The following is a 113,268-nucleotide window of genomic DNA, read 5'->3' on the forward strand; positions in this document are numbered from 1 at the left end:
GGTCCCTGCAAACCCCTTTGGCACATAAAGAAAAAGGCCCCGCGAGGGACCTGTTTTCGGTTTTGCACTGTGCAAGTGGCGGAGAGGAAGGGATTCGAACCCTCGAGACGGTTCCCCGCCTACACACTTTCCAGGCGTGCGCCTTCGACCACTCGGCCACCGCTCCATCGGGCGGGTTCTAGCCGCAGGAGGGCGGGGTTTGCAAGGGGGAGATTGCACCCCACTGCGGGAAAAGCTGGGGTTGTCTCTCAAGGGACGATTAATGCAAGGTTCTGTCGGGAATTTGTTACCACTGCCGCTTTTTGGCATTTTGATGACGGATCGCTTTTGTAACGCTGATGTGCGGGCAAAAGACATAAGCAGGAGCAGCCGTGACGGAGCATGACTTCATAATCATCGGCTCAGGCTCTGCCGGGTCTATTCTGGCAGACCGTCTGAGCGCAAACGGTCGCTACCGTGTATTGATTCTAGAGGCAGGTGGTCGAGGACGTAGCCCATGGATCGCCCTGCCCCTTGGCTATGGCAAAACCTTTTTCGACGACCGGGTAAACTGGAAATACGAGTCCGAGCCGGAAGAAGCACTGGACGGGCGACGAGGCTATTGGCCCCGCGGCAAAACCGTGGGCGGATCAGGCGCGATCAACGCATTGGTTTATGCGCGCGGATTACCGCATGATTTCGATGATTGGGAGGCCGCAGGCGCCACCGACTGGGGATGGAAAACTGTGCGCCAGACCTATGAGGCCCTAGAGACACAGGTTGCACCAGATGGAACACGACGTGGTAGCGGGCCGATTACGGTTCAGGATGTGTCGGACCAAATCCATCCGGTCAATCGTCATTATTTCGCAGCAATAGACGAGTTGGGATTGCCGCGCACGGAGGACATAAACGATCCCTCCGGGGAAGGTGGGGCCGTCTATCGGATCAACACAGCTGGCGGTTTGCGAAATTCCTCGGCCCGAGCCTGTCTCAGACCAGCACTGAAGCGCAGCACAGTGACACTGGTGACCCATGCCCTGGTCGAGCGGATCGAGTTCGACGGCACGCGCGCGGTAGCGGTGCATTATCGGCGGGGCACGCAGGCCCATGTGGCGCGCGCCGGGCGCGAGATCATTCTGAGTGCGGGGGCGGTCACTTCGCCACGCCTGCTGCAACTGTCGGGGATCGGCCCGGTGGATCTGTTGCGCAGGCATGGCATCACGCCTCTGCTGGATGCGCCGCATGTTGGCGGAAATTTGCAGGACCATCTGGGGATCAATTACTATTTTCGCGCGACGGAACGCACGCTCAACAACGATCTGGCACCGTTCTTTGGCAAAGTGCGTGCAGCGTTGCGCTTTGCGTTTACGCGGCGCGGGCCCTTGGCGCTGTCGGTCAATCAATGCGGTGGGTTCTTTCGATCCCGCCCCGGTCAAAATCGACCTGATCAGCAACTCTACTTCAACCCAGTCACCTATACGACCACGCCTGAGGGCACGCGCTCTGTGGTGCGGCCAGACCCTTTTCCAGGGTTCATCATCTGTTTTCAACCATCGCGCCCGACCAGCCGGGGCCGGATAGATATCAGCGGCCCTGATCCAGAGGCCCCACCGCTGATCCAACCCAATTCGCTGGCATCCGAAGAAGACCGTGCACAAGTCGTGGCCGGAGGGCGGCTCTGTCAGAATCTGATATCCACAAACGCCCTGAGCGGGCTGGTTGAAAGCGCGATGTACGAGGATCTTCGTACAATGGACGATGCAGCAATCCTCGCTGATTTTCGCAAACGCTGTGGCACGGTGTTTCATCCAGTGGGAACCTGCCGGATGGGAGAGAGCGCAGAGCAATCGGTGGTCGATCCGCGCCTCAGGGTGCATGGGACCACGGGGCTGCGGGTGGTCGATGCCTCGGTCTTTCCCAATATCACCTCTGGGAACACCAATGCGCCCACGATGATGTTGGCGTGGCGGGCGGCGGATCTGATCCTCGAGGACGCCTGATCCTCACCCGAAAACACAACAGGGCGGAGAAATGCCAGATTTTAACGTGTAAAGACTGGTTTCGACGATTGTCACGTCTCGGGAAATTCCCGATACTCTGGCCGAAAGCACACCAAGGACAGGCCATACGGTGACCCCAAAAGATCACGATACGCAGCACAGCGCAAACACATCGGAATTACAGCGCATCCGCACCGTGGCTCAGATCATTATCGCCTTTGCGGTGGTCTTGTTTCTGTTGGTACAAGCCAGATTTCTGCTGATTTCACTGGCCACTGCGATCATCCTATTCAGTCTGACCTCGGATGCGATCAATTCCATCGCGCGGCTGCGGCTGGGGCCGGTGCGGATTCCCAACTGGCTGGCAAGCATTGTGGCCCTCTTGCTGATCTCTGCGGCGCTGCTGAGCCTCTCGGCGGTGATCCTGTCGCAGCTCAACACAGTGCTCTCGACCACGCTGGCCTATACAGACCGGGCCCCGCAGGCGATCTCGGCCATGGTGGCTTGGCTGGGGCCGGATGCTGAAAAGGCGGTGTTCAACGCGGTCTCGACTCTGGACGTGGCAGGCTATCTGCGCACCCTTGCCGGGCAGGCTGGTGGCATCATGCAGGGCACGGTTCTGGTGATCCTCTTTGTAGGCTTTCTCTTTGCCGAACGGATCTGGTTCACCACTAAGCTCGAGAGCCTCTTTGGGGACGCCAAACAGGCCGAACGGGTGGGACGGATTGTCAATTCGATCATCCACCGAGTGAACTATTACCTGCTGGTCAAGACCCTCGTCAGCGTGGTCACGGGACTGATGGTATATGGCGTCGCGCGCTTCTTTGCGCTTGATCTTGCGGGGGCCTTGGGCATTTTGACTTTCGTGCTCAATTACATCCCCTCAATCGGGTCGATTGTGGCGACGGTGCTTGTGGCATTGGTGGCCTATGTACAGCTGGCCGATGGCACCATGGCGCTGGTGATTTTCCTGCTGGTGGGGATGATCCAGTTCACGAACGGCAATGTCATCGATCCGATGTTGATGGGGCGTGCGTTACGGGTATCGTCCTTTGGCATTATCATCAGCCTCGCGTTCTGGGCGGCGGTGTGGGGAATACCGGGAATGTTTCTGGCGGTTCCGATCATGGTCGCGCTGATGATCGTGTGCAGCCATGTTCCGGGCTTCCGGGCCATCGCCGTGCTTTTGTCACGCGAAGGTTTGCCTGAAACCGACCGGGATCTTGATGCTCCGGCGCGGCGTCGGGGCTGACACTTAGGACTGCTGCAAAGCAGACCCTGACGCATGTCTTTTCGGAAATCCCGAAACCACCTTTCAGCGCCTAAAAAAACCGGACCACCATTCCGGCAAATTCCTTGCCCCAAGGCGCAACGCGCCGCATTGCTCTGGGGAAAGGAGTCCATGTCATGCCCATAACCCACCTGAAAACTGCCCCCGGCGAGCCCGAACAGACCGCTCAAGATGTGGCTGATACTGTTCAGATCATGCTGACGCGGTTGCGGACCGGCGGTGCGCAGGTGGCGCTGGAATATGCCCGGCAACTGGACGGCTGGCAGGGGGCCATCACCGTCACTCGTGCCGAAATTGATGCAGCATCCGCGCGCGTGCCGCAGTCGCTCAAGGACGACATCATTTGGGCGCATGACAATATCTCACGCTTTGCCGCCGCCCAACGCGCCACGGCGCAGGACATGGAGATTGAACTGCGTCCTGGCCTGCGTGCGGGTCAGCGCCAGATCCCGCTTCAGGCGGCGGGATGCTATGTGCCCGGCGGCCGCTATAGCCATATTGCGTCTGCGCTTATGACCATTGCCACGGCCCGCGAGGCGGGGGTGGCGGACATTACTGCCTGTTCCCCGCCCTGCGGCGATCAAGGCATTCCTGATGCGATGCTCTTTGCCATGGATCTGGCCGGGGCCACGCGTATTCTGACCATTGGCGGGGTGCAGGGCATCGCCGCCATGGCCTTTGGTCTTTTTGGCGCGCCGGCGGCTGATATTCTCGTTGGCCCCGGCAACGCCTATGTCGCCGAGGCCAAGCGGCAACTGTTTGGTCCCATCGGCATCGACATGTTCGCAGGCCCCACCGACAGCCTGATCCTTGCCGATGACACAGCTGACCCCGAAACCGTTGCCGCCGATCTGGTCGGACAGGCTGAACACGGGGCCAATTCTCCGGTATGGCTCGCCACGACGCATCTGCCCTTGGCCAAAGCGGTGATTGCCCATGTGCCCGCCCTCATCGCCAGCCTGCCAGAGCCTAACCGCAGCGCCGCCACTGCCGCGTGGCGCGATCTGGCGGAGGTGGTGCTCTGCGACACGATTGAGGATATGGCGCAATATGCTGATACAAAGGCCCCAGAACACCTGCACGTTCAGGCCCGAGATCTGCCATGGTGGCGCGACCGCCTGTGCGCCTATGGCTCGCTCTTTCTAGGCGAGAACACGACCGTTGCCTTTGGTGACAAGGCGGCCGGTCCCAACCACGTCTTGCCCACGTCCGGGGCTGCGCGCTATACAGGGGGGCTTTCGGTGCACAAGTTCCTGAAGACCGTTACCTGGCAAGAGGTGGACGATCGCGCGCTTCCCGATCTGGCGCGCGTCACTGCCAGCCTGAGCCGCGCCGAACGGATGGAAGGGCACGCCCGCAGCGCCGATATCCGCATGCCCCCCGCACCCGCTGCGGCAACCTCAACAGGCTAAAGACCCAAATATGAAAACCGTTGGCATTCTGGGGGGCATGGGCCCCGAAGCGACCATCCTCCTGATGCAAAAACTGCTTGGCGCAGTGCCCGCACGCGACGACAGCGATCATATCCCCCTCATTGTGCACCAGAACCCACAGGTGCCCAGTCGCATCAAAGCACTGATTGAGGGGACCGGAGAAGACCCCGGACCGACCCTGGCCCGGATGGCGCGCGATCTGCACGCAGCCGGGGCGGAGGCGCTTGCCATGCCGTGCAATACCGCCCATCACTACTCACCCGTCGTAGTGGCTGCCACGCCCTTGCCCTTTCTCAACATGCTCGACCTGACGGCGGCCTCATTGGCTGCGCAGGGCGCAGACCGCGTGGGTCTTTTGGCATCACCGGCCACTCGTCTGGCAGGGGTGTTTGACGCGCCATTCGCCGCGCATGGGCTAACGCCGCTGTTTTTGAACGACGACAGCCGCCTTCTCGGGATCATCCGTGCCGTAAAGGCAGGTGAGGCCGCAGCCGTCCTAAAACCCCGCCTCGCACAAGAGGCGCAGGCACTCTTGGTCCAAGGGGCGGATCACCTGTTGGTCGCCTGTACGGAATTGTCCCTTATGACGGACGCCTTGCCGGACGAGGTGCCCTATACCGACAGCCTTGATTGCCTCACACAAGCGATTGCAGCCTTTGCACTCAACTGAGCGTGCCCGTGCGACTGTTTCAGCCATCCAGATGTAGATAAACCCGTCGGTTCTGTCGGCCTTTCTTCTCGAACTTACCCAGTCTGAGACGGCCGATTTCGCCGGTTCGCGCCACATGAGTACCGCCGCAGGGCTGCAGATCGACTTGATCCGTCCCCTGCCCGATCCGCACCAGACGCACGCGCCCCGATCCCATAGGCGGAGCCACGGACATGGTCTTGACCAGCCCCGGATTGGCGCGCAGCATGTCATCGGTGATCCAGTCCTCGGTCACAGGCAGGTCGCGATCAACCAACTGGTTGAGATAGTCCTCAAGCATGTCTCGGTCGGTCGGGGCCTCAGGCATATCAAAATCGAGACGACCACGCCCCTCGGAAATAGCCCCACCCGAAACCGGCAGGGGGATCACCACCGACAACAGGTGAAGGGCTGTGTGCATCCGCATAAAGCGATGCCGCCGGGGCCAGTCAATCACCTGTTGCAATGTGGTGCCGATGGGCGGTAAGGCCTGCGGCTCGGACGCCACCAGCGCGATTTGGTCGCCTTCGGTCTTGACTGCCGTCGCAATCGGCAGGGCGCGCCCCTGCCACATCAACCGACCGCTGTCGCCCGGTTGCCCGCCACCGGTGGGATAAAAGAGGCTCTGATCCAGCACCACACCGCCTTCGGGTGTGTGGGCTATTACAACCGCGTTGGCCTCGGTCCGATAGGCGTCTTGCCGAAACAGGAGTACGCTCATCGCCCGTCTCCGCCGCCGTCGCCGTCGACATCGCCGTCGGTCAGGCCAGCCGGAGCGTTGCTGGTCTGGGCTTCGGGGTTCACCGGGCGCCCTTGGGGCATGCTGGCCGCATTGCGAAACCAGACATCCTGTTGCGGGAAGGGAATTTCGATGCCCTCTTCGGCAAAACGACGGGCAATTTCATGGTTCATGTCCGATTTGACGCTCGAGACCCAATTCACATCCCGCAGGATCGCGCGGATCTCGAAATCGAGCGAGCTGGCGCCAAAATTCTGGAACAGGATCGTTGGCGGCGGCTGCATCAAAACCATCGGATGCGCCTCGGCCACCTCTCGCAGGATCTTTTCGACACGGCGGGTATCGGTCCCATAGGCCACACCAACAGGCACAATGACCCGGCCAACGGTGTTGCCGCGCGTGTAATTCGTGACTGTTCCGCTCACAAAATCGGCATTTGGAACGATAACATCGGTCCGGTCAAAGGTCTCAATCCGGGTGGACCGCACCGAGATTGAGCGCACATAGCCATGCTGGCCGCCCACCTCAATCCAGTCACCTTCGGAAATCGGTCGCTCAATCAACAATATGATGCCAGCGACAAAGTTGGAGACGATGTTTTGCAAGCCAAAACCGATGCCGACCGAGAGTGCACCCGCGACAATCGCCAACGAACTCAGATCAATTCCCGCACTTGTAACCGCGATCAGCGCAGCGAGGAAAATTCCGACATAGCCAACCCCCGACACGATCGCATTCCGTCCCCCCATATCGAGCCGGGTTTTGGGCAGGATCGAATTCTTGAGCGTGCCCTGAATGAGCCGTGTGATGAGATATCCCACGGTAAATACCACCGCGAGCGTGAGAAACCCGGTCGGTGATATGGTGATTCCGCCAAAGCTGACCCCTTGGGTAAAATGCAGCCATGCTTCGTGCAATTGCGCGGGTCGAGCGCCCCAGATGAGAGCAAAGATTGGCACCGAGGCCAGCACGAAAACAAAGCCCAGAAGCACGGGAAAGAGCGAATCCTCTGCACTCTTCGCATTGCCCCGCAGCATGATGTAGACTTCGGTCAAAACGCGCTGCAACAACAAGAGCGCCGCAATCATCATCAGCGACAAAAGTGCGGGCAGCATCATCGCCTCGGCGGCGGACATATAGCCAATGGCCGAGAGAAGCGGTGCAAAGATCGCCAGCGCCCAAAGCGCCCGCGCCAGAATCCGCACCAGCTTGCTGCGGAAGGTCTGTTCGGTTTCGGACTCGTCCGATTGCGGACGGCTGTGGCGCATCAGCAGTTTGGCCAGCCTCAACAAGAGCAAAGAAGCCAGCACCATCATCGGAAAAATCAGGACATTCCGCGCCTCTTCGGACCAACCAAACCCATCCGCCAAATCACGAACGTAGGCAAAACCCGCCACCACCAGCCCCAGCATGGCGCCACAGAGCCGTCCCGAGTAACGTTCGGCGCTCTCAAGCGACAGCAGCGGCAATTGCAGATCATCGCGCGGAAATATGCGCAACGCCAGCCAGCGCGCCAACAGAAAGATGAACACGGCAGAGGGGACAGAACTCACCACCAAGTTGCCTTTGGGCCCCAAAACTCCGGCAATGGTGGCCGCAGAAACCAGCGCCATGACACCAAGATAGGGCAACAGCCATTCACCCAGAGATATCGCAAAGGCTACAAGCTGGCGGCCAGCAGTGGGTGCGCTCGTCAGCACACGCGCAGACAGTCGCGTCGTCCAGAAACGCCCCCGCGACATCAGCACGAGGCCTAGAAAACTCAGCAAAAACACGCCCGGAAGATTGTCGGTAAAACGGCCGCGGCGAAAAGCACTCTGCCAATTTTTCACGGTCTCGCCGCGCACGGTTTCAGCCGCTCGGTAGAGTGTCTTGACGGCTTCTGGCCAGTGTAGCGGATTAACCGGCGACGGTCCCAGCCGCAACAACGCCTCGGTCTGGCGGTCCCGGATCGCGCCATCTATGCTGGCAACCAACACCTCTGCGCGACTACGGGCGACATCCGCGAGCTTTACAGGGGCTTCCAACCGCGTAAGACGGCGTTGCAGCTCGTCACGCTCTGCCGTGATGTTTTCGGGTTCCTCACCGCTCTCGGGGGTTGGCCCCAAGGCAGCAATCTGATCGCGGACCGTTCGGATCGCTGCCGCGTTGCTGTCCTGCGCGATCACAAATTTCTGCCGCCAGTCATTGATCTCGCCGCGCAGGCTTTCCAGTTCCTCGGTCGTCGTCTCGCCTTTGGCAATTGTCTCATCCGCGCTGGCCGCAAGTTCCCCCCAAGCGACGTAGTCCAATGCATCGGGCGAATGCTGCCCCTGCGCCAGCACCGTTGACGGGTGTAGAACAACACCCCCAAACGCGAGACAAACAATCAGACAGAGTTGCCGCAGGACACGTGTCACTCTGCGAAAACTCCCGGAATCGAGCGCGGCGCCTGATCCAGCCATTCGGGCGCGGGCAGGTTATTGGCACGCAGGAATTCGGGATTGAACAGCTTGGACTGATAGCGCGTGCCATAATCGCAAAGGATCGTCACGATGGTATGGCCCGGCCCCATTTCGCGGGCCATCCGCATGGCCCCCGCGATATTGACGCCTGTCGACGCACCCATGCACAGCCCCTCGTGCTGCAAGAGGTCGAACACGATGGGCAGCGCCTCGGAATCGGGCACCTGACAGGCGAAATCTGGGGCAAACCCTTCGAGATTGGCGGTAATACGCACCTGACCGATGCCTTCGGCGATGGACGAGCCTTCGCTCGCCAATTCGCCCGTAGTATAGTAGGAATAGAGCTTGGCGCCCATTGGATCAGCGATACCGACCTTGACGCCCTTAGGCTGCAACGCCATGCCAACGCCCGCCAGCGTGCCGCCCGACCCCACCGCGCAGATAAACCCGTCGACCTTGCCGCCGGTCTGATCCCATATCTCGGGTCCCGTAGTTTCGATATGGGATTGACGGTTTGCGACGTTGTCGAATTGATTGGCCCAGATCACGCCATTGGGTTCGGTTTTCGCCAGTTCCGCTGCCAAACGCTCGGAATAGCGTACAAAGTTATTCGGATTTGAATAGGGCGCGGCGGGCACCTGAACCAGATCGGCCCCGGCAAGGCGCAGCATGTCCTTTTTTTCCTGGCTTTGGGTTTCCGGAATGACGATCACTGTCTTGAACCCAAGCGATGCCCCGACGAGGGCAAGACCGATACCGGTATTGCCAGCCGTGCCTTCGACAATCGTGCCGCCGGGTTTCAGATCACCGCGCGCGATCGCGTCACGGATGATAAAAAGCGCGGCACGGTCCTTGACCGATTGGCCGGGATTTAGAAACTCGCATTTGCCCAAGATTTCACAGCCGGTTTCCTCGCTGGCACGACGTAGACGAATAAGGGGCGTGTTCCCCACGGCTGCGGCCAGATCCTGTGCAATGCGCATCTCTTATGCTCCTGTGGTCAGAGTGTAATTTCGGTTTAGGCGCTAGAGATATGGAACTCAAGCAGATGCGCGCAGCCTTGCACGTTCACGCTCAAGCCAGAGCAGACTGAGAACGAGCGGCCCATTATTGGCCTCGCCGGTTTGAACCAGCGTCATCGCGCGCGCAAAATCAATCACATGGGTTCGAATATCCTCATGTTCGGTGGCCAACCCGCCCTGCCTCTTATCGGTATCGGGCAAATCGCAAATTCCAAGGAAAAGATGGAACACCTCTGTTGAGTATCCGGGCGTGCAGTAATGGGATGAAATCGGCTCTAACTCTTGCAAATTCAGCCCTGCCTCTTCCCGGCATTCACGGAGCGCAGCCGCCTCCGGGGTCTCCCCGCCGTCGATCCGCCCAGCCACCGGTTCCAGCATCCATGGCAGCGGATCACCGCGGCCATAGGGGCCCATGCGGAATTGTTCCACCAACAAGACCCGGTCACGGATCGGATCATACGGCAGCACCAAGGCGGCGTCGGAGGCCACGAACACCTCGCGCCGGATCGTGGCGCTGAGCGTGCCGTCAAAACGCGGGTGGCGCAACGTATAGGCGCGGGACAGAAAAAACCCGGCATAGGTGATTTCGCAACCGACTTCCTCTACCGTGTGGGCCCCTGTCGCGCTGCGCAGATCGGCAGGCACGGACGTGGTGGCCGCGACCCGCGCCCCGGCACGCGACAGGATCATGGGTAAACGGCTGGCGAAATCCCCAATCGGAACCTGGTCCTTGAGGCATATGATCTCTTGCACTGCATGACTCAGAATCCGCGCATATCGCCTGCCCCAAGCCTCGGAATCCCAGGCAAGGCACCCCGGCTGCCCGGGAAAAACCTGCGCTGCACAGGGCCTGCCACCACACGATACGGTAAGGGGCTGCGCCGACCCCAAGCCAAGAGCCCCGGCCACGAATACCAGAGTTTTGACCATCCGGGGGTCGTCCACCAGCAAGCCATCGACGGCCCCCGTCCCCGGCGCCAGCCCCGCCAAGGGCAAGGGGACGTCAGCGCAAGTGATCTGCACCCCTTCGGCCCGCGCCTCAGCAGCAACGGCAACACAAGAAAAGGCATGAAGAACGCAGAGGTTGGCCAAGGGACCATAGACAAAGACCGGGGGCATCACGACCACCGACGCGAAATCCACTCCGATATGACTCCGACCACAATCCCACCCGTGACAAGCAACCCTATCAGCGGGCCGTTGATCATCACGCTGCCATAGTCGACGATCAATTCAAACATTGAGGTCAGCCCCTCGATCACCCCATCATAGCGATTTTCGAGCGCCCGTTTCAGCATTTCATTCAGGCTCTGGAGGAAAAGCGCCCAAAACACCAACGCGCCCGTTCCGGTCAGCCCCGCGCTGAACCCTTCAGCATAACCGAAACCCAACCTTGTGCCGGTTACCCGCCAGCCACAAATCGCCCCAAGCACGACGTTAACTTCGTTGAACCATCCGAAATTCGTATCCGCAGGCATGAGCGGTCTAAACATCTCTGATCCGAACCATCCCAAGACCCCAAGGCCGATCGCTGCGGCCAGCCGTCCGGCAGTGGGCATGTGATCTGTAACTGGCATCTATCCGGGCCTTGCGATGGTAATCTGCGTCACATCGCAACTACCCCCTTTAAAGGCCCCCGCGCAAGAGGTCAGGTAGAAATTCCACATCCGGCGAAACCGCTCGTCAAAGCCCATCTCGGCGATTTGATCCCATTTATCGTTAAAGCTCTGATGCCAGAGGCGCAGGGTCTGACTATAGCTTTGGCCAAATTCAATTGACCGCGCAACGCTCAGCCCGGCGCGTTCGATCTCGGCTCGCAAGACCGTAGGACTCGGCAGCATGCCTCCTGGAAAGATGTATTTCTGGATGAAATCAACATCGGTTCGATAGCTTTCCCACCGCATATCCCCGACCGTGATGATCTGGAGCGTGGCCCGCGCACCAAGGTTCAGACGTTCACGCAAGCTATCAAAGAAAACTGGCCAATAACGTTCCCCTACCGCTTCAAACATCTCGATACTGGCAATTCCGTCATAGGTGCCCCGCTCGTCGCGGTAGTCCTGCAATTTCAGCGAGACCCGATCAGACAGCCCGGCCTGAGCGATCCGCTCGCTCGCGTATTTCAACTGTTCTGCGCTGATTGTAAGACCGGTCACGCGCAAGCCACGCTCCTTGGCGGCATATTCGGCAAACCCGCCCCACCCACAACCTATTTCCAGAACATGATCGCCGGGCTTGACACCCATCTGATCAACCATACTGGCGTATTTGGCGATTTGTGCCTGTTCATGACTGTTTTGACCCGGCTGAAAGAGCGCACTGGAATAGGTCATCGTGTCGTCCAGCCAGAGGCTATAAAACTCATTTCCCAAATCGTAATGATAGCTGATATTGCGCCGCGCTTGGGTCTTGGAATTGCGCTTGAACCAGAACCGGATGCGCTCGTAAATTTGCGCCACACGTTGACCGGGATAGCCACTGTAGATCCCGTCATTGTCATCGTTGAGCAGGTCCATAAAGGCCTGAAGATCGGGCGTTGACCAATCCCCATCAAGATAGGCCTCACAAAACCCCAGATACCCCTCGCGCACCAGCCGCGCAAAGACGTCCGCGTCATGTATATCAAGCTCCGCCACCGGTCCGGGACGTCGCCCCTCGGCGCGAAACACACGACCATCGGGCAGGCGGATATCGAGCCGACCGGATTCGATATGACGGGCAACGTCAAAGCAGCGGGCGAAATAGCGTGGCAGGCCAGTCTGGCCATTGGTATCGGTCAGAAACATGCGATCTGTCCCTTTGTCTTGAGATATTGCAGCAAGCGTCGTGCCAGCGGTTAGGGCGTTCATCTATCAAAACCCCCTGTTTTCATAAGCGTTGAGCGCGCGCTGCCGACCTCGGGCAAGATCCACCAGCCGGGCCGGATAGGGGCATTTGGGGTCCAATCCCCAACTGCGGGGAATGGCGTCGAAATAGGCAAGGGCCGAGGCAGGCGGCCGCGATTGCCCCTCGGCGATCCAGCGACGGGTATAGATGCCATCAGGATCAAACTTCTCAAGCTGAGTTTCAGGATTGAATACCCGAAAATACGGCGCGGCATCCGGTCCACAACCCGCCACCCATTGCCATCCCATGGCATTGCTGGCCGGATCCCAGTCCGTCAGGCAATCAGCGAACCACTCAAGGCCAATCTTCCAATGGGTCATCAGATGCTTGGTGAGGTACGAGGCAACGATCATGCGTGCACGGTTGTGCATCTTGCCCGTCACATACATCTCGCGCATGGCGGCATCGACAAAGGGTTCGCCGGTGCGGCCCTGCTTCCATGCAATCACCTCTGGATGATCCGCGTCAGTGGCCCACGGAAACGCATCCCAATCGGAACGCCAATTGCCCGTCAGGATGTGGGGCGTGTGATACATCAGATGATACGCAAACTCGCGCCAGACCAACTCTTTGAGCCAATGCTCGGCCCCGGTAGCCCCCTGATGCAATGCCCTCTGCCCGGCATGCCAGCATTGCCGCGGCGAGATTTCCCCGTAAGTGAGGTTTTCAGACAGGTTGGATGTGGCATCTACCGCCGGGACATTTCGCGCATCCTTGTAATCCGCGATAGCACCATCGGCAAAGGCGTGCAGCCGCTCCGTCGCGGCGGCCTCGCCAATGCGTTGGTAGGGCAGGCAGACCTCAGCGCCGCGCACCATGCCTGCGCCCATCCTCCAGTCATCGAGACGGTCACTGGTGGGCCAGCTGTCCGGGGCGGGAATGTGCGCCGGTGCCTTGATCGGCGCGGCCACCTCTCGATCCTTCACCGCGCGCCACATCGGGCTGTAGACGCGGTAACAGCCGCCGGTCTTGGTCTCGACCGTCCACGGCTCAAACATCAGATGTCCAGCATGGCTTTGGGCCTTGATGCCCTCCTCTCGCAGCGCGGCTTTCACCACCTTGTCGCGTGCAATCGCGTCAGGCTCGTAGAGCCGTGACCAATGCACCGCCCCTGCCCCGGTCTCTGTGACAAGCGCACGCAATTCCCCAAGCGCGTCACCCCGGCGCAGGATCAGGCGACTGCCTCGCTCGTCTAGGCTGCGCTCCAGTGATGCCAGTGACAATCCAAGACGCCACTTCGGGGCCGCGCCCAGCCGATCAACACTTTCATCATGGATGAAAACGACAATTACCGGCCCGCCGTCCGCCAAAGCCGCGCAGAGCGCCGGATGGTCCGCCAGACGCAAATCGCGCCTGAGCCATACGATAGAAGGTGTTTTGTCCGTCATCCCCTGCCTCGATCTTTGCTGGGTATACGGGCCGTCCGCGCGGACGGATCAAAGAATATCATCCAGTGCGGTCAAGAGTTTGTCCACCTCGGCGCGGGTCGTGTAATGCACAAAGCTGAGTCGCAAAACACCGCGCCCGGCATCCACACCCATCGCCGCCAGAGGCCGCACCGCATAGAAATCGCCACCGCCGGCCATAATGCCATGTTCGGCCAGTTCCGCCGCCGCCCCTTCCCCGCACCGATTCAGCGCGACCGCCACGGTCGGAGCCTTTTGCGTGGCATCGGTCGGACCTAATAGGCGCGCGGAATTGCGATCCTTGAGAAAATCCAGAAGCGGCTGCAAAAGCGCTGTCTCATGCGACCGCATGAGATCATGCACACCCGCCGCGCGCGCGACAGGATCACCTGACAATCCATGATGTGCTGCCAGATCGTCGATATAATCTGCCATTCCGGCGCTTGCTGCGACTTGGGCATGATCGGGGCCTGCGGGCGTAAAGCGCTTATAGAGCGTGTCCGCGTTGAAATAATGCGCCTGATTGGGCAGCAAATTACCCAACTCGCGCCGGATCACCATGACGCCCTGATGCGGGCCATAGGTTTTATAGGCGGAAAAGAGATAGATATCCGGCCCCATGCCCCCCACGTCGGGCAGGCCGTGCGGAGCATAGCTGACGCCATCGACACAGACAAAGGCCCCTGCCGCATGCGCAAGCGCCGTGATCTCGACCACCGGGTTGATCGCACCCACCACGTTCGAGCAATGCGGGAAACACACCAGCCGCACCCGGTCATCGAGCAGGTTTTCGAGATCCGCTGGATCAAGCAAGCCGGTCTCGGGATTGATCTTCCATTCGCGGACCTCAAAACCCGCATCCGCCAACCGCCGCCACGGCCCGGAATTAGCCTCGTGATCCTGATTGGTCACGACGATAGCATCGCCCGGCTCCATCCATTGCCGAAAAGCCTGCGCCAGAACATAGGTGTTCTGCGTGGTCGAGGGGCCGAAACTCAGCTCATCGGTGGCCACACCCATCATCGCTGCCAGACGCGCCCGCGCCTCGTCCATCTCCGCGCCTGCCAGACGGCTCGCCTCGTAAGGTGCATAGGGCTGCACCTTACGCTGCCTGTAATACCGCTCCAGCCGGGCGATCACAGGCGCACAGGTATAAGAGCCGCCCGCATTCTCAAAGAACGCCTGCCCTTCAAGGCTCGGCTCGGCAAAGGCCGGAAATTGTGCGCGCACGAAATCGATGTCGAGTGTCATCTGTGTCCCCCTCGTTTTTTCCGCTACAAAACAACAAAGCCCCCCGACGCGCAAGCGCCGGAGGACGGCCCGTGGAACATTAGTCTTAGGTTGTTCACAGGATTGTTCTCTCGCTCTGTAAGCCGCGAAAGATCGCCCAGCACATCACCAGCAGCACCAAGGTAAAAGGCAACCCGGTCGAGATCACTGCCGACTGAAGCGCTGCCAGCCCACCGCCGATCAACAGAACGATGGCAACAGCACCTTCAAAAGTGCACCAGAACACGCGTTGCGCGGACGGTGCGATCACCTTGCGGCCCTCCATCGCCGTGCCAGCTAGAGAGCTGGAAAAATGGCTCATGGGCTCGGACACCCCAAAGAACATGAGACCAATGCCCATGCTCGCCGCAAGATCCGGCAGGGCCACACACTTGGCGCGGCCGTCAGCCTCACAGGGTCAAGGGCAGATCACAAAGGGCGAAATTTGCGCGCTCTCGCGGCCCCAACAAACTCAAACTTAGCGCCATTACCCATCAGGACACACCGACGAAGCACAACCTGACCATCGAATTCAATACACGTTACCGACATTCAATGTGTCGCTTAAGGATGATTCCTTTCAGGATCGCCCGGTGTGTTTCGCCGTGAAATCCATTTCAGTTTCTCTGCGCAGGGTGTCAATCACATTGAAGCCCGATCCGAAACAGACCCAATTCATCCCGACGCGGGTCGTAAATTGTACTTTGAGCGCCGTATTCCCCGCTCGATACTTGGCACATGACATGGGAAACTGTCGCGAGGGGGAAAAGGCCAGTTTCAGAGCCATGAAATGACCCCGCTCACCCGATATGGAACAGGGGAAAGTCATAGATGAGTATCAAGCCACCATTTACCGATCTTGAGATCAAAACCGCACCACAGGGCTTTTATGAGGGCTATAGCCTGCCCATTGCACTGATTTCCAAAACCTCAATGGCACTGCTGGTGGTCTGGGCCTTGATCTGGCCGCTCAACGCCAATGCAACACTGTCCAGCCTCAACTGGTCGTTGCTGGAGGGCTTCAATACCTTCTATATTCTTGCAACGGGCATGTTCGCATTTTTTCTCTTCATCGTGGCGCTGCTGCCTGCCACAGGAAAACGGATGATGGGGCGCGAAGGTGAAAAGCCGGAGTTCTCTAATTTCTCGTGGTTCTCGATGATGTTTGGCGCAGGCTTGGGTGTGGGGCTTATGGTCTTTGCCACAGCTGAGCCATTGGGCCTCTGGGGATCGAACCCGGAGACCGTCTCTGGCAATGTGGTTGGAAACACGGCCGACGGTGTAACGGCCGCCTATCGTTATACCTTTGCGCATTACGGCTTTCATGCGTGGGCGATCTACGTCGTAACCGGCCTCAGCCTTGCCTATTATGCCTATACGCGCGACATGCCTCTGACGATCCGGTCGGCACTGACACCGCTTCTCGGGCGCACAGCCAATGGGCTGTTGGGTGATCTGGTGGATATTCTGGGCGTAGTGGCCACCATTCTGGGCGTCTCGGTCACGATCGGCTTTGGCGTGTCCCAATTCGTGGACGGCGTCTATGCGGTCACCGGCATGAACTGGCTTATGAATGCCACGGGAGAAACACCGAAACCCTCGACCGTTGGCCTGATTGCGGCCCTTCTAGTGATTATGGGCATGTCGATCCTGTCGGCGGTCTCCGGTGTGGGGCGCGGCATCAAGTATCTGTCCAACATCAATCTCGTGCTGTCGATGTTGCTTTTGCTCGTCTTCATCGTCTTTGGCTCTTTTGCTTTTGCGATGACCAAATATGCGACTGCGCTCGCAGATTACATCCTGCACTTCGTATCGCTGTCCTTCAACGCCTATGGACCGCTTTCGGTTGACTCCTTTGCAGCCGCCTTGCCAGCGGATGCAGCCCCTCTGGCAAGCGATCTTTTTGGCGGCGCGACTAATGCCTGGGGCAGCTTTGAAGGCTTTACCGGCGGGCTGGCCGGGCCTGCGGCAGATCTGCCAGAAGCCACCAAAATTGCCGCTTACGAGGCGGGTGCCCAAGGGCGGCTCTTTGGTTGGCAGGCAGGTTGGACGACGTTCTATTGGGCGTGGTGGATTGCCTTCTCTCCCTTCGTCGGCCTCTTTCTGGCGCGCATTTCCAAGGGCCGCACGGTGCGGGAGTTCATCCTTGGTTGTGTCATCGCACCGGCACTGGTCTGCTTTGCCTGGATGACCATTCTCGGGGCCACTGCGATCGACCTAGAGCTCAGCGGCGTGGCGCAAGGGGCCATCATCGGGGCGTCCAACACCAACAAGCTCTTTGTCACGCTCGGCTTTATGATCGATGGAGGGTTGCTTACGGGTGTCACCATTATGTGCGTGGTGCTGATCATGACCTTCCTCGTGACCTCAGCGGACTCGGGCATCCTTGTGATGAACACGATCATGTCGGGTGGTCAGGCGGAAACCGGCGTCAAGCATCGGATCATCTGGGGCATAATCCTGACGCTGGTGATCGGCGCGCTGATCATTGCGGGCAATTCCGGCGCTGCCGCTGATCCGTTCGAGGCGCTGAAAAACGCCATGATCATCGGCGCCCTGCCCTTTGCCATGGTGATGGTGCTGATGGTCGTGGCGCTGGCCAAGGCGCTCTATCGAGACAACCTGCGCGAAAAGCATGCGGTGGTCGCCGGTCAACCGGCAGAATAATCTCCCAATAGACTGAACAAGATGACGCCGCGCCCTCGCGCGGCGTTATTGCTTTTGCGAGATGCCGTCCCGATAATGAGCCAAGACATAAAGCCGGATCGCCGTGGCCAGACCCGTTTCGATCCCGCGCCCTGCATCAATCTCTGCTGCCAGAACGTTCAGCGCCACGGCTTTTTCCTCAGCAATCTCGCGAAAGGCCTGCCAGAACGCATCCTCGAGTGACACGCTGGTACGGTGACCACGCAGGGTCAACGAGCGTTTGATGGGGCGCGCGCTCATCGGAGAGGGAGATTGGGGGCGCTGCCCCCGTCCCGGATAGGATCCGGGACTCCCCCGAGATATTTATGGCCAGATGAAACCGCCATCACTCTTGGTCCCGGCGATGCTGGTCGAGCGCGCTGCGCGCCTTGTCCGCGTCGGCCTGCTCCCGCATCTTTTGCGCCTTGGTGCGCCCAAAGCGCGCCGCATTCTCATCGGCGCGGGCCTTTTGCGCGGCCCGCGCCCTTTGCTTGCGCACCCGGTTCAGATTGACCGGGCCCGCGCTCATTTCGGGCCGATCATGTCTTCGGGGCGCACCACGCGGTCAAAGGTCTCGCCATCGACAAAGCCAAGGGCAATCGCCTCTTCACGCAGCGTCGTGCCGTTCTTATGCGCGGTCTTGGCGACCTTGGTGGCATTGTCATAGCCAATGGTGGGCGCCAGAGCTGTCACCAGCATCAGACTTTCCTGCATCAGCTTTTCGATGCGCGGCCCATTGGCCTCGATCCCGTTCAGCATCCTCTCGGTAAAGCTATCGGCGGCATCACCCAGAAGCTGCATGGATTGCAACAGGTTATAGGCCATCATCGGGTTGTAGACATTGAGTTCGAAATGGCCTTGGGAGCCGGCAAACTTGATCGCGGCATCGTTGCCCATGACATGCGCGGCCACTTGGGTCAGCGCCTCGGCCTGGGTGGGGTTGACCTTGCCGGGCATGATCGACGATCCCGGCTCGTTCTCGGGCAGAATGAGCTCACCCAAACCCGAGCGCGGGCCGGAGCCGAGGAAACGGATGTCATTGGCGATCTTGTAACAAGAGCCCGCGACCGTGGCCAAGGCCCCGGACATGAACACCATTGCATCATGCGCCGCCAGAGCCTCGAACTTGTTGGGCGCGGTGACAAAGGGCAGACCGGTGATCTCGGCCATATTGGCGGCGACGGTCGTATCCCAGCCCTTGGCGGTGTTCAGACCGGTGCCGACGGCGGTGCCGCCCTGTGCCAGTTCATAAATACCGGGCAGGCAGGCATTGATCCGGGAGATGCCCTGCCGGACTTGATGCGCATAACCTGAGAATTCCTGTCCCAGCGTGAGCGGCGTGGCATCCTGCGTGTGGGTGCGGCCAATCTTGATGACGTCTTTGAACTCTGCCGACTTGCCCTCAAGCCCGGTCAGCAGCTTGGCAAGACCCGGCAAAAGCACATCGCGCGCCGTCATGGCGGCGGCGATATGCATGGCAGTCGGGAAAGTATCGTTCGAAGATTGGCCCATGTTCACATGGTCATTGGGATGCACCGGGTCCTTGGAGCCGATCACGCCGCCCAGAATTTCAATCGCGCGGTTGGCGATGACCTCATTGGCGTTCATGTTGGACTGGGTGCCCGATCCGGTCTGCCAGACCACGAGCGGGAAGTTATCATCAAACTTGCCCTCGATCACCTCTTGCGCTGCATGGATAATGGCATCGGCCAAACGCGCTTCAAGCTTGCCGCTGGCCTTGTTGGCAACCGCACAGGCCTGTTTGATCACGCCAAGCGCACGCACGATGGCGATAGGTTGTTTCTCCCAACCGATCGGGAAATTCAGGAGCGAACGCTGCGTCTGCGCCCCCCAGTATTTGTCGGCTGGCACCTCAAGGGGCCCAAAGCTGTCGGTCTCGGTGCGGGTGGCGGTCATGGCAAAGCCTTTCGTGACAAGATTGACCTGTTCATACCGCAGCTGAGCAAAATATCAATACTGTATACGACGGAATACAAAGGATCGCACACACCTAAACCGGCCTCAGTTTACTTACGGAAACTGTCGAGGCTGACCACCTCTGCCTTGTTCGGGCTTGGATCATCATCCGTCGGGTCGGTGTCGTCGAGATCCTCGTCATCCTCGTCGACCTCTTGCGTCTCGAACCGCAGGCCAAATTCCACCGATGGGTCTACGAAAGTCTGAATCGCGTCATAGGGCACATAGAGCCGCTCTGGCGCATCACCGAAATTGAGGGTGACGGCAAACCCGTCATCGGTCACCCTGAGATCGTCATACCAATGCTGCATCACAACCGTCATTTCAGACGGGTAGCGTTGCTTGAGCCAATCCGCGAGCTTTGCATCGGGATGTTTGGTGTCGAAGGTGATAAAGAAATGATGCGCCCCCGGCAAACCCTCAGCCTGCACCTTGGTCAATACCTCTTGGATAAGGCCACGCATGGCACGGTGCATCAGGTTTCCATAGTCGATTGATCGAGACATCTTTTACCTCGGGGAATTGCTGCACTCCAGCATAGGGGATTCTAAGCAAAACAAAAGACCTGCAATGCGTGGCTCAGATCAAAACATAAACGGCCCCGGCAAGGGCCGCCATGATCGACAGAACCAACAGCATCGACAGGCGAAACCCCAGTAAAAGCACAGCTGCAAGCCCGACAAACGAGGCATCCAGCAACGAGAACGTGCCGAAATCCGGGCGCGGCCCGAATCCGGTCATCGTCACCCGATCAAAGAACACATGCAGCGCAAACCACACTGAGAGGTTCAGGATCACTCCCACGACCGCCGCCGATATCCCAGCCAGAGCCCCCTTGAGTCGGGGGCGGGCAAGAATGCGTTCGAGATAGGGCGCGCCGGTGAAAATCCACAGAAAACAGGGAATGAACGTGACCCAGAGCGTGAGCAATGCGGCGATCACCGCCATCCCTGCCCCACCCTGCGCAAAGCCAGCCAGAAGGCCCACAAACTCGGTCACAAGGATCAACGGCCCCGGCGTGGTCTCGGCCAGTCCGAGCGCGTCAATCATCTCCGCGGTGGAGAGCCAGCCCTTGGTCGCCACCACTGTTTCGGTCATATAGGCCAGCACTGCATAAGCACCGCCAAACGTAACCACAGCCAGCTTGCTGAAGAAAAGCGCGAGATCGGCGAGGAAAGCGGCCTCTAGCCCCCAGGCCAAGAGCACAGGCGCTGCCCAGAGGGTGCCCCATGTCAGGGCGGTTGCGAGGGTTTGGGCAAGTGGCACCGGGGCTGCGGTCACAAGACCTGCCTCAGATGCGGTTGCACGCTGCGACCATCCCCCCCAAAGCGCCGCCGCCGCGATGATCAAGGGGAAAGGCACCGACAAAAAGAACATCGCGACAAAGCCCAACCCCGCCAAAACCCAACTGTCTGCGCGTTTGAGCGCGCGGCGTGCCAGATTAAGCAGCGCCTGCAGCACGATCACCACCACCGCCGCCTTAACGCCCAAAAACACCGCCTGCACCAGCGGCAGATCCCCGTAGATGGCATAGCCGAGCCCCAGTGCGAGGATCACCATGGCCCCCGGCAGCACAAAGAGCAGCCCCGCGATCATGCCCCCCAAGACCCCGCGCAGCCGCCAACCCGCATAAGTGCAAAGCTGCATCGCCTCTGGCCCCGGCAATAGCATGCAAAACGACAACGCGCCTAGAAATTGCTGCTCATTCAACCAGCCACGCCGTTCGACCAACTCATCATGCATCATCGAGATTTGCGCGGCAGGCCCGCCAAAGCTAAGCAGGCCGATGCGGCCAAAGCTGTGAAACAGATCGGAAAGGGTCGGCGCGCTCATACACCTTTGTCGCCTGACACGAGGAGTCACGCAAGATATAGTTTTACGACGTAATTTCCATGACTTACACAGAAAATTTAAGGTAAAAGTGCAGGCTTCTGTTGCCAGGTGCCTGCGAACCCCGCCTTACGCGGCTAAGCGCAAGGGCTTAAGTTTCGGTTTGGTTACTGCTTACGCAGCAACGGCCACCGGAGCACGGTTGTCATTTGCAACTGTACGTTTCGGACCGATAACGGTGGTACCTCACCGGGACAAAGCATAACCCCTTTAGACGTTCGTCGATCCTGTTTCGACCCCATGATCCCCAAATGAAGGATATTTGGTGGAGTCGCCGGGTACCGCCCCCGGGTCCGATCCGCTTATTACGAGCGCGTTTATGTCCATAGTCCGCTTGCGCGGACATCCCATACATAGGCGCTCTGATCCTGCTTGCAAAGGGGTGTCGGATCACCGCGGCAAAAGTTTTAGCCAGATGCCGTCGCGCCCGCGCACCGTCAGATGCGCAACGGGCATCGGCGGGCGTGCGGCCACGGGGCTGACCCGATAGGCCTGCACCAGCATCGCCAAAAGAAGCGGCCCTTCGATCATCGCGAAGCCCGCCCCGGTGCAAACGCGCTGACCGGCAGAAAACGGGATGAACGCCTCGCGCAGACAGGTCTTGCCATTCTCGGTGCCATAGCGGGCCGGGTCAAACCCATCGGGATTGTCCCAGAGCCGCTCATGCCGATGCAAATGCCACGGGCTGATCACAACCTGTGCGCCGGGGGTGATATCGCGATCCCGAAACCGCTCGGGACAGGTGGTCTCGCGCACCATCATCGGCACCGGCGGATAGAGGCGCAGCGTCTCGCGGAATACGTCACGGGTGATGCGCAGCCGCGACATGTCGGTGAAATCCGGCGCGTGGCTGCCAAAGACCGCCTCCGCTTCTGCCGCAACCTTGTCCTGCCAATCCGGGTAAAGCGCCAGAAGATACAGCGCCCAAGCCAAGGCCGAAGCGCTGGTTTCATGGCCCGCGAGAAAGAAAATCGCCACCTGATCGACCATTTCCTGCGTTCCAAACCGCTCTCCGGTTTCTGGATCGGCGGTGGTCATGATCTTGGTCGCCAAATCATCGGGTGCGGTGCCGGCTTCAATCTCGGCACGCCGACGGGTTGTCAATTCGGTGATGAGCGCCCGGATAGCGCTGGCGGTGGCCCGCGTCTGGCGACGGTGAAACCGGGGAACCCATTGCGGCAAAGGGATAAAAGCCGCGAGATTGAGCACCGGCTGTGTGCGCTGATGCGCCTTGAACTGCTCGAACACCTCCGCCGCTGTCGCGTTCTCGATAGGCAGGGAGAACAACGTGCGAAAGATCACATCGGCGGCGACATGGCTGGTGTGAAACTCGATCTCAATGGGCTCGTCATTGGCCAGAGCCGCAAGGCGCGCCACCGATCCCTGCCCGGCCTTGACCATCGCCGCAAAGGCATCGCGCAGCCGGCCCCCTTCAAAGGCCGGGTCGATGATGCGGCGCTGCCGTTTCCACGTCTCGCCATTGGTGACAAACACCGATTGCCCCAGCAAAGGGCGCAAGCCCTCAGAAACACGGGTGGATTTCGGAAAATCATCGGCGCGCGCGCGCAGCACCAGATCGATCAGCGCGGTATCGTTGCAGAGGTAGGATCGAAAGAACGGCGTACGAAATTCCGCCATCCAGGCCCGATAGAGCCGCGCAGGCTGCGCCGAAAGAATATCCGCCCGAAACAGTCGCAAATAACGCCAGAGTGATACACGATCAGACCGCGCGGGGGGTTTGGGCGGGATCATGGTGCAACGCTCGTGTAGCGCGACGTTGGTCGCTCGATCCGGCTTTTCGAGGCAGAGCGACCACGGAACCGCTCTGCCAGTGTCAGAGGTCCAGCTGTGATGCGGAAATAGTCGTAATCACCAGGTCGGTCAAACGCACAGAGGTATTGAAAATGCAGGCGAAAAAAGCGCCACCGCAAGGCGCGCCAGCGTTCCGGGCTCAGCGTCTGGGTAAAGGCCGCAGAAATCACCAGCGGCCACCGCTTTGCCGTCGGGGCGACGCCGGTGACACTGACCGGATCGCAGAGCGCAAATGCGCAGCCATCGCCGGGAGCGGTCACATCGACCCAAGTCAGCTCGTCCCGCGCACTGAGATAGGCCAGATCAGCGCGCAGCCGGTGCGCGCCCGGCAGAAACGACACCATCGGAACCACCTGCCCCAGACTGAGGAACGAGAGCGCAGGACCGTCCCCCGCCACATGCCCCCCCCGGATCAGATCCGCCAGAATTGACACGCCCAGATGTGCGCCCGAAGAGTGGCCAACGATCAGAACCTCATCGCTATCTCCTTGTAATACCTTTGCAATCTCAGCCGTAAATTCTGCCATCCGCGCCTCCAACTCTGGCGGGTTGGCCCCTAGATGCCCGGCGGAATAGGCGTAATCATGCATCAGGTAATAGGCAAAGAACCGGCCATCCTGACGCCGGAACCATTCAAGGATGACGGGCACGACGATCAGCCCTCCCCACGCCGCGACCGGATGCCAGAGGGCAAAGATCTGCCCAAGCCCCCAAGCCGCCAAAAGCGCGAGCCCAAGCTGCGCCAAGAGAAAGCCCACCGGATAAAGCGCTGCAATCACAGGACCTTTTCGCAATCGCATCAGGCGAAACAGCGCGCCGGTGCCGATGTAGATTGCCGCCGTGCGAACCAAAGTGGCATAGGTGGCGATGATACCTTGATTCATGCTGTTCTTGACGATGTCGGACCACACCAGCACCTCAAAGGCGCTGCGCACCTCAGCACCGTCGATCCGCGCCGCGACACCCCAGCCGAACCGCGCCTGAGCTTTGGCAGGCAAGACCTTGATTTCATAGCCGGAAACACTTGCCTGCGCTACGCTTTCCTTGCGATAGAGCTCGCGGTAGCGGCGCGGCGGGATGGGATCATAGCCCGGAATATAGAACACGCGCCTGCGGCGCACGGGGGCATTGCTGCTCATGTCCAACCTCTTGTTGGACAGAGCCTAGCGTGGAAATCTGGCAAGCGTAAGGAGTTATCCTAAGATTGCGAGCGCCGGAAAGGTTTCCAAGAGCCAGAAAGAAAATGCCGAGAACCCGCCGGTCAGCATCAAAAGACCGATGGTCCACAACAGGAGCCCCATCACCCGCTCGATCTGTTCCATATGGCGCTTCATCCAGCCCATAAGCCCTTGAAGACGCGGCAGGAATGCGGCGACCAGCAAGAACGGCACCCCCAAGCCGATGGCGTAGATCGCCAGCAGTATGGTGCCGCGCGCGACCGATCCTTCGGAGGCGGCCAGAGACAGGATCGCACCCAGTTGTGGGCCGATGCAGGGGGTCCAGCCAAAGGCGAAGGCCAAACCGAGCACATAAGCCCCAAAAGACGATCCGCCACGGTCGCCCGCGTCGATCCGTGCCTCGCGGTCGAGGAACTTGATCCGGTAAACGCCCACGAAATGCGCCCCGAATGCCATCACAAGAACGCCAGCTATCGTATTGAAATAGCTTTGGTATTGCAGGAACACGGTGCCAATCGCAGAGGCTGTGAAGCCCAAGAAAATAAACACCGTCGAGAGACCCAGCACAAAAAACAGCGCCGGGACGACCGCGCGGGCGCGGCTGCTGCCACTGTCAGAGAGGTCACTGAGGCTCACACCGCTCATATAGGCAAGGTAGGGCGGCACGATGGGCAGCACGCAAGGGCTTAAAAATGAAATGATTCCAGCGGCTAAGGCCACAAACATGGCGGGCAAAAGGGCCGCGTCTATGATTTCGATTCCAAACATGCGTCAGACATAACCCGCCCGGTGACCAACGTCACCCAGCAAAGAGTCACATCCTTGTGGACAGGCTGTAACACGCCCGCTATCTCAGAGCGCATGAAACCTGATGACACCCTTGATGCCTGCGGCCTTCTGTGCCCGTTGCCCGTTCTCAAGCTGCGCAAGCGCTTGAAATCAATGAATATTGGTGCGGTGATCGCGATGCAGGCCGATGACCCGGCCGCGGTGATCGACGTCCCGCATTTCTGCGCAGAATCAGGCAATGAATTGATTTCGGCAACCGATGCAGATGGTGTGCAAACCTACCTGATCCGCAAGACGGCCTGATCCCCGCCCCCGGCATGCAAACGCCGCGCTCAGTATTGAGGCGCGGCGTGTACAAAGTGTACGCTGCGTACGCGGTTTGCGTACGCAGGCGTTGGCTTAACCCAGAGACCACCAGCCGCGCCGTTTCGGCTTGGGCTCTTCCTGCGGTTTCGGGGTTTCAGCGACCGGTGCAGGTGTGGGTTCTGGGGCTGCTTCTGGCGAGGGTTCCGGGGTTGGCTCCGCAACAGGTGCCTCTGCCTCGACAACCGGCGCGGGCTCTGGCGTGACCTCAGCGGCGACTGGCGTGGCCTCGACCGGGGTCGGTTCTGGTGCGGCGTCGAGTGTCGCGGGTGCTGCCTCGGCGTCGGGTGCGGTCACAGCCGCCTCTGGCTCTTTCTTCTTGCGCGGAGTCGCGGCACGTTTTGGCCTCGGTTTGGGCTCTGCCTTGGCCTTGGGTGCTGCCGTCTCTGCTTCTGCCTCTGCCGATGCTTCAGGCGTCGCCGTCTCCGGCTCTTTCTTTTTGCGCGGCGCGCGGGTGCGCTTGGGCTTTGGCTTGTCCTCGGTTGTGGTTTCGACCGCCTCAGGCGTTGCCGCCTCATCCTCGGTTACCACGGCTTCGGCGGCGCTCACGGACTCGGGCGTTGCCTTGGGGGCTTCGCTGTCAGCCGCTTCTGCGCTTTCGCCCTCGTTGTCGCCTTCCTCGGGTCCTTCCCCGCCATTGCTGCCCGATTTGGGCTTGCGGCGGCGGCTGCGACGGCGACGGCTCTTCTTGGGCTTGTCGGCCCCATCTCCAGCGGATTCAGTGGCGGCTTTGCCGTCATTGTTCTGATCGCTGTCTGCCTCGACGTCCACGTCGATTTCATCCTCGACCTCGTCGTCGATGTCATCCATCAGCGCCGATGTGCCCGACACGAATTGCGCCATCGGCACCTCGGGCACGTTACGGGTGGCGGTCTTGAACTTCTCCATCGTGAAATCGGGGCTGACCAGACGCGGATCACCCTCGATGCGCACCGACAGACCATAGCGGCCCTCGATCTGGCCCACATGGTCGCGCTTTTGGTTCATCAGATAATTGGCGATCTCCACCGGGCATTTCACCAGCACTTCACGCGAGCGGCGGCGCACGCCCTCTTCCTCGATCTGACGCAGGATCGACAAGGCAAGACTATCGTCCGAGCGGATCAGACCCGTGCCATGGCAGGTCGGACATGGCTGTGTTGTCGCTTCGATCATGCCGGGGCGCAGACGCTGGCGTGACATCTCTAACAGGCCAAAGCCCGAAATGCGGCCCACCTGAATACGGGCGCGGTCGGTCTTGAGCTTGTCCTTGAGCCGCTTTTCAACAGACACGTTATTGCGGCGCTCGTCCATGTCGATAAAGTCGATGACGATCAGACCGGCCAGATCGCGCAGACGCAATTGCCGGGCCACTTCTTCGGCGGCCTCAAGATTGGTCTTGAGCGCGGTTTCCTCGATCGAGCCTTCCTTGGTGGCGCGACCGGAGTTGACGTCGATGGCGACAAGCGCCTCGGTCACGCCGATCACGATATAGCCGCCGGATTTGAGCTGAACCGTGGGGTTGAACATGCCCGACAGATAGCTCTCGACCTGAAAACGGGCAAAGAGCGGCTGTTGATCAACGTAGTGTTTTACGTTCTTGGCATGGGACGGCATGATCATTTTCATGAAGTCCTTGGCGATGCGGTAGCCGCGTTCGCCTTCGACCAGAACCTCGTCAATCTCGCGATTATAGAGATCGCGGATCGAGCGTTTGATCAGATCGCCCTCTTCGTAGATCTTGGCGGGCGCAATGGATTTCAGCGTGAGCTCGCGGATCTGTTCCCAGAGGCGTTGCAGATATTCGTAATCGCGCTTGATTTCGGCCTTGGTGCGTTTCGCCCCGGCGGTGCGCACAATCAGACCCGCGCCGCGCGGCACGTCGATCTCGGTGGCGATTTCCTTGAGTTTCTTGCGGTCCACGGCATTGGTGATCTTGCGGCTGATGCCGCCGCCACGCGCGGTGTTGGGCATAAGCACACAGTAGCGGCCCGCGAGGCTGAGATAGGTGGTCAGCGCCGCGCCTTTGTTGCCGCGCTCTTCCTTGACGACCTGCACCAGCATGATCTGGCGGACCTTGACGACTTCTTGGATCTTGTAGCGGCGGGCGCGGGGTTTGCGAACCGGGCGAATATCCTCGCTGTCGTCTTCATCGGCGACGGATTCGATCTCGTCATCCTGTGAAGCATGGTCGCGGGTGTCGGTTTCGGCCTCGTCGTCCCCGACTTCGTTGCCTGCGTCTGTGGCCTCGTTGCCTGCGTCAGTGGCGGCGCGCTCTTCGGGCTCTTCCACCGGGGTTTCGGCAACCCGTTCCATGGGCGACGTGCCTTCGGGCACGACAGCGTTGTTGGCTGTGGCGGCCTCTTCTTCGAGATCGATGGTTTCCATCCCCGAGATTTCAGAGGTGGTTACGGCATCGTCAGACTGGGTCTTTTCCGAGCGGTTGCGCGAGCGTGAGCGCGACCGCGAGCGGCCATTGCGGCCCTCATTGCGGTTGTCCCCACCACCGTTGCCGCCATTGCTGCGGCGCGGGCGGTCCTCGTCCTCGTCGCTCTGGGCATTGGCAAGGGCTTCTTCCTCGGCCATCAACGCTTCGCGGTCAGCGACCGGGATCTGGTAGTAATCGGGATGGATTTCCGAAAAGGCCAGAAAGCCGTGGCGATTGCCGCCGTAATCGACAAAGGCAGCCTGAAGCGAGGGTTCAACCCGCGTCACTTTGGCCAGATAAATATTGCCAGCTAGCTGGCGCTTGTTTTCAGACTCAAAATCGAATTCCTCGACCTTGTTTCCGTCGACCACCACAACCCGAGTTTCCTCGGCGTGGGTGGCATCAATGAGCATTTTCGTAGCCATGTTTTCCGTTTGCATCGCGGCGCGGCCGCCTGCCCCGGTGGGGCGGCGCGTTGCGGCAGATGTCTGATAAGGGCGATTGCGGACACGCGAAGGCTGGTGCCGCTTGCGGCCCCTGCCCTGACGTTGATATGCCTCGCGCGCTGCATCGCGGTTCTTCTTCTCCGGCCCCGGCTGGGGCCAATTCAGGGCCTGTCCACCGGTTTCAAGGGGTCAGGCTTGTATGTGGTCCCTGTAACGGGACCCAATCGGTCTGCTCAATCATGTCGGAGTGATCCTGACGGAGGACTGAAACAGCGAATCTCACTTGGCGCAGGGTGCATTGTCCCTTTTACCATACTGTCACAGTAAAGCGTCACAGGCGGCAATGACAATGGACAAAATGAAAATGCCCTGCCGCCTGCCTCAAAGATAATCAGAGCGTTGCAGGCTATATTTCGCCATTTTCTCATTCAGGGTGCGCCGTGGCAGGCATAATTCGTCCATTACGGCGGCAATCGAGCCCTTGTGGCGGCGCATGGTGTTGTCGATCAGCATGCGCTCGAACGCCTCGACATATTCCTTGAGCGGCTTGCCTTCGGTCGTCATCACCGGCTGCATATCCTGATGGTCGGACATAAGCAGCGAGGTGATGGTGCCGGACCCGCGCCGTGCCTGAAGCACCGCACGCTCGGCAACGTTAAAGAGCTGACGGACATTGCCGGGCCAAGGTGCCTGCAAGAGCTGCGTTGCCTCTTGCGCGCTGACCTGCGGGGCCTCACAGCCATAATCATCGGCGAATTGTTCGGAAAAGCGGGTAAACAGCGTCAGAATATCCTCGCCGCGTTGCCGCAACGGCGGCACGGTGATGCGCAGGCTGGCGAGGCGGTAAAACAGATCAGGGCGCAGCGCGTCTTCGCAGGTGTGGCCCTCGTCCTGCATGTTCGAGATGGCGACGACGCGGGTCTCGGGCGGCGTGCCTTCGGCGTTGATATGGGTCAACAGCTTGGCCTGCGCGGCCTCGCTCAAGGCCTCGACATCTTCGAGCACGAGGGTTCCGCCGCGCGCCTCTTCAAAGGCGGGCAATTGGGTGTCTTCGGGTTGCATCGGGCCAAAGAGGCGCTTGACCAGCCCGTCGTCGTCAAACGCGGCACAGGATACGGTGACAAATTTGCGGCCAGCGCGTGCGCCCACGGCGTGCAACGCATGCGCCACCAGCGTCTTGCCGGTGCCGGTCTCGCCTTCGATCAGCACATGACCATCGGCCTGCCCCAGATCGAGAATATCCTCGCGCAGCCGGTCCATGGTATTGCTGGTGCCGATAAGTTTCTTCATCAGCTGGCCACCGTCTGACAAATCCTTGCGCAGCGCGCGGGCATCGAGCGTCATACGCCGGGCATTGGTGGCCTTTTTCGCCAGTTCCGCCATACGGTCCGGATTGAATGGCTTTTCCAGAAAATCGAACGCGCCGATGCGCATGGCCTCGACCGCCATCGGCACATCACCGTGACCGGTGATCATGATCACCGGCAAAGAGCTGTCAGTGCCCATCAGTTTCTTGAGGAACTGCATCCCGTCCATACCGGGCATGCGCACGTCGGTGACCACGATGCCGGGATAATCCGAGCCCAGCGATTTCAGCGCCTCTTCTGCCGAGGGAAACGCCTCGGTGTCATAGCCCGAGAGGGCCAGCCATTGGCTGATCGACTGGCGCATGTCCTTTTCATCATCAACGATGGCGATTTTCATAGCTGCTGGCATTTCACATCACTCCGCTGCTCGGGTCTCATCGGCCAATATGGGGAGTTGCATTTCAAATACAGCCCCCCCGCCCGGCGCATTGCGCGCCACAAGACGTCCGCCAAGGTCGTTGACGATCCCCGAGGAAATGGCAAGCCCCAGCCCGACCCCGTCACCGGGCTGTTTGGTCGTATAGAAGGGCTCGAACAGGTTCTTGAAATCGCCGATCCCCTCCCCATTGTCGCGCACCGTCAGCACCGCCGTTTCCCCCGCCGCGAGCAGAATGTCGATGGTGGCATTGGGCACCGTGTTGGTGGCGTCAATGGCGTTGCGCAAAAGGTTGATGATGACCTGTTCGACACGCACCCGATCGCCCATGATCATCACCGGCTCATTGGGTAGGGTGCGGGTGATGGTGATCTTGCGCTGGCGCAATTGCGGCTCCATCATCGAGAGCGCCGAGGCCACCGCATCGGCCATGTTTACAGGGGAAAACACATCCCCCGACTGGCGCGCATAGGATTTGAGCTGCTTGGTGATCGCCCCCATCCGCTCGATCAGATCGTCGATCCGCTGAAAGGCCGAGAGCGCCTCGTCGGGGCGGTTGCGGGACAGCAGGAGCCGGGCCCCGGCAAGATAGGTTTTCATCGCCGCAAGCGGCTGGTTCAACTCGTGGCTGACCGCCGCCGACATCTCGCCCAACACTGCCAGTTTCGAGCTTTGCTGAATGGTCTGTTCGGCCTGCGCGAGGTTCTCTTGGGCGCGCCTGCGCTCGGCGATTTCCCGCTGGAGGCGGGCATTCAATGCGCGAAGCTCTGCCGACTCCCGCTGAAACAGCGCCATTCTGACCGCCGCCTTGCGGTTGAGAAAGTAAAACGCAAGCGCCAAAAGAATCGCGAATCCCATGATTTCGAGCGCGAGATAGCCATTCACCTTGTCGCGCACCGCCGCGTAGGTGGTGAAACTGGCGATCCGCCAACCGCGAAAGGCAACGCGCCCCTCGACGCGCATCACGGCCTCGCCACGCACATAGGCGTCTGGCGGCAATGCGGTCCAATCTGAGGTGGCCTGAATGGCGCGCTGGATGGCGCTGTTGACCGGTTCGCGGCGCAGTGCGTCGGCCTCTGTCAGCCCGCGCCAGCGTGGCTCGGTCGCAAGGATAATCTGACCTTCGGTGTCGGTGACCATGACCGCATCGGAAATTCCGGCCCAGGCGCGTTCGTATTTGCGCAGATCAACCTCGACCACGATCACGCCCAAGACACCGCTCGCGGTTTCGATCCGGCGCGAGTAGTAAAAGTTGAATTGCCCGGTTTCCTGCCGCAAAACATGGAAAATCGTATCGCGAGACCGGATCGCATCCACGAAATACGCCGCCGTCCGGTGGCTTTCTCCCAGACGCACGCGCTCGGTCGCCGCCACCGCCCGACCGTCCTTGTCCAAGAGCGTCAGTCCGGCCGCGCCGATCTCTTCGAGAAAGGAAATCAGGCGTTGGGTGGATTGCGCATAGTCCTGCGTATTGAGCGCCGCGATCAATGCGGGATCACGCGCCAGAAGCTGTGGCACGATCGCGTTTTGCCGGAGTTCCGACAGAAGGTTGCCGGAATAAAGCACGAGCCGCAATTCAGCCCGGTTGCGCGTGTTCTCGGTAAAGCGGTCAGTCAGCAACCGGTTGGTGGTCAGCACCATCGCCACCGCAATCACGATCAGCAGGAGCAAAACCAGCCGCGCGCGCCAGGATATGGTGCGCATCCGGTGCCGTGCGACGGGTTGAACGGTCATGCTCATGAGTTCAGAGTATGCCGCAAGACGCGGCACCTCAAGCTGTCACACATTCAGGCGTGGGCCAGTTGACCCATCAGGCCCGCAAAGAGCGCGGCCCCGTCCGTGCCCCCTTGCAGCGGCTCGGCCATCCGCTCGGGATGCGGCATCATCCCCAGAACGCGGCGGTTCCCGGACAATATCCCGGCAATATCGCGGGCCGAGCCATTGGGATTGTCGGTATAGGTGAAGGCCACGCGATCCTCAGCCTCAAGCCGGTCAAGCGTGGCGTCATCGGCATAATAATTGCCATCGTGATGGGCAATTGGCACGGTGATCGTGCTGCCCGCCGTGTAGTCATGGGTAAAGGCGCTGTTGGTGGTGGCCACCCGCAGGCCCACGGGCTTGCACACATATTTCAGCCCTGCATTGCGCAAGAGCGCCCCCGGCAGGATGCCGGTTTCGGTCAGGATCTGAAAGCCGTTGCAGATGCCCAGAACATATCCGCCCTTGTCGGCATGTGCGATCACCGACCGGCAGATCGGTGAATTGGCGGCAATGGCCCCGCAACGCAGGTAATCGCCATAGGAAAACCCGCCCGGCACACCGACCACATCGACGCCTTGCGGCAGGTCGGTATCCTTGTGCCAAACCATCGAAACGCGCGCGCCCGCACGCTCGAACGCCACGGCCAGGTCACGGTCACAGTTCGATCCCGGAAAGACGATCACCGCAGCATGCATCAGGCGATCTCCACCGAGTAGCTCTCGATCACGGTGTTCGCGAGCAGCTTTTCACACATCTCGGTGACGGTCGATTTGGCCTTGACCGCGTCGGTTTCCGCAAGATCGAGTTCGATCACCTTGCCCTGCCGGACGCCTTCGACCCCGTCAAAGCCCATGGAGCCCAGAGCGTGGCGCACCGCCTCGCCCTGCGGGTCAAGAACGCCGGATTTCAGCATGACATGCACGCGCGCTTTCATGTGGGTAACCTCTTTAGTTGATCAGTTTCGGACGCGCCATGGGGGTGCTGCCCTTGGGCATGACACCCAGACGGGTGGCCACCTCGGTATAAGCGTCGGTAAGACTGCCCAGATCGCGGCGGAACACGTCCTTGTCCAGCTTCTTGCCGGTCTCGATGTCCCACAGCCGGCAGCTGTCGGGGCTGATTTCGTCGGCCACGATCAGGCGCTGGAAATCGCCATCATAGACGCGACCGATTTCGATCTTGAAGTCAATCAGCTTGATGCCGACGCCATACATCACGCCCGCGAGGAAATCATTGACCCGCAACGCGAGGCTGAGGATATCGTCCATGTCCTGTTGGCTGGCCCAGCCAAAGGCCGCGATATGTTCCTCTGTCACCAGCGGATCGCCCAGTTTGTCATCCTTGAGGCAATATTCGACAATCGGGCGCGGCAGTTGCGTGCCCTCTTCGATGCCCAGACGCTTGGCCATGGTGCCCGCGGCATAGTTGCGCACGATCACTTCCAGCGGGATGATCTCGACTGCGCGCACCAGTTGTTCGCGCATATTGAGGCGCTTGATGAAATGCGTCGGCACGCCGATGGTGTTGAGACCAAGCATGAAATATTCCGAGAGCATGTTGTTGAGCACGCCCTTGCCTTCGATCACAGCCTTCTTTTCAGCGTTAAAGGCGGTGGCGTCATCCTTGAAATACTGGATGATCGTTCCCGGTTCGGGACCCTCATAGAGGGTTTTGGCCTTGCCTTCGTAAATTTTCTTGCGCCGCGCCATGGGAACTCCGTCGCTGAGGGTGGGGGGCGTGAGTCCCCCCATGCCGATGCGCTCTCATAGTGCATGGGCCATCACGTCGCAAGATGGCGTTGGCCCCTTGCCCTTTTGCCCGCCAGATTGCATATCGGGTGCAACGGCAACGCATGCAAGGGGACCGGCCCAATGACCACCTTTGACGATCGCGAAAGCGCATTCGAAAACAAATTCGCCCATGACGAGGAAATGGCGTTTCGCGCCGTGGCGCGGCGCAACAAGCTGCTCGGTCTCTGGGCTGCAGAGCTGATGGGCAAGACCGGCGAGGACGCCGACGCCTATGCCCGTGAGGTGGTGAAGGCCGATTTTGAAGAAGCCGGCCACGAGGATGTGGTGCGCAAGGTCGCCGCCGATCTGGGCGATATCGCCGACGCAGAGACCATCCGCTCCAAGATGGACGAGCTGCTGAAGGTCGCCAAAGGCCAGTTGGCCAACGAAGTCTGAGCGCTGTGATCTGACGACAAACGGGCGTGCCAAAGCGTGGCGCGCCCTTTTTCGTGGCGCTTCAATACATACGCGCCTCACCATTTACATGAAATTTATGCATTTGCGCGCACGCGCCGTTAATGGCACATCTGCGTGCTCAGTGATCACGGGATAGCCGATATGACAAACGCCCTCACCAAGATGCTCTCGACGCGCGACTGGATTCTCGCCGATGGGGCGACTGGCACCAATCTCTTCAACATGGGCCTGCAGTCGGGCGATGCGCCCGAGATGTGGAACGATCAGCATCCCGACCGGATCAAGCGGCTCTATACCGAGGCGGTGGATGCGGGCAGCGACCTGTTCCTCACCAATTCCTTTGGTGGCAATGCCGCGCGGCTGAAATTGCATGGCGCGCAGGGGCGCGCGCGCGAGCTGTCGCGCATCTCAGCCGAAATCGGCCGCGACGTGGCTGACCGCTACGACCGGCCGGTGATTGTCGCGGGCTCTGTGGGGCCAACGGGCGAGATCATGGCGCCAATGGGCGCGCTGACCCATGCGCTGGCGGTCGAGATTTTCCATGAACAGGCCGAGGGGCTCAAGGAAGGCGGGGCCGATGTGCTCTGGCTTGAAACCATCTCTGCCCCCGAAGAATACAAAGCCGCCGCCGAGGCGTTCAAGCTGGCCGATATGCCGTGGTGTGGCACCATGAGCTTTGACACCGCCGGGCGCACGATGATGGGCGTCACCTCATCCGATATGGCCACGATGGTGGACAAGCTGGGCAATCCGCCGCTGGCTTATGGTGCCAATTGCGGGGTGGGCGCATCCGATCTCTTGCGCACCATCCTTGGATTTGTCGCGCAAGGGTCGGACCGGCCAATCATCGCCAAGGGCAACGCAGGTATCCCGAAATACCACGACGGGCACATTCACTATGATGGCACGCCTGACTTGATGGCCGAATACGCGGTGCTGGCCCGCGACGCAGGCGCTACGATCATCGGCGGTTGCTGTGGTACCATGCCCGAGCACCTGTCCAAGATGCGTGCCGCATTGGAGAGCCGTCCGCGCGGGCCCCGCCCGACGCTGGATCAGATCACCGATGCATTGGGGGCATTTTCGTCTGGGGGTGATGGCACCGGCGACGATGCCGCCGCCCCGCGCCGGCCACGCCGCAGGCGGGCATGACAGGGCACGGATTCAGATTAACAGTTGTCGGTAAGTGATTGTAATATCAAAATAAAGACATCTGACTTCCGCGCGCCAGTGGCACCTCGAACAGATCGCAGCGCAACGCCGTTTGCGCCGCGTCCAGCCCCAATCGCCGCGCCGCCAGATCAAAGCGGCGCGCGATCATCCGGGCATAGACCCCCTCACCGCGCATCCGTTTGTGCCACTCGGCGCTATAGACGGCACCGCCGTGCATCTCGCGCAGCCGGTTCATCACCCGGTTTGCGCGCTCGGGGTAATGTGCCGCCAACCAGTCCTGAAACAGCGGCGCCACCTCACGCGGGAGGCGCAGCATGATCCAGCTTGCGGCCCCTGCCCCAGCCTCTTGTCCCGCCCTCAGAATCGCCTCGATCTCCGGGTCGGTCAGCCCCGGAATGACCGGCGAAACCATCAACCGCACCGGAATGCCCGCCTGCGCCAGCCGCCGGATGATCGCCAAACGGCGTGCAGGCGTTGGGGCACGCGGTTCAAGCCTGCGCGCCAGCGTCTCATCCAACGTGGTCACGGACACCCCAACCCGCACCAGCCCGCGCGCCGCCATATCGCCCAGAATATCCATATCGCGCTCAATCAGCGTGCCCTTGGTCACCACAGCCACCGGATGATTGAATCGGTGCAAAACCTCAAGGCAGGCGCGGGTGAGTCCAAACTGCCGTTCAATCGGCTGATAGGGATCGGTATTGGTGCCAATCGCCAGCGGCGCGACGCGGTAGCTGCGCGCGCGCAACTCCGCCTCCAGCCGCGCCGGGGCCTCTGATCGGGCGATCAGCCGGGTTTCGAAATCCAGCCCGGCTGAGAGCCCGAGGTAGGCATGACTGGGCCGCGCGAAACAATAGATGCACCCATGTTCACAGCCGCGATACGGATTGACCGAGCGGTCAAACGGCAGATCGGGAGAGCGGTTGTAGCTGATGATGCGGCGGGGCCGTTCCTCGGAGACCTGCGTGCGCAGCACCCGCTCTTCCTCCTCCGCGGGCCCCCAGCCATCTGCCTCATAGCGTACGGAAAACACCTCGAACCGGCCGGCGGCATTACTGGCCGCGCCGCGCGCCCGAGGACGCAGATCATGTGGCAGAGTCGGATCATGGGTCATGGCGCAAAATATGGAACATATCATGAACATATACAAGTGACGCAACGGCCTGATGCTCAAACGGGAAATTGATTTGCTCTGCATCTGATGGCCATGTTCACCTCGACCCTGTCGAAATTTCATGTCTGGGAGGGATCATGATTCGTAATATTCTTTTGGCCGGGGTGACAGCATTGCTGCCAACGCTCGGCTCTGCCGCCCCCATTGGGCCATTTTCCGATCTTGTTGTTTTTGGCGACAGTCTGAGCGATCCGGGCAATATTTTCGCCATCACTGGCGGCACGGTGCCCGATCCCACGCTCTATCCCAACGGTCAGTTCACCAATGGCAACACATGGGCCAGCCAACTGGGGGCGAATTTCGCCTCAGGGACCAATTTCGCCTTTGGCGGGGCGAGGGCCGTGGCGAACCCGGAGCCTTTGGGGGGAGACACGGATGACAACACCGATGCCATTCCCGATTTTGCAGCACAACGCGACCTGTTCGGCCTGACCGCCCCAAGCCTCGGGCCAAACCCCCTGGCGGCAGTGTGGTTCGGTGGCAACGACCTGCGCGCCGGTCTGGCCAATCCGGCCAGCCTTGGCGCGGTCATCTCGGCGGCGGTGACGGAGATCGTCACCGGGGTGGGTGATCTTTTCTCGCGCGGGTTGACCGACGTCCTCGTCTTTGGTCTGCCGAATCTGGGCCGCATCCCCGAGGTGACGTCGCTGGATGCATTTCTGGCCAGCATCGGGGCCGCACCAGCCGGAAGCGCCATCGCCGGCGCGACGGCGGCCACTCAGGGCTTCAATGCCGCACTCAGGTCCGGGCTCAGCACCCTGACGCCACTCGGCAACGTGCAGTTTCTTGATACGTTTGCCCTGTTCGAGGACATCCTTGCCGATGCGGATGCCCTGCGGTTCACCAATACCACCGATGCCTGCATCCTGACGCTGGTGCCTGCCACCGATTGCGCCACCGATCAGGGGTTTGTCTTTCACGACAGCATCCATCCCACCGACCGCGTCCACGCGCTGATCGCCAAAGAAGTCCGCGCCGCCGTTGTCCCGCTTCCGGCGGGGGGATTGTTGTTGCTGACGGCGCTCGGGGGGATTGTTCTTATGCGTCGTCGCGCCTGACTCTCGCGCCCCGGCGGTCGGCTCTTTGGGGTGCCCTGCCGGGGCGAAAGCCCGTTGTGTTGCGGAATTTCGAATATCTTCATGCCAATAATTCAGTCAAATCCCGCGCGAATCCCGGCTATAGGTCGGTTGCGGCGCGGGCAGCGTCGCAATTCGGAAAGTGGCCGCGCCGCAAATTGACGAAAGCTGCGCCAAGTTAACCCAGATGCGCGCGCGCAGAGAACTCAAGGATTTCCGCAATGTCCGACCAAGATGACGACATCATCCTCGCCGACCTCGACGACGACGAGCTTGTCCAGCAGATGTTCGACGACCTTTATGACGGTCTCAAGGAAGAGATCGAAGAAAGCGTCAACATCTTGCTCGAACGTGGCTGGGCGCCCTATCGCATCCTGACCGAGGCACTGGTCGGCGGCATGACCATCGTCGGCAAGGACTTCCGCGATGGCATCCTGTTCGTGCCCGAGGTGCTCTTGGCCGCCAATGCGATGAAGGGCGGAATGTTCATCCTCAAGCCGCTTCTGGCCGAAACCGGCGCGCCGCGCGTCGGCAAGATGGTGATCGGCACCGTCAAAGGCGACATTCACGACATCGGCAAGAACCTCGTCGGCATGATGATGGAAGGTGCCGGTTTTGAGGTGGTCGATCTGGGAATCAACAACGCGGTCGAAAAATATCTCGAGGCGCTGGACACTGAACAGCCCGACATTCTCGGCATGTCCGCCCTGCTGACCACCACCATGCCCTATATGAAGGTGGTGATCGACACGCTGGTGGAACAGGGCAAGCGCGATGATTACATCGTTCTGGTCGGCGGCGCGCCCCTGAACGAAGAATTCGGCAAGGCCATCGGTGCCGATGCCTATTGCCGCGACGCTGCCGTGGCGGTGGAAACCGCCAAGGATTTCATGGCGCGCAAGCACAACCGTCTGGCCGCGGGCTAAGCGTCCGACAGGCGTTGCAACGGCCCGCCCCGGTGCGGGCCGTTTGCATTTGAAAGGGGCCGACATGCAACTGAGCGACGCGCAACTCACCACTGAGGGGCTAGAGGCCGAAGGTCATGGTCGGATACTGCTGATCGCCTGCGGTGCACTGGCACATGAGATTCTTGCCCTCAAACGCGCCAATGGCTGGGACCACATGGACCTGCAATGCCTGCCTGCCAAACTGCATCTCTACCCCGAAAAGATCACCCAGGAGGTGGCCGCCGCCGTGACCGCGCATCGCGCGGACTATGCCCGGATTTTCGTCGTCTATGCCGATTGCGGCACCGGCGGATTGCTGCAGGCCAAATGCGCCGAACTGGGGGTCGAGATGGTGGCCGGGCCGCATTGCTACGCCTTCTATGAAGGGCTGGACCGCTTTGCCGCGCATGACGACGAAATCAGCGCCTTTTACCTCACCGACTTTCTGGTGCGCCAGTTCGACGCCTTTGTCTGGAAACCGATGGGCCTCGACCGTCACCCGGAATTGCGCGACATGATCTTTGGCAATTACACCAAGCTGGTGTATCAGGCCCAGACCGATGACGCGAGCCTGCGCGCCAAGGCGGAATCCTGCGCCGCGCGTCTGGGTCTGGCCTATGAATACCGCTTTACCGGTTACGGTGATCTGAAAACATCACTTGAAGAACAAGCCGTAAAGCTCTGAATTCGCTTTCATCTGGCGAAAAATACCTCGGGGGTCTGGGGGCAGAGCCCTCAGCCTGTGCACCCCTCACGCGGCCTCGGCAGCCACCCGTCTGATCCGTTCGACCATCGCACGCACGCCGTTGGAGCGCTGCGCCGACAGGTGTTCGTCCAATCCCAGCCGCGCCAGTTCCGCAGAGGCATCGACACGCCCCACCTCGGCCACCGGCAGCCCGTTATAGAGCGCGCGCAACACCGCAATCAGGCCGCGCACGATCATCGCATCGCTGTCCCCCTCAAAGCTGAATGCATCCGCCTCGATTCGCGGATGCAGCCAAACCTGACTGGCACAGCCGTCAACCTTGGTCGCAGGCACCTTGAGCGAGTCGTCCAGCGCCTGCATCGTCCGGCCCCGGTCGATGACATAGCGATAGCGGTCTTCCCACTCGTCGAGAAATTCGAAATCTTCGACAATCTCTTCAAAGGCGGCAGTGGCCATAACGCTCTCCCTGATCTCTGCCCCAGACCTAGGGCCGGGCCGGAAAAAGGTCCAGACCTCGCTTGCACCTTTTCAAGCCGGGGCGGATAGGATAGTCGAAAGGAAAAGGTGACAGGGGCGGATGGCATGCAACGGCGGGTCTTTCTTTCATTGGCGGCAGTGTCGGTTCTGGCGGGATGTGGCGGCTATCGCCAATCGCGCGCCAACCCGCGCAACTGGTTCGGGCGCAGCCGGTCGCGCCGCCGTACCGCCGAGCCAAAACCCGAAAACACCAATCCGCTGATCCCCGAGCGCGAAGACACGATTTTTCGCCGTAACCGGGAAAAGGTCTATGAGGGCACGCCTGTGGATCAGGTGACGCGCGTCGTGGTCGAACGCACCAGCGATGGCGGCATCATCCGGGTCGACGGTCTGAGCCTGCGTCAGGGTGCCTTTGACGTGCGTCTGATTTCCGACACCGAGAGCGAGCCGGTAAACGGCGTGTTGGAATACAAGCTGATGGCCGTGCAAACCGAGAACCAACCGCAGGGCTCGGAGCGCGCCCGCACCGTCATGGCGGCGGTGTTTGTCTCGTCCCAGAAACTTGCGCGCACGGATGTGATCCGGGTGATCGGTGCCCGCAACGAACAGGTGACCCGCCGCTGAGGCGGGGGCGGTCAGGCGCGCGTCAGAGATCGACCGTTTCGACGATGTTGCCCTTGACCGCCAGCGCCACCTCGCCATTGCACAGGCGCAACGCATCTGCGCCGAACACATCGCGCCGCCAGCCCCGCAACGCCAAAAGCTCACGCCCGCCTGCGGCGATGGCGTCAAGATCAGCCGCGCTTGCGATCAGCTTGGACGCCACGCCATAGCTCTCACTCTTGGCCTTGAGCAGCACCCGCAAGAGATCGGCCAGCGCCGGGTTGACCTGTGCACGCTCGTCCAGGACCTCGGCATGCGGCATCTGATCCGCCGGGCATTCCAGCCCCGCCTTGACCGCCGCCAGAATCCCGTCGGCAATCTCGCCCTTGCGCGCCTCGCGCAACAAGAGCCGCGACCGCCCCAGATCCTGATGCGTTACCGGCTTGGTCGAGGCCAGTTCCACCAGCGCGTCATCCTTATAGACCCGGCTGCGCGGCACATCGCGCGACTGGGCATATTCTTCACGGAATCGCGCCAGTTCACGCAGCAGCGACAGAAACTTTGGCGCGGTATTGCGCGTCTTGATGCGTTGCCATGCCTCGGCGGGATCGGTGCGATAGGTGGCGGGATCAGTCAGCACGCTGAGTTCCTCGGCCACCCATTTATCCCGGCCCGAGCTTGCCAGTTTCTTGGCGAGAACCTCATAGATCACCCGCAGATGCGTCACGTCAGCCAGCGCATAGACCTTTTGCGCCTCGGTCAGCGGGCGGCGCGACCAATCGGTGAATCGCGAGCTTTTGTCCACGGTCTGCTTGGCAATCCGCTTGACCAGCGTTTCATAGCCGACCTGATCGCCAAACCCACAGACCATCGCTGCGACTTGGGTGTCAAACATTGGCGCGGGAATCACCCCGGCATCGACATAGAAAATCTCCAGATCCTGCCGCGCGGCGTGAAATACCTTAACCACAGAGGTATCCCGGAAGAGCTCGTAGAGCGGCTCCATCGACATGCCCTCGCCGTCGATCGGATCCACCAGCACGGCGTTGTCATTGCCCTTGCCGGGCAGCGCCAGTTGCAGGAGGCACAGTTTGGAATAATAGGTGCGCTCGCGCAGGAATTCCGTGTCGACGGTCACATAGGGATGGCTGCGCGCCATGGTGCAAAAGGCGGCCAGCTCTTCAGTCGTGGTAATGGTTTTCATATGGGGTGATCTTTGCTCTTGTCGTTAATGCCCGGTTCTGTCCCCCGGAGCCAGCTATAGACCAGATCGGCCAGATTGCAAATGCCGGGCTCAGGGCAGGTAGAGCGGCGCACGGATGCCCGCCGCAAACCGACGCAGCACGGCCGGGTAGAGAATATGTTCCTGCGCCAGCACCCGCGCCGCCAGACTGTCGGGTGTGTCATCCGCCAGAACCGGCACCCGCGCCTGCCCCAGAATCGGCCCCTCATCCAGTTCGGCTGTCACTTCATGCACGGTGCAGCCCGCCTCATGCTCGCCCGCCTCAAGCGCGCGGGCATGGGTGTGAAGGCCGCGATATTTCGGCAAAAGCGACGGGTGGATGTTGATCATCCGTCCCTGCCACGGGGTTACGAATCCGGCCGTGAGCACGCGCATGAACCCCGCCAGACAAATGATGTCGATGTCATACGGCGCAAGTCGCGCAGCAATCTCTGCCTCAAAGGCGGCGCGGTCGCGGCCATGCGGGCGGTGGTCCACCACTTCGGTTGCTATCCCCTGTGCGGCCGCCCATTGAATCCCGCCCGCGTCAGCGCGGTTCGACAGGACCAGTGCAGGCCGCGCCGGATGATCCCCGGTCATGCTGGCCACCAGAGACCGCATGTTTGATCCCCCCCCGGAGAGAAAGATCGCGACCCGTTTGCTCACAGCATGCGGCCCTTGTAGCTCACGCCCTCGCCCGACGTGACGTGGCCCAAGGGGTAAACGGTTTCTCCCGCCGCGCGCAAGCTGTGCGCAATCGCCTCAGCCTGCGCCGCCTCGACCACGGCAATCATGCCAATGCCCGAGTTGAAGGTCTTGAGCAATTCCGCCTCGGCCATAGCGCCAGTCTCTGCCAGCCAGCGGAAAACCGGCGGCAGCGCCCATGCCCCAAGGTCGATCTCGGCGCCCAGCCCCTCGGGCAGAACGCGCGGCAGGTTCTCGGTCAACCCGCCGCCAGTGATATGCGCAAGGCCATGGACACCGCCCAGCTTGAGCGCCTCAAGCACGGGCCGGACATAGAGCCGCGTGGGCGTCAACAGCACCTCGCCAAGGCTGCCGTCAGCCCAGGGACAGGCGTCGTCCCATGTCAGCCCCGACATCTCGACGATCCGGCGCACGAGGCTGTAGCCATTGGAATGCACCCCGTCCGAGGCGAGGCCCAAGAGGACATCGCCCTCGACCACGCCAGCGGGCAGTTCGGTGCCGCGCTCCATGGCCCCTACGGCAAAGCCTGCAAGGTCAAAGTCGCCCTTGGGATACATCCCCGGCATTTCCGCTGTTTCACCCCCGATCAGCGCGCAGCCAGAGCCTTCGCAACCGCGTGCGATGCCTTCGATGATCCGCGTGGCCTGATCCAGCTCAAGCTTGCCCGTGGCGAAATAATCGAGGAAAAAGAGCGGCTCCGCCCCCTGACAGATCAGGTCGTTGACGCACATCGCCACCAGATCGACGCCCACGCCATCGACATGGCCGGTATCAATCGCAATCCGCAGCTTGGTGCCCACCCCATCGGTCGCCGCCACCAGCACCGGATCGGTAAAGCCTGCCGCCTTGAGGTCAAACAATCCGCCAAATCCACCCAGCCCTGACATGACGCCCGCGCGTTGCGTGCGCTTGGCTGCGGGCTTGATCCGCTCCACAAGCGCGTTGCCTGCGTCGATGTCGACGCCCGCATCGGCATAGGTGATCCCGTTCTGTTGCTCGGTCATGGCCTGTCCCCATCGCTAGATTGCGCACCCGTTAGCTGATTGGCAGGTGCTGTGCAATCTCAAAGCCTTGACCCCGCCCCTGCCCCGGCTTACGAACTGCCTCAGGTGGGGCCTGTAGCTCAATTGGTTAGAGCAGAGCGCTCATAACGCTTTGGTTGGGGGTTCGAGTCCCTCCGGGCCTACCAGACGCCAATCACGGCATTGATTATATTTGTAAATTCTCGATTGTGGACCATCGGAAAACGGACCGGGACCATTTTCGCGGCGAATCCCACCCCTGTCAGGATCAACGGTGAGGCGAGATCCTGCCTCGGTATATCCCTGCGCCAAGGCCAGCGTTTTATGGCCAGTCGTGGCCGTGATCGCGTGAGGCATTGCGAAAGCCCCGGCAAACCTCCGGGCAAATGCCTTGCGCAGGCCATGGCCGACGCAAAGCAAAAGCCATCTGTTTCCAGAGGAGGCACGAGCGACAGGCCGTCTCGTGCCTGACTGCGCACGTCTCGGTGGCTGAATTCAATTGCCTTTTGGCACAAATTGACTATATTGATGCCAAAGGAAGCACCCATGCAGTTCGTGACCATTCAGCCTATTGTGGCCCGTCCCGATCTTCCCATCATCACCGATGAGGAGGCCGCCGCCCTCGCGCGCGCAACCGTCAATCTGTTTCGCGCGTGGGGTCTCAGCGATGCAGAGGCCCGCATCCTGCTTGGCGACATGGCGCAACGTACTTGGGCACGCTGGAAGGTGGGCGATATTGGCCGCATCGACCGTGACCTGCGCGCCCGGATGTCAATCCTGATGGGGATTCACAAGGCGCTGCGCTATCTCTTTGCCGAGCCTGCGCGCGGCTATGCGTGGATTCGCACGCCCAATGCGGCATTCGAAGGTCATAGCGCGCTTGATGTCATGATGCGTGGAGAGATCACCGATCTGATCGACCTGCGCAGCTATCTGGATGCCGAGCGGGGGGGCTGGTGACAGAACCGGTCCGGCGTGTGATCTGGCCACGCACCGTCCGCATCATCCGCACCATTTATCCACCCATCGATCTCTTTGAGGATATCGCTGATCCGGCGGATTGGGAGGCGCTGGCCTCGGCCGAGGCCAAGTTCAATCCGCGCATCCGGGACAGCATCGGCGATCTGTCCAAGGTTCCCGCAGCGCGCCGGGTCACCGGCCCCGGTGCCAGTTGGGTCATGGCCCCGTTTGTGCATTGCTCACCGCTCCGGCCGGGACGGTTTTCGGACGGCAGCTTCGGCCTCTACTATGCGGGTGATCGCACCGAGGTGGCGATTGCCGAGACCATCCATCATCACGCCCGCTTTATGCGCGCCACGAATGAAGCGCCAGGCTGGACCTCGCAATTCCGCGAACTGATCGGCGCGATCAATGCCGATCTCGATGATGCGTCGGGCCGGGCTGACCTGTTGAAGCCGGACGACTATGGCCTCTCGCAAGCCTTTGGCGCGGCACGCCGCGCCGCCGGATCGAATGGCATCACCTGGCCCAGCGTCCGTTATCCCGGCGGTCACTGCATCGCGGTGTTCTGGCCCGATGTCATCCCCATTCCCGTGCAGGGCGGGCATTTTTCATATCACTGGAATGGCACCGCAGTTGATTACGTCAAGCAATTGGACACGGGCGAGGTGAAGGAGGTGCGGTGATATATTCAAACGCATTTGAGCGCCGATATAGCGCACCCCCCTTAACCGCGCGCGCCACGGAGCGCTATGCTTATACCGAAACAATCCTGATATAATACCAGGATTGTCTACATTTCTAGAATAATCAAAGCTGAAAGCCGCCTGTCAGCGCACCAGCAACCTTGCCTCGTGCCGCTTGAGCGAGCGCCGCGCTGCCTGATAGGCCTCGATCCCCTCGACCTCACGCAGTTCCGGGAAGAGATCATAAATCTCATCCCGTTGCGCCGCGCCCATGCTGTGCAGCACCTGAGCACCGGGCTGAAAGCTCTCGGTCCAAGTGCCATTGGACAGAACCACCTCATGCTGATCGCACATAAAGTGAATATAGGTCGCGGCTGTGGTCTTGATCTGCTCGACGCCTTCGATTTCGACCAGATGTTTTGCCGCCGCCAGCACCTCTCGTTCTTCGAAATAGAGCGCGGCACGATCCGAATTGAGCAGGATACGGTGCTGCGGGCTGATCAGCATGTCACGCTCTGGCAGACCATGCCCAAGCGCCCCGGCGCGGATCAGGATCGGCCGCAGATGCGGCGAGCGCATCAGCTCGCTGCCGCTCAGGTCGCGTTGGCCGATCCAGCGGATTTCCTGCAAGCCATTGTCGCGCGTGATCACCTTGTCGCCAACCCGCAATTCTTCCACCGGCATTTCACCACGCGGCGTGGCAATCGCTGTACCGGGGGTAAAGCAGGGGATCAGGTTCTCAATCTCGCTAAAGCTCAGCGACCCCGTGACCGCGCCATCCGCTCCAATGAAATTCACCGTTCCCGAGGTCGAGTCGCCGTCCTCATCGACAGTCTGGCCGACGATATCGAACCGGCCAAGCCCGCGCAGATCGAGCGTGTCGTAATCATCCTCGATCCCGTCCGCAGTGCTGTCACCGGTTCCGCCATCAATGACGTCCCCTGCCCCAACCGCAACGAACACATCGCGGTCAGCGCCACCGGTCAGGCTATCCGCGCCATCCCCGCCGCTGAGCGTGTCATTGCCGATGCCGCCAAAGATTGAATCGTTACCCTGTCCACCGATCAGCAGGTCATTTCCCGCCTCGCCCCACAACGTATCGTCGCCCTCGCCCCCGTCCAGCGTGTCGTTCCCCGGAAGCCCGTCGTCAATCACGCTCCCCCGCAGACCGAAATAGACATCCGTTACATTGATCCCATCCGACGTGCCGGAGCTGTCGGTATAGCGGATGACCAATTGCGCCACGGGTCCCGGGATCTCAACCATAAGACTGTGCGAGGGGTCGGAATCGGTGCTGGACCCGGCGCCAAACGCCTCTTCTCCACTGACCACGGTCACAGAAGACCCCGGAGTCAATGTGAGCGGAACAAGATTGTCATCCGCATCGAGTGCAAAAATCTGAACACCTTCGGTCCCATCCAGATCGTTGATCTGAAACGAAACATTCTCGACAGGCGAAGAGAATTCCAGCTTGAGATCGGTCGTGCCCGCGGCCCCAAGATCCGCCGAAAGAGAGCTGTTCGGATTGGCCGGATCGCCCCCGGCGGTCATCCCCGTCACAGTCTGCGAATTATCCGCGAATTGCGTATCGACGTTGTTGCTGCCATTCAACACCGAGAATGTGACATCCACCGTCCCGGTATTCTGCACAAACCCGGTGATTGGATCGCCCCCTTCTATCGGGTCGGCGTCATCGGGGTCGGGGGCCTCGCTCCATTGGAACACCTCGCGCCCGCTTGCCAAAGGATCGGACGTGTCCCCGACCAAAAGGTCGTTGCCAGCGCCCCCCTCAACGGAATCGTGGCCTGAGCCTGCATAGACCCGGTCATCCCCTTCTCCTGTGAGGATCGTATCATCCCCACCACGCCCATCGACCACATCGTCGTTGGATCCGTCGGCGGCATCGTTTGCGTCAATCCGATCCCCTTCGGGATCTGCTGAATAAACCAGGTCAATGCGGTTGGCAGAATTGTCGCCATCGACTCTATTAATCGCCATTTTCAATCTCCAGTGCCTCAAAGGCTAACTCTTGCAACCCAAGTTCAAACACGCATGCGCCATACCTGACGATGCAAGACAGGAGCGACCAGCACAGAACCAAAGGGGAAGCATTGCCCAAAAGGCATCACAACGCGGGGCAAGACGGCCCAAAACTTCCAATGATCGCGTTTTGGCAGCCCCTAGACTACAAAGGTGTAGCTCGGATAAACGCGTCGGTTTTGTGCGGTCGCCCCCGCGACCTACAGACTTGACCCCCCAGATGGGCTATTCAGACAATATCCGTTTGGATAGGAACGCCCAAGGGAATTTTGGCGTAAAAGTGCCAAAATTGAGACGTCAAGGTAAACGCCTGCCGTATTCTTGCCGCAAATCGCTCTGCTTTTGGTAAAGCACTGTTTCCCAAGTCGCACCATCCACATCTCGAAACATCATGAAATCGGCCAAAATTCAGCGGTATCGCGCCAGAACCACACGCATAGCGATAGTTTGTTTCAAATACTGCGACAGGTCAGCACTGGCGTCGCGCAAGCATCCTACATGTGGCAAAATAAAGGCAACACCAGCAAATTGGCAACATTTCTGACCAAAAGCCGCATTTATCATCCAAACAGAAACAATGTTGTCGAAAGATATCTCCGAATCTCGGAATAGCTGTGGAGAACCTCTGAAACTCGGGATGTCATGGCCCCGGCGGCATAGAAACCAGCCTCCCAATGATGGGATCCCTGAGCTGCCCCTAGTTTCCTAGACACCTGCCTCGTTCAGTTTCTGCTGTCTCGTTTCGAAGCCAACGGGCGATAGCATGCCATTGTTCATGTGCTTGGGTTTCAGGTTGTAGAACACCTCGAAGTAGTCGAACACGTCCCAACTTGAATCGGCGTGTGTTGGGTATGGCTGTCGATCCAACGCGCGCAATTGCACGCATAAATATGCAATAATAACAATCCATTAATGCGGAAGAATGGTGCCCAAGGTGGGATTCGAACCCACACACCCGTAAAGGCGGCGGATTTTGAATCCGCTGCGTCTACCGTTCCGCCACTTGGGCACTTTTTTCTCTCTAGCGAAGGGCGCTGTCCGCGTCCAGTAGCGAAACGGTATTTTCGATGGAATCTATCGTCTCCGCCTCTCTGCCCTTGACCTTGACATGAGGGCATGGTGTCTCGCGTCAAATCAGCAAAGAGACCCAAAGATGATCCGTGCCCTCTATGACTGGACGATCCGCATGGCAGAACACCGGCATGCGCTCTGGGCACTGGCGATTGTTTCCTTTGTGGAGAGTTCATTTTTTCCGATCCCACCCGATGTATTGATGATCCCTATGATCCTTGCACGTCCAAACCGCGCTTGGCTGATTGCTGCGGTGGCGCTCAGTTCCTCGGTGTTGGGGGGGCTCCTTGGCTATGCCATCGGGGCTTTTGCCTATCAGGAAATAGGTCTGCCAATCCTTGCGGCGCTTGGCAAAGGCGATGCGATGACAGCCTTCAGTGCGCGATTTAACGATTTCGGCTTTTGGGCCGTGCTGACAGCGGGGATCACCCCTTTTCCGTACAAGGTGATCACAATAATGTCGGGCTGGACCGGAATGCCGCTTGGCGTGTTCATCGCCACCTCCATCCTTGCGCGCGGCATCCGGTTCTTTGTGATGGCCGCGCTCTTGTGGAAATATGGTGCTCCGGTGCGGGATTTCATTGAGAGGCGTTTGGGGCTGCTGGCCTTTCTCTTTGTGGTCCTGCTCTTTGGCGGGTTTTACGCGGCGAGGTTCCTCTGATGACCCTGAAACAAAGACATCTCATTCTTCTGGCCGCCGGTGGCTCTGCCGCGCTCATGCTCGGAGCACTCGCTTTTCAGCATCTGGGCGGCATGGCTCCCTGCAAGCTCTGCATCTGGCAGCGCTGGCCACATGTGATTGCAATCGGGTTTGGGATAGTGGCACTCTTTGCCCTGCCCCGGTTGATGGCCTTGGGCGGCATGGTCGCAGCCCTTACCACTGCGGCAATCGCCGGTTACCACACCGGGGTCGAGCGAGGTTGGTGGCAAGGCCCAACCAGTTGCTCCTCGTCAGGAACAAGCGGTGTCAGCGCCGATGATCTTTTCAATCAGATTATGGCCGCTCCGCTGGTGCGCTGCGACGAAGTCCCATGGGAAATGTTCAGTCTCTCGATGGCGAGCTGGAATATGCTGGCATCTCTTGCCCTCGCGGCACTCTGGCTTATGGCGCTACGCACGCGGTGACTGTCTTCACGCCCCTGATTTCCAGGTGTTAAGCAACAGGCTGGTTTCAGATTGCGCGATCCCGTCAAATCGTCTGATCTGCGCCAAAACCTTGTCCAACTCCTCAAGCGTCGCGGTGCCAACCTCGACGATCACATCCCATCGACCGTTCGTGGTATGCGTTGCGCGCACGGCGCCCAACCCATTGAGTTGACGAATAATCCGGTCGGTGCCACGCCCCTCGATACCCAGCATCATGAGCCCACGCACAGGGTCACGCGCGGCATCCCCCCGCAACGCAACCGTGAACCCGACGATCTCACCACAGACTCGCAACCGCTCGATTCTCGCGCGCACTGTGGTCCGCGATATTCCCAGACCACTAGCCAAATCCGACAGCGAAGCCCGCGCATTATGCCTCAGCATCGAAATCAATCGCTGATCTGTATCGTCCATAATGCAAGTATCCTGATCCATTTCGTACAATCTAACCCCGATTTGTGCAAAATTGTCGCTTCAAATCAACTCAATTCGGCACCATCCTACGCTTTAACTGCAAAGTGGAGAGTGTTCTATGATCCCTCAGACCATCATCCTGATTGGCGCGCCGGTTGACAGTGGCAAAGACCGGCGTGGCTGCCTCATGGGCCCGGATGCCTATCGCACCGCAGGGCTCGCTGAGGCCCTGAATGACCTCGGCCATGTCGTGCGTGACACTGGCAATCTCGTTCCTGCCGCGACCACGACCGATGTTGCGATGCCGTCGCATGTGTACGCTCCGGCGGAAACGGCAGGCTGGACCGAGACCCTCATGCAAGCCGCATTCGAGGCGATGAAGGACGGTTTGCCGATCTTTCTGGGCGGCGATCACAGTCTCTCGCTCGGCTCAGTCGCCGGTGTGGCCAATCATGCTATGGCAACTGGCCGCCCGCAATTCGTGCTCTGGCTTGATGCTCATAGTGACTTTCACACGCCGCAAACCACCGCGTCCGGCAATCTGCACGGCACGCCTTTGGGTTATGTCACCGGTCGTGCCGGATTTCACGGGTTTCCGACGCTTACAAATCCGGTGCCTGAGGAAAACATCTGTATTCTGGGTCTGCGCTCGGTGGACCGCGCAGAGCGCGAGGCGCTTCAGGCCAGTCGCATCCGCTATCACGATATGCGCGTGATTGACGAGCAGGGCATTTCTCGCCCCCTTGCGGGTTTTCTCGACCGCGTAGCAGCAGCAGGCGGTGCGTTGCATGTGAGCCTTGATGTGGATTTCATCGATCCGATCTTTGCCCCTGCCGTGGGCACCACCGTGCCCGGTGGCGCCACCATCCGCGAGGCACATCTGGCGATGGAAATGATCTGCGACAGCGGTCTTATGACATCACTCGATCTGGTGGAACTGAACCCTTTTCTGGACGAGCGCGGACGCACCGCGCAAGTGATGGTCGATCTTGCCGCCTCGGCCCTCGGCCGCCGCGTCTTTGACCGCCCCACAATGGCATATAGCTGAGGATACCTGCGATGACGCTTGCCCCTTCCGATAAGGCGTTAGTGCCTTTTGTTTCCGTCGATAACATGATGAAACTGGTGCATCACATCGGCATAGACCCGATGTTACGCGGTCTTGCCACATATATCGAGGCGGACTTCAGGCGTTGGGAACTCTTTGACAAAACGCCTCGCATTGCCAGTCATTCCGCCGAAGGGGTGATCGAGCTTATGCCTACGTCCGATGGCGAGGTATACGGGTTCAAATACGTCAATGGCCACCCCAAGAACACTCATGAGGGCTTGCAGACCGTCACCGCCTTTGGCCTTTTGGCCAATGTCGGCAATGGCTATCCTGTCCTGCTCTCTGAGATGACGGTGCTTACAGCCCTGCGCACTGCGGCCACCTCTGCCATGGTGGCAAAATACCTCGCCCCCAAAGGCGCAGATACAATGGCAATGATCGGCAACGGCGCGCAATCAGAATTCCAAACCTTGGCAATGAAAGCGATCTGTGGACTGAAATCTGTACGCCTCTATGACATTGATCCCGCCGCCACCGCCAAGGCCGTGCGCAACCTGAGTGGCTTGGGTCTTGAGGTTGTTGCATGCTCTTCGGCCGAAGAGAGTATGGAAGGCGCACAAATCATCACCACCTGCACGGCAGACAAGCAATATGCCACGATTTTGACCGAAAACATGGTTGGCGCTGGCGTGCATATCAACGCCATCGGAGGTGATTGTCCGGGCAAGACCGAACTGGCGCCCGGTGTCCTGCAACGTTCGACGATCTTTGTCGAATACCCGGAACAGACGCGGATCGAGGGTGAGATCCAGCAACTTGCCCCCGATCATCCGGTGACCGAGATATGGCAGGTGATCAACGGCACAGCAAAAGGGCGCACCCGCCCGGATGAAATCACACTTTTTGACAGTGTTGGGTTTGCAATCGAAGACTTCTCTGCCCTGCGCTATGTGCGGGATCATATTGCGGGCACGGACCTTTTTCTGGATCTCGACCTTCTGGCAGACCCAGACGATCCACGCGATCTTTTTGGCATGCTGCAGCGCGCCGCCAGCTGAAACGTGGAGCGCTCAGCGCGGGAATGAAAGATCGCAAAGGGCCAGAGCTTATCGGTTTTTGCTGAAACACCGATAAGCTCCAAGAGTTTGGTTTGGGTCAATTTCGAGAAGAATGGTCTAAATCCCTCAGCGCCCCTTGAAGAGCCCCCCCAAAATACCACGCACAATGCGGCGCCCCGTGGTGCCCTTGAGCTCTTTCATCACGGCAGATGCAAGTGCGCCCCCAAAGCTGTCCGGCTCAGCAGCCCGTCGGCTGCGCCCCGAACTTGTTCCGCCGGAATAGCGTCGTGCCGTCTTGAATTCGCGCTCACGTTCGTCGGCAAGTTCTGCTGCGGCCGCCTCTTGTGCGATCCGCGCCTCTGCCTCTTCGGCCTCTTTCGCTGCGGCTTCGGCCCGTGCTGCCAGCATTTCATGGGCCGAATTGCGATCAACCGTCACCTCGTATTTCCCTGCCACCGGCGAGGCTGCAATCACCGCGCGTCGGGTTGCCGGGTCGCACGGGCCAAGCTGTGTCGCCGGGGGCCGGATCAGTGTGCGCTCCACCACCCCCGGCACGCCCTTGTTCTGCAGCATCGAGGTCACCGCCTCTCCTACACCGACATCACGGATCGCCTCGACAGTGTCAAAACGTGGATTGGGTCGATAGGTCTCTGCGGCACGGCTGAGCGCCTTTTGATCCCGCGCGGTAAAGGCACGCAGCGCATGCTGGAACCTGTTACCAAGCTGACCAAGAATATCCTCTGGAACATCATCAGGATTTTGGGTGATGAAATAGACCCCCACCCCTTTTGACCGAATGAGCCGCGCCACTTGCTCGACCTTGTCAACCAAGGCCTTGGGCGCATCATCAAAGAGCAAATGCGCCTCGTCAAAGAAGAATACCAGCTTTGGCTTCTCGACATCCCCGACTTCGGGCAAGGTCTCGAAAAGCTCGCTCAACAGCCAAAGAAGGAATGTCGCATAAAGACGGGGGGAATTGATCAGCCGATCAGCGGCGAGGATATTGACATAGCCGCGCCCTTCGGGGGTTAGCCGCATAAGGTCTTCGAGTGCCAACGCAGGCTCGCCAAAGAAATGCGCCCCGCCTTGATTTTCAAGAACCAAAAGGGCGCGCTGGATGGCCCCGACCGAGGACGCGCCCACATTGCCATAGCGCAACGAAAGCTCGGCACCGTTCTGGCCGACCCATGTCAGCAGAGCCTGCAGATCCTTGAGATCGAGCAGCGGCAAGCCCTCTTCATCCGCCACACGAAAAGCAATATTGAGCACGCCCTCCTGCGCATCGGACAAGCCCATCAGGCGCGACAACAAAAGCGGGCCCATTTCGGCCAATGTTGTGCGGACCGGATGCCCCTGTTCACCGAAGAGGTCCCAGAAGATCACCGGAAACGTATCGTATCTGAACGCGTCAAAGCCTATTTTCTGGGCACGTTCAGTGAAGGCTGTATGCAGTTTGTTGTCAGGGCTGCCAGCCACGGCCATGCCCGATACATCCCCTTTGATGTCCGACAGGATGACCGGCACACCGGCATCTGAAAACCCTTCGGCAAGAACCTGCAACGTCACGGTCTTACCCGTACCGGTCGCCCCCGCAACGAGGCCATGGCGATTGCCATATTTCAGCAAGAGTTCCTGAGGCGCTGCGTAATCCGCACCACCGCCCCCCACGAAAATCGAAGTCTGCACTCTCACACCCCCTGTCCAGAAAAAGTCACGAGGAGACCATACTTAATTAACCCTTTCATGCCAGTGTGAATTCATGCCCGGGGCCGATTGTCCTCTGCTTGCGGGTGACTTCCTCCCTGTCAGACTGGCCGCGCCCCTAAGGTGCGGCCTTTTTTCGCTATTTTGCGACCTTCCCTGTTGACGGGTGACAGCTTCTGCCCTAGCGTTTGGCGTAATAACTAAGTCGGCCAGTCCGACGGGGAGAAACGTAGAAAGAGGCCGCAAGGCCTCTTTCTTTTTGTGGCAAGCCCTGCAACGCAGCATAGCGGCCTTGCACGATCTCCGCCGCTCCGCGCCGGCACAAAGCTGCTGGCCATGTGGTCATTTTACAGTTTTGCTCCTGACACTCTCTGCGTGCCATGCTAAAGCGCGAAAGAGCAACAGAACGACATGGGGAAATGATGCCTAAACTTCTGACGAGCCTTTCCATTGCGGCGTTTCTGGCCTTGGGCAGCGCCCTGAGTGCGCAAGAAGCCACACAGCCCGCCCCTGCACCCGAGGCTGATGCGGCCCAGACGGAAAATGGCAATGTCGGGGTCGGCCTTGACACTGGACGCCCAGTTCAGGTGGACCCGTCTTACATAAAATCCACCCACGACGACTGGCAGATCAAATGCTTTCGGACAGGCGTTGAGGGACAAGAGGATCTTTGTCAAATGTACCAGTTGCTGACCGAAAGCGGCGGCAACCCAGTGGCGGAATTCAGCATATATCGTTTGCCCGAGGGTTCGCCGATCGTCGCTGGCGCGACCGTAGCAGCCCCCCTAGGCACATTGCTGACTGAGGAAATCAAGTTGTCCGTCGATAATGGCAACGCCAAAAGCTACGCCTATTCCTTTTGCACGATGGCCGGGTGTTTCGCACGCATTGGTCTGACGCAAGAAGACGTCAACGCGATGAAGCGCGGCGTCAAGGTCACGGTCGAGATCGTACCGGCGCAGGCCCCGGATCAAAAGGTTCGTATTGACGCCTCACTCAAGGGGTTCACCGCCGCTTTTGACCAAGCATCGGTGCTCCAGCAGTGAAATCAGGCACAGGCCGATAGAATGCGCCGCCCCTCGGGGCGGCGTTTTTTTTGCGGTCAGCTAAATCGCTTTAGCGTGAGCACGGCATTGAGTCCGCCAAAGGCAAAAGCATTGCTCAGTGCCACATCAACCCGCGCTTCGCGTGCCACATTAGGCACCACATCGAGCGCGCATTCCGGGTCGGGCTCTTCATATCCGATGGTGGGCGCGACAATCCCGTCGCGCAGCGCCATAATACAAGCCAGCAGTTCAACGGCGCCGGTACCGCCGATCAGATGCGCATGCATGGATTTGGTCGATGAAATCATCAACCGGTCGGCATGATGTCCAAAGACATCCGCAACTGCGGCGCTCTCGGTCTTGTCATTGGCGGCCGTACCCGTCCCATGAGCGTTGATATAGCCCACGTCCTCGCGGTTGACCCGTGCATCATTAAGCGCGCCGACGATGGCCCGCGCGGCCCCCTGTTTTGAGGGCATGACAATATCAGAAGCATCCGAAGTCATGGCAAATCCCGCAACTTCGGCAAGGATCTCTGCGCCGCGTTTGCGGGCATGCTCCAGCTCTTCAAAAACAAAGATTGCCGCCCCCTCGCCCTGCACCATACCGTTGCGATTGGCCGAGAACGGACGGCAGGCGTCACGCGACATAACGCGAAGCCCCTCCCATGCCTTGACGCCACCGAAACACAACATCGACTCGGAGCCGCCTGTAATCATCACCGGTGTGATCCCGCCATGTACCATCTGAAAGGCTTGCGCCATCGCATGGTTGGATGACGCGCAGGCCGTCGAGACTGTAAACGTCGGCCCCATGAGGTTGAATTCCATCGAGAGATGCGAGGCCGCCGCATTGTTCATCAGCTTGGGCACCACGAATGGATGCACGCGATTTTTGCCCTCTTCATAGACCGAGCGGTAATTTTCATCGAGCGTGGTCATTCCCCCGCCCGAATTGCCAAGGATCACCCCCGCCTTTGCGGCCAGCTCACCCGTGAACTCTAACCCAGCTTGCGCGATTGCCTGTCGCGCGGCAATCAGGGTGAATTGGGTGAAGCGGTCAAAAAGCGCCAACTGTTGCCGATTGAACTGCGCCTCAGGATCATAATTCTTGACCTGCCCCCCAATGCGTATCGAGAGGCGCTCTACATCCTGAAACTCCAGATCAGAAATCCCACAGCGCCCCTCACGCATTGCCTCAAGCGTGCTGGGAACACCGGCACCAAGCGGGTTGATCGTGCCCGCACCCGTAATGACAACACGTTTCACGATTGCTCCGCGACCAGCCGCTCAATACCCGCGATAATCGAGCGCACCGAAGATATGTCAAAATCGCTCTCAGTGGGGTTATTCGCATTAAAGGGAACCGAGATGTCGAAAGCCTCTTCAATGGCAAAAATACTCTCGACCAGCCCAAGACTATCGATACCCAAGTCTTCGGGCGTGCTGTCCAAGGTTACATCTGCGGGTTCCAGCACGGCCTGTTCGGCGATAATGGCGATGACACGGTCCTGAATGCTGCTCATGGCAAAGTCTCTCATTCTGTCGCCCAGGATCGGGCGGGTTGTCAGCTCTTGTGCGTCGGTTTTGTAACAGTTTTTTCACGATCGGCTACAGCGTCAAACAATCTTTTGCGGGAACATAGGTCTTTGAATACCGCAACCGCGAGTTCCATCTTTATAGCGGATAGATCGCCATCCTACGACGCGTCGCAATGCTTGATAGAACCATGGTTTCGCATCCAATGGCGCATTTTCGCCAATGATCTGCTGAGCTTTGTGACTGCATGCGGGTTTTGCACCGCACCATATCCCAAAACGCCGCGATCGGAGCCAAACTATGGCTACTGCAAAACCCCGCCGCCCGGGTCGAGCAAACACTGCAATCGCATCGCTCTCTATTTCCATTACACTATCAGATTATGCCCCAAGCGCGGTGCCGACCGGTTAAATGCCTTCGGCCATGTAACACCTCTTCTGTAGAACAGAATTTTATCCCTGAACCGCGTCGAGCAAAACACCAGCCTTTTCGAGAGCGTCCCAAATCCGCCCGTCGCGCCCATACACATCACCGCGGTACTGCGTCCGCCCCTGCGCCTGGGTGAACGCTGTGCGATAGATGATATGAATCGGAACATGCTGTTCAAGCTGGACATAGGTTTCGCGCCGCGTATCGAGGACCGACTGAAAATATTCCTTCGGATCACTCTCCTGCTTGGACAGAAGCGCATAGGCGAAATCGAATGGTTGGTGCAAACGGATGCACCCGTGGCTGAAATCGCGCTTTTCCAGATCGAACAAGGCCTTCTGTGGCGTATCGTGCAGGTAAATGTTGTATTTGTTCGGAAACATGAACTTTACCAGACCAAGCGCATTGCGCTCTGACGGTGGTTGCTTGATGGCGAACGGAAAATTGCGCGCGTTATAAGCCCCGAAATCAACCGCGCCCCGGCTGACTTCGCGACCGTTACGGTTATAGAGCTTAAGATGCGAAGCCGCGCCAGCATTGCGCTGCATCTGAGGCAAATATTCATTGACGGCGATCGAATACGGAACATGCCAGGTTGGATTGACCACCATATGTTCCATTTCATCCGAAAATTCCGGGCTGCGCCGACCGCTGCCATTCTTGCCAATCACAGCACGGGTCATAAATGTGACCTGATCATCGTCCAGAATACGCGCACTGAAATCGGTCAGGTTCACAAGGATGTGCCGTTGGCCACGGTCGTCCGTCAACCACCGCTCGCGCTCCATTGCAACGATTATGGATTTCAAACGCATGGATGCCGACATATTCAGAGCCGCCAGAGTGGACGGTCCCGCGACACCATCAGTCTCGAGCCCATGGTCCGCTTGAAACGCCTGAACGGCCTCTTGTAGACGCGCATCATAGGTCTGCGCGGCACTACGCGTGATATAGCCCATTGCGATCAACCGGTTACGCAGGGCAATAACCGCTTGACCTGCATCACCCGGTCGCAGTTTTTCTGCCGAAACGGTTGGCCCCCAACCGCCTTGGGATATCAGATTTTCCAGACGCAATTTTTCCCGGAGCAGTCGAGCGTATTCATTGCTGCGCGGCGGCAAATTCCGCATGACCTTGACAGGATCCCCAGACAGGACATCCAACATCAGCGCAGAGGTCTCTCGAAGAACGCTCTCACGCTTGATATCGCTATCGACGCGCGATGGAACAAGAATGCCAGACTGCACGTCGCGGGCATATTGCAGATAGGCATGGCTCAGCGCGATCTCAACAAGGCCCAGATCCCGCAAAGAGCGCGCCTTCGTCATCGCAGCCATCAACCCGTCAAGATCATAGCGCCCTGTCGGCAATCCGTGGACCTTGACCTGCGCCAACGCCCGCACAAGCGCTTGCCTGCGTGCGCGATGTTCTTCGTCTTGCCCGGTCCAGACCGGGCGGTATTCATTTCCCTGATAGAATGCAGCAAGATCACGATCTTCTGCCGCCGCTTCTGCGACAGCCTGACGAAATGCCATCACCTGCGCGACGGCTGGCATGGCAAATGCAAGCGTCGCCAAGACAGCTATCAAACCGAAAGAGACGGACCAACCCCCATATCCGGAACGCCTGCGGCTGAGCGCCAAGTTCATTGTACCACCTCTAGATCGCGAATTTCCATGTCAGGGCACTATAGTCAGGAAAACATGGCGCTCTCAATTTTTTACTAAGAAATGCATGTCACCTTGGAAAACTACAACGTGAGTGCGGCGAAAATGCTGCGGGGTATGCGCATTGCTGCCACATAGAAAAAATAATGCGCGAAAACCCGCCGAAACCACTTGAACGATCTTCGAAGCGTAAAAACAGGACTTGGTCATCGATTCTCATTGTGCAATAAACACCACACGTTTGGGGACGATAAGACAAAGTCGCGGGACAGCGACCATAGGTAGGCGACGGGACAGGCGATTGAAACAATGACAAAATTCAGTTCAACTGGCATTTCGCGGCGTGGCGTGTTGTTGGCGTTTGCCGCCACTGCAGTGGCTGCGGCTCCGACTTTCTCGAACGCAGCAGGCTTCCTGCGAGGCGCGGGTGATATCCGCCGAATTCGCCTCGTTTCACCCCGCACTGGCGAACGACTCGATACAATCTACTGGATCGAGGGCGATTACCTCAAAGAGGCAGTGCGCGAAATTTCACTCTTCATGCGCGATTGGCGGACCAATCAGGTGCGTGACATCGACATTCGAACCATCGACATTATGGCGGCCAGCCACAACCTACTGGACGCGACAGAGCCTTATACAATGCTCAGTGGCTACCGCAGCCCGCAAACCAATGCCATGCTGCGCAGCCGGTCGAGCGGTGTGGCACGCAACTCCCGTCATATGGTCGGCGAAGCTGCCGACCTGCGTTTGGGAAGCCGCTCTGTCAGCCAGATCTATCGTGCGGGCGTCGCCTGCGGTGGCGGCGGCGTCGGGCGTTACTCAGGCAGCAATTTCGTTCATATGGATTGCGGCCCAGTGCGGACCTGGGGACGCTGATCAGCGATCAAACAAAATGATGACCGGACCGGCCGAAGCGCCGGTCTTTTTTTGCAAGGTTCACATCAAGCAGCGCGCCGCATTCCTTCTTGGCATGCACTCAGAACCATCCGACGAAAAACGCCGGATGTGATCTGAAACGATAAGTTGGTCAGACTCTCAGGCGAACTTAGCGTTTCGCGCCGCCTGCAACTGAGAAAAATCATCGCCCGCATGATAGCTCGACCGCGTCAACGGCGAAGCTGACACCATCAGGAACCCCTTGCCATAGGCTGCCTTTTCATAGGCGGCAAACTCATCAGGATGCACAAAGCGATCGACCGCATGATGCTTGGGCGTGGGTTGCAGATATTGACCAATGGTCAAAAAATCTATCCCGGCGGCACGCATATCGTCCATCACCTGATGCACAGACTGCCGATCCTCGCCGAGACCCACCATGATGCCCGATTTGGTGAACATGGTAGGGTCCAATTCCTTTACTCTCTGCAAAAGGCGCAGCGAATGGAAATACCGCGCGCCCGGACGCACGGATGGGTAGAGCCCGGGCACGGTCTCCAGATTGTGATTGAAGACGTCGGGTTTGGCCGCCACTACGGCTTCCAGAACACTGTCGTCGCAATGCAGAAAGTCGGGCGTCAGAATCTCAATCGTCGTGCCGGGTGCCCGGTGCCGTATTGCTCTGATCGTCTGGGCAAAATGCTCTGCCCCACCATCCTCAAGGTCATCACGGTCGACACTGGTGACGACCACATGCTTCAGTCCCAGCTTTGAAACGGCATCCGCCACCCGTCCCGGCTCGAATGCATCAAGGGTCTGCGGCTTGCCGGTTGCCACGTTGCAAAATGTGCAGCCGCGCGTACAGATCTCGCCCATAATCATCATAGTGGCGTGCCCCTGACTCCAGCATTCGCCGGCGTTGGGGCACCCGGCCTCTTCGCAAACTGTTACCAGTTTATGCTCGCGCATAATTCGGTGGGTTTCGAAATAAGCTTTGCCGGTCGGGGCCTTGACACGGATCCAGTCTGGCTTGCGCGGCTGCGCATTGTCGGGACGATGCGCTTTTTCAGGATGACGTTGGTCGGGCAGTTTGAGATCGCGCACGAATTTTTCCCCGCGAATAGTTTGGTAACGCTTAGCTAGTATAAATCATAGCGATGGAGAGTGCCAGTACGCAGCGCCGCTTCCCGGCGCCTGCATCATGGGTAAAGAGTGACCATCGCGCTTAGTGAGTGTCCCTGTGAAGGTCGGCCTGCGTCAATTCTGACGCAGGCCGCGTTTCTGATACATCTGCGCGCGCAAGCGCAATGAGTCCCAGCCCCACCACCTCCAACACCTCGGCCAGCTTTTCGAACCAGACTTCGTCATGTGTGCTATGGCGGCGCACCAATACAATCTGGCGCGCAGGCTCTGGCGGGGCAAAACGGCGCAGTTGGATGCCCGGTGCAGCACCCACCTCGGTTGCAGCCGCAATTTCGGGCATGAGCGTCAGACCGAACCCCGCAGCCACCAACCGCGACAGCGTGCCAAGCGAAGAGGCTCCCATGTCAATCTGCGCATGCCCACGACCACGCCCGCAAACCTCCAACGCTTGATCGGTCAGGCAATGCCCGTCCTCAAGCAACAAGAGCGGGCTATGAGCCAGCGAGATGGGTCGCAATGCTTCGGCCCCCTGCCCCAATGCCGCCAACCGCACCTCTGTCCCGGCTAGTAGGAAACGATCCTCAAAGAGCAATCGCTCGCTCAAACCTTCGGCAGCAACCGGGCGGGCCAAGATCGCCGCGTCAAGCTGACCATGCTGAATATCCGCTATCAACTGATCTGTCTTGGCCTCGCGCACCTGCACGTCAAGCGAGATATCGCGACTGCGCAACGCCTCAAGCACTCCGGGCAGAATATAGGGCGCAATGGTCGGTATGATCCCGAGTGACAGCCGCCCGGCGAGCCCGCCTTGCCAACGGGCGGCCTCGCTGAGCGCCTGCATCTCATCCAAAACGCGGGCCGAATGCGCCAAGATCAACCGGCCAAACGGAGTGAGAACAACGTCGCGCGCACGCCGTTCCACCAGTTTTTGACCCAAGGTGTTTTCCAATTCCTTGATCTGAACCGAGAGCGCGGGTTGCGAGATATTGACCACCTCCGCCGCACGCCCAAAGTTGCGTTGCTCGGCGAGGGCCTTGAAATAGCTGAGTTGTCGCAGGGTGATGTTCATAACGTAGTGTTATCGCACCAAGCTCTTTCTGCAAGGTTGAATTATATCAAGCCGCCGATTTGCCAGCCCTCTAGCCAATCATGCCACCGGCATCGCCAAGCCCTTCGTAATGCCGCTTGAGCCGTTGCAAAGCGATCCGAAGCACGATCTTGCCCGAGCGTGCGGACCATCCCATTTTCTTCTCGGCGCGCTCCAGCCCTTCCATGTAACAGCAGCACCGCAGCACCACATCGCCTAACCCCGGCCCAAGCTCTCGCAGGGCGCCCATGACCCGCGCACGCGCGGTCTGGGCGTCATAGCACCTTGGTTCGGTCGGGCGCCCCTGCTTATCGACATGGCTAAGAAACTGGTCCCAATTCTGAGTAACTCGTGGTGCCATCTGGGCCAGTTCAAAGTCCTCGCGCAGCCGTTCCCCTGCGCGCACCAGATCCTGCGACAAAAAGCGGCCACCGTCCTTGTCACGCCTCCGCGCCAAGGCGATCAGTGGCGATTCCACCACCCCATAGCGCAGCCGCCGACCCGTCGCCTCTGACTCCGCGTGCAGGCTCTCTCGGCCAGGCAGCACGATTGGTCCATCTCCTAGGCCGCTGGCCTGATTTTCGGCTTCAGCCAGCATCAAGCTCAGCGCGTTGCGTCCTGTGGCGGTCACATGGTAGCATGCAATCCGCCCTGGGCGATCACAGGCGACCCATCCCTTGAGCGCCATGGCCTCGGCCACTTCCCGTTCAACCACCGCAGTCCGCGACGGCTGACCGCTGCCACCGTCGCGAAGCACAACAGCCTTATCCATCTCTGCCGAAACTGCCAGAAACGCCCCTGCCTCACAAAGGCGGCGCAAAACGCGCCGGGCCTCGGATTTCAAGCGGGATTCGGTCAACTGAAGCGCGTCGTCTTGCGCCGTAATGGTCAGAGATGTCATCGGAGCCTCCTTGGCAGGAGAACCGGGCGTCTTGTCGTGGCTCACTCGTTGACCAAGCCGCCGCAGCGCCTCATCAACCAGCAGATCGTCGCGCCGTGTTTCAAATGCGCGTATCTGGCGCATGACGGTCGAGGCATGTCTCCCCGCCCGCCGCGCCAACGCCCGTATGGGCGCGCCTGCTTCGGTATGAGCCAGATAGTGCAGCGCGGCTTCGGGCACCCAAGACGGGACCTCTTGCAAACTGGTCTTGAATGCATAGCCCTCGTGCATCGTCAGTCCCCCAAAATTTCAGCCATACGGCACCGGATTGCGGCCCGGTGTTTTACCCACAGAGTTATCCACAACTTAAGAGTGCAAAGATTACCGGTTCGTTAATTGTTTCCAGAAATGCAACCTTCATTGACAAATCGTAAACAAATCCAAATCCCTGCGCGCGGCGATCCAGACCCTGACGCAACAGCCCTCACAGCCATGCAATTAAGGAGGCACTCAATCAAAGGAGCCCCGCATGCAGGACGTACTTGGCACACTTAGGGCGCTGCGCCGCCCGCCTCTCTTGATCCGCGCCGCGCGCATTGGCCTAGAGGATTATCACCGAGAGGTGCATCTACGCCGGTTCATGCGCGATGGTGCCCTTCCCTCCAGCACAACGGCACTGAGCCGCCTGATCGAGACCGAGGCCACGCTGGAACAGGACCGGCACACTTGCGCCGCGGGGTATTCGCCCGCGCGCCATGTCGACATTCTGATCGCAATGATGGGCGAGGCGCGGTTGGCCTGCACGCCCCCCGCGCTGGTCGAAGCCTAATAGCAAAGCGCGCCGCGAAAACCGCGACGCGCTTTGACAGATTGGAATGTGGCCAGCTTAGCCGAAGGCGTCGGGCATCTCTGCCTTGCGCTTGGCAACATAGGCTGCAAGCGCCTCGGCAATGTCCGGATCGAGCGCGGGCTGCTGATAATCAGCAAGCATCTTTTTGACGCGCGCGTTGGCCAGAACCATCGTGTCGCGCTCACCTTCATCCGCCCACGTCTCGAACGGTTTGTAATCCAAAAGATCCGAGCGCCAGAAGGCCGATTTGAAATTCGCCTGCGTGTGGGCACAGCCCAGATAATGCCCACCCGGACCCACTTCGCGGATCGCATCCATCGCCTGCGCATCTTCGTCCATTGGAACCCCGCGCGCGAGATAATGCAGCGTGCCCAGTTGATCGGCATCCATCACGAATTTCTCGAAAGAGGATACTAGACCGCCTTCGAGCCAGCCGCAGGCGTGCAACATGAAGTTCACACCCGCCAGAAGCCCGACGTTCAGGCTGTTGGCGGTCTCATAGGCCGCCTGCGCATCCGGCAGTTTGGAGCCATTGAACGATCCTGACGACCGGAACGGCAACCCCAGACGGCGCGCCAATTGTCCCGCCCCATAGGTGATATGCGCGGCTTCAGGCGTGCCAAAGGTCGGCGCACCCGAGTTCATGTCGATCGAGGTCACAAAAGCGCCAAAGATCATCGGCGCTCCGGGGCGCACCAATTGGCTATAGGCAATACCGGCCAGAACCTCGGCCAGCACTTGCGTCAGGGTGCCCGCTACGCTGACCGGCGCCATGGCCCCGCCGACAATGAAGGGCGAGAGAATGCAGGCCTGATTATTGGCGGCATACACCTCGAGCGAGCCCATCATCACATCGTCAAACGTCATCGGAGAGTTGACGTTGATAAGGCTGGTCATCACCGTGTTCTGCTGCACGAAATCGGCACCGAACAGGATATTGCACATATCCACGCTGTCTTGCGCCCGGCTGGGTTCTGTCACAGAGCCCATAAATGGCTTGTCCGAGAGGGTCATATGCGCCAGCAGCATGTCGAGGTGCCGTTTGTTGACCGGAATGTCGGTCGGCTCACAGACTGTGCCACCAGAATGGTGCAGCCATTTCGACATATAGCCCAGCTTCACGAATTTGCGGAAATCCTCCATCGTGGCATACCGACGACCACCTTCCATGTCGCGCACAAAGGGCGGGCCGTAAACCGGGGCCAACACAAGGGATTTACCGCCAATCTCGACAGTGCGCTCTGGGTTGCGGGCGTGCTGGATGATACGTGAAGGCGCTGTTGCGCAGAGTTGACGTGCCAGACCGCGCGGAATGCGCACCCGCTCGCCTTGAACATCTGCACCGGCATTGCGCCACCGCTCCAGAGCGGCAGGGTTTTCAACGAAGTTGACCCCGACCTCTTCAAGAATGATTTCGGCATTGGCTTCGATGATTTCGAGCGCCTCTTCGGTCAAAACTTCGAAATTGGGGATATTACGCTCGATATAGCGTGCGGTTTCGACGCTCACGGCGGTGCGCTCGGCGCGACGTGCGGCACCACCGCCGCCCCGGGACCGCCTGCTGCTTACTGCTGCTTCTGACATGGATGCACCCTTTGATATGGTCAATTGCGATAGCCAATGCTCCCGCCATGCGGCAGGTCTCGTTCCGTCATACCTGTTTGCCTGCCCCCTGCAGGCGAGGATTCCGGCGATTGAGGGGAAAAAGCGACACGTCACATGCATCATTTTAACTCTTCAGGGCTTGCAGACGGGTCGCAGAAAAGTGAATGACATTTTAATTTCGCAAATCCCGAAGTAAGGGGCTGTTCTTCAATTTCGCAGCGCCCTGATCTTGGCTTTGAAAACTTTGCGATCAAACGAGCAAATGCGGCCAACTCGCGCGGAACGAAGGATAGACTTTGATATGAGAATACGTTTCGGCCTGCGGGCCACAGCTTGCGCCGTGTTGACCGCCTGTGCATTTGTCGGGCCTGCCTTTGCGACTAACGGGTATTTTGCGAACGGCTATGGTGGCCAATCCAAGAGCATGGCAGGCGCGGGCGTGGCCGTATCGACGGGTGTTTTGGGCATGGCCCAGAACCCGGCCACAGGCGTAAAGGTGGGCAATCAAGCGGGATTCTGCCTGACCACCTTCGCACCCAATCGCGAAGTGCAGATCGCCCCCGGCGGGCCACTGACGCCGGGCACTCATAAAAGCGAGAACGATGTATTCCTGATCCCCTGCGGCGGTGCAAACTGGAAGCTAAACGAGCGCTCGTCACTTGGTGCATTCGTGTTTGGCAACGGAGGGATGAACACCGAATACAACACCAATTTCTTTGCGGGATTGGGTGCGGGATCTTCTCCGCTCGGGGTCAATCTGGAACAGGCGTTCATCACACTGAGTTATGCCCGTCAGGTGAATGACCGTCTGACCTTGGGCATCTCACCAATCCTTGCTGTGCAACGGTTCAAGGCGCAGGGATTGCAGGCCTTCTCGGGCCTCTCGATCAGCCCGGGCGATGTCTCCAACCGTGGCCATGACTGGTCCACCGGCTTTGGCGTGAATCTCGGACTACTCTACGAGGCGAACCCGCAATGGACCTTTGGCGCAGCCTACCGCAATGAAATCCAGATGTCCCGATTCAGCAAGTATCGCGGCCTCTTTGCCGGGGGCGGCGAATTCGACGTGCCCGCGATGCTGACCCTTGGAGCGGCCTATACGCCAGCCTCCGCACCGCGTTGGACCGTGACCGGTGAGGTTCAGCGCATATTTTATGGCAATGTGACATCCATCGCCAACCCGAGCGCACCACCGGGCGGGCCGCTCGGTTCGACAAACGGCGTGGGTTTCGGCTGGAAAGATGTCGATGTTTTGCGGGTCGCGGCGATCTGGCGCAAGACGGACAAGCTGACGCTGCGCACCGGCGTCAGCTATTCGACCGACTTTATCGGCAACGATGGCGAGGTCGTGATCAACACCATTGCCCCCGCCACACCACAATGGCATCTTTCGGCTGGCGGCACCTACCGGATCACCGAACGATGGGCCTTTACCTTTTCCTATACCCACGCCTTTTCCAACAGCTTTAGCGGGACAAACCCGGCATTGACGGGCGTGGCGCAACCTGTACGCATCCAAATGCATCAGAACGAGATTGCCACTGGCCTCAGCTATCGTTGGTAGGCCGCGATGCTTTCTCTTGCGCAGAGGCGGGACGCCAATTACTAGGCAGCACATGAGCCAGATATCCCATGACCGCCTCCTGATCATCGACTTTGGCAGCCAGGTGACGCAGTTGATTGCGCGTCGCCTGCGCGAGCTGAATGTCTATTGTGAAATCCATCCCTATCAGAACGTGACCGACGCGTTCCTGAAAGAGATGTCGCCGCGCGCGATCATCTTTTCCGGGGGCCCCGACAGCGTGATGCGCGACGGAAGTCCGCGCCCGCCAAAGGCCGCCTATGATCTGGGCGTGCCGATCCTAGGGATCTGTTATGGCCAGCAGGTCATGATGCAGGATCTGGGCGGTCGTGTTGAGGCCGGAGAGCATGCCACCGCCGAATTCGGGCGTGCCTTTGTGACCGGGGCCGGGATCGAAAGCGAGTTCGTCGCAGGCTGGTTCTCTGATGGTGCCGGGCGCGAGCAGGTCTGGATGAGCCATGGCGACCATGTCTCTGAAATCGCTCCGGGATTCGAGGTTCTGGGCACCTCGCCGGGCGCGCCTTTTGCGATCACTGCCGACCATGCCCGGCGCTTTTACGCGGTGCAGTTCCACCCCGAGGTGCACCACACGCCGAACGGCGCGCGCCTCTACGAGAATTTCATCAAGCTTGCGGGCTTTGCCGGTGATTGGACGATGGGGGCCTACCGCGAAGAGGCGATTGCCAAGATCCGCGCACAGGTCGGCGACAAGCGGGTGATCTGCGGCCTTTCAGGCGGGGTCGACAGCTCTGTCGCTGCCGTGCTGATCCATGAAGCGATTGGCGATCAGCTCACTTGCGTTTTTGTCGATCACGGTCTTCTGCGGCAGAACGAAGCGCAAGAGGTCGTCGCAATGTTTCGCGACAACTATAACATTCCTCTCATCCACGCCGATGAATCAGAGCTGTTTCTAGGTGAACTTGATGGCGTAAGCGACCCAGAAACAAAGAGAAAAATAATTGGCCGCCTGTTCATTGACGTGTTTCAGAAACACGCCAATGAGATCGAGGGTGCCGAATTTCTGGCTCAGGGAACGCTCTATCCTGACGTCATCGAGAGCGTCTCATTCTCTGGTGGCCCGTCCGTGACGATCAAATCGCACCACAATGTTGGCGGTCTGCCCGAGAAGATGGGGCTGAAACTGGTCGAGCCATTGCGCGAACTTTTCAAGGATGAAGTGCGCGCTTTGGGGCGTGAATTGGGCCTGCCGGACAGTTTCATCGGACGGCATCCGTTTCCCGGTCCGGGCCTTGCGATCCGGTGTCCCGGAGAGATCACCCGAGAAAAGCTGGCGATCCTGCGCAAGGCGGATGCGGTATATATAGATCAAATCCGGAAACATGGGCTATATGATGATATCTGGCAGGCGTTTGTCGCTATCCTGCCGGTGCGTACCGTGGGGGTTATGGGCGACGGGCGCACCTATGACTTTGCATGCGCGCTGCGGGCGGTGACAAGTGTCGACGGGATGACAGCAGATTATTACCCGTTCAGTCACGAGTTTCTGGGCGAAACAGCCACAAGAATTATCAATGAAGTCAAAGGCATAAACCGTGTGACCTATGACATCACATCGAAACCACCGGGCACCATTGAATGGGAATGAGCGCGCCGCACCTCTAGGGGCGCTGCGCACAGCAAACGAGGTGCCTCAGACGGTCCCGGCGCGATGCTTGTGGCTAGGATCATGACACCCGGCCCGAAAAACCGCATCAAAGGTGATGCCGTGCGCCAGTGCGCGTGTGTACAAAGCGTACATTTTCACGTCCAGAATGTACGCAACCGCAGCGACAAAAGAATGCCGTCGCGGGCGGGTGACGGCCCCCACCGCCGAAAGGTCAAAGCTGGGTCAGAACCGCACGCCAGCCTTGTGTTGCGGATGGACTTCGGTCGGTCGGGATGCGAGGGTCCGGCCAAAAGAGACATGGCCCTGTCGCGCCGGTTTCGAATCAAGGTCGTCGAGGGCGCACATCATGAGACAGTCAGTGAAAGACCGAAGCCGGTCGGTGATTCGAACCGAGCCTTTCACGCGACGACAGACGGTTCAGACGACGGGACCCGCAGCCCCCAAAGCAGTGCTGTCACACGTTGCGTGGTGCGGCTGAATGGTGTCCGGTGTCACCCTGCCCCGTGATCCGGGGGCCGTGCTGCGCGCGGGGTTGTGGATGCTGGGGGCGGTCATCTCTTTCTCGTCGATGGCAGTCGCGGGACGCGCCGTCAGCTTTGAACTCGATACATTCGAGATCATGATGTACCGCAGCATCGTTGGGTTCATCATCGTGATCACGCTGGCACGCCTGACAGGGCAGACCGCGACCATCACCGCCCGCAGCCCCGGCACCCATCTGATCCGAAATCTGAGCCATTTCGCCGGTCAAAACCTGTGGTTCTACGCCATTACCGTGATCCCGTTGGCGCAGGTTTTTGCGTTGGAATTCACTGCGCCACTATGGGTGCTGGTTCTGTCACCGCTCCTCTTAGGGGAGCGGTTGACGCCGACCCGCGCAATGGCGGCGTTGATCGGATTTGTCGGCATCCTGATTGTCGCGCGGCCGAGCCCGGAGACATTCAGCATGGGCACCCTTGCAGCGGCAACCGCAGCGGTGGGGTTCGCGGGGTCCATCCTCATGACCAAGCGGCTCACCCGGACGGAAACCCTGACCTGCATCCTGTTCTGGATGACGCTGATTCAAATTGTGTTAGGGCTGATTTGCGCCGGGATTGACGGTGATATCGCGCTGCCTTCGCTGGCCTCTGCGCCGTGGCTCATTCTGATTGGCTGCGCCGGTCTGCTCGCGCATTTCTGTCTGACAACGGCGCTGTCTCTGGCCCCGGCCACATTGGTCACTCCGGTAGACTTTTTGCGACTGCCCGTGATCGCGATCATCGGTATTTTGATCTATGCCGAGCCTGTTGACGCATTTGTGATCGTTGGTGCGATGGTAATTTTCGGCGCAAATTACCTGAATCTTTGGAAAGAAACGCGCAAAAGCACCTGAAATTGCTATCTTTTCCCTCATAAGGTGTGTCCAGCACGCCACCAGTAACGATCAGTTTATCTGTGACGCGGCGTCAAAGATTGACCGGTTTCGCCGTAACGGTAATGTGACGCCAATAACTCTGGAGGAGAGGGACACATGAAGACAACCTGGCTCGCGGCGACATTGCTCGCCACAACCGCATCGATGGCTTTCGGTGGAGAAATCGAGCGTCGGGGTGATCCCTCGATGATCCTGTTCGAAAAGGGTAAAAACTATCTGGAGTTTTCCGCAGCCACCGTGAAGCCCTCGGTTTCAGGTGCGCCGCTGCCAACAATTCCGACCAGTGGCACAGGCAACATTCAAGAACGCTACCAGTCTTTTGCAGGCGGCTATAAGCGCGATGTGAACGACCGGCTTTCTCTGGCGCTTGTGATCGACGAGCCGGTCGGCGCGGCGGTGGATTACCGCACCCCCGGATCGTTTTTCGCCGGCTCAAACGCCGAAGTAAGCTCGGTCGCCTTTACCGGTTTGGCGAAATACAAGGCCACAGACCGCGTCAGCGTCTATGGCGGCCTGCGCTATATCGGCCTGTCGGGCAATATCACCGTGATCTCCCCCGCCACCTTGGGCAGCGCGATCCCCGCCCCCGGCCAACCCTATACGCTCAATGTGAACAAGGATTTCCAGTTCGGTTACCTCTTGGGGGCCGCCTATGAAATTCCTGACATCGCCCTGCGCGTGGCGTTGACCTACGAATCAAAAACCGAGCATGATTTCAAGGACAACACCGGCGCCCCTTTCAAGGTGGAAATCCCTCAGGCTTTCACGCTTCATGCGCAATCCGGCATCGCGGCCAACACGCTGCTGTTCGGTTCGGTCAAATGGCGTGAATGGTCGCAGTTCAGCGTGCAGCCGGGCGACTTCTTCTCGGTGGCGACAGGCGTTCCGGTCAACGTACCGATCGCAAGCGGTCCAAGCGATATCTGGACCTATGAGCTGGGTCTGGGCCGCAAGTTCAATGAGAACTGGAGTGGGGCCGTAATCCTTGGGTATGAAAAGGATGAGGGCGACATTGTCGGCAACCTGTCGGGCAAGGACGGCTATTTCAGCTATGGGCTGGCCGCGACCTATGAGACAGACAGTTGGAAATTTACGGCTGGCGTCAAATATTTCGACGTCGGTGATGCGAATTCCTCTGTCACCGCGTTCTCGGGCAACGATGCCATCGCGATTGGCACCAAGGTCGCCTTTAAGTTCTGAGCGACCCAAAGACACATTTTCAAACCCCGCCCCTTATCCGGGCGGGGTTTTGCATGATAGCGTTTGACCCTGCGCCGAACGCTTTGTACCAAGCCCCCGAGAGGGAGCGGTGATGATTTACAACTCTGCACAAGACTGGCGGGACGCCAGACACAAGCGGGTGCTGTTTTACGGCATGTCAGGCTTGGGCAAGACGCATCTGTCCAACATGCTGCGCGATGCCGGGGACTGGTTTCACTATTCGATAGATTACCGGATTGGCACCCGCTACATGGGCGAATTGATCGCTGACAATGCCAAGGCGCATGCGATGCAGGTGCCATTCCTGCGCGATCTGCTGCTGAGCGATTCAATCTACATCGGCTCGAACATCACCTTTCACAACCTCACCCCGGTCTCGACCTATCTGGGCAAGCCGGGCAATCCGGCCAAAGGCGGGCTGCCGATTGCGGAATATCGCGTCCGGCAGGAACAATTCCGGCAGGCCGAGATCCACGCGCTGATGGATACCGCGCATTTCATCCGCCGCGCCGGCACGCTCTATGGCTATCCGCATTTCATCTGTGACACCGGCGGGTCGATCTGTGAATGGGTCGATGGCACCGATCCTGACGATCCGATCCTGCGTGAATTGTCGGCGCACTGTCTGCTCATCTATATCGAGGGGTCCGAGGCGCATACCGCCGAGTTGATCCGCCGGTTCGACCGCGCGCCCAAGCCGATGGCCTATCAGCCGGAATTCCTCGATGCTGCATGGGCGGAATATCTGAGCGCGCATAATTGCCAAGAGAATGACGTCGACCCAGACAGTTTCATCCGCTGGACCTATGCCCGCGCCCTCGCCCACCGTCAGCCCCGCTATGAGGCGATGGTGAATTGGGGCGTCAGCGTCAGCGCCAACGAGGTGGCGGCGGTCAAGACCGCACAGGATTTCGAGGCACTGGTTGCCACCGCACTTGAGCGCCGTGCCGCCACGCCTATCTAAGGTCAGACAATCAAGGACCCCTGCCCATGCCCATCAAGATCCCCGCCGACCTGCCCGCCTATGCCGTGCTGACGCGCGAGGGCGTATCGGTGATGGACCCGGATCAGGCAGCACGGCAGGATATCAGGCCGCTGCGCATCGGCCTGCTCAATCTCATGCCCAAGAAGATTCAGACCGAGAACCAGTTTGCCCGGCTGATCGGTGCCACCCCCCTGCAAATCGACTTTGACCTGATCCGCATGAGCGAGCATCAGACCAAGAACACCGCCGCAGAGCATATGGAAAGCTTTTACCGGCCCTTCGACGAGGTGGCGGTCGCAGGGGACAAATACGACGGCCTCATCATCACCGGCGCGCCAATCGAACATCTGGAGTTTGACGCCGTGACCTATTGGGAGGAACTGGCGCGCGTCTTTGACTGGACGCAAACCAACGTGCATTCGACCTTTGGGGTCTGTTGGGGCGGGATGGCGATGATCAACCATTTCCACGGGGTCAAGAAACACATGCTGGATCATAAGGCGTTCGGCTGTTTCCGGCATCGCAACATGGTGCCTGCCTCGCCCTATCTGCGTGGCTTTTCCGACGATTGCGTGATCCCGGTGAGCCGCTGGACGGAAATGAAGCGCGCCGAGATCGAGGCGGTCACAGGCCTGACGATCCTCTTGGACAGTGACGAGGTCGGCCCCTGTCTGGTCGAGGATACCGTGCGCCGCGCGCTCTATATCTTTAACCACTTTGAATATGACAGCGACACGCTCAAGCAGGAATATGATCGCGACGTGGCCAATGGCACACCGATCAACGTACCGTGCAATTACTATCCAGGTGATGATCCCACACGCGCACCGCAGAACCGCTGGCGCAGCCATGCGCATCTGCTTTATGGCAACTGGATCAACCAGATCTATCAGACGACCCCGTTTGATATGAATTCCATTGGCCGTTAAATCCCTGATCCTGATTGTCTTTTGTCTGCTTGCCTTTTGCCTGCTTGCCGTTTGGGGCTGGGGTCAGTATCGGGCACGCGCGCAAGAGGCGCAGGCCGAGGCCGCATTTCCACCCGAGGGGCAGTTTGTCGAGGTGGCCGGGCACCGGGTCCACAGTGTCGTGATGGGCAACGGCCCCGATCTCGTGCTGATCCACGGTGCATCAGGCAATACCCGCGACATGACCTTTGATCTGGCGCCACGTCTGGCGCAGCGCTATCGGGTGATCGTGCTGGATCGCCCCGGTCTGGGCTATACCGCACGGATCAATCGCACCGGAGCAACGCTCATCGAGCAAGCCGCGCTCTTGCAGGAGGCGGCGGCGGTGTTGGGGGCCGAGCGGCCTATCGTTCTGGGTCACAGCTATGGCGGTTCGGTGGCGCTGGCCTGGGCGGTCACGCGGCCCGATCACATTGCCGCATTGGTCAATGTGGCGGGGGCGGCCAAGCCGTGGGATACGGGTCTGTCGACCTATTACCGGGTTCTGTCGCATCCGGTGTTGGGCCCGCTGATCATTCCGCTTCTGACGGCCTTTGTGCATGACGACCGCGTGGAACAGGCGGTGCAAGAGATTTTCACCCCGCAAGCACCGCCCGAGGGCTATCTGGATCACATCGGTGCGGGGCTGACCCTGCGCCGCCCGTCCTTGCGCGCCAACGCCCTGCAACGCGCCAATCTGCTGGCCGAGATCGAGGCGCTGCATGGGCGATATGGCGAAATTGCCGTGCCGGTCGAGATCGTGCATGGCAGTGTCGATACGACGGTGGGGGTTTCCATTCATTCCAAACCGCTTGCCGCGCAGATTGAGGGCGCGCGCCTGACCGTGTTGGAAGGGATCGGCCATATGCCGCATCACAGCGCCCCGGAGGCGGTGATCGCGGCCATCGACCGCGCCGCGCACCGCGCCGGATTGCACCCCGCCGATTGAGCCGCCATACTAGCGGAAACATACGCGAGAGGCCCCCATGGACCTGCCCTTTGACGGTGCGATCAGCGCCTTTTTCGAAACTGACGCCCCCAATGCGATCCGCAAGGAAATCCGCCGCGCGGATAAGGATGACATCCTTGGCGGTGATTTCCCCTATTCAGAGGGCCTGTCGAAGAAGGCCTATGAAAAGGATCTGGAAAAGCTGCAAACCGAGTTGGTCAAGCTGCAGCACTGGGCCAAGGAAAGCGGCGCGCGGATCGCGATCGTCTTTGAGGGGCGCGACGCCGCGGGCAAGGGCGGCACGATCAAGCGGTTTCGCGAATATCTTAATCCGCGCGGCGCGCGTGTGGTAGCGCTGAGCAAGCCGTCCGATGTCGAGGCGACGCAATGGTATTTTCAGCGCTATATCGACCATCTGCCCGCCGGGGGAGAAATCGTGTTCTATGACCGCAGTTGGTATAATCGCGCGGTGGTGGAAAAGGTCTTTGGCTTTTGCAGCGAGGCACAGCGCCAACATTTCTTTGCCCAAGTGCCGGATTTCGAACGGATGCTGGTGGATGAGGGAATTCACCTCTTTAAATTCTGGCTCAATGTGGGCCGCGCCGAACAGCTCCGCCGGTTTCTGGAGCGCGAGCAAGACCCGCTCAAGCAATGGAAACTGAGCTGGATCGACGTTGAGGGTCTCAAGAAATGGGACAGTTACACCGCCGCCATCGCCGAAACCCTGACCCGCAGTCACAGCAACCATGCGCCCTGGACGGTCGTGCGCTCGGATGACAAACGGCGCGCGCGGCTGGAGACGATCCGGCAGGTTCTGAGCCAGCTCGACTATGCCCACAAGGACGTGCACGCGGTGGGCAAGCCCGATCCGGGGATCGTCGGCGGTCCCGAAATCTGGCATGGCTAAACAGGGCTATCATCACGGCAATCTGCGGCAGGCGCTGGTGGAGGCCACGCTTGCGCTGATCGCGGAAAAGGGACCGCAGGGGTTTACCATGGCCGAGGCAGCCAAGCGCGCCGAGGTCTCGACCGCCGCCCCTTACCGGCATTTTTCGGGCCGAGAGGCGCTGATTGCCGAGGCGGCGCGGCAGGGGTTCGAGATTTTTGTCACCCGGATGGAAGCCGCGTTTGACGAGGGCCGCCCCAATCCGCTGGCGGCGTTTATGGCGACCGGGCGGGCCTATCTGGCCTTTGCCCGCTCGAATGCCGGGCATTATGTGGCGATGTTCGAATCTGGTCTGTCAGTGAATACCACCCCGGAACTGGCAGAGGTGGCGGGACGCGCACAAGGGGTTCTGACCCATGCCGCCGCCGCGCTCTCGGCGCATTTGCCGTCTGAGCATCGCCCGCCTGCGGCGATGTTCGCCGCGCATGTCTGGGCGCTGAGTCATGGTGTGGTCGAGCTTTTTACGCGGGGGGCGCCGGGGGCCCGGTCGTCCTATCCGCCCGAAGATCTGCTGGAATCGGGCATCTGCATCTATCTGCGTGGGCTGGGGCTGATCCCGCCCGACAACGAGCCCTGATCCCCAAAATCCGCGCGCGGCTCATGCTTGGGCATATGCGAAAGGGCCGCCCGATGGGCGGCCCTTTGACTGTTTGATCCGTAACGCGATCAGCGCTTGGAGAACTGGAAGCTGCGGCGTGCTTTGCGCTTACCGTATTTCTTGCGTTCCACGACGCGGCTGTCGCGGGTCAGGAACCCTGCCGCCTTGAGCGCACCGCGCAGGCTGGGATCATAGAGTTGCAGCGCCTTGGACACGCCGTGCTTGACCGCACCGGCCTGACCGGACAGACCGCCACCGGCAACGGTAGCCATCACGTCAAACTGGCCCTCAGTGCCCGACACGGTGAAGGGCTGCTTGAGGATCATCTGAAGCACGGGACGCGCGAAATATTCGTTCATCGGCTTGCCGTTGACGACGACCTTGCCCGAGCCGGGCTTGATCCAGACGCGGGCGACCGCATCCTTACGCTTGCCGGTTGCATAAGACCGGCCCAGCGAATCGCGCTGCGGCTCGCGCGGGGCTTTGATCTCCATCGGTGCTGCGCTGACGGTGCCAGCGACGGCTTCGAGACCTTCGAGGGATTTGATTTCGTCAGTCATCAGTATGCCACCCGCGTATTCTTGGAGTTCATGGATTTGACGTCCAGCACCTCGGGGCTCTGGGCCTCGTGGGGGTGCTCGCCGCCTGCATAGACGCGCAGGTTGGTCATCTGCGTACGCGACAGGCGATTGCCCGGCAGCATGCGCTTGACCGCCTGCATCACGACGCGCTCGGGGTATTTGCCCTCGAGGATCTCGCCGGTGGTGCGGGATTTGATGCCGCCCGGGTGGCCGGTGTGCCAGTAGTTAGGCTTGTTGCGCTTGTTGCCGGTCAGCTGCACCTTGTCGGCATTGATGACGATCACGTTGTCACCCATGTCCATGTGAGGGGTAAAGCTGGCCTTGTGCTTGCCGCGCAGGCGCATGGCGATGATCGAGGCAAGACGGCCCAGAACAACGCCCTCGGCGTCGATCAGGATCCATTTCTTGTCGATATCTGCCGGGGTAGCAGAGAATGTTTTCATATCAGGCAGAACCTTGTGCTTGGTCTTTGGTCTTGATCAGCTTTGGCCGCCCGACGGGCAGCGCTGATGCGATGGGCGGGTTATAATCAGTTCGATGCGCAGGTCAACCGCCATAAATTCAAATTACTCATTCAAAAACAATGATTTAAAAAATAGGTAATATATTACCCCAACTTTCCATGCGAATTTCTGTCCCTCACCGTTCCTGAAATACTCTCGGGGGGTCCGGGGGGCAGACAGCCCCCCGGCTGCGGCCTCATTTCGGCGGGATGGAATAGGTCAGGCTTGCGCGCGCCACCGGGGCGCTCAAGCCTTCGGAAAAGATCAGAACTTCGCCCACGGCCAGAACCCGGCCCAGTTTCAGGAGGCGGCACTCGGCGATAAGATCGACGCCCGCCGCCGGTTTCCGCATGAAATCAATGCTGCAATTGGTGGTCACGGCCAGTCCCTGCGGCCCGATCATCGCCAGAATCGCCAGATAGACCGAGACATCGGCCAGCGCAAAAATCGACGGCCCCGACACCGTGCCACCGGGGCGCAAATGCCGCTCAGCCACCAAGAGCCGCGTCCGGATACGCATATCCCCCACCTCTTCGATGGCGAAGTCGCCCGTGATCTGCGGGAATTCCCGGTCGAGGAAATCCATCAATTCTGCAGCAGTCATCTTGACGCTCATGCTTTGCTCCTTGGCCTGTTCCGGGTTAGAATGGCCCCAACGCACAAGGGGTTACAAGATGGCAATTCTCGACCGCATCGACGAGGGCGCAATCGCGCGGCTCACGCTCAATTCGCCCGGCAATCTCAACGCGCTGTCGGATGCGATGCTGGCGGCGCTTCAGGCCGAATTCGACCGGCTGGCGCAGGATCGCAGCATCCGCGTGGTCACGATCATGGGCGCAGGCAAGGCGTTTTGCGCCGGGCATGATCTCAAGGAAATGACCGCCGGACGGCAGGCCGAGGATGGCGGGCGCGCCTATTTCGCCGATCTTTTCGCCCGTTGCACGGCGGTGATGACCGCAATTCGCACCCTGCCCCAGCCCGTCATTGCCGCCCCGCACGGCATCGCCACGGCGGCGGGGTGCCAGTTGGTGGCCAGTTGCGATATGGCGGTGGCGGCGCATGGCACGCGGTTTGGCGTGAATGGCGTCAATATCGGCCTCTTCTGTTCCACTCCGATGGTGGCGCTCAGCCGCAATATCCCGCGCAAACAGGCGTTCGAGATGCTGACCACCGGCCAGTTCATCGACACCACCCGCGCCGCAGAGCTTGGCCTCATCAACCGCGCCGTGCCGCCCGAGGATCTCGTGGCAGAAACCACCGCGCTCGCGGAAACTGTCGCGGCCAAACTCGGCTCTGCCGTGCGGGTCGGCAAACGGGCGTTCTATGAGCAATTGGAAATGGGGCTGGATGCCGCCTATGCCCATACCGGCGCGGTGATGGTCGAAAACATGCTGCACCGCGACACCGCCGAAGGCATCGCCGCCTTTATCGACAAACGTGCACCGGATTGGAAGCAGTGACGCCCCTTTCCAAACCACACGCAATGACCTAGATCGCAGCCCATGGATAAAACATTGCATATCATCGGCGGCGGCATGGCCGGATCAGAGGCGGCGTGGCAAGCCGCCAATATGGGCGTCAACGTGGTCATTCACGAGATGCGCCCCAAGGTCAAAACCTTTGCGCATCGCACCGGCGATCTGGCCGAGATGGTATGTTCCAACTCGTTCCGCTCGGATGATGACGAACAAAATGCCGTGGGTCTGTTGCATTGGGAAATGCGCGCCGCGGGGGGGGTGATCATGGCCATGGCCCATGAAAACCGCCTGCCGGCGGGAGGGGCCCTAGCTGTGGACCGGGATCGCTTTGCCCAATCGGTCACGGCGCGGCTCTTGGATCACCCCAAGATCACCGTGCACCATGATGAAATAACACAGATTCCCGAGGACGGTCACTGGATCATCGCCACAGGTCCGCTGACCTCGGAAGGTTTGGGCAAGGCGATTGCCGCCGAGACCGGCGCAGAGGCGCTCGCGTTTTTCGACGCCATCGCGCCGATTGTCTATCACGAGAGCATCGACATGTCGCGCGCCTGGATGCAGTCGCGCTATGACAAGGGCGAGACCGAGGCAGAGCGTACCGCCTATCTCAACTGTCCGATGGACCGCGACCAATACGAGGCCTTCATCGACGCGCTGCTTGCGGCGGACAAGACCGAATTTCACGAGGGCGAAACGGCGGGGTATTTCGATGGCTGCCTGCCCATCGAGGTGATGGCGGAACGCGGTCGCGAAACCCTGCGCCATGGCCCGATGAAGCCGGTGGGCCTGACCAATCCGCATGCGCCCGATGTCAAACCGCATGCTGTGGTGCAACTGCGCCGCGACAATGCACTGGGCACGCTCCACAACATCGTCGGCTTTCAAACCAAGATGAAGTACGGCGCGCAAACTGCTGTTTTTAAAATGATTCCGGGTTTGGAAAATGCACAGTTTGCCCGCCTTGGCGGCATCCATCGCAACACGTTCCTCAATTCCCCCACGCTGCTTGATGCGCAGATGCGCCTGCGCTCGCGCCCGCACATTCGCTTTGCCGGGCAGATTACGGGTGTTGAGGGCTATGTCGAATCCGCCGCGATGGGCCTTTTGGCGGGGCGACTGGCCGCAGCGGAAATTCTGGGTCAGAGCCTGCCGCCTGTGCCGCAGGACAGCGCCATGGGCGCCCTCATTCATCACATCACCGGCGGGGCCGAGGCCAAAACCTTTCAGCCGATGAATGTGAATTTTGGCCTGTTTCGCCCGATTGACGGCTTCAAGGGTGGGCGGCGCGGGCGCGTTGACCGCTACAAGGGCTACACCGACCGTGCCAAGACGGCCTGGGGCGAATGGCTCAGCGCCCAAAACATGAGCATTGCCTCGTAACCCATTGAACAGATGCTCATAACGCGATTTGCCCCCTCGCCGACCGGCCCGCTGCATCTCGGGCATGCCTATTCCGCGATGCTGGCCCATGACCGGGCACGGGCCGAGGGTGGCCGCTTTCTGTTGCGCATTGACGATCTCGATCAGACGCGCTGTCGTCCGGAATGGGAGGCGCAGATTTTCGACGATCTCGCATGGCTCGGTCTCGACTGGCCGCGTCCCGTGCTGCGGCAGTCGACCCGCCTGCCACGCTATCGCGCCGCGCTGAAAACACTCTGGGACAGGGGTCTGCTCTACCCTTGCACCTGCACCCGCGCCGATATCCGCGCCGCCGCCTCTGCCCCGCAAGAGGGCGCGCCGCTCTTTGGTCCCGATGGGGTGATTTATCCCGGCACCTGTCGGCCCATGATCCCGCCGCAGGGCGCATTGCCGCAGAATTGCGCCTTGCGTCTCGACATGGCCCGCGCTTGCGAAACGCTCGACACGCCTTTGTTTTACTTGGAAAAAGGCCATACCGTCACACCGCAGGACCTACCGCACACTGTCGGCGACGTGGTGCTGGCGCGGCGCGAGATGGGCGCGTCTTATCACCTCTCTGTGGTGCTGGACGATGCCGATCAGGGCATCACCCATGTCATCCGGGGCGAGGATTTGCGTGAAGCGACCCAGATTCATGTGCTGTTGCAGCGCCTCTTGGGCCTGCCGACCCCCGCCTATCACCATCACGCCCTGATCCGCGATGACGCGGGCAAACGACTGGCGAAACGTGACGACGCGCGCGCCATCGCCACCTATCGCGCAGACGGGGTCAACCCACGGGACATCCGCGCGATGGTGGGGCTCTGAGCGTTCAGCGTTCCGAAAATACTCAATCCGCGCGGGCCATTGGCGCCATGATCTCGGCTTCTTCCCCGCCCCGCACCGCCGTATAAAAGCACGAGCGACGGTTGGTGTGGCAGGCCGGGCCGCTCTGGTGCACCAACACCAGCAGGCAATCGCGGTCGCAATCGACGCGCATCTCGACCAGTTCCTGCACATGGCCCGAGGTTTCGCCCTTGATCCAGAACGCTTGCCGCGAGCGGCTCCAATAGGTCACGCGCCCGGTCTCTAGCGTGCGCGCCACGGCGTCCGCGTTCATCCAAGCCATCATCAGCACCTCGCCGGTCCCGGCATCCTGGGCAATGGCGGGGATCAGCCCGTTGGCATCATACTTTAGTGTCGCCGGATCGAAGAACATGGCGGATTTCCTTTTGCATCTGCGCGTCACGCGCCTATTTATGGGGCAACACACGAAAGGAAAAGCCATGAGCGGCGAAACCGACCTGATCAAGCTCTATTCCGCGCGCATCTTGGAACTGGCCTCTGATATTCCGCATCACGGACGGCTTGCCGATCCGCAAGCCAGCGTCAAGCGCCGTGCGCCGCTTTGCGGCTCGACCGTGACCGTCGATATTCGCTGCGACGCGGGGCGGATCGTGGACTATGCCGCCGAGGTCAAGGCCTGTGCGCTTGGTCAAGCCGCTGCGAGTGTTGTCGGCGGCGTGATCATCGGCTGTGATCTGGCGCAGGTGACGGCGGCGCGCGACGCGCTGCGCGAGATGCTGAAATCCGACGGTCCGACCCCGCCTGCCCCCTTTGACGGGCTGGAGGTGCTGCGCCCGGCGCGGGATTACAAGAATCGCCACGCCTCGATCCTTTTGACGCTTGAAGCCGCCGTCGAAGCCATGGAGACGGTGCGCGCGCAGGCCTCCTGCGCCTGAGGCGCGATCCTGTCGCGGCACGGCGCACCCGGCCCTCTCGGAATAAAAAAACCGCCGCACGCTTGGACAAGCGGCGGCGGCAGAGGTGCGCAGGTCACAGGCCCCTGACATATTTCGGGAGGAATGAGGCAAACCCCGAAAACCGGTTGGGACAGGTGGATGTGGCGCATCCCCGACGTTGGGACAGAGGGAATGCAGCCAAGGTCAGGGACGGACCCACAGGCAGAAACTCAGGCAGAAACTCAGGCAGAAACTCAGGCAAACACAAACAAGCGGTCAGATGAGGCCGGGCAGATAGAGCGCACCGACCAGCGTCACCATCAGCGCAAGCGCGCCAATCGCATCGCCAACAATCGTATCCTGCGCACGGGTCGCAGTTGTCTTGATCTGGTGCAACATCCGGGGGCTCCTTCTGAAAACCTCTGTGTTGCTACTTTGTTCTCATATTGCGTTAACGAAGTAAAGAACTTTATGAGAACAAATGTGAACAAAAAACCTAACCAACTGAGATTAAACAAATTGCTTGGTCTTGCTCCATCAACCACAACAGCACCCGTGCCGCACGACCGCGATCAGACACAAGGTCCGGGTCATCCTGCAAGAGTTTGCGCGCGTCTGATTGCGCGATCGCCATCAGGGCGGATTGCGATTCGAGGTCCGCGACGCGGAACTTGGGCAGGCCCGATTGCGCCGTCCCGATCAGATCGCCCGCACCGCGCATTTCGAGATCAACCTCGGAAATCCGAAATCCGTCCTCGGTGTCGCGCATCGTCGTCAACCGCCGCTCGCCCCCCTCGCTGAGCGGGGCCTGATACAACAGCAAGCAGGTCGAGGCCGCCTGCCCCCGCCCGACGCGCCCGCGCAGCTGGTGCAACTGCGCCAGACCAAAGCTTTCGGCGCGCTCGATCACCATGATCGACGCATTGGGCACATCGACGCCCACCTCGATCACGGTGGTCGAGACAAGCACGCTGGTCTCGCCACGTTGAAAGGTGGCCATGGCGGCGTCCTTGTCTTCGGGCGGCATCTGACCATGCACCAGCCCGACGATCCCCTCGCCCAAGGCCGCGCGCAGCCGCTTGAACCGTTCCTCGGCGCTGCTGAGGTCCACCACCTCGCTTTCCTCGACCAGAGGGCAGACCCAATAGGCCTGTCGCCCCTCGGCCAAGGCGCGGCGCAGGTGATCCACCACCTCGTCGATCCGTCCCATACTGACCAATGCAGTCTTGATCGGCTGGCGGCCGGGCGGTTTTTCGTCCAGCACGCTAACATCCATATCGCCATATTGCGCCAGTGCGAGGCTGCGTGGAATCGGCGTGGCGGTCATCACCAGCACATCGGCCTGCGCCCCCTTTTGACCCAGTTCCAACCTCTGGCGGACGCCAAAGCGATGTTGCTCATCGATAATCGCGAGGCGCAGATCGGCGAATTCCACATCCTTTTGAAACACCGCATGGGTGCCGACAAGGATCTGAATATCGCCACGTTTGAGCGCGGCAAGCTTGGCGCGGCGCTCTGCCCCCTTATCGCGGCCTGTAAGGATTTCGAGCACGACATTCGCGCTCTCGGCCAGGGGCCTCAGCCCTTGCAAATGCTGGCGCGCGAGAATTTCCGTGGGGGCCATCATCACCCCCTGCCCGCCCGCCTCGACCGCGATCAAGAGCGCCTTGAACGCCACCAGCGTCTTGCCCGCGCCGACGTCGCCCTGAAGCAGCCGGTTCATTCGCAGCGGAGCGGCCATATCGGCGGCAATCTCGGCAATGGCGCGGGTTTGCGCGCCGGTCAGCGCATAGGGCAGCGCCTCCAGCACCCGTGCCTGCAAGCGCCCCGTGCCCACGGTCGCTCGCCCCTTGGCGCGGCGCAGTTTCGAGCGGGCAAGCGCCAGCGTCATCTGATGCGCCATAAGCTCGTCATAGGCGAGGCGTTCGCGCGCCGGATATGTGGGCGCAAGATCGCGGGCCTCTTCCGGGCTATGGGCGCGGCGAATGGCCTCTGCCCAATCGGGCCAACCGGCCTGCGCCTTTTGCACCGGGTCGATCCATTCGGCCAGATCCGGCAGGCGCATCAGCGCCGAATGCATCCCCTTGGCCATCACCCGCTGGGTGACCCCGGCGGTCAGGGGATAGACCGGCTCGAAATCGGGGATGTCACCCGCCTCTTCGGGGGGGAGCATGTGATCGGGGTGCACCATCTGGGCAATCCCGTCGAACAGTTCGGCCTTGCCCGAGACGACGCGCCGCGCGCCGGTGGGCAGCATGCGGCGCAGGTATTCATCGCGGGCGTGAAAGAAAATCAGATGAAAGCTGGTGGCGGCATCCTCGACCACCACGCGGTACGGCCCCCCTTTACGCGCAGGCGGGCGGTGCTGGCCCACCGTCACCTCAACCGTGACGATACCGGGCAGATCGGCCCCCTGCACCGTCGCGCGGCGGCGGCGATCCACCGCCCCATGCGGCAAGGTCAGGATCAGGTCACGCGGGCGTGTGATATCGAGCGCGACAAGGTTTTGCGCGGTCTTGGGGCCGATCCCCTCTAGGGTTTCCAGCCCGGCAAAGAGCGGAAAGAGGATTTCGGGCCGGGTGCTCATGCGCCCTCGATGAGGGCAAGCCAACCATCCTCGTCTACCGTTTCAATGCCCAGCTCTTGCGCCTTTTTCGCCTTGGACCCCGCACCGGGGCCCGCGATGAGCAGGTCTGTCTTGGCGCTGACCGAGCCTGCAACCTTGGCGCCTAGCGCCTCGGCGCGCGCCTTGGCCTCGGCGCGGGTCATCTTTTCCAGCGTGCCGGTGAACACCACGGTCTTGCCCGCCACCGGACTGCCCGAGGTGTCAGGGCGCGCGGCCTCTTCCACCGTCAGATGCTGGGTGAGCCGGTCAATGCTGTCACGTTCATGCGGCTCTGCAAAGGCCCCGACAAGGGCGCGCGCCATCACCGTGCCGACCCCGTCAATGCCAAGCAGGCGCTCCCATTCCGGCCCTTCGAATTCCTTCGCCGCGTCCATCGCCGCAATGAATTCATCCCAGGTGCCATAGTTGCGCGCAATGAGCGTGCTGGCCTGCTCGCCCACATGCCGGATGCCAAGCGCAAAGAGCAATCGGCCAAACGGGATTTTTCTTTTTTCTTCAATTGCTTCAAAGAGGTTCTTCGCGCTCTTTTCACCCCAGCCTTCGCGGTTAGCCAGCTTGGTAAAGTTCTTCCTGTCGCGTTCTTTGAGGGTAAATATGGCTGCGGGTTCCTTAACTGGCAGTTGATCGTCTTTATAGAACATCTCCACCTGCTTGGCCCCCAACCCCTCAATGTCAAACGCCGCGCGGGAGACGAAATGCTTGAGCTTTTCCACCGCCTGCGCCGGACAGATGAGGCCGCCGACACAACGGCGCACGGCGTCGCCCTCTTCGCGCACGGCGTCAGAGCCGCATTCGGGGCATGTGGTGGGAAAGACGAAGGCTGTGGCCTCCTCGGGCCGCTTGCCCAAATCCACATCCGCGATCTTGGGGATCACATCGCCCGCACGGTAGACCTGCACCCAGTCGCCGACGCGAATATCCTTGGCATTGCCGTTTTCATCGGGGCGAATGACCCCACCCTTGCTGTCGCGCCCGGCGATGTAATCCTCATTGTGCAGGGTCGCGTTGCTGACCACGACACCGCCGACCGTCACAGGGCTCAGTCGCGCCACCGGGCTCAGCGCGCCGGTGCGGCCCACCTGAATGTCGATCGCCTCGAGCCGGGTCCAGGCCAGTTCCGCAGGAAACTTATGCGCAATCGCCCATCGGGGCGTGGTCGAGCGAAAGCCAAGCCGCACTTGCAGGGCCAGATCATCAACCTTGTAGACCACGCCGTCGATATCATAACCCAGCGTCGCACGCGCCTGCTCGATCATCGCATATTGCGCAAGCAGGGCGTCAACGCCATCACAGAGCACGGTCAGGGGATTGGTCTGAAACCCAAGCGCCGCAAGCCGTTTGATGGCGCCCATCTGCGTGTCGGCCAACGGCGCGCTGAGATCCCCCCAGCTATAGGCAAAGAAGCGCAGCGGGCGCGCGGCGGTGATGGTCGCATCAAGCTGCCGGAGCGATCCGGCCGCAGCGTTGCGCGGATTGGCAAAGGGTTTGTCGGATTTGGCGGCCTGCCGGGCGTTGAGCGCTTTGAAATCAGCGTGGCTCATATAAACCTCGCCGCGCACTTCGAGGACATCCGGCGCGCCGGTGAGCGTGCCGGGAATATCGGCGATGGTGCGAGCGTTGGCGGTGACATTCTCGCCGGTTTCACCATCGCCGCGCGTCGCCGCCTGCACCAGTTTGCCCTGCTCATAGCGCAGGCTGAGGCTGAGCCCGTCGATCTTGGGCTCGGCGGTATAGGTCAGCAGGGCCACGTCGGCCCATCCCAGATAGCGGCGGATGCGGGTGTCAAACTCGGCCACATCGTCGGCCTCGAACGCATTGCCAAGGCTGAGCATGCGCACCTTGTGCGTGACCTTGGCAAACCCCTCGGATGGGGCCGCCCCCACCTGTTCCGACGGGCTATCGCTGCGCTTGAGCGCCGGAAATCTTGCCTCGATCAGCGCATTGCGCGCCTTGAGCGCATCATAGGCGGCGTCTGATATTTCAGGGGCGTCTTCGCCGTGATAGGCGCGATTGGCCTCAGCCAGGAGCGCCGCAAGGCGCGCCAGCTCTGCCCGCGCCTCTGCCTCGCTCAGGTCATCAACGGCAATCGTATCGGTCATCGGCCCCTCTCTGATCCCGCATGAGAGAGCGCCTTATGCCCACCTCATGCCTGACCAGAGTGATAGTGCCCGACCCGCCCAGCGTCCAGAGCCCGCGCGGCCCTCAGGCCCCAATCGCCAGAGAGCGCCCGCCCATCTCGCCCTGTTCAGGATCGCGCAGCACATAACCGCGCCCCCAGACTGTCTCGATGTAATTGGCACCCTCCGTCGCCTCTGACAGCTTCTTGCGCAGCTTGCAGATGAACACGTCGATGATTTTGAGTTCAGGTTCATCCATGCCGCCGTAAAGATGGTTGAGAAACATCTCCTTGGTCAGGGTCGTGCCCTTGCGCAGCGACAACAGCTCGAGCATCTGATATTCCTTGCCGGTCAGATGCACCGCCTTGCCCGCCGTATCCACAGTCTTGGCGTCGAGGTTGACATTGATCTTGCCAGTGCGGATCACCGATTGCGAATGTCCCTTGGAACGGCGGATGATCGCGTGAATGCGCGCCACCAGTTCGTCGCGGTGAAACGGCTTGGTCAGATAATCATCGGCACCAAACCCGAAACCCTTGATCTTGCTGGCGGTATCATCGGCGCCGGACAGAATGAGAATGGGCGTGGCTACCCGCGCAAGGCGAAGCTGGCGCAGCACCTCGTGGCCGTTCATATCCGGCAGGCACAGATCCAGCAGGATCAGATCATAATCATAGAGTTTGGCCAGATCGATGCCTTCTTCCCCCAGATCGGTGGTATAGACATTGAAATTGGCATGGATCAGCATCAATTCGATGCTCTTCGAGGTTGTTGGATCGTCCTCAACCAAAAGTACACGCATTTGAAACTCCAAGGGTCATTGCTTCGATACCCGCCACACTCAACAAAATTGGTTAACCACCCGTTACCATTGTTTTTGATAGGGCATCGCTCAACTTCTGGTTACCTGTAGACCCTGAGTGAGGTGACCTTGAGCGCACCCTCGCCGTGCAGGGCGACCGCCGCGATCCAGCTGTCAAACTCTTCCTCACTGAGGTCGTAAGTCTCGAGCGCATCGCGGCGCGAGATCAGCCCATAAGCCACCCCGCGCACCACGGCGAGTTTGCGCGAGGCAACCCAACGCCGCGTTTGTGGGGATGGCAAATCCGCCCGACTGAGAACCGAACCATCCGGCAGGTTAACGGCCCTTGGCCCTTCGACTTTCTTCAGATACATCACGCTCACCCTTTGTCTTGACGGGCCAAGAATGCCTGTCTCAGGCTTAATGGGGCGTGAAACCGGGTCTTGAGAGTGCTTAGGATTTTCCTATATTCTGAAAGACCCGAGCGGAGACCACCATGGCGCTGGATACGAACAAACCCCTGAATTCGCTTGGATTCCCCAAGTCACCCGCAGAGACCCGCGTGGTTGTTGCCATGTCGGGCGGCGTTGACAGCTCTGTTGTGGCCGCACATCTGGCCACCGAAGGCTATGATGTGGTGGGCGTCACCCTGCAACTTTATGATCATGGGGCCGCGCTGGCCAAGAAAGGCGCCTGCTGTGCGGGCGTGGATATTCACGACGCCCGCCGCGTGGCCGAGGACCTGGGTTTCCCGCATTATGTGCTGGATTACGAGAACATCTTTCGTGATGCAGTGATCGACGAATTTGCCGACAGCTATCTGGCCGGGGCGACGCCGGTGCCCTGCATCCGCTGCAACGAACGGGTTAAGTTCAAGGATCTCTTGGAAACCGCCCGTGATCTTGAGGCCGATTGCATGGCAACCGGGCATTATATTCAGCGCAAGATCGGTGCGCAGGGGCCGGAATTGCATTGCGCGACTGATTCGGCGCGCGATCAGTCGTATTTCCTGTTCTCCACCACGCCCGAGCAACTGGACTATCTGCGCTTTCCTTTGGGGCATCTGCCGTCCAAGGCGGCAACCCGGGAGCTTGCGGCCAAATACGGGCTTCAGGTTGCGGATAAACCCGACAGTCAGGACATCTGTTTCGTGCCCAACGGCAATTATGCCAGCGTGATCGAGAAATTGCGCCCCGGCGCGGCAGAACCGGGCGAAATCGTGCATGCCGACGGGCGCGTCCTTGGTCAGCACGAGGGGGTCATTCATTACACCATCGGTCAGCGCCGGGGCCTTGGCATCGGCGGGCTGGAAGAGCCGCTTTATGTCGTCCGCCTTGATGTCGATGCGCGCCGGGTGATCGTGGGGCCGAAGGAACTGCTTTCGACCCGCACTGTGCCGCTGCGCGAAATCAACTGGCTGGGCGATGTGCCCATGACCTCGCAAGCGGAATGGCGGATTTCGGTCAAGGTCCGTTCGACCCGCCCGCCGCGCGAAGCGGTGTTGCGGCCCATTTCCGCCACCGAGGCCGAGGTGGAGTTGCTGACACCGGAAGAAGGTGTGTCCCCGGGTCAGGCCTGCGTGTTCTATGAGACGGACAGCAGCCGCGTGCTGGGCGGCGGCTGGATCTGGCGGGGGCGGACGGTCTGATCTGCGGACAGGGCGGCGCCCTGCCGTCTTATGTGTTGAAGAGGAAATGCAACACGTCGCCGTCCTTGACGACATACCCCTTGCCCTCGGACCGCATCTTGCCTGCGTCCTTGGCCTTTTGCTCGCCGCCAAGGGTGACAAAATCGTCATAGGCGATGGTTTCCGCGCGGATGAAGCCGCGCTCGAAATCGCCGTGAATGACGCCTGCAGCCTTGGGCGCGGGGGTGCCCGCCGGAATGGTCCAGGCGCGCGCCTCTTTCGGGCCGACGGTGAAGTAGGTTTCCAGATGCAAGAGGCCATAGCCTGCGCGGATCAGCCGGTCGAGACCCGCCTCGTCGAGCCCCATTTCGGTAAGAAACATCTCGGCTTCTTCCGGCTCCAGCTTGGAGATTTCTTCCTCGATCTGGGCAGAGATCACCACCGAGGCCGCGCCCTGTTCTTCCGCCATTTTCGCCACGGCGTCGGAATGGGCATTGCCAGTGGCGGCATGGGCCTCATCGACGTTGCAGACATAAAGGATCGGCTTGGCGGTCAGCAATTGCAGCATTTTCCAGGCCTTGGCGTCTTCGGCATCGACCTGCACCGTGCGGGCGGGACGCCCCGCCTCGAGCGCGGCCTGCGCGAGGCCCAGCAGGCGCTCTGCCTGTGCTGCATCCTTGTCGCCGCCCTTGAGCTTGCGTTGCAGACCGGCGCGGCGCTTTTCCACCGACTCAAGATCGGCCAGCATCAGCTCGGTTTCAATCGTGTCGGCATCGGCCACCGGATCAACGCGGCCCTCGACATGGGTCACATCGCCATCCTCAAAGCAGCGCAGCACATGGGCAATCGCATCCGTTTCGCGGATATTGGCGAGAAACTGATTGCCCAAGCCCTCGCCCTTGGAGGCGCCTTTGACGAGGCCTGCGATATCGACAAAGGTCATGCGCGTCGGGATGGTCTGCTTCGACCCCGCAATCTCGGCCAGTTTGTCCAGCCGGGCGTCAGGCACGGCCACCTCGCCCACATTGGGCTCGATGGTACAAAATGGAAAATTCGCGGCCTGTGCGGCCGCTGTGCGGGTGAGCGCGTTAAAGAGCGTGGATTTGCCCACATTGGGCAGGCCCACGATTCCCATTTTAAAGCCCATCTCAGACCCTCCATGCCTTGAATTGCGCGCATCTACGGGTTTGCAAGGCCCAAGGTCAAGCCGGGCATTGATTTCCCGCGCGCTTTGCGCCAAACCCGCACGGACCCATTCGAAGGACACACCCCAAATGACACGCATCGACGCCAAGTTTGCAGAGTTGAAAGCCGCCGGGAAAAAGGCGTTTGTTTCCTACATCATGGCGGGAGATCCGGATTATGATCATTCACTGGCGGTCATGAAGGGCTTGCCGGAGGCGGGCGTCGACGTGATCGAGCTGGGCGTGCCCTTTACCGATCCGATGGCGGACGGACCAACGATCCAACTGGCGGGTCAACGGGCGCTGGCAGCGGGCATGACGCTGGAAAAGACGCTGGCCATGGCGCGGGAGTTTCGCAAGGGCGATGACACCACGCCCATCGTGCTGATGGGCTATTACAATCCGATCTACAATCGGGGCGTGGACAAGTTTCTGGTCGATGCCAAGGCCGCCGGGATTGACGGGCTGATCGTGGTGGACCTGCCCCCCGAAGAGGATGAAGAGCTGTGCATTCCGGCAAGCAAGGCGGGCATGAATTTCATCCGCCTCGCCACCCCCACCACCGATGACAAGCGCCTGCCCAAGGTTTTGGAGAACACATCCGGATTTGTCTATTACGTCTCGATCACGGGCATTACAGGCGCTGCGGCGGCAGAGGCGGCGGATGTCGCCCCCGAGGTGGCGCGGATCAAGGCGCAGACCGATCTGCCGGTGATCGTGGGCTTTGGCATTCGCACCCCCGAAACCGCCGAGATGATCGCAAGCGTGGCCGATGGCTGTGTTGTGGGCTCTGCGATTGTGGGCGAGATCGCCAAAGGGCAATCGGTGGCGGATGTCCTGAGCTTTGTGCAGGGGCTGGCGATGGGCGCTCACCGCGCCTGAGCGCGGAGAAGAGCGCGCCTCTGGCGGGCGTATGTGCCGCCAGAAAAACCGGGCGCGCGACGACTTGCGACGACACATGGTTAAGAAAAGGTAAACATACCGGAGACTTAGCCGAATACCACGAGGTGCGCGTGCTTGACTCGGCGCACGCTCTCACCTATAGGTTGTGACACGCTGGACGAGATGGGCAACGGCCCCGGGGGAAACCCCGGAGGCCGTTTTTTCGTGTCGGCCGGAGGGAGGGTTTTCCGAAACACACCAATCATGAGGCAAGAGCACGCATGGTTTTGATTACCCCCGATGAGGGGCCCACGGGCCTGACAACCTCGATCAACGCGCTGGAACAGCAGTTGGCGGACATGCGCGAGGAACTGGCAGAGATCTATCTGCGGATCCGGGCCGGGGAACTGGATGAGTTGAAGAATGCAACCAAGGCCACCGCCGAAATCCGGCAATGGCTCAAGATCGCGATAGAAGCGGAGGCGCAACTTGAAAAACGCAGAAGAGAAGACCGTGGCATTGTCCACGGATACGCGCTCGATTTCGACGATGCCCGACATCAGGTCGGGTGCCGACTGGATCGTCTCAAAAGGGCAAGCTGCCAGGGACGACTTCCTCGATGCCCTCAGTGACGGCGCATTGATGGCCCTGCCCTATCTCTTTGAGTTCTGGGCGCTGGAGCATCAACTGCCGCCCGAGGGTGACTGGCGGACATGGGTGATCATGGGCGGACGCGGTGCGGGCAAGACCCGCGCCGGCTCTGAATGGGTGCGCGCGCAGGTCGAAGGCGCGCGCCCCCGCGATGCGGGCCGCTGCCAGCGGATCGCGCTGGTGGGCGAGACCATAGATCAGGTGCGCGAGGTGATGGTGTTTGGCGAGAGCGGCATTCTGGCCTGCTCGCCCCCGGATCGCCGCCCCGAATGGCAGGCCACGCGCAAACGGCTGATCTGGCCCAACGGTGCGGTGGCACAGGCGTTTTCGGCGCATGATCCCGAGGGGCTGCGCGGACCACAGTGCGACGGGGCTTGGGTGGATGAGCTGGCCAAGTGGAAGCGGGCGCGCGAAACCTGGGACATGCTGCAATTCGGTCTGCGGCTGGGCGAGGCGCCGCGCGTTTGTGTGACCACGACACCGCGTAATGTGGGAGTGCTCAAGGATATCGTGGCGGTGCCCTCAACTGTGGTCACAAGCGCGCCCACCGAGGCCAATCGCGCCTATCTGGCCGAGAGCTTTCTTGATGAGGTACGGGCGCGCTATGCAGGCACGCGGCTGGGGCGGCAGGAACTGGAAGGCCTGTTGATCGACGAGGCCGAGGATGCGCTCTGGACACCGGCCATGCTCGACGGGTGCCGGGTGGATACCCTGCCCGAGTTCGACCGGGTGGTGGTGGCGGTCGACCCGCCAGTGACGGGCCATGCCGGGTCGGATGAATGCGGGATCATCGTGGCAGGGGCGATCACGCGCGGGCCGGTGCAGGATTGGCGGGTCTGGGTGCTGGCCGATGCCAGTGTCAGCGCCGCCAGCCCTGCCCGCTGGGCCCGCGCAGCGATCCGCGCGCGCGAACTCTGGGGGGCCGAACGGGTGGTGGCCGAGGTCAATCAGGGCGGCGATCTGGTGGAACAGGTGATCCGGCAGGTCGATCCATTGGTGCCGCTGCGCAAGGTGCACGCGAGCCGGGGCAAGCTGGCGCGGGCCGAGCCGGTGGCGGCCCTCTATGAGCAAGGCCGGGTGCATCATGCGCGGGGTCTGAGCGCGCTGGAGGATCAGATGTGCGCCATGACCGCGCGCGGGTTTGAGGGCCGCGGCAGCCCCGACCGCGTCGATGCGCTGGTCTGGGCGATCACCGATCTGATCGTGGAACCGGCCTCGAAATGGGTGCGCCCAAGGGTGCGGGGGGTATGAGACGAGGGCTGGTGTGGCGGTTTGCGCGTGGCGTGGGGGCGTCCGGGTCAATACGACCATCTGCCATCAGAACCGCGCACTCTTCTTTGTTGAGGGCATCCTTGCTGAGGTGAAGGCGACAACACGGGGACAGCCGCGACGCGCTCTGTTGGCAAACCCAGTATAACGACGGCACCCTCGCAATCAGCGAGGGTGCCAGACGGCCTTGCGTTTCGGTTCGGAACGTCGGTTTGAAATCCAGACGCTTCAAACCGACAGCTCAGATCATCTCGTATTCGTCCTCCAGCATGTCATCATTCGGGAACGCATCCGCTTCGAAATTGGTTTCGAGGCTAAGGGCCGCCAACAGGTCAGCCCCATCGGGTTCCTCCGCCTCTTCAGGCGCAGCGCTGTCGATCGTTTCCTCATAGGCGGCGATCAAAGCGTCTGCATCCTGAAATCCCTCTTCAGGCGCATCGACTCTGAACAACTCATTGGGAATTTCCAGAATGTCGCCGTTTTCATCGACTTCAAAGGACACATCATAGACAACGACCGATTCCAGCTGCGAGATGGCAAACTCCGGATCGTCTCCATATTGCTCTTGGTAGTAATTGACATAGTTCGCAAAGGTGCCCTCTTGCCCTTCGGGCAAGTCGTCCTCTCGCACAAACACCCCGTTCTCGATGCCGCCGTTCTCTCCGATTGCGACGCCAAAACCGACCTTGTCATAGGCCGGATCGTCCTCCGGCTCTTCGGGCTCTTCCGGCTGGTCGGACACCGCCTTGATCGAGCCACTCTCCGTCGTTGTAGACGTTGCCCGGATGCCGAACACATCGATCTCATCAAGGCTGTTGATATTCAACTCTATCGTCAGAGTTTCGCCATTGGATACGTAGGTTTCCTTTTCCTCACCCTCGGGCCCAAGCCCGGGACTGCTGAGTTGAACGGCCGTATCCCACTGCATGTGCTGACCATGAAGCTGGGCCCCATTCATATTGAGCGGCCCTTTCAGCCCCGCGCTGTCACCGGAAAAGTCATCATCTCCGAAGTAGATGGCGTTCACATCCATGGCCCCTTCATTGACGGTAATATCCGCCAGAAACGTGCCGGGATTGTCCGGGTCCTCATACAGCGTGACGGTGTAGGCGAGGCCATCCTCTTGGTATGTAAACATCTTGGTCATTGTGAAATACTCCGATCTAAGCTGACTTCACCGCACAATTTTACGGATTATGAATAAGTCTTGCCCCAATGGGGCGGCGCGCACATTTTTGCCATAAATTAAGCGCTATTTTGCCTCATCGGGAAAGATCTGAATTATCCGTTGGCCGAAACAAAGTGTTTCCATCAGGCCAACGCCGATGGTCAATCATCCAAAAGCGGGGGGACGGCGCGGGGCGCTCCGGCAGCGCTGGATCACTCCGGTGGAACATCGGTGGGGGACGCATCCCGAGGCTCGGGCTGTTTTTTCGACCCGCCGCGACGGTCCCGCCGCTTGGCCGTAGGGTGGGTATTTATGGCGCGTCAATGCGTAGGGTGCGCAGTTATGGAGCACCGATGAGACGGGGAAAATGTCGTGAATCGTGTTGGTTGGGGCAGGTTATGAGCGGCGCGTTTGTTTTTTTTGGTGGCATGGTGCGCGATGAATGCGCACCCTACGGGTGGCTGCGACTGACGGTTTGAGAGATTGGTGATTAGGTTAAGAATGTTCTCTACGCTCGTTTTGCAACATCATCCCAAACTTGGATCTTTGCCCGGTGAGGGATTCTAACAGCCTCTGCGAATGTGAACCCACTTGCATAGAGTTTGCAATTGCATACTGGTTCACCTTCCTGATGTGTTCAGCGCTTTCAATGACCTTCAATGGCACTTTCCCTAATCTGTCACGCAAAAGCACAAGAGCGACCTTTGGTGCGATCGGCATCCAAATTTCCATGTTTGGATTCGACAATCCATTTGAACCGCCATTACCAACGCGATACGCAATCATACTTGAGAGAATGAATGAATGCTTACTCTCACTTATGGCCCATCTGACTGAAAATTCTTCGAGCTCCGGCCAGATCCTATCAGACGAGCTTATCACAGCTTTCACGCGAACACTTCTCCCAATAGCCTTGAGCTTTTCGGGGTCATCTAGGATTTTGAGAATATCACATCTGTATTGGCTGTCTTTGTTGCCGTTTTCCACGCTAAGTAACGTAGCTTCTGCAATCTCTAAGCCTATCTTGTGATCGCTATAGCTCTTGGTAAAATCTGGTGTCCTTTTAACCAACTCAAAAACAATACGTCTAAGACTATCAAGTGCGTTGCCAGAAAACACTGGCACCTCTCCCCTATCGAAGGCCGACAAGACGTCGGGAAGCATCGAACCAAGGTAATTATCTATCTTTCCGTAGAATTCCTTCTCAACTACATCAGAAAGGCCGCGACCATCCAAGATCGAGTAGTAGTTCGGAACTACAAACGCTTTTTCAGTTGGTGTTAATTCAGGAGCCGTAAAGCGATCAGTTTTCTTCCTTGAGAACCAAATCTCATTTCCACGACAACAGAAGGCTTTCTGTAAAACCTTTGGAACGAAATGATGTGCTTTGCTACGCTTGACCATTATTCCGCTAACCCCATCTAGGCCGCGCCATGGGCGCGACCGTTTTTCACTCAAAACGCGCCACTGGAGCGTTTTGTCCCCGCTATGCGGGGGCGTTCAAAACTCCCTCAAACTCCCGCCATTCCCCCTTGCTCATCCCAGAGGTCTCCTGCGTGACCGTCTCACCTTTCAGCATCCGGCGCACGCAATCGAGCGCGGTGGCGGACAAATTCGCCCCACCCATGCGGTAATCCTCGAACGCCTTATAGGCATAGGGCACCCAATCGGCGACGAGGCGGCAAATCTCCTCGGCGTAGACGCGGATTTCGTATTGGGCGTGGGCGTCGGCGCGCAGGCGCAGGAAATGCAGCAGGTTGTGCAGATCGACCTTCCAATACCATTGCGTATAGATATTGGCGGGCAGGTTCATGCGCGCCAATTCCCGCGCGAGCCCCTGTTGGCCATCCTGTGAAATCATATCCTCGTAATGGTCATAGCAGCGCATCGCGTCCTCGGTCAGCAGGCGCAACACGCGCTGCGCCTCTTCGCCCTCAAGGGCCGCACCGCGCCCCTGATTGTTGGTGGTCGATTGCGCGTTGAGCGCGTCGGGGGCCGGAATGTAGAATTCACGGTCAAGGATCGAATACCGGGCGGAATATTCGTTGACGTTGGCGGTGCGGTGCCGGATCCACTGACGCGCGACAAAGACCGGCAGTTTGACATGCAGCTTGATCTCGCACATCTCGAACGGGGTCGAATGCCAGTGGCGCATGAGGTAGCGAATAAGCCCCTCATCATTCTGCACATGCTTGGTGCCCGCGCCATAGCTCACCCGCGCGGCCTGCACGATGGCCGCATCGTCGCCCATATAGTCGATGACGCGGACAAAACCGTGATCGAGCACCGGATGGGCGGTGTAGAGGTGCTGTTCCATCCCCTGCGCCGTGGCGCGCAGGGTGGTTTGGGTCTGGCCGCGCTGGGCGTCGATTTCGGCCTGTTGGTCGGCAGAGAGGGGCATGGCAGGGCCTTTCATCACTAGAACGAGTCGGAGATCACTATATCTTGGGGATATACCATCTGGAAAGCCAATATCGAGTATGTGCTGGTAGGACACAGGGGGGCAGTTTTTACAACCCGCGCCAGCATCCTTGATTGACTTTTAAATGCAATGGCCCGAGTCTGTCTGAAAAACAAAGAATAAAACACATATTGAGGGCAGTCTCATCATGAAACATATCGTGGCAGGCCTAATGGCCGCAGCCCTGTTGAGCGCATGCGGGGGCGGATCATCCAACCCGTTTGAACCTGCAGAGGACGGAACGCCGGTCGATGGCGGCGAGACCCCGACCGATACGGTGACGCCCACCACGCCGGTGGCCGTGCCCGCCGCTTTGGCGGGAAATGTTCAGAGCATTTCATTCGATGCGCAGACCGGCACGGTGTCGGTCGTGGGGCTGAACCTCGACGAGGTGCCGATCACGGCGATTTACCGGCGGCGTCCGGGATTGGACCGCGATGGCTATCTGGCCTTTACCGCGCAGGATGATCCGCTGGACCGGCATTTCACGGCCTATGTGGGGCAATCCAATAACAGCGGCGCGGTGCGCGCCGGCGCCGTCGGAAGCCCCGGCCCACGCAACCGCTTTTTCGTCGGCGGGTTCTTTGAGCGGGACGGCGAATACACGCCGCCATCGGTCACCGAAACAACCGGTCTGGTCAGTTACGCTGGCAAATATGTGGGCGTGACCAACGGCTCAGACGCCGTCGGAGCCGACCTGTTGGCCGTGCCCGCCGGGACGCCCAACGAGCTCTTGGTTCCGCAGTCCAACTCGGTGACCGGCGATGTTTTTGTAAATGCCGATTTCGCGGACAACAGCGTCGAGGGCAACATCTTTAACCGGCGTCTGATCCAGAGCGCTGCCGATCCCGAAAGTGTCACCTTCCCTCCCATCGAGCTGCCGTCGCTGGTTCTCGTGTCCACCGGGATCACGGCCAACGGCACGTTCAATGGTTCGGTTGAATACGATCTGGCAGATCCCAGATCCAACAGCCCCACGCCAACGTCGACCGGATCCTATGGCGGTGTCTTTGGAGGGCCGAATGCCGAAGGAGTTGCCGGGGTTGTGAACCTGACCGGCTTTGACGGGGTCAGCAATCCGCTGGGGTTCGAGAATGAGCTTGAAACGGGTATTTTCGTTCTGGACCAGTGCGGTGCAGCGGTGAGTTCGCCGATTTGCGCGACGGTCAATCCGGACAGTGGCACGCCGTGATATGCGGCTTGCCTGCGCCTTTCTCGCGCTGACGTCGTGCAGTCTTGCGGCGCTGGCCGAACCTGTTCGCCTGTCTCTGACCCAAACGGATGCGCTGGCCGGTCAGGCGTTGGCAGCGGGGCAGCCCCGCCTTGCCTATGATCTGAGCAAGGGCTTGCTTGCGGCAGACAAACGCAACCCGCGGGCGCATTATTATCAGGCGCTGGCACTGGCACAGGCGCATGCCTATGGCGCAGCTCAAAAGAAGGCAGCACTGGCCTATTGGCATGCTGAAAACGACGATCAGCGCTATCAGGCGGCCAATCTGGCGGCGCAGGTCAGCTTTGCCGATGCGCGGCTTACCGGCTCGCAATTCTGGTTGCGGCGGGCCGTCGATCATGCCCCGGATGCGGTGGCACGGTCCGAGACCGTATCGGCATTTCAGACCGTGCGCGCGCGCAATCCGCTCCGGTTTGATTTCAAGTTCTCGGTGACGCCATCGGACAATGTGAACAACGGCGCCAACAGCCCGCTCAACATCATCGACGGGGTGCCGGTGCTGGGTGCACTCAGCCCGTCCGCACAGGCGCTCTCGGGGTTGATCACCACGGCGCAGGCTGCGGTATCCTACCGGGTTGCCCAGAGCGCGGGGCGTGAAACCCGGTTGCGCGGCCGGATCAATGCGCGCCGGGTCGATATATCGGACCCGGTGGTGGGGCTGAGCGGAGAAGATCTGTCTTCGACCGTGGCCGAACTGGGGGTGAGCCAGTATCTGCGCGGCAGTTCCGAGGCGGTGACGTGGAAACTCGATCTCGACGTCGGGCGGGTCTGGTATGGCGGCGATCCGCTCTATGATTTTGCGCGGCTGGGCGCGGCACGGCATCAGCGGCTGAGCGAACGGGTGCTTCTCAGCTTTGGCGGCTCTCTGGAAGATCAACAGGACCAAGCATCGCGCAACGCCGACAGCACGGTGGCCGCGGGCTTTGCCGGACTTGGCGTCATGCTGGCGGGCGGCGGGCAGATCGGGTTTCGGGTGCAGTACCGCAACACCGACAGCGACGGCGTAAACCGCGCGTCCGAGCAGTGGACCGGCATTGCCAGCTATCAGATGGGCCGCGATATCGGTCCGGCGAGCCTTGAGTTCTCACTGGGCGTCAGCCAGCTGGATTACAACAGCTATCAGGTCGGAATCATCGCGGTGCCGGGTGGGCGGGACGATCAATCGGTGTTTGGCGGTGTGACGGCCACCTTCAAGGACTGGGGCTACATGGGATTCGTGCCAACGGTGACCGTGACCAGCGAGCGCAGCAGTTCCAACATCAGCCGCTTCGACGTCGAGGAAACCTCGATCACGCTGGGAATCCGGTCGGAGTTCTAGGCCGGGGCGTTCCGCGCTCGGCCCACATATTGCTCTCGACACGGGCGCATGGGCCACTATCCTCTGGGGAAATGCAACCACGGAGGATGACCATGCTCATCAGATATCTGCACACGATGGTCCGGGTCAAAGACCTAGAGGCGACCATACGCTTCTTTAGCCTCTTGGGGCTCAGGGAAACCCGGCGATGGGACAATGACGGCGGGCGCTTTACGCTGGTGTTCATGGCCCCCGAAGGGCAAGAGGAGTGCCCGGTAGAGCTCACCTACAATTGGGATGGCGATGAGGGTCTGCCCTCGGACAGCCGCCATTTTGGCCATCTGGCCTATTCGGTCGGCAATATATACGAGCTGTGCCAGCATCTGATGGACAATGGCGTAACGATCAATCGCCCGCCGCGTGATGGGCGCATGGCCTTTGTGCGCAGCCCTGACAACATCTCGGTCGAGTTGCTACAGGACGGCGCGGCACTGGCCCCGGCAGAACCATGGGCCAGCATGGAGAATATCGGCCATTGGTGAGACTGGCCGCCGCCTTTTTCCTCGCCCTTATGGCAGGTCCGGCGCTGGGCGCCTGTCGCCTTGCGCTGGTGCTGGCGCTGGATGTGTCCTCGTCTGTCGATGAGGCGGAATATACGTTGCAGCGGGTGGGGCTGGCCGCAGCGCTGGATGCCCCCGACATTCGCGAAGCGATCCTGCGCGGGGCGTCGGGCGATGTGGCGCTGGCGGTCTATGAATGGAGCGGTACATATCAGGAAAAGCTGCATCTCGACTGGAGCTTGCTACGCTCTGATGCCGATATCACCGGCGCGGTGGCGGTGCTGGCGGGGATGCAGCGCTCGACCAGCGATTACCCCACGGCGCTTGGCTCGGCCTTGGGGTACGGCGCACACCTGCTGGCGCGCGCACCCAACTGCGACCGCCAAGTGATTGACGTGTCGGGCGACGGGATCAACAATCAAGGCTTTGCCCCGGCACTGGCCTATGAGCATTTCCCCTTCGAGGGGATCGTCGTCAATGGCTTGGTGATTGCGGGCCACGATCCGGGGGTCACGCAATATTATCACCGCGAGGTGCTGCGCGGGCCGGGGGCATTTCTAGAGGTGGCGCAGGGATTCGAGGATTTCGAAGCGGCAATGTCACGCAAGCTCTACCGCGAGATCAACGATATCATGCTGGGCGCATTGCCCCTGCCCCACGCCCGGCATCAGTAAATATAGCGGATCTGATCGGTCCAGTAGCGCTCTACCCGGCGCAGAGAGGCGGTGATCTGGTCGACGCCGTCAGGGCCCAGCACGCCGCGCCCTTCCAACCCCTCGGCGTGGCGGGCAAAGAGATCAGCCACCAGATCGCGGATATGACGCCCCTTCTCGGTCAGCCGCACCCGCACCGAGCGGCGATCCGCCTCACAGCGCTGATGGTGCATATAGCCCATATCCACCAGCTTCTTGAGATTATAGCTGACATTGCTGCCCTGATAATAGCCGCGCGTCTTCAACTCACCCGCCGTCACCTCGTGATCGCCGATGTTAAAGAGCAAGAGCGCCTGCACGGCGTTTATCTCAAGAACACCAACGCGCTCGAACTCGTCCTTGATGACGTCAAGCAACAGACGGTGCAGCCGTTCCACCAATGAGAGCGCATCAAGATAGCTGCTGATAAAGGCACTTTGTGCGGGGGGCGGGCTGAGGGGGCTGTGAAAGCTCATGTCGGTCTCCGTGCGTTCTTGCTCGCAGGGGAGCATCATCGAAAAACCCGAACATTCGGTAAACCGCGCCTAAATCACATAAAATGCGATCTATTTTGCCCCCGTCGCCTGTGCCGCAATATCCGTCACCAGCGGCGCAAACCGCGCAGGTGGCGCAATCTGACCCGTCACCCATTGATAGAGGTCCTGATCGTTTTCGCACAACAGCGCGTCGAATTCGTCCAGCGCATTGCTGTCCATCGCATCAAGCCGCGCCTCGGCAAAGCGGCTCAGGATGATGTCCATTTCCTTGATCCCGCGACGCATGGCACGCATGCGCAGGCGTTTCAGGCGGTGGGGACGCGGCTCGTCCGCAGCACCCGGTGCCTCGACCGGCGTCTCACTCACCCGCTTCTTCCCGCAACTTGGCACGCAGGGTCTTTTCCAACCGCCCGAGGCGATCAGTCGAGCGCGTCAATTGCGCGCGAATATCGCGGATTTCGGTCAGCATTTCGACCACATCGTTGGACAACTCGCCCATTTCGGGCGCACCGGGGCCTTCGCCTTCGCCCGAGAGCAGCCACAGGAGTGAAACATTCAGCATGCCCGCCATCATCGAGAGCTTGTTGGCGCGCGGTTCTGACAGATCGTTTTCCCACCCCTTCAGCGTCTTGAGCTTGACGCCCAGCCGTTTGGCCAGATCGGACTGGCTCATACCAGAGCGCTCACGCGCGCCGGTTACGCGGTCGCCAAAGGTGGTGGCGTCGGGGTCAAACCAGCTGTCGCTGCTATCTTCGGTCATTGTCTTCCTTTCAGGTGATCGTGCTTGATCAAGCTTTGAGCGCACCCTAAGACATTCCCGGAGTGAATTCAAACCGGAGCTGGCTATGTCCCGTCTGTCTGCGACATTGTCGCGCGTCAAACCCTCGCCCACCATCGCCGTCACCACCAAGGCACAAGAGCTCAAGGCCGCCGGGCGCGACGTGATCGGTCTGGGCGCCGGAGAGCCGGATTTCGCCACGCCCGCGCATATCCGCGCCGCTGGCATCCGCGCCATCGAAGAGGGCAAAACCAAATACACCGCCGTTGACGGCATCCCCGAATTAAAGGCGGCGATCTGCGCCAAGTTCAAGCGCGACAACGGGCTTGAGTATACACCCGCGCAGGTCAGCGTTGCCTCGGGCGGCAAGCAGATCCTCTATAATGCCTTGATGGCCACGCTCAATCCCGGCGACGAGGTGCTGATCCCCGCGCCCTATTGGGTCAGCTACCCCGATATGGTGCTCTTGGCAGGCGGCGAGCCGGTGATTGCGCCTGCAGGGATCGAGACCGGATTCAAGCTGACGCCAGAGGCGCTGGAGGCGGCGATCACGCCCAAGACGCGCTGGTTCATTTTCAACTCGCCCTCCAACCCCACCGGGGCGGGCTATACTTGGGACGAGTTGAAGGGGCTGACGGATGTGCTCCTGCGTCATCCCCATGTCTGGGTGATGACGGACGACATGTATGAGCATCTGGCCTATGACGGGTTTGAATTCTGCACCCCCGCACAGGTGGAACCGGCGCTCTACGACCGCACGCTGACCTGCAATGGCGTGTCCAAGGCCTATTGCATGACCGGCTGGCGGATCGGCTATGCGGCGGGACCGCAGGATCTGATTGCCGCGATGCGCAAGATCCAGTCGCAGAGCACCTCAAACCCCTGCACCATCAGCCAATGGGCGGCGGTCGAGGCGCTCAATGGCAGCCATGATTTCATCACCGAGAACAACGCCGTCTTTGCCCGCCGCCGCGATCTGGTGGTTAAAATGCTGAATGAGGTCGAGGGCATCGACTGCCCGACACCCAATGGCGCGTTCTATGTCTATCCATCAATTGCCGGGCTGATCGGCAAGACCAGCGCAGGCGGCGCGGTGATTGCGGATGACGAGGCCTTTGCCACGGCGCTTCTGGAGGAAACCGGCGTGGCGGTGGTGTTTGGCGCGGCCTTTGGTCTGTCGCCAAATTTCCGGATCAGCTATGCAACCTCTGACGAGGCCCTCAAAGAGGCGTGCACGCGGATTCAGACATTCTGCAAAGGGCTGAGCTAGGAGGACGAATGGCGGGCGATCTGCCAGATTATTACTTCAGGGTCCGTGAAAACGGTGCTTTCGTGTTCCGGGTCGACACCGAGAACCGACAGCGCCGGATCGACATGGAACAGATCGCCGTGGTCAATATCCGCAAGTCCGAGATCAAGCCGAATGGCGAGCGGGCGCTGACCGAGGCCGACATCGCCGCCATCACCGACTGGATGGAGGAACGGCTCAAGCTGGTCGAATACCGCGATATCGACGATATCCTGCGGGCGGTGGATTACCTCAACACCACCACCCATTGGGTGCAATCCAAGGCGACTGATACCCAGTTGGAGCAGGTCACGGATGCGCTCCTCCTGGCGATGCACGACCTGCGCACGGTGTTGGTACGCAAGAAGGCGGATCGGCTTCTCAAGGATGAGTGAGGCGGCAGAGGGGGCATCGCGCCAACCTTTGTCCCAATCACCAACGCGCGGACTCAAGGCGTGCTTGCACGCCGCCGCGCAGCGCCTGACCGCCCCCTCGGGCGGGCACCGCGTTCCATAGCGCTTGCGACCAGCACAAGTCCCCCCTCACCGCGAACAGCTTGCCCCGCCCAACACGCAGAACTTGGCGCAATGCGGATGGTTCAGAGCCACGTCACGCTCGGCCTCGGCCAGAGTTTCGCCCAACTCGAACTCGGACTCATAGGGCAGCAGCGTGCAGGCCACCACCGCAGGGCGCGCCGCGCCCTTGCGTTTCACCACCATACGCGACGAGGCGCACATGATATCCTCGGGCCGCTTGCCAAGGATATTCCAACAGGCGGTGGTGATCTCGGGCACCTCTGATCCCTCGTCCATCTCGGGGAAAAGCACGGTCGCGGCGGGATCGCCCGCGTCGATGTCAAACCCATGCTCGGCATAGAACCGCGCATAGCCCGCACGCGATTGCGCCTCGCTCTCGCCCCAGACGGTGCGGCCCGCAACGGTCATGCGAATGCCGTTGTCGCGCAGCCAGCACATGCCCTCCAGCGTCTTGGCAAAGGCCCCCTGCCCGCGCTCCTCGTCATGACACGCCTCGGACCAGTGATCGACCGAAATCCGCAAGGTCAGCTTGTCTCCCCACGCCTTGGCCAGATCCAGCAACCCCGCGCGCATCGTCTTGCGCATCATCGGGCGCATGGCGTTGGACAAAATCAGCACCTCGAACCCCGCCTCTAACGCCGCGCGCGCCATGCCGATCATCTCGGGGTTCATGAAAGGCTCGCCGCCGGTAAAGCCGATCTCGCGCAGCGGCCAGCGCCGGTCGCGGACCTGAGCCAGATAATCGCGCACCTCTGATTCGGTAATATAAACCAGCGCATCATTGCTGGGCGAACTGAGGATATAGCAATTGCGGCACTCGATATTGCACAGCGTACCGGTATTGAACCATAGCGTTTCGGGATGGCTCAGCGGCACCGAGGCGCGCGGCTCACCCTTGGCGGTGCGTGCAGGATCCAGAAACTTGCCCTGATTGGCCGGGCCGGAGACAATATCTTTCATAGGGCGATCCACAGTCTGTTTGCCTTTTCTCACCTATTGTCCGTGCTCTGGCAAGGGAAGGCTTCTGACGCCATTGTGAAGACGCCCCAACATGTTAGAGTTGTCGTCACAGGCGATGCCCCCGAAAATCGGGCGGGCGACAAGGCAAGGAGATGGGCTATGGCCTTTCGGGTGATCCCGGTTGATCCCTTTGATCTGGTGATTTTTGGCGGCACCGGCGATCTGGCGCGGCGCAAGATATTGCCAGCCCTCTTTCGCCGCTTCGTGGCCGGACAGATCGAGGGCGATATTCGCCTGATCGGCGCAGCGCGCGCTGAAATGGACACCAAGGCGTATCGGGCCATGGCGCATGAGGCGATTGTCGAATTCGGCGGCGAGGAATCTGCCCGCAAAAAGGATCTCACGGCGTTTCTGGATCTGCTGGATTATGTCACGCTCGATGCGCGCGGCACCGAAGGCTGGGCCAATCTGGCAACGCTGATGCGACCGGATCGCATCCGCGCCTTCTATTTCTCGGTGGCCCCCGCCCTCTTTGGCGATCTGGCCAAACGCCTGCACAAGCACGGCATGGCGGATGAGCGCAGCCGGATTGTGGTGGAGAAACCCTTTGGCCGCGATCTCGAAACGGCCCGCGACCTCAACCATGTGCTGGCGCGGCATTTCAGCGAAGGTCAGATTTACCGGATCGACCATTATCTCGGCAAGGAAACCGTGCAGAACCTGATGGCGATCCGGTTCGGCAATGTCCTGTTTGAACCGCTGTGGAACAGCCAATATGTCGATCACATCCAAATCACCGTGGCCGAGAGCGTGGGCGTCGGCGGGCGCGGCGATTACTATGATAAATCCGGTGCGATGCGCGACATGGTGCAGAACCATATGATGCAGCTTCTCTGCCTCATCGCCATGGAGCCGCCCGCCAAATTCGAACCCGACGCGGTGCGCGACGAAAAGCTCAAGGTCATTCGCGCCCTCGATCCGGTGGCACGGGGCAATGTGGTGCGCGGCCAGTATGAGGGCGATGGCGTACAACCCGGCTATCGCAATCAGGTGGGCAACCGGGACAGCACAACCGAGAGCTTTGTGGCGCTCAAGGCGCATATCAGCAATTGGCGATGGGCGGGCACACCGTTCTACCTGCGCACCGGCAAACGGCTGCGCGAGCGCGCCAGCGAAATCGCGGTTGTGTTCAAGGACGCGCCGCATTCGATCTTTGGCGCAGATGCCGGGCGACACCGCAATATCCTGACGATCCGACTGCAACCCAATGAGGGGATCGAATTGGGGGTCACGATCAAGGAACCGGGACCGGGGGGCATGCGTTTGATCGACGTGCCCCTCGACATGACCTTTGCCGAGGCGCTGGGGCCGGAAGAGGCGGATTTCCCCGATGCCTATGAACGGCTGATCATGGATGTGATCCGGGGCAATCAGACCCTCTTCATGCGCGGTGACGAGGTCGAGGCCGCCTGGGCCTGGACCGATCCCATAATCGCGGACTGGGAAGAACAGGCCAGCGCGCCGCTGCCCTATGCCACCGGGTCCGCAGGGCCCGATGATGCGCTGATGCTGATGCACCGCGACGGGCGGCGCTGGCGGGAGATACGTCCATGAGTTTTATAGAATATGCCGACGATGAAATGCTCACGATGGGGCTGGTCGATGTGCTGGCCTCAGATCTGCGCAAGGCGTTGCGCAATCGCGAGCGGGTCTTGTTCGTCGTGCCGGGTGGCACGACGCCGGGGCCGATCTTTGACGGGCTTTGCGACGTCGATCTCGAATGGGACCGGGTCGATGTCCTGTTGAGCGACGAGAGGTGGCGGCCCGAGGTGCATATACGGTCCAACACCCGGTTGATCCGCTCGCGGCTGTTGATCAAACGGGCGGCGGCGGCACGCTATCTGCCGCTCTATGCCAAGGCAGAGACACCCGAGGAGGTGCTGGCAGAGTTAGAAACCAATATCGCCCCCGCTCTGCCGATTGACGTCTGCTTTCTGGGGATGGGAACGGATATGCACACCGCCTCGCTCTTTCCGGGGGCCGACCGGCTGGAAGAGGCGCTGGCGCGCGATGCGCCGATTCTGCTGCCAATACGCGCGCCGGGGGCGGAAGAGCCGCGCGTCACCCTGTCGGCGCGGGTGCTGGATGGCGCGCTCTGCAAACATCTGGTGATCACCGGCGCGCAGAAACGTGCGGCCTTTGACCGGGCGCAGCACATGCGCCCTCTTGAGGCACCGATTGCAGCCGTGCTAGCGGGTGCGACAATTCATTGGAGTCCGTGAAAGGACAGCGGATGTGGTTTGATCTCGGGCGTTTTGCCCAAGCGGCGCGACATATTGATATTTCAGAACTATTCAGCGATCCCCACCGTGCCGGGGAATTCTCGGCCCGGTTTGACGGCATGCTTTTGGATTATTCCAAAACCGCTATGACCGCCCCCGCACGCGCCGCTCTGATCACGCTGGCAGAGGCCACCGGCGTTGACGCGCGCCGCACCGCTATGTTTGCGGGCGCGCCCATCAACGAGACCGAAGACCGGCCCGTGCTGCACACGGCGCTGCGCAACCTCTCGGGCGGCGCGGTCATGGTCGATGGCATTGACGTGATGCCCGAAATCCACGCGACACGCGCGCGCATGGCAGAGTTTGCGACCAGCCTGCGCGCTGGCCGTATCGAAGGCGCGGGCGGGACAATCACCGATGTGGTCAATATCGGCATCGGCGGCTCGCATCTGGGTCCAGAGATGGCGGTGCGGGCGCTCAGCCCCTATCACGACGGGCCGCGCTGCCATTTCGTCTCGAACGTCGATGGGGCAGACATCGCCGACACGCTGCGCGGGCTTGATCCGGGCCGCACGCTGATTATCGTCGCCTCCAAGACCTTTACCACGCTTGAGACCATGACCAATGCCGCCACCGCACGCGACTGGATGACGCGCGCCGGGGTCGATCCGGGCCCACAATTCGCCGCCGTATCCTCGAACACCGACAAAACCGCCGACTGGGGGATTGATCCGGATCGCGTGTTTGGCTTTGGCGATTATGTGGGCGGGCGCTATTCGGTCTGGGGTCCGATCGGACTGCCCTTGATGATCGCAATCGGCCCGGACCGGTTCGAGGCGTTTCTGGCAGGCGCAGAATCGATGGACCGTCATTTTCAGGACGCGGCCCCGCATAAAAACCTGCCGATGATGTTGGCATTGGTCGGGATCTGGCACCATCAGGGGATGGGATATGGCACCCGCGCGGTGTTGCCCTATGATCAACGCCTCTCTCGCCTGCCCGCCTATCTGCAACAGCTGGAAATGGAATCCAACGGCAAACGGGTGAGTATGGCTGGCGCTCCGCTCACCCGGCCCTCAGGCCCGGTGGTCTGGGGCGAGCCGGGGACGAACGGGCAACACGCATTTTACCAACTGATCCATCAGGGCACCGCTGTAATCCCGTGCGAATTCCTTGTGGCCGCCACCGGACACGAGCCCGAACTTGCGCATCATCACCGCCTCTTGGTGGCCAATTGTCTGGCGCAATCCAAGGCGCTGATGCGGGGCCGCTCGCTTGAGACCGCGCGCGAGATGATGCGCAAGGCGGGTTTCTCGGGGACAGAATTGGAACGCCAGGCCGCGCACCGGATGTTTCCGGGCAACCGTCCCTCAACCACATTGATCTATGACCGGCTGACGCCCCGCCGACTGGGCCAGATCCTTGCGCTTTACGAGCATCGTGTCTTTGTCGAAGGCGTCATGCTCGGCATCAACTCATTCGATCAATGGGGGGTGGAGTTGGGCAAGGTTCTGGCGGTTGAGGTGGATGCGATGCTGACCGGAAGCGAGCCCATGCAAAGGGATGGGTCAACAGCGGCGCTGGTGGAATTTGTGCGCGCCGCCGGGGCCTGAGCCCCGGCGCGCTGCGGCCCTGCGACAGCCGCAAGTGCGGTCATATCCCCTTAAAGTTTGACCTCGCTCAAAGACCACGCCGCAAATTTCAATTATCATTTCCAGATTGAACATTTGATCCAAGTGGAGTGCCGTATGACCGAATCTCAGCCCTCGTCTTTGCCTTTGCCCGAACCTGCAACCGACATGACCTCCGACCGGGATCAAGCCAAGTCAGCACCTGCCAATCCCAAGCCAACCGCACAGCCCGTTGTCGCCGCCAACGATCCCACTGCGTCGCGGCAGATTTTTGAAAACGGCGAATACCCCTATGACACCCGCATGGGTCGCCGCAGTTATGAGGCGCAAAAGGCGCATTTGCAGGCCGAATTGCTCAAGGTTCAGCTCTGGGCGCAAGAGACCGGGCAAAAGATTGTGCTGCTCTTTGAGGGGCGCGATGCCGCAGGCAAGGGCGGCACGATCAAACGCTTTACCGAGCATCTCAACCCCCGCACCGCGCGGGTCGTGGCGCTCAACAAACCCACCGATCAGGAACGCGGCCAATGGTATTTCCAGCGCTATGTCCAGCATTTGCCGACGGCCGGTGAAATCGTGCTCTATGACCGTTCGTGGTACAATCGCGCGGGCGTGGAACGGGTGATGGGATTTTGCGAGCCGCATGAATACCTTGAGTTCATGCGCCAGACCCCGGAACTGGAACGGATGCTGGTGCGCTCGGGTATCCGACTGTTCAAATACTGGTTTTCCGTCACTCAAGGGGAACAACGCGCCCGCTTTGCCTCCCGCGAGACCGATCCCCTCAAGGTCTGGAAGCTGAGCCCGATCGACAAGGCGAGCCTTGATAAATGGGACGATTACACAGAGGCGAAAGAGGCGATGTTCTTTTACTCCGACACCGCCGATGCGCCATGGACCGTGGTCAAATCCGATGACAAGAAACGCGCCCGCCTGAATTGCATGCGGCATTTCCTGAACGCGCTCGATTATCCCGGCAAGGACCATCACATCGCGCATGCGCCCGATCCGCTGATCGTCGCGACGGCGCAGCACGTTCTGCACAAGAGCGACCATATCCTTGGCAAATCACTGCACCCCGAGGATCGCAAGACACGCTGATCCTTTGCAATGCCCGCGTCCGGTCTTGGGGCCGGGCCGGGCTGATCCGGCGACCGATTTTCCGTCCTCAGGGCACCGCACCCCCTGTTGGGGATCCGACCTCTTGACGCGGCCTATCCGCTTGGGCCATCAACCCGCAGGGCATGGCCGCAAGGGCGCCCTGCGAGGTAAAACAAGGGGCACACCGTGATCATCAAGGCAATCGACACGCTCGGCGGGCTTCTCTTGGGGCGCGAAACCTATCGGCGCTGGCATTACAAATTGGCCAAGCGGCTGGCGGAACGGCAGGGCTTTGAAGTCTACAAGAAACAGATGATCTGGCAGACGGACCCGGAATTCGTCGAGGCCCGCGACAAGGCAAAGCTGCGCGGCATCCAAGGCATTCCCAACGACCGCAGCTATACGCTGCTTGCGCTGGCGCGCCTCGTGCGGGAAATTGAGGGGAATTTCGCCGAATGCGGCTCGCGCTACGGCAAGTCATCGCTCTTCCTGCTCTCGGGGGCAGGCCCGCAGAGCGCCAAGCGGCTGCATGTGTTCGATTCCTTTGAGGGGCTGTCCGATCCCGGCCAAGACGACATTCAGACCAGTGGAAAATCGGAATGGTCAAAGGGGGATCTGGCCGTGCCCGAGGATATCGTACGGCGAAACCTCAGTGAATTTGGCGACCGTGTCGTGCTGCACAAGGGCTGGATCCCTGAGCGCTTTGGCGATGTTGAAGACGAAGAATTCTCGCTCGTTCATATCGACGTCGACCTTTACGAGCCGACCCTTGCTGCGGTCGCGTTTTTCTATCCCAAGGTGAAGCCGGGCGGTGTCATCCTATGCGACGATTACGGCTCGGCCGATTGTCCCGGAGCGAAAAAGGCGATCGACGAATTTTTCTCGGACAAGCCGGAAAAGATACTGTCCATGACCAGCGGGCAATCGCTGGTGATCAAGAGCTGAGCGGCCTTTCGCGCGCCGCCGGCTTTCGCCCACACAGGAACCTTGCGGCCTGCCTCCCATCCGCCTAAGCCTGTCCGTATGAAGCCGCTCCGTCCCCTCGCGCTTGCCGCCACGCTCTGCCTGCCTGTCACGCCTTTGGGCGCGCATCCGCATGTCTTTGTCGATGTGGCGCTGCATTTCACCGCCGATGCCGAGGGGCGGCTTACCAAGGTCGAGGTCATCTGGAGCTATGACGATTTTTTCTCTCTGCTCATTCTCACCGACATGGGGCTGGACCCAGATGGTGACGGCGCGCTGACCGAGGCGGAGCTGGCGCAACTCAAAGGATTCGATCTGGTCGAATGGCCCGAAGGGTTCGAGGGCGATCTCTATATGTATCACGGCGAGACCAAGATCGCCTTGGCTCACCCCATCCCCACCGGCATCGCACTGGACAAGGGCAGGATCGTCGCCACCCACACCCGAAGCTTTGGCCCTGTCAAAGCCGAGGGTCTACGCGTCGAGGCCTATGATCCCACCTATTACGTCGCCCATAGTCTTGCCGGGCCGATCACCCTGCCCAAGGGCTGCGCCTATACGATCACCGAGCCCGATCTTGATGAGAGCCAAGAGCAATTCCGCAAGATGCTGAGCGAAATGACCGCCGAAGAGCAATTTACCGGCGTCGAAGTGGGCAACCTGTATTCCGAGAGCCTGATAATCTCATGCACCGCCCCATCCTGAGCCTTGTGGCGCTGGCGCTGGCGGGGCTGGTTATCTGGCTCTGGGGGGGTGGTGGCGCGGCACAGGTCTCGGAGTGGGCCCGCGCCGGGCAGTCTGAGACTCAACAGGCAATGGCGCGGCTCTTGCGCAGCTTGCGCGCCGGGGAACCGGGCGCATTGGCGGGGCTTTTGGCGCTCTGCTTTGCCTATGGGTTCTTTCACGCAGCCGGACCGGGACATGGCAAGATCCTGATTGGCGGCTACGGCATGGCCGCCCGCGTCAGCGCGCTGCGTCTGTCGCTGCTGGCGCTGGCCTCCAGCTTTGCGCAGGCGGCAGCGGCGGTTCTGCTGGTCTATGCGGGCGTCTTGCTGTTTGATCAGACCCGCCAGCACATGACCGATCTGGCCGAAGACATCATGGCCCCCGCCAGCTTTGCCGCGATTGCCCTCGTGGGCCTCTGGCTGGCACTGCGTGGCCTGCGCCGCTGGCGGCGTTTACGGGCCGGGCAACAGCATCACAGCCACGCCCGCCACACCCATCAGCCGGATGCGCCCTGCCTCTCTTGCGGGCATAAACACGGGCCAACCCTGGCCCAATCCGAGGCCGTCACCGGTTGGCGCGATGCCGCCGCCCTGATTGGCGCGGTGGCCATCAGACCCTGCACCGGCGCGCTCTTCTTGCTTATTCTCACATGGCGCATGGGTCTTGATCTGGCCGGAATTCTGGGGGCCTTTGCCATGGGGCTGGGCACCGCAAGTGTCACGCTCGCCGTGGCGCTCGGCTCTGTCACCCTGCGCGAAGGCGCTCTGGCGCGGCTGGCCACGACCGACAGCACCGCCCGCGCCCTGCCCCTGTTCGAGATCGCTGCGGGCGTGATCATTGCGGCACTTTCTACCCATCTTATGCTCGGCGTGCTCTGACGAGGCTTGCACAGACGGCCGAGCGCGTCTAACGCCAGCCCTATGCAACCCCGCCTCACATATCGCCAGCACATCCGCGCTGTGCTCGGCCTCGGCCTGCCACTTGTCGGCAGTCATGTGGCGCAATTCGCCATCACCTTTACCGATGCGCTCATGCTGGGCTGGTATTCGGTCGAGGCCCTGGCCGCCGAAGTGCTGGGCGGCACCATGTTCTTTGTCCTTTTCATCATTGGCTCGGGCTTTGCCTGGGCGGTGATGCCGATGGTGGCCTCGGCACAGTCCTCGGGCGCGGTCACACAGGTCCGGCGCGTCACCCGCATGGGCCTCTGGGCCTCAATTATGTTTGGCTTGGGCTCCCTGCCGTTCATGATCTGGTCCGGCGCGCTCTTTGACCGCATGGGACAAGACCCCGACACCGCCGCCCTCGCCGCCGATTACCTCGGAATCGCGGGGCTGGGCATCCTGCCCGCGCTCATGGTGATGGTGCTCAAATCCTATCTCGCGGCGCTCGAGCGCACGACCGTGGTGCTCTGGATCACGCTCGCGGCGGTGGCGCTCAATGCTGGCATCAACTATCTGCTTATTTTTGGGAATTTCGGATTTCCGGAACTGGGCGTGCGCGGGGCTGCCATTGCCTCGCTCGGCGTCAATATCGCCTCTCTCGTGGCGCTGGCCGCCTATGTGCACCGCTCCTCCCCGGAACATGCAATATTTCAACACTTCTGGCGCCCCGACCCCGAGGCGCTGATGGAGGTCTTTCGCCTCGGCTGGCCCATCGGCCTGACCAATCTGTCCGAAGTCGGGCTGTTTGCCTCGGCCTCGGTGATGATGGGCTGGCTCGGCACCCTGCCCTTGGCCGCGCATGGCATCGCGCTTCAGATCACCTCGGTGATCTTCATGATCCATCTGGGTCTGTCGAATGTTGCCACAGTGCGCGCCGGCCAAGCGCACGGGCGCGGCGATGGCGTGGGCCTGCGCGACGGCGCGCGCGTGGTGCTGGGGATGTCGGCCACGGTGGCGCTGGCGACCATGATGTTGCTCGTGCTCGTGCCAGACCCGCTGATCAGCCTCTTTCTTGGCGCCGACGACCCCAACCGTGCCGCCGTGATCGCCATCGGGCGACAACTCCTCGCGGCTGCGGCGCTTTTTCAACTGATCGATGCGGCTCAGGTACAGACGCTTGGCCTCTTGCGCGGCGTGCACGATACCCGCGTGCCGATGGTCATCGCAGCGCTCAGCTATTGGGCGGTGGGCGTGCCTGTCAGCTACCTGTTGGGGATCGTTTGGGGCTATGGCGGGCCGGGCATCTGGCTGGGCCTCGCGATGGGGCTGGCGCTGGCAGGCATTTTCATGCTGCTGCGGTTCTGGGGGTGGTCCGCGCGCCGCATTACCCCGGCTGCGGCACATCTGCGGCAACAGGAGTGATTGCACCCCCCCGCATCCGTTGGTAAATGAAACTGACCAATTTCGGAGGACGCCATGCCCGTCATTACCAATATCGCCGATCTCAAACAGATTTACCGCCGCCGCGTCCCCAAGATGTTCTACGATTACGCGGAATCCGGCAGCTGGACCGAACAGACCTTTCGCGAAAACACCACCGACTTTGACAAGATCTACCTGCGCCAGCGCGTCGCCATCGACATGACCGGACGCAGCACCGCAAGCCAGATGATCGGACAGGATGTGGCAATGCCCGTGGGCCTCGCCCCTGTCGGCCTGACCGGCATGCAACACGCGGATGGTGAAATCAAGGCAGCACGCGCCGCCGAGAAATTCGGCGTGCCCTTCACCCTCTCCACCATGTCGATCTGCTCGATCGAGGATGTGGCCGAGAACACCACCAAACCCTTCTGGATGCAGGTCTATACCCTCAAGGACGATGATTTCATGCAGCGCCTGTTTGACCGGGCGCGCGATGCCAAATGTTCGGCGGCGATGATCACGGTCGACCTGCAAATGCTGGGACAGCGCCACAAGGACCTCAAGAATGGTCTCTCCGCCCCGCCCAAACTGACGCCCAAGAGCATCGCCAACATGATGACCAAGGTGCAATGGGGCCTTGGCATGCTGGGCACCAAGCGGCGGTTTTTCGGCAATATCGTGGGCCATGCCAAGGGCGTGACCGATCCCTCCTCGCTCAGCACCTGGACGGCAGAGGCCTTTGATCAGGCGCTCGATTGGGACCGCATCCGGCAATTTCGCAAGATGTGGGATGGACCGCTGGTCATCAAGGGCATCATGGACCCGCGCGACGCGCGCGAGGCGCTCAATGTGGGGGCCGATGCGATCATCGTGTCGAACCACGGCGGG

Annotated in this window: 107 protein-coding genes, 3 tRNA genes, 1 other RNA gene and 1 pseudogene (1 of these 112 only partly in view); 54 read left to right on the forward strand and 58 right to left on the reverse strand. The window is 60.3% G+C overall.

Going from position 1 to position 113,268, the window contains the following annotated elements:
* Window positions 1-76: 76 nt before the first annotated feature.
* A tRNA-Ser gene (locus tag ACN0SW_RS06990) sits at window positions 77-166 on the reverse strand.
* 205 nt (window positions 167-371) lie between these two features.
* Here ACN0SW_RS06990 and ACN0SW_RS06995 point away from each other — a divergent pair.
* From ACN0SW_RS06995 to ACN0SW_RS07010, 4 genes are all read left to right on the forward strand, one after another.
* Window positions 372-1,982 (forward strand): GMC family oxidoreductase, encoded by a 1,611-nt coding sequence (locus ACN0SW_RS06995; RefSeq protein ID WP_417727204.1) that lies wholly within the window; start codon window positions 372-374, stop codon window positions 1,980-1,982.
* A gap of 196 nt (window positions 1,983-2,178) precedes the next feature.
* On the forward strand, window positions 2,179-3,234 hold the full coding sequence (locus tag ACN0SW_RS07000; protein WP_417727431.1) for an AI-2E family transporter: 1,056 nt from the start codon (window positions 2,179-2,181) through the stop codon (window positions 3,232-3,234).
* 155 nt (window positions 3,235-3,389) lie between these two features.
* Entirely contained in the window at window positions 3,390-4,685 is a 1,296-nt protein-coding gene (gene hisD / locus ACN0SW_RS07005) for a histidinol dehydrogenase (protein WP_417727205.1), read from the forward strand.
* Between the two features lie 10 nt (window positions 4,686-4,695).
* On the forward strand, window positions 4,696-5,376 hold the full coding sequence (locus ACN0SW_RS07010; protein WP_417727206.1) for an aspartate/glutamate racemase family protein: 681 nt from the start codon (window positions 4,696-4,698) through the stop codon (window positions 5,374-5,376).
* A 19-nt stretch (window positions 5,377-5,395) separates the two neighbouring features.
* Here ACN0SW_RS07010 and ACN0SW_RS07015 read toward each other — a convergent pair whose 3' ends face one another.
* From ACN0SW_RS07015 to ACN0SW_RS07055, 9 genes and pseudogenes are all read right to left on the reverse strand, one after another.
* Window positions 5,396-6,115, reverse strand: a complete 720-nt coding sequence (locus ACN0SW_RS07015) for an alanyl-tRNA editing protein (RefSeq protein WP_417727207.1) — start codon at window positions 6,113-6,115, stop codon at window positions 5,396-5,398.
* Entirely contained in the window at window positions 6,112-8,532 is a 2,421-nt protein-coding gene (locus ACN0SW_RS07020; RefSeq protein ID WP_417727208.1) for a DUF3772 domain-containing protein, read from the reverse strand. The genes ACN0SW_RS07015 and ACN0SW_RS07020 overlap by 4 nt, the downstream gene beginning before the upstream one ends.
* On the reverse strand, window positions 8,529-9,560 hold the full coding sequence (locus ACN0SW_RS07025) for a cysteine synthase A (protein ID WP_417727209.1): 1,032 nt from the start codon (window positions 9,558-9,560) through the stop codon (window positions 8,529-8,531). The genes ACN0SW_RS07020 and ACN0SW_RS07025 overlap by 4 nt, the downstream gene beginning before the upstream one ends.
* 57 nt (window positions 9,561-9,617) lie before the next feature.
* Window positions 9,618-10,742 carry an NUDIX domain-containing protein gene (locus tag ACN0SW_RS07030; protein WP_417727210.1) on the reverse strand — a complete coding sequence of 375 codons (1,125 nt, stop codon included), beginning with the start codon at window positions 10,740-10,742 and terminating at the stop codon, window positions 9,618-9,620.
* Window positions 10,718-11,176, reverse strand: a complete 459-nt coding sequence (locus ACN0SW_RS07035) for a TrgA family protein (RefSeq protein WP_417727211.1) — start codon at window positions 11,174-11,176, stop codon at window positions 10,718-10,720. The genes ACN0SW_RS07030 and ACN0SW_RS07035 overlap by 25 nt, the downstream gene beginning before the upstream one ends.
* Entirely contained in the window at window positions 11,177-12,385 is a 1,209-nt protein-coding gene (locus ACN0SW_RS07040) for a class I SAM-dependent methyltransferase (RefSeq protein ID WP_417727212.1), read from the reverse strand.
* Between the two features lie 66 nt (window positions 12,386-12,451).
* Complete coding sequence (locus ACN0SW_RS07045) at window positions 12,452-13,873, reverse strand: cryptochrome/photolyase family protein (protein ID WP_417727213.1); 1,422 nt, start codon at window positions 13,871-13,873, stop codon at window positions 12,452-12,454.
* Between the two features lie 48 nt (window positions 13,874-13,921).
* The gene (locus ACN0SW_RS07050; RefSeq protein ID WP_417727214.1) at window positions 13,922-15,142 is read right to left on the reverse strand and encodes an aminotransferase class V-fold PLP-dependent enzyme; all 1,221 of its coding nucleotides are present in this window, start codon (window positions 15,140-15,142) and stop codon (window positions 13,922-13,924) included.
* Between the two features lie 94 nt (window positions 15,143-15,236).
* A pseudogene (locus ACN0SW_RS07055) lies at window positions 15,237-15,473 on the reverse strand (BCCT family transporter); the annotation flags it as partial.
* Window positions 15,474-15,991: 518 nt separating this feature from the next.
* Here ACN0SW_RS07055 and ACN0SW_RS07060 point away from each other — a divergent pair.
* A complete protein-coding gene (locus tag ACN0SW_RS07060; RefSeq protein WP_417727215.1) occupies window positions 15,992-17,827 on the forward strand; it encodes a BCCT family transporter in 1,836 nt (611 codons plus the stop codon).
* 45 nt (window positions 17,828-17,872) lie between these two features.
* Here the strand turns inward: ACN0SW_RS07060 and ACN0SW_RS07065 are convergent, their stop codons facing one another.
* The 9 genes from ACN0SW_RS07065 to ACN0SW_RS07105 form a co-directional block, all read right to left on the reverse strand.
* Window positions 17,873-18,106 (reverse strand): ribbon-helix-helix domain-containing protein, encoded by a 234-nt coding sequence (locus ACN0SW_RS07065; protein WP_417727216.1) that lies wholly within the window; start codon window positions 18,104-18,106, stop codon window positions 17,873-17,875.
* An 85-nt stretch (window positions 18,107-18,191) separates the two neighbouring features.
* The gene (locus ACN0SW_RS07070; RefSeq protein ID WP_417727217.1) at window positions 18,192-18,374 is read right to left on the reverse strand and encodes a DUF4169 family protein; all 183 of its coding nucleotides are present in this window, start codon (window positions 18,372-18,374) and stop codon (window positions 18,192-18,194) included.
* A complete protein-coding gene (fumC, locus tag ACN0SW_RS07075; protein WP_417727218.1) occupies window positions 18,371-19,762 on the reverse strand; it encodes a class II fumarate hydratase in 1,392 nt (463 codons plus the stop codon). The genes ACN0SW_RS07070 and fumC overlap by 4 nt, the downstream gene beginning before the upstream one ends.
* 110 nt (window positions 19,763-19,872) lie before the next feature.
* On the reverse strand, window positions 19,873-20,328 hold the full coding sequence (locus ACN0SW_RS07080; RefSeq protein ID WP_417727219.1) for an SspB family protein: 456 nt from the start codon (window positions 20,326-20,328) through the stop codon (window positions 19,873-19,875).
* 73 nt (window positions 20,329-20,401) lie between these two features.
* Complete coding sequence (chrA, locus tag ACN0SW_RS07085) at window positions 20,402-21,655, reverse strand: chromate efflux transporter (protein ID WP_417727220.1); 1,254 nt, start codon at window positions 21,653-21,655, stop codon at window positions 20,402-20,404.
* Between the two features lie 87 nt (window positions 21,656-21,742).
* Window positions 21,743-22,095: a transfer-messenger RNA gene (gene ssrA / locus ACN0SW_RS07090) on the reverse strand.
* A gap of 7 nt (window positions 22,096-22,102) precedes the next feature.
* Complete coding sequence (locus ACN0SW_RS07095) at window positions 22,103-23,464, reverse strand: cytochrome P450 (protein ID WP_417727221.1); 1,362 nt, start codon at window positions 23,462-23,464, stop codon at window positions 22,103-22,105.
* Complete coding sequence (locus tag ACN0SW_RS07100; protein ID WP_417727222.1) at window positions 23,461-24,663, reverse strand: hypothetical protein; 1,203 nt, start codon at window positions 24,661-24,663, stop codon at window positions 23,461-23,463. The genes ACN0SW_RS07095 and ACN0SW_RS07100 overlap by 4 nt, the downstream gene beginning before the upstream one ends.
* Window positions 24,664-24,717: 54 nt before the next feature.
* Window positions 24,718-25,470, reverse strand: coding sequence for a cytochrome c biogenesis CcdA family protein (locus ACN0SW_RS07105; protein WP_417727223.1), 753 nt, complete (start codon window positions 25,468-25,470; stop codon window positions 24,718-24,720).
* Window positions 25,471-25,563: 93 nt separating this feature from the next.
* Here ACN0SW_RS07105 and ACN0SW_RS07110 point away from each other — a divergent pair, with 93 nt between their 5' ends.
* Window positions 25,564-25,794: a sulfurtransferase TusA family protein gene (locus tag ACN0SW_RS07110; RefSeq protein ID WP_417727432.1), complete on the forward strand. Its 231-nt coding sequence runs from the start codon at window positions 25,564-25,566 to the stop codon at window positions 25,792-25,794.
* A gap of 96 nt (window positions 25,795-25,890) precedes the next feature.
* Here ACN0SW_RS07110 and ACN0SW_RS07115 read toward each other — a convergent pair whose 3' ends face one another.
* From ACN0SW_RS07115 to purC, 6 genes are all read right to left on the reverse strand, one after another.
* On the reverse strand, window positions 25,891-28,686 hold the full coding sequence (locus ACN0SW_RS07115) for an Rne/Rng family ribonuclease (RefSeq protein WP_417727224.1): 2,796 nt from the start codon (window positions 28,684-28,686) through the stop codon (window positions 25,891-25,893).
* 402 nt (window positions 28,687-29,088) lie between these two features.
* Window positions 29,089-30,423: a sigma-54-dependent transcriptional regulator gene (locus ACN0SW_RS07120; protein ID WP_417727225.1), complete on the reverse strand. Its 1,335-nt coding sequence runs from the start codon at window positions 30,421-30,423 to the stop codon at window positions 29,089-29,091.
* A gap of 6 nt (window positions 30,424-30,429) precedes the next feature.
* On the reverse strand, window positions 30,430-32,184 hold the full coding sequence (locus ACN0SW_RS07125) for a sensor histidine kinase (protein ID WP_417727226.1): 1,755 nt from the start codon (window positions 32,182-32,184) through the stop codon (window positions 30,430-30,432).
* Window positions 32,185-32,237: 53 nt separating this feature from the next.
* Entirely contained in the window at window positions 32,238-32,906 is a 669-nt protein-coding gene (gene purQ, locus ACN0SW_RS07130; RefSeq protein WP_417727227.1) for a phosphoribosylformylglycinamidine synthase subunit PurQ, read from the reverse strand.
* On the reverse strand, window positions 32,906-33,145 hold the full coding sequence (gene purS / locus ACN0SW_RS07135; RefSeq protein WP_417727228.1) for a phosphoribosylformylglycinamidine synthase subunit PurS: 240 nt from the start codon (window positions 33,143-33,145) through the stop codon (window positions 32,906-32,908). The genes purQ and purS overlap by 1 nt, the downstream gene beginning before the upstream one ends.
* Window positions 33,146-33,158: 13 nt before the next feature.
* Window positions 33,159-33,920: a phosphoribosylaminoimidazolesuccinocarboxamide synthase gene (gene purC / locus ACN0SW_RS07140; RefSeq protein WP_417727433.1), complete on the reverse strand. Its 762-nt coding sequence runs from the start codon at window positions 33,918-33,920 to the stop codon at window positions 33,159-33,161.
* A gap of 162 nt (window positions 33,921-34,082) precedes the next feature.
* Between purC and ACN0SW_RS07145 the strand changes: the two genes are divergently transcribed.
* Complete coding sequence (locus ACN0SW_RS07145; RefSeq protein WP_417727229.1) at window positions 34,083-34,397, forward strand: DUF1476 domain-containing protein; 315 nt, start codon at window positions 34,083-34,085, stop codon at window positions 34,395-34,397.
* 162 nt (window positions 34,398-34,559) lie between these two features.
* On the forward strand, window positions 34,560-35,570 hold the full coding sequence (gene bmt, locus ACN0SW_RS07150) for a betaine--homocysteine S-methyltransferase (protein WP_417727230.1): 1,011 nt from the start codon (window positions 34,560-34,562) through the stop codon (window positions 35,568-35,570).
* Window positions 35,571-35,616: 46 nt separating this feature from the next.
* Here bmt and ACN0SW_RS07155 read toward each other — a convergent pair whose 3' ends face one another.
* Window positions 35,617-36,705, reverse strand: coding sequence for a PA0069 family radical SAM protein (locus ACN0SW_RS07155; protein WP_417727231.1), 1,089 nt, complete (start codon window positions 36,703-36,705; stop codon window positions 35,617-35,619).
* Window positions 36,706-36,842: 137 nt separating this feature from the next.
* Between ACN0SW_RS07155 and ACN0SW_RS07160 the strand changes: the two genes are divergently transcribed.
* The 3 genes from ACN0SW_RS07160 to ACN0SW_RS07170 all read left to right on the forward strand — a co-directional run bounded on the left by ACN0SW_RS07160 (window position 36,843) and on the right by ACN0SW_RS07170 (window position 39,473).
* Window positions 36,843-37,823: an SGNH/GDSL hydrolase family protein gene (locus ACN0SW_RS07160; RefSeq protein WP_417727232.1), complete on the forward strand. Its 981-nt coding sequence runs from the start codon at window positions 36,843-36,845 to the stop codon at window positions 37,821-37,823.
* Window positions 37,824-38,062: 239 nt separating this feature from the next.
* The gene (locus ACN0SW_RS07165; protein ID WP_417727233.1) at window positions 38,063-38,767 is read left to right on the forward strand and encodes a corrinoid protein; all 705 of its coding nucleotides are present in this window, start codon (window positions 38,063-38,065) and stop codon (window positions 38,765-38,767) included.
* 64 nt (window positions 38,768-38,831) lie between these two features.
* Window positions 38,832-39,473 (forward strand): DUF1638 domain-containing protein, encoded by a 642-nt coding sequence (locus ACN0SW_RS07170; protein ID WP_417727234.1) that lies wholly within the window; start codon window positions 38,832-38,834, stop codon window positions 39,471-39,473.
* Between the two features lie 66 nt (window positions 39,474-39,539).
* Here the strand turns inward: ACN0SW_RS07170 and ACN0SW_RS07175 are convergent, their stop codons facing one another.
* Window positions 39,540-39,950, reverse strand: a complete 411-nt coding sequence (locus ACN0SW_RS07175) for a SufE family protein (protein WP_417727235.1) — start codon at window positions 39,948-39,950, stop codon at window positions 39,540-39,542.
* Window positions 39,951-40,076: 126 nt separating this feature from the next.
* Here ACN0SW_RS07175 and ACN0SW_RS07180 point away from each other — a divergent pair, with 126 nt between their 5' ends.
* The gene (locus tag ACN0SW_RS07180; RefSeq protein WP_417727236.1) at window positions 40,077-40,595 is read left to right on the forward strand and encodes a hypothetical protein; all 519 of its coding nucleotides are present in this window, start codon (window positions 40,077-40,079) and stop codon (window positions 40,593-40,595) included.
* 22 nt (window positions 40,596-40,617) lie between these two features.
* Here ACN0SW_RS07180 and rnd read toward each other — a convergent pair whose 3' ends face one another.
* The 3 genes from rnd to purM all read right to left on the reverse strand — a co-directional run bounded on the left by rnd (window position 40,618) and on the right by purM (window position 43,505).
* Window positions 40,618-41,778, reverse strand: a complete 1,161-nt coding sequence (gene rnd, locus ACN0SW_RS07185; protein WP_417727237.1) for a ribonuclease D — start codon at window positions 41,776-41,778, stop codon at window positions 40,618-40,620.
* A 90-nt stretch (window positions 41,779-41,868) separates the two neighbouring features.
* Complete coding sequence (gene purN / locus ACN0SW_RS07190; protein WP_417727238.1) at window positions 41,869-42,462, reverse strand: phosphoribosylglycinamide formyltransferase; 594 nt, start codon at window positions 42,460-42,462, stop codon at window positions 41,869-41,871.
* Window positions 42,459-43,505: a phosphoribosylformylglycinamidine cyclo-ligase gene (gene purM / locus ACN0SW_RS07195; protein ID WP_417727239.1), complete on the reverse strand. Its 1,047-nt coding sequence runs from the start codon at window positions 43,503-43,505 to the stop codon at window positions 42,459-42,461. Before purM ends, purN begins: the two co-directional genes overlap by 4 nt.
* 108 nt (window positions 43,506-43,613) lie before the next feature.
* Here purM and ACN0SW_RS07200 point away from each other — a divergent pair.
* From ACN0SW_RS07200 to ACN0SW_RS07210, 3 genes are all read left to right on the forward strand, one after another.
* Window positions 43,614-43,690 (forward strand) — tRNA-Ile (locus tag ACN0SW_RS07200).
* Window positions 43,691-44,069: 379 nt separating this feature from the next.
* Window positions 44,070-44,483, forward strand: a complete 414-nt coding sequence (locus tag ACN0SW_RS07205; RefSeq protein ID WP_417727240.1) for an MbcA/ParS/Xre antitoxin family protein — start codon at window positions 44,070-44,072, stop codon at window positions 44,481-44,483.
* Window positions 44,480-45,169 (forward strand): RES family NAD+ phosphorylase, encoded by a 690-nt coding sequence (locus ACN0SW_RS07210; RefSeq protein ID WP_417727241.1) that lies wholly within the window; start codon window positions 44,480-44,482, stop codon window positions 45,167-45,169. The genes ACN0SW_RS07205 and ACN0SW_RS07210 overlap by 4 nt, the downstream gene beginning before the upstream one ends.
* Window positions 45,170-45,313: 144 nt before the next feature.
* Here ACN0SW_RS07210 and ACN0SW_RS07215 read toward each other — a convergent pair whose 3' ends face one another.
* Window positions 45,314-47,167, reverse strand: a complete 1,854-nt coding sequence (locus tag ACN0SW_RS07215; RefSeq protein WP_417727242.1) for a Hint domain-containing protein — start codon at window positions 47,165-47,167, stop codon at window positions 45,314-45,316.
* 965 nt (window positions 47,168-48,132) lie between these two features.
* Window positions 48,133-48,218: transfer RNA gene (locus ACN0SW_RS07220), tRNA-Leu, on the reverse strand.
* A gap of 144 nt (window positions 48,219-48,362) precedes the next feature.
* Here ACN0SW_RS07220 and ACN0SW_RS07225 point away from each other — a divergent pair.
* Both ACN0SW_RS07225 and ACN0SW_RS07230 read left to right on the forward strand, forming a co-directional pair.
* Window positions 48,363-48,941, forward strand: coding sequence for a YqaA family protein (locus ACN0SW_RS07225; RefSeq protein WP_417727243.1), 579 nt, complete (start codon window positions 48,363-48,365; stop codon window positions 48,939-48,941).
* Window positions 48,941-49,405, forward strand: a complete 465-nt coding sequence (locus tag ACN0SW_RS07230) for a disulfide bond formation protein B (RefSeq protein ID WP_417727244.1) — start codon at window positions 48,941-48,943, stop codon at window positions 49,403-49,405. Before ACN0SW_RS07225 ends, ACN0SW_RS07230 begins: the two co-directional genes overlap by 1 nt.
* Before the next feature lie 6 nt (window positions 49,406-49,411).
* Here ACN0SW_RS07230 and ACN0SW_RS07235 read toward each other — a convergent pair whose 3' ends face one another.
* A complete protein-coding gene (locus tag ACN0SW_RS07235) occupies window positions 49,412-49,840 on the reverse strand; it encodes an Lrp/AsnC family transcriptional regulator (protein WP_417727245.1) in 429 nt (142 codons plus the stop codon).
* Between the two features lie 118 nt (window positions 49,841-49,958).
* Here ACN0SW_RS07235 and rocF point away from each other — a divergent pair, with 118 nt between their 5' ends.
* Together rocF and ACN0SW_RS07245 are read left to right on the forward strand one after the other, a co-directional pair.
* A complete protein-coding gene (gene rocF, locus ACN0SW_RS07240; protein ID WP_417727246.1) occupies window positions 49,959-50,888 on the forward strand; it encodes an arginase in 930 nt (309 codons plus the stop codon).
* Between the two features lie 11 nt (window positions 50,889-50,899).
* Window positions 50,900-51,949: an ornithine cyclodeaminase gene (locus ACN0SW_RS07245; protein WP_417727247.1), complete on the forward strand. Its 1,050-nt coding sequence runs from the start codon at window positions 50,900-50,902 to the stop codon at window positions 51,947-51,949.
* Between the two features lie 126 nt (window positions 51,950-52,075).
* On the opposite strand, the gene ACN0SW_RS07250 is transcribed toward ACN0SW_RS07245, so the two are convergent.
* Entirely contained in the window at window positions 52,076-53,635 is a 1,560-nt protein-coding gene (locus ACN0SW_RS07250) for a helicase HerA-like domain-containing protein (RefSeq protein WP_417727248.1), read from the reverse strand.
* Between the two features lie 440 nt (window positions 53,636-54,075).
* On the opposite strand from ACN0SW_RS07250, the gene ACN0SW_RS07255 reads away from it, so the two are divergent.
* On the forward strand, window positions 54,076-54,699 hold the full coding sequence (locus ACN0SW_RS07255; RefSeq protein WP_417727249.1) for an invasion associated locus B family protein: 624 nt from the start codon (window positions 54,076-54,078) through the stop codon (window positions 54,697-54,699).
* 56 nt (window positions 54,700-54,755) lie between these two features.
* On the opposite strand, the gene ACN0SW_RS07260 is transcribed toward ACN0SW_RS07255, so the two are convergent.
* The 3 genes from ACN0SW_RS07260 to ACN0SW_RS07270 all read right to left on the reverse strand — a co-directional run bounded on the left by ACN0SW_RS07260 (window position 54,756) and on the right by ACN0SW_RS07270 (window position 58,315).
* Window positions 54,756-55,967, reverse strand: coding sequence for a beta-ketoacyl-[acyl-carrier-protein] synthase family protein (locus tag ACN0SW_RS07260; RefSeq protein WP_417727250.1), 1,212 nt, complete (start codon window positions 55,965-55,967; stop codon window positions 54,756-54,758).
* Window positions 55,964-56,224, reverse strand: a complete 261-nt coding sequence (locus ACN0SW_RS07265) for an acyl carrier protein (RefSeq protein ID WP_417727251.1) — start codon at window positions 56,222-56,224, stop codon at window positions 55,964-55,966. The genes ACN0SW_RS07260 and ACN0SW_RS07265 overlap by 4 nt, the downstream gene beginning before the upstream one ends.
* Window positions 56,225-56,689: 465 nt before the next feature.
* Complete coding sequence (locus ACN0SW_RS07270) at window positions 56,690-58,315, reverse strand: L,D-transpeptidase family protein (protein ID WP_417727252.1); 1,626 nt, start codon at window positions 58,313-58,315, stop codon at window positions 56,690-56,692.
* Window positions 58,316-58,642: 327 nt separating this feature from the next.
* Here ACN0SW_RS07270 and ACN0SW_RS07275 point away from each other — a divergent pair, with 327 nt between their 5' ends.
* Complete coding sequence (locus ACN0SW_RS07275; RefSeq protein ID WP_417727253.1) at window positions 58,643-59,212, forward strand: YcbK family protein; 570 nt, start codon at window positions 58,643-58,645, stop codon at window positions 59,210-59,212.
* 159 nt (window positions 59,213-59,371) lie between these two features.
* Here the strand turns inward: ACN0SW_RS07275 and lipA are convergent, their stop codons facing one another.
* From lipA to ACN0SW_RS07290, 3 genes are all read right to left on the reverse strand, one after another.
* Window positions 59,372-60,316, reverse strand: coding sequence for a lipoyl synthase (lipA, locus tag ACN0SW_RS07280; RefSeq protein WP_417727254.1), 945 nt, complete (start codon window positions 60,314-60,316; stop codon window positions 59,372-59,374).
* A gap of 121 nt (window positions 60,317-60,437) precedes the next feature.
* A complete protein-coding gene (locus ACN0SW_RS07285) occupies window positions 60,438-61,424 on the reverse strand; it encodes a LysR substrate-binding domain-containing protein (RefSeq protein ID WP_417727255.1) in 987 nt (328 codons plus the stop codon).
* A gap of 70 nt (window positions 61,425-61,494) precedes the next feature.
* Window positions 61,495-62,613, reverse strand: a complete 1,119-nt coding sequence (locus ACN0SW_RS07290; protein ID WP_417727256.1) for a DUF6456 domain-containing protein — start codon at window positions 62,611-62,613, stop codon at window positions 61,495-61,497.
* A 238-nt stretch (window positions 62,614-62,851) separates the two neighbouring features.
* Here ACN0SW_RS07290 and ACN0SW_RS07295 point away from each other — a divergent pair, with 238 nt between their 5' ends.
* A complete protein-coding gene (locus ACN0SW_RS07295) occupies window positions 62,852-63,151 on the forward strand; it encodes a DUF6477 family protein (RefSeq protein WP_417727257.1) in 300 nt (99 codons plus the stop codon).
* 57 nt (window positions 63,152-63,208) lie between these two features.
* Here ACN0SW_RS07295 and ACN0SW_RS07300 read toward each other — a convergent pair whose 3' ends face one another.
* The gene (locus ACN0SW_RS07300; RefSeq protein ID WP_417727258.1) at window positions 63,209-64,756 is read right to left on the reverse strand and encodes a trimethylamine methyltransferase family protein; all 1,548 of its coding nucleotides are present in this window, start codon (window positions 64,754-64,756) and stop codon (window positions 63,209-63,211) included.
* 322 nt (window positions 64,757-65,078) lie between these two features.
* Here ACN0SW_RS07300 and ACN0SW_RS07305 point away from each other — a divergent pair, with 322 nt between their 5' ends.
* From ACN0SW_RS07305 to ACN0SW_RS07345, 9 genes are all read left to right on the forward strand, one after another.
* Window positions 65,079-66,341, forward strand: coding sequence for an OmpP1/FadL family transporter (locus tag ACN0SW_RS07305; protein ID WP_417727259.1), 1,263 nt, complete (start codon window positions 65,079-65,081; stop codon window positions 66,339-66,341).
* Window positions 66,342-66,393: 52 nt separating this feature from the next.
* Entirely contained in the window at window positions 66,394-67,965 is a 1,572-nt protein-coding gene (gene guaA, locus ACN0SW_RS07310) for a glutamine-hydrolyzing GMP synthase (protein WP_417727260.1), read from the forward strand.
* A gap of 499 nt (window positions 67,966-68,464) precedes the next feature.
* Entirely contained in the window at window positions 68,465-69,358 is an 894-nt protein-coding gene (locus ACN0SW_RS07315) for a DMT family transporter (protein WP_417727261.1), read from the forward strand.
* Between the two features lie 138 nt (window positions 69,359-69,496).
* Window positions 69,497-70,600, forward strand: coding sequence for an OmpP1/FadL family transporter (locus ACN0SW_RS07320; RefSeq protein WP_417727262.1), 1,104 nt, complete (start codon window positions 69,497-69,499; stop codon window positions 70,598-70,600).
* Window positions 70,601-70,712: 112 nt separating this feature from the next.
* Window positions 70,713-71,585 carry an ATPase gene (locus ACN0SW_RS07325; RefSeq protein WP_417727263.1) on the forward strand — a complete coding sequence of 291 codons (873 nt, stop codon included), beginning with the start codon at window positions 70,713-70,715 and terminating at the stop codon, window positions 71,583-71,585.
* 26 nt (window positions 71,586-71,611) lie between these two features.
* Window positions 71,612-72,535, forward strand: a complete 924-nt coding sequence (gene metA, locus ACN0SW_RS07330; RefSeq protein WP_417727264.1) for a homoserine O-acetyltransferase MetA — start codon at window positions 71,612-71,614, stop codon at window positions 72,533-72,535.
* A complete protein-coding gene (locus ACN0SW_RS07335) occupies window positions 72,519-73,502 on the forward strand; it encodes an alpha/beta fold hydrolase (protein ID WP_417727434.1) in 984 nt (327 codons plus the stop codon). Before metA ends, ACN0SW_RS07335 begins: the two co-directional genes overlap by 17 nt.
* 37 nt (window positions 73,503-73,539) lie before the next feature.
* Window positions 73,540-74,409 (forward strand): polyphosphate kinase 2, encoded by an 870-nt coding sequence (gene ppk2 / locus ACN0SW_RS07340; protein WP_417727265.1) that lies wholly within the window; start codon window positions 73,540-73,542, stop codon window positions 74,407-74,409.
* On the forward strand, window positions 74,402-75,025 hold the full coding sequence (locus ACN0SW_RS07345) for a TetR/AcrR family transcriptional regulator (RefSeq protein WP_417727266.1): 624 nt from the start codon (window positions 74,402-74,404) through the stop codon (window positions 75,023-75,025). The genes ppk2 (ACN0SW_RS07340) and ACN0SW_RS07345 overlap by 8 nt, the downstream gene beginning before the upstream one ends.
* 89 nt (window positions 75,026-75,114) lie before the next feature.
* Here the strand turns inward: ACN0SW_RS07345 and rpsI are convergent, their stop codons facing one another.
* From rpsI to ACN0SW_RS07360, 3 genes are all read right to left on the reverse strand, one after another.
* Window positions 75,115-75,606: a 30S ribosomal protein S9 gene (gene rpsI, locus ACN0SW_RS07350; protein WP_417727267.1), complete on the reverse strand. Its 492-nt coding sequence runs from the start codon at window positions 75,604-75,606 to the stop codon at window positions 75,115-75,117.
* The gene (gene rplM / locus ACN0SW_RS07355) at window positions 75,606-76,070 is read right to left on the reverse strand and encodes a 50S ribosomal protein L13 (protein WP_037269663.1); all 465 of its coding nucleotides are present in this window, start codon (window positions 76,068-76,070) and stop codon (window positions 75,606-75,608) included. The genes rpsI and rplM overlap by 1 nt, the downstream gene beginning before the upstream one ends.
* Before the next feature lie 256 nt (window positions 76,071-76,326).
* Window positions 76,327-76,746, reverse strand: coding sequence for a PaaI family thioesterase (locus tag ACN0SW_RS07360; RefSeq protein ID WP_417727268.1), 420 nt, complete (start codon window positions 76,744-76,746; stop codon window positions 76,327-76,329).
* Window positions 76,747-76,804: 58 nt separating this feature from the next.
* On the opposite strand from ACN0SW_RS07360, the gene ACN0SW_RS07365 reads away from it, so the two are divergent.
* The 3 genes from ACN0SW_RS07365 to gluQRS are packed head-to-tail and all read left to right on the forward strand — an operon-like array spanning window position 76,805 to window position 79,837.
* A complete protein-coding gene (locus ACN0SW_RS07365) occupies window positions 76,805-77,590 on the forward strand; it encodes an enoyl-CoA hydratase (RefSeq protein ID WP_417727269.1) in 786 nt (261 codons plus the stop codon).
* A 42-nt stretch (window positions 77,591-77,632) separates the two neighbouring features.
* Window positions 77,633-78,991: a methylenetetrahydrofolate--tRNA-(uracil(54)-C(5))-methyltransferase (FADH(2)-oxidizing) TrmFO gene (gene trmFO, locus ACN0SW_RS07370; protein ID WP_417727270.1), complete on the forward strand. Its 1,359-nt coding sequence runs from the start codon at window positions 77,633-77,635 to the stop codon at window positions 78,989-78,991.
* Between the two features lie 12 nt (window positions 78,992-79,003).
* Window positions 79,004-79,837: a tRNA glutamyl-Q(34) synthetase GluQRS gene (gluQRS, locus tag ACN0SW_RS07375; protein ID WP_417727271.1), complete on the forward strand. Its 834-nt coding sequence runs from the start codon at window positions 79,004-79,006 to the stop codon at window positions 79,835-79,837.
* Window positions 79,838-79,859: 22 nt separating this feature from the next.
* Here gluQRS and hisI read toward each other — a convergent pair whose 3' ends face one another.
* A complete protein-coding gene (hisI, locus tag ACN0SW_RS07380) occupies window positions 79,860-80,228 on the reverse strand; it encodes a phosphoribosyl-AMP cyclohydrolase (protein WP_417727272.1) in 369 nt (122 codons plus the stop codon).
* 67 nt (window positions 80,229-80,295) lie between these two features.
* Here hisI and ACN0SW_RS07385 point away from each other — a divergent pair, with 67 nt between their 5' ends.
* Window positions 80,296-80,751 carry an iron-sulfur cluster assembly scaffold protein gene (locus ACN0SW_RS07385; RefSeq protein ID WP_417727273.1) on the forward strand — a complete coding sequence of 152 codons (456 nt, stop codon included), beginning with the start codon at window positions 80,296-80,298 and terminating at the stop codon, window positions 80,749-80,751.
* A gap of 276 nt (window positions 80,752-81,027) precedes the next feature.
* Here the strand turns inward: ACN0SW_RS07385 and ACN0SW_RS07390 are convergent, their stop codons facing one another.
* From ACN0SW_RS07390 to ACN0SW_RS07410, 5 genes are all read right to left on the reverse strand, one after another.
* Window positions 81,028-81,150, reverse strand: a complete 123-nt coding sequence (locus ACN0SW_RS07390) for a hypothetical protein (RefSeq protein ID WP_417727274.1) — start codon at window positions 81,148-81,150, stop codon at window positions 81,028-81,030.
* 97 nt (window positions 81,151-81,247) lie between these two features.
* On the reverse strand, window positions 81,248-83,338 hold the full coding sequence (gene recG / locus ACN0SW_RS07395; protein WP_417727275.1) for an ATP-dependent DNA helicase RecG: 2,091 nt from the start codon (window positions 83,336-83,338) through the stop codon (window positions 81,248-81,250).
* Window positions 83,335-85,476, reverse strand: a complete 2,142-nt coding sequence (gene ligA / locus ACN0SW_RS07400; RefSeq protein WP_417727276.1) for an NAD-dependent DNA ligase LigA — start codon at window positions 85,474-85,476, stop codon at window positions 83,335-83,337. Before ligA ends, recG begins: the two co-directional genes overlap by 4 nt.
* 103 nt (window positions 85,477-85,579) lie before the next feature.
* Window positions 85,580-86,296, reverse strand: a complete 717-nt coding sequence (ctrA, locus tag ACN0SW_RS07405) for a response regulator transcription factor CtrA (RefSeq protein ID WP_417727277.1) — start codon at window positions 86,294-86,296, stop codon at window positions 85,580-85,582.
* A 101-nt stretch (window positions 86,297-86,397) separates the two neighbouring features.
* Window positions 86,398-86,670 (reverse strand): DUF1153 domain-containing protein, encoded by a 273-nt coding sequence (locus tag ACN0SW_RS07410; RefSeq protein WP_417727278.1) that lies wholly within the window; start codon window positions 86,668-86,670, stop codon window positions 86,398-86,400.
* A 122-nt stretch (window positions 86,671-86,792) separates the two neighbouring features.
* Here ACN0SW_RS07410 and mnmA point away from each other — a divergent pair, with 122 nt between their 5' ends.
* Entirely contained in the window at window positions 86,793-87,944 is a 1,152-nt protein-coding gene (gene mnmA / locus ACN0SW_RS07415) for a tRNA 2-thiouridine(34) synthase MnmA (RefSeq protein WP_417727279.1), read from the forward strand.
* 28 nt (window positions 87,945-87,972) lie between these two features.
* Here mnmA and ychF read toward each other — a convergent pair whose 3' ends face one another.
* Window positions 87,973-89,070 carry a redox-regulated ATPase YchF gene (gene ychF, locus ACN0SW_RS07420; protein ID WP_417727280.1) on the reverse strand — a complete coding sequence of 366 codons (1,098 nt, stop codon included), beginning with the start codon at window positions 89,068-89,070 and terminating at the stop codon, window positions 87,973-87,975.
* Window positions 89,071-89,197: 127 nt separating this feature from the next.
* Between ychF and trpA the strand changes: the two genes are divergently transcribed.
* The 3 genes from trpA (at window position 89,198) to ACN0SW_RS07435 (ending at window position 91,891) form a co-directional block, all read left to right on the forward strand.
* Window positions 89,198-89,989 (forward strand): tryptophan synthase subunit alpha, encoded by a 792-nt coding sequence (gene trpA, locus ACN0SW_RS07425; RefSeq protein WP_417727281.1) that lies wholly within the window; start codon window positions 89,198-89,200, stop codon window positions 89,987-89,989.
* Between the two features lie 281 nt (window positions 89,990-90,270).
* Window positions 90,271-90,621: a hypothetical protein gene (locus ACN0SW_RS07430; protein ID WP_417727282.1), complete on the forward strand. Its 351-nt coding sequence runs from the start codon at window positions 90,271-90,273 to the stop codon at window positions 90,619-90,621.
* A gap of 10 nt (window positions 90,622-90,631) precedes the next feature.
* Window positions 90,632-91,891 (forward strand): DNA-packaging protein, encoded by a 1,260-nt coding sequence (locus tag ACN0SW_RS07435; protein WP_417727435.1) that lies wholly within the window; start codon window positions 90,632-90,634, stop codon window positions 91,889-91,891.
* Window positions 91,892-92,150: 259 nt separating this feature from the next.
* Here the strand turns inward: ACN0SW_RS07435 and ACN0SW_RS07440 are convergent, their stop codons facing one another.
* The 3 genes from ACN0SW_RS07440 to thyX form a co-directional block, all read right to left on the reverse strand.
* Window positions 92,151-93,056, reverse strand: a complete 906-nt coding sequence (locus ACN0SW_RS07440) for a hypothetical protein (protein WP_417727283.1) — start codon at window positions 93,054-93,056, stop codon at window positions 92,151-92,153.
* Between the two features lie 516 nt (window positions 93,057-93,572).
* The gene (locus tag ACN0SW_RS07445; protein WP_417727284.1) at window positions 93,573-94,481 is read right to left on the reverse strand and encodes a DUF4238 domain-containing protein; all 909 of its coding nucleotides are present in this window, start codon (window positions 94,479-94,481) and stop codon (window positions 93,573-93,575) included.
* A gap of 82 nt (window positions 94,482-94,563) precedes the next feature.
* Entirely contained in the window at window positions 94,564-95,478 is a 915-nt protein-coding gene (thyX, locus tag ACN0SW_RS07450; RefSeq protein ID WP_417727285.1) for an FAD-dependent thymidylate synthase, read from the reverse strand.
* A gap of 208 nt (window positions 95,479-95,686) precedes the next feature.
* On the opposite strand from thyX, the gene ACN0SW_RS07455 reads away from it, so the two are divergent.
* From ACN0SW_RS07455 to ACN0SW_RS07470, 4 genes are all read left to right on the forward strand, one after another.
* The gene (locus ACN0SW_RS07455) at window positions 95,687-96,730 is read left to right on the forward strand and encodes a thymidylate synthase (protein ID WP_417727286.1); all 1,044 of its coding nucleotides are present in this window, start codon (window positions 95,687-95,689) and stop codon (window positions 96,728-96,730) included.
* Window positions 96,717-98,087 carry a hypothetical protein gene (locus tag ACN0SW_RS07460; RefSeq protein WP_417727287.1) on the forward strand — a complete coding sequence of 457 codons (1,371 nt, stop codon included), beginning with the start codon at window positions 96,717-96,719 and terminating at the stop codon, window positions 98,085-98,087. Before ACN0SW_RS07455 ends, ACN0SW_RS07460 begins: the two co-directional genes overlap by 14 nt.
* 92 nt (window positions 98,088-98,179) lie before the next feature.
* Window positions 98,180-98,608: a VOC family protein gene (locus tag ACN0SW_RS07465; protein ID WP_417727288.1), complete on the forward strand. Its 429-nt coding sequence runs from the start codon at window positions 98,180-98,182 to the stop codon at window positions 98,606-98,608.
* Entirely contained in the window at window positions 98,575-99,300 is a 726-nt protein-coding gene (locus ACN0SW_RS07470; RefSeq protein WP_417727289.1) for a DUF1194 domain-containing protein, read from the forward strand. The genes ACN0SW_RS07465 and ACN0SW_RS07470 overlap by 34 nt, the downstream gene beginning before the upstream one ends.
* Here the strand turns inward: ACN0SW_RS07470 and ACN0SW_RS07475 are convergent.
* The 3 genes from ACN0SW_RS07475 to ACN0SW_RS07485 all read right to left on the reverse strand — a co-directional run bounded on the left by ACN0SW_RS07475 (window position 99,294) and on the right by ACN0SW_RS07485 (window position 100,575).
* Entirely contained in the window at window positions 99,294-99,794 is a 501-nt protein-coding gene (locus ACN0SW_RS07475) for a MarR family winged helix-turn-helix transcriptional regulator (RefSeq protein ID WP_417727290.1), read from the reverse strand. The two genes, ACN0SW_RS07470 and ACN0SW_RS07475, sit on opposite strands and share 7 nt — an antisense overlap.
* A gap of 90 nt (window positions 99,795-99,884) precedes the next feature.
* The gene (locus ACN0SW_RS07480) at window positions 99,885-100,181 is read right to left on the reverse strand and encodes a succinate dehydrogenase assembly factor 2 (RefSeq protein WP_417727291.1); all 297 of its coding nucleotides are present in this window, start codon (window positions 100,179-100,181) and stop codon (window positions 99,885-99,887) included.
* A complete protein-coding gene (locus tag ACN0SW_RS07485; protein WP_417727292.1) occupies window positions 100,174-100,575 on the reverse strand; it encodes a helix-turn-helix domain-containing protein in 402 nt (133 codons plus the stop codon). The genes ACN0SW_RS07480 and ACN0SW_RS07485 overlap by 8 nt, the downstream gene beginning before the upstream one ends.
* Before the next feature lie 85 nt (window positions 100,576-100,660).
* Between ACN0SW_RS07485 and ACN0SW_RS07490 the strand changes: the two genes are divergently transcribed.
* Together ACN0SW_RS07490 and ACN0SW_RS07495 are read left to right on the forward strand one after the other, a co-directional pair.
* Complete coding sequence (locus tag ACN0SW_RS07490) at window positions 100,661-101,863, forward strand: pyridoxal phosphate-dependent aminotransferase (RefSeq protein ID WP_417727293.1); 1,203 nt, start codon at window positions 100,661-100,663, stop codon at window positions 101,861-101,863.
* 8 nt (window positions 101,864-101,871) lie between these two features.
* Window positions 101,872-102,276 carry a hypothetical protein gene (locus tag ACN0SW_RS07495; RefSeq protein WP_417727294.1) on the forward strand — a complete coding sequence of 135 codons (405 nt, stop codon included), beginning with the start codon at window positions 101,872-101,874 and terminating at the stop codon, window positions 102,274-102,276.
* Between the two features lie 147 nt (window positions 102,277-102,423).
* Here ACN0SW_RS07495 and ACN0SW_RS07500 read toward each other — a convergent pair whose 3' ends face one another.
* Window positions 102,424-103,377, reverse strand: a complete 954-nt coding sequence (locus tag ACN0SW_RS07500; protein WP_417727295.1) for a radical SAM protein — start codon at window positions 103,375-103,377, stop codon at window positions 102,424-102,426.
* Between the two features lie 159 nt (window positions 103,378-103,536).
* Here ACN0SW_RS07500 and zwf point away from each other — a divergent pair, with 159 nt between their 5' ends.
* The 9 genes from zwf to ACN0SW_RS07545 all read left to right on the forward strand — a co-directional run.
* The gene (gene zwf / locus ACN0SW_RS07505) at window positions 103,537-104,991 is read left to right on the forward strand and encodes a glucose-6-phosphate dehydrogenase (protein ID WP_417727296.1); all 1,455 of its coding nucleotides are present in this window, start codon (window positions 103,537-103,539) and stop codon (window positions 104,989-104,991) included.
* On the forward strand, window positions 104,988-105,659 hold the full coding sequence (gene pgl / locus ACN0SW_RS07510) for a 6-phosphogluconolactonase (RefSeq protein ID WP_417727297.1): 672 nt from the start codon (window positions 104,988-104,990) through the stop codon (window positions 105,657-105,659). Before zwf ends, pgl begins: the two co-directional genes overlap by 4 nt.
* An 11-nt stretch (window positions 105,660-105,670) precedes the next feature.
* Entirely contained in the window at window positions 105,671-107,272 is a 1,602-nt protein-coding gene (gene pgi / locus ACN0SW_RS07515; protein WP_417727298.1) for a glucose-6-phosphate isomerase, read from the forward strand.
* A 135-nt stretch (window positions 107,273-107,407) separates the two neighbouring features.
* A complete protein-coding gene (ppk2, locus tag ACN0SW_RS07520; RefSeq protein ID WP_417727299.1) occupies window positions 107,408-108,388 on the forward strand; it encodes a polyphosphate kinase 2 in 981 nt (326 codons plus the stop codon).
* Between the two features lie 186 nt (window positions 108,389-108,574).
* Entirely contained in the window at window positions 108,575-109,333 is a 759-nt protein-coding gene (locus ACN0SW_RS07525; protein ID WP_417727300.1) for a TylF/MycF/NovP-related O-methyltransferase, read from the forward strand.
* 78 nt (window positions 109,334-109,411) lie between these two features.
* Window positions 109,412-110,056, forward strand: coding sequence for a DUF1007 family protein (locus ACN0SW_RS07530; protein ID WP_417727301.1), 645 nt, complete (start codon window positions 109,412-109,414; stop codon window positions 110,054-110,056).
* The gene (locus ACN0SW_RS07535) at window positions 110,038-110,955 is read left to right on the forward strand and encodes a nickel/cobalt transporter (RefSeq protein WP_417727302.1); all 918 of its coding nucleotides are present in this window, start codon (window positions 110,038-110,040) and stop codon (window positions 110,953-110,955) included. The genes ACN0SW_RS07530 and ACN0SW_RS07535 overlap by 19 nt, the downstream gene beginning before the upstream one ends.
* Before the next feature lie 42 nt (window positions 110,956-110,997).
* Window positions 110,998-112,380 carry an MATE family efflux transporter gene (locus ACN0SW_RS07540; RefSeq protein ID WP_417727303.1) on the forward strand — a complete coding sequence of 461 codons (1,383 nt, stop codon included), beginning with the start codon at window positions 110,998-111,000 and terminating at the stop codon, window positions 112,378-112,380.
* Between the two features lie 54 nt (window positions 112,381-112,434).
* On the forward strand, window positions 112,435-113,268 hold the 5' portion of the coding sequence (locus tag ACN0SW_RS07545) for an alpha-hydroxy acid oxidase (protein ID WP_417727304.1). It continues 333 nt past the right edge of the window; the window shows 834 of its 1,167 coding nt (coding positions 1-834); its start codon is at window positions 112,435-112,437; its stop codon lies beyond the right edge, outside the window.

Source organism: Roseovarius sp., from assembly GCF_048262375.1.
Lineage (GTDB): Bacteria > Pseudomonadota > Alphaproteobacteria > Rhodobacterales > Rhodobacteraceae > Roseovarius.

Coding starts and splice junctions, on each gene's coding strand:
- hisD (WP_417727205.1), top strand. CDS start 3,390: ATGCCCATAACCCACCTGAAAACTGCCCCCGGCGAGCCCGAACAGACC.
- ACN0SW_RS07010 (WP_417727206.1), top strand. CDS start 4,696: ATGAAAACCGTTGGCATTCTGGGGGGCATGGGCCCCGAAGCGACCATC.
- ACN0SW_RS07015 (WP_417727207.1), bottom strand. CDS start 6,115: ATGAGCGTACTCCTGTTTCGGCAAGACGCCTATCGGACCGAGGCCAAC.
- ACN0SW_RS07025 (WP_417727209.1), bottom strand. CDS start 9,560: ATGCGCATTGCACAGGATCTGGCCGCAGCCGTGGGGAACACGCCCCTT.
- ACN0SW_RS07035 (WP_417727211.1), bottom strand. CDS start 11,176: ATGCCAGTTACAGATCACATGCCCACTGCCGGACGGCTGGCCGCAGCG.
- ACN0SW_RS07040 (WP_417727212.1), bottom strand. CDS start 12,385: ATGTTTCTGACCGATACCAATGGCCAGACTGGCCTGCCACGCTATTTC.
- ACN0SW_RS07045 (WP_417727213.1), bottom strand. CDS start 13,873: ATGACGGACAAAACACCTTCTATCGTATGGCTCAGGCGCGATTTGCGT.
- ACN0SW_RS07050 (WP_417727214.1), bottom strand. CDS start 15,142: ATGACACTCGACATCGATTTCGTGCGCGCACAATTTCCGGCCTTTGCC.
- ACN0SW_RS07060 (WP_417727215.1), top strand. CDS start 15,992: ATGAGTATCAAGCCACCATTTACCGATCTTGAGATCAAAACCGCACCA.
- ACN0SW_RS07065 (WP_417727216.1), bottom strand. CDS start 18,106: ATGAGCGCGCGCCCCATCAAACGCTCGTTGACCCTGCGTGGTCACCGT.
- ACN0SW_RS07070 (WP_417727217.1), bottom strand. CDS start 18,374: ATGAGCGCGGGCCCGGTCAATCTGAACCGGGTGCGCAAGCAAAGGGCG.
- fumC (WP_417727218.1), bottom strand. CDS start 19,762: ATGACCGCCACCCGCACCGAGACCGACAGCTTTGGGCCCCTTGAGGTG.
- ACN0SW_RS07080 (WP_417727219.1), bottom strand. CDS start 20,328: ATGTCTCGATCAATCGACTATGGAAACCTGATGCACCGTGCCATGCGT.
- chrA (WP_417727220.1), bottom strand. CDS start 21,655: ATGAGCGCGCCGACCCTTTCCGATCTGTTTCACAGCTTTGGCCGCATC.
- ACN0SW_RS07095 (WP_417727221.1), bottom strand. CDS start 23,464: ATGATCCCGCCCAAACCCCCCGCGCGGTCTGATCGTGTATCACTCTGG.
- ACN0SW_RS07100 (WP_417727222.1), bottom strand. CDS start 24,663: ATGAGCAGCAATGCCCCCGTGCGCCGCAGGCGCGTGTTCTATATTCCG.
- ACN0SW_RS07105 (WP_417727223.1), bottom strand. CDS start 25,470: ATGTTTGGAATCGAAATCATAGACGCGGCCCTTTTGCCCGCCATGTTT.
- ACN0SW_RS07110 (WP_417727432.1), top strand. CDS start 25,564: ATGAAACCTGATGACACCCTTGATGCCTGCGGCCTTCTGTGCCCGTTG.
- ACN0SW_RS07115 (WP_417727224.1), bottom strand. CDS start 28,686: ATGGCTACGAAAATGCTCATTGATGCCACCCACGCCGAGGAAACTCGG.
- ACN0SW_RS07120 (WP_417727225.1), bottom strand. CDS start 30,423: ATGCCAGCAGCTATGAAAATCGCCATCGTTGATGATGAAAAGGACATG.
- ACN0SW_RS07125 (WP_417727226.1), bottom strand. CDS start 32,184: ATGACCGTTCAACCCGTCGCACGGCACCGGATGCGCACCATATCCTGG.
- purQ (WP_417727227.1), bottom strand. CDS start 32,906: ATGCATGCTGCGGTGATCGTCTTTCCGGGATCGAACTGTGACCGTGAC.
- purS (WP_417727228.1), bottom strand. CDS start 33,145: ATGAAAGCGCGCGTGCATGTCATGCTGAAATCCGGCGTTCTTGACCCG.
- purC (WP_417727433.1), bottom strand. CDS start 33,920: ATGGCGCGGCGCAAGAAAATTTACGAAGGCAAGGCCAAAACCCTCTAT.
- ACN0SW_RS07145 (WP_417727229.1), top strand. CDS start 34,083: ATGACCACCTTTGACGATCGCGAAAGCGCATTCGAAAACAAATTCGCC.
- bmt (WP_417727230.1), top strand. CDS start 34,560: ATGACAAACGCCCTCACCAAGATGCTCTCGACGCGCGACTGGATTCTC.
- ACN0SW_RS07155 (WP_417727231.1), bottom strand. CDS start 36,705: ATGACCCATGATCCGACTCTGCCACATGATCTGCGTCCTCGGGCGCGC.
- ACN0SW_RS07160 (WP_417727232.1), top strand. CDS start 36,843: ATGATTCGTAATATTCTTTTGGCCGGGGTGACAGCATTGCTGCCAACG.
- ACN0SW_RS07165 (WP_417727233.1), top strand. CDS start 38,063: ATGTCCGACCAAGATGACGACATCATCCTCGCCGACCTCGACGACGAC.
- ACN0SW_RS07170 (WP_417727234.1), top strand. CDS start 38,832: ATGCAACTGAGCGACGCGCAACTCACCACTGAGGGGCTAGAGGCCGAA.
- ACN0SW_RS07175 (WP_417727235.1), bottom strand. CDS start 39,950: ATGGCCACTGCCGCCTTTGAAGAGATTGTCGAAGATTTCGAATTTCTC.
- ACN0SW_RS07180 (WP_417727236.1), top strand. CDS start 40,077: ATGCAACGGCGGGTCTTTCTTTCATTGGCGGCAGTGTCGGTTCTGGCG.
- rnd (WP_417727237.1), bottom strand. CDS start 41,778: ATGAAAACCATTACCACGACTGAAGAGCTGGCCGCCTTTTGCACCATG.
- purM (WP_417727239.1), bottom strand. CDS start 43,505: ATGACCGAGCAACAGAACGGGATCACCTATGCCGATGCGGGCGTCGAC.
- ACN0SW_RS07205 (WP_417727240.1), top strand. CDS start 44,070: ATGCAGTTCGTGACCATTCAGCCTATTGTGGCCCGTCCCGATCTTCCC.
- ACN0SW_RS07215 (WP_417727242.1), bottom strand. CDS start 47,167: ATGGCGATTAATAGAGTCGATGGCGACAATTCTGCCAACCGCATTGAC.
- ACN0SW_RS07225 (WP_417727243.1), top strand. CDS start 48,363: ATGATCCGTGCCCTCTATGACTGGACGATCCGCATGGCAGAACACCGG.
- ACN0SW_RS07230 (WP_417727244.1), top strand. CDS start 48,941: ATGACCCTGAAACAAAGACATCTCATTCTTCTGGCCGCCGGTGGCTCT.
- ACN0SW_RS07235 (WP_417727245.1), bottom strand. CDS start 49,840: ATGGACGATACAGATCAGCGATTGATTTCGATGCTGAGGCATAATGCG.
- rocF (WP_417727246.1), top strand. CDS start 49,959: ATGATCCCTCAGACCATCATCCTGATTGGCGCGCCGGTTGACAGTGGC.
- ACN0SW_RS07245 (WP_417727247.1), top strand. CDS start 50,900: ATGACGCTTGCCCCTTCCGATAAGGCGTTAGTGCCTTTTGTTTCCGTC.
- ACN0SW_RS07255 (WP_417727249.1), top strand. CDS start 54,076: ATGCCTAAACTTCTGACGAGCCTTTCCATTGCGGCGTTTCTGGCCTTG.
- ACN0SW_RS07265 (WP_417727251.1), bottom strand. CDS start 56,224: ATGAGCAGCATTCAGGACCGTGTCATCGCCATTATCGCCGAACAGGCC.
- ACN0SW_RS07270 (WP_417727252.1), bottom strand. CDS start 58,315: ATGAACTTGGCGCTCAGCCGCAGGCGTTCCGGATATGGGGGTTGGTCC.
- ACN0SW_RS07275 (WP_417727253.1), top strand. CDS start 58,643: ATGACAAAATTCAGTTCAACTGGCATTTCGCGGCGTGGCGTGTTGTTG.
- ACN0SW_RS07285 (WP_417727255.1), bottom strand. CDS start 61,424: ATGAACATCACCCTGCGACAACTCAGCTATTTCAAGGCCCTCGCCGAG.
- ACN0SW_RS07290 (WP_417727256.1), bottom strand. CDS start 62,613: ATGCACGAGGGCTATGCATTCAAGACCAGTTTGCAAGAGGTCCCGTCT.
- ACN0SW_RS07295 (WP_417727257.1), top strand. CDS start 62,852: ATGCAGGACGTACTTGGCACACTTAGGGCGCTGCGCCGCCCGCCTCTC.
- ACN0SW_RS07300 (WP_417727258.1), bottom strand. CDS start 64,756: ATGTCAGAAGCAGCAGTAAGCAGCAGGCGGTCCCGGGGCGGCGGTGGT.
- ACN0SW_RS07305 (WP_417727259.1), top strand. CDS start 65,079: ATGAGAATACGTTTCGGCCTGCGGGCCACAGCTTGCGCCGTGTTGACC.
- guaA (WP_417727260.1), top strand. CDS start 66,394: ATGAGCCAGATATCCCATGACCGCCTCCTGATCATCGACTTTGGCAGC.
- ACN0SW_RS07315 (WP_417727261.1), top strand. CDS start 68,465: ATGGTGTCCGGTGTCACCCTGCCCCGTGATCCGGGGGCCGTGCTGCGC.
- ACN0SW_RS07320 (WP_417727262.1), top strand. CDS start 69,497: ATGAAGACAACCTGGCTCGCGGCGACATTGCTCGCCACAACCGCATCG.
- ACN0SW_RS07325 (WP_417727263.1), top strand. CDS start 70,713: ATGATTTACAACTCTGCACAAGACTGGCGGGACGCCAGACACAAGCGG.
- metA (WP_417727264.1), top strand. CDS start 71,612: ATGCCCATCAAGATCCCCGCCGACCTGCCCGCCTATGCCGTGCTGACG.
- ppk2 (WP_417727265.1), top strand. CDS start 73,540: ATGGACCTGCCCTTTGACGGTGCGATCAGCGCCTTTTTCGAAACTGAC.
- ACN0SW_RS07345 (WP_417727266.1), top strand. CDS start 74,402: ATGGCTAAACAGGGCTATCATCACGGCAATCTGCGGCAGGCGCTGGTG.
- rpsI (WP_417727267.1), bottom strand. CDS start 75,606: ATGACTGACGAAATCAAATCCCTCGAAGGTCTCGAAGCCGTCGCTGGC.
- rplM (WP_037269663.1), bottom strand. CDS start 76,070: ATGAAAACATTCTCTGCTACCCCGGCAGATATCGACAAGAAATGGATC.
- ACN0SW_RS07360 (WP_417727268.1), bottom strand. CDS start 76,746: ATGAGCGTCAAGATGACTGCTGCAGAATTGATGGATTTCCTCGACCGG.
- ACN0SW_RS07365 (WP_417727269.1), top strand. CDS start 76,805: ATGGCAATTCTCGACCGCATCGACGAGGGCGCAATCGCGCGGCTCACG.
- trmFO (WP_417727270.1), top strand. CDS start 77,633: ATGGATAAAACATTGCATATCATCGGCGGCGGCATGGCCGGATCAGAG.
- gluQRS (WP_417727271.1), top strand. CDS start 79,004: ATGCTCATAACGCGATTTGCCCCCTCGCCGACCGGCCCGCTGCATCTC.
- hisI (WP_417727272.1), bottom strand. CDS start 80,228: ATGTTCTTCGATCCGGCGACACTAAAGTATGATGCCAACGGGCTGATC.
- ACN0SW_RS07385 (WP_417727273.1), top strand. CDS start 80,296: ATGAGCGGCGAAACCGACCTGATCAAGCTCTATTCCGCGCGCATCTTG.
- ACN0SW_RS07390 (WP_417727274.1), bottom strand. CDS start 81,150: ATGTTGCACCAGATCAAGACAACTGCGACCCGTGCGCAGGATACGATT.
- recG (WP_417727275.1), bottom strand. CDS start 83,338: ATGAGCACCCGGCCCGAAATCCTCTTTCCGCTCTTTGCCGGGCTGGAA.
- ligA (WP_417727276.1), bottom strand. CDS start 85,476: ATGACCGATACGATTGCCGTTGATGACCTGAGCGAGGCAGAGGCGCGG.
- ctrA (WP_417727277.1), bottom strand. CDS start 86,296: ATGCGTGTACTTTTGGTTGAGGACGATCCAACAACCTCGAAGAGCATC.
- ACN0SW_RS07410 (WP_417727278.1), bottom strand. CDS start 86,670: ATGTATCTGAAGAAAGTCGAAGGGCCAAGGGCCGTTAACCTGCCGGAT.
- mnmA (WP_417727279.1), top strand. CDS start 86,793: ATGGCGCTGGATACGAACAAACCCCTGAATTCGCTTGGATTCCCCAAG.
- ychF (WP_417727280.1), bottom strand. CDS start 89,070: ATGGGCTTTAAAATGGGAATCGTGGGCCTGCCCAATGTGGGCAAATCC.
- trpA (WP_417727281.1), top strand. CDS start 89,198: ATGACACGCATCGACGCCAAGTTTGCAGAGTTGAAAGCCGCCGGGAAA.
- ACN0SW_RS07430 (WP_417727282.1), top strand. CDS start 90,271: ATGGTTTTGATTACCCCCGATGAGGGGCCCACGGGCCTGACAACCTCG.
- ACN0SW_RS07435 (WP_417727435.1), top strand. CDS start 90,632: ATGGCCCTGCCCTATCTCTTTGAGTTCTGGGCGCTGGAGCATCAACTG.
- ACN0SW_RS07440 (WP_417727283.1), bottom strand. CDS start 93,056: ATGACCAAGATGTTTACATACCAAGAGGATGGCCTCGCCTACACCGTC.
- ACN0SW_RS07445 (WP_417727284.1), bottom strand. CDS start 94,481: ATGGTCAAGCGTAGCAAAGCACATCATTTCGTTCCAAAGGTTTTACAG.
- thyX (WP_417727285.1), bottom strand. CDS start 95,478: ATGCCCCTCTCTGCCGACCAACAGGCCGAAATCGACGCCCAGCGCGGC.
- ACN0SW_RS07455 (WP_417727286.1), top strand. CDS start 95,687: ATGAAACATATCGTGGCAGGCCTAATGGCCGCAGCCCTGTTGAGCGCA.
- ACN0SW_RS07465 (WP_417727288.1), top strand. CDS start 98,180: ATGCTCATCAGATATCTGCACACGATGGTCCGGGTCAAAGACCTAGAG.
- ACN0SW_RS07470 (WP_417727289.1), top strand. CDS start 98,575: ATGGGCCAGCATGGAGAATATCGGCCATTGGTGAGACTGGCCGCCGCC.
- ACN0SW_RS07475 (WP_417727290.1), bottom strand. CDS start 99,794: ATGAGCTTTCACAGCCCCCTCAGCCCGCCCCCCGCACAAAGTGCCTTT.
- ACN0SW_RS07485 (WP_417727292.1), bottom strand. CDS start 100,575: ATGACCGAAGATAGCAGCGACAGCTGGTTTGACCCCGACGCCACCACC.
- ACN0SW_RS07490 (WP_417727293.1), top strand. CDS start 100,661: ATGTCCCGTCTGTCTGCGACATTGTCGCGCGTCAAACCCTCGCCCACC.
- ACN0SW_RS07495 (WP_417727294.1), top strand. CDS start 101,872: ATGGCGGGCGATCTGCCAGATTATTACTTCAGGGTCCGTGAAAACGGT.
- ACN0SW_RS07500 (WP_417727295.1), bottom strand. CDS start 103,377: ATGAAAGATATTGTCTCCGGCCCGGCCAATCAGGGCAAGTTTCTGGAT.
- zwf (WP_417727296.1), top strand. CDS start 103,537: ATGGCCTTTCGGGTGATCCCGGTTGATCCCTTTGATCTGGTGATTTTT.
- pgl (WP_417727297.1), top strand. CDS start 104,988: ATGAGTTTTATAGAATATGCCGACGATGAAATGCTCACGATGGGGCTG.
- pgi (WP_417727298.1), top strand. CDS start 105,671: ATGTGGTTTGATCTCGGGCGTTTTGCCCAAGCGGCGCGACATATTGAT.
- ppk2 (WP_417727299.1), top strand. CDS start 107,408: ATGACCGAATCTCAGCCCTCGTCTTTGCCTTTGCCCGAACCTGCAACC.
- ACN0SW_RS07530 (WP_417727301.1), top strand. CDS start 109,412: ATGAAGCCGCTCCGTCCCCTCGCGCTTGCCGCCACGCTCTGCCTGCCT.
- ACN0SW_RS07535 (WP_417727302.1), top strand. CDS start 110,038: ATGCACCGCCCCATCCTGAGCCTTGTGGCGCTGGCGCTGGCGGGGCTG.
- ACN0SW_RS07540 (WP_417727303.1), top strand. CDS start 110,998: ATGCAACCCCGCCTCACATATCGCCAGCACATCCGCGCTGTGCTCGGC.